The organism is Sulfitobacter sp. SH24 (assembly GCF_965641895.1).
Taxonomy (GTDB): Bacteria; Pseudomonadota; Alphaproteobacteria; order Rhodobacterales; family Rhodobacteraceae; genus Sulfitobacter; species Sulfitobacter dubius.
Genome location: NZ_CBFFKK010000001.1, coordinates 56121 through 171463 on the forward strand (window position 1 = coordinate 56121; position 115343 = coordinate 171463).

Annotated in this window: 79 protein-coding genes and 3 pseudogenes (2 of these 82 cut by a window edge); 38 read left to right on the forward strand and 44 right to left on the reverse strand. The window is 54.1% G+C overall.

Translation table 11 applies throughout. From position 1 onward, the window contains the following. On the reverse strand, nt 1-1412 hold the 5' portion of the coding sequence (locus ACSQ16_RS00275) for a hybrid sensor histidine kinase/response regulator (RefSeq protein ID WP_435988308.1). It extends 739 nt beyond the left edge of the window; 1412 of the gene's 2151 nt are visible here — the first part of the coding sequence; its start codon is at nt 1410-1412; the stop codon falls past the left edge of the window. Nucleotides 1413-1532: 120 nt separating this feature from the next. On the opposite strand from ACSQ16_RS00275, the gene ACSQ16_RS00280 reads away from it, so the two are divergent. Together ACSQ16_RS00280 and ACSQ16_RS00285 are read left to right on the forward strand one after the other, a co-directional pair. After that, nucleotides 1533-3077, forward strand: a complete 1545-nt coding sequence (locus ACSQ16_RS00280) for a BapA prefix-like domain-containing protein (RefSeq protein WP_435988309.1) — start codon at nt 1533-1535, stop codon at nt 3075-3077. Between the two features lie 232 nt (nt 3078-3309). Beyond that, complete coding sequence (locus tag ACSQ16_RS00285) at nt 3310-4839, forward strand: BapA/Bap/LapF family prefix-like domain-containing protein (protein WP_435988310.1); 1530 nt, start codon at nt 3310-3312, stop codon at nt 4837-4839. A gap of 571 nt (nt 4840-5410) precedes the next feature. Here ACSQ16_RS00285 and ACSQ16_RS00290 read toward each other — a convergent pair. Further along, entirely contained in the window at nt 5411-6388 is a 978-nt protein-coding gene (locus ACSQ16_RS00290; protein WP_435988311.1) for a response regulator, read from the reverse strand. Between the two features lie 728 nt (nt 6389-7116). On the opposite strand from ACSQ16_RS00290, the gene ACSQ16_RS00295 reads away from it, so the two are divergent. Next, a complete protein-coding gene (locus ACSQ16_RS00295; protein ID WP_435988312.1) occupies nt 7117-8565 on the forward strand; it encodes an ATP-binding protein in 1449 nt (482 codons plus the stop codon). Nucleotides 8566-8768: 203 nt separating this feature from the next. Here the strand turns inward: ACSQ16_RS00295 and ACSQ16_RS00300 are convergent, their stop codons facing one another. Beyond that, nucleotides 8769-9278 carry a hypothetical protein gene (locus tag ACSQ16_RS00300; protein ID WP_435988313.1) on the reverse strand — a complete coding sequence of 170 codons (510 nt, stop codon included), beginning with the start codon at nt 9276-9278 and terminating at the stop codon, nt 8769-8771. A gap of 89 nt (nt 9279-9367) precedes the next feature. Then, nucleotides 9368-9829, reverse strand: a complete 462-nt coding sequence (locus ACSQ16_RS00305) for a transposase (RefSeq protein ID WP_435988314.1) — start codon at nt 9827-9829, stop codon at nt 9368-9370. 376 nt (nt 9830-10205) lie between these two features. On the opposite strand from ACSQ16_RS00305, the pseudogene ACSQ16_RS00310 reads away from it, so the two are divergent. Further along, nucleotides 10206-10566, forward strand: a pseudogene (locus ACSQ16_RS00310) (RES family NAD+ phosphorylase); the annotation flags it as partial. 241 nt (nt 10567-10807) lie between these two features. On the opposite strand, the gene ACSQ16_RS00315 reads toward ACSQ16_RS00310, so the two are convergent. From ACSQ16_RS00315 to ACSQ16_RS00345, 7 genes are all read right to left on the reverse strand, one after another. Continuing rightward, nucleotides 10808-11473, reverse strand: a complete 666-nt coding sequence (locus ACSQ16_RS00315) for a 5-formyltetrahydrofolate cyclo-ligase (protein WP_435988315.1) — start codon at nt 11471-11473, stop codon at nt 10808-10810. Between the two features lie 103 nt (nt 11474-11576). Continuing rightward, nucleotides 11577-12569 (reverse strand): LysR family transcriptional regulator, encoded by a 993-nt coding sequence (locus ACSQ16_RS00320; protein ID WP_435988316.1) that lies wholly within the window; start codon nt 12567-12569, stop codon nt 11577-11579. 150 nt (nt 12570-12719) lie between these two features. Continuing rightward, nucleotides 12720-13142, reverse strand: coding sequence for a hypothetical protein (locus ACSQ16_RS00325; RefSeq protein WP_435988317.1), 423 nt, complete (start codon nt 13140-13142; stop codon nt 12720-12722). Beyond that, complete coding sequence (locus ACSQ16_RS00330) at nt 13139-13516, reverse strand: cupin domain-containing protein (protein WP_435988318.1); 378 nt, start codon at nt 13514-13516, stop codon at nt 13139-13141. The genes ACSQ16_RS00325 and ACSQ16_RS00330 overlap by 4 nt, the downstream gene beginning before the upstream one ends. 498 nt (nt 13517-14014) lie before the next feature. Continuing rightward, nucleotides 14015-15397 (reverse strand): indoleacetamide hydrolase, encoded by a 1383-nt coding sequence (gene iaaH / locus ACSQ16_RS00335; RefSeq protein ID WP_435988319.1) that lies wholly within the window; start codon nt 15395-15397, stop codon nt 14015-14017. A gap of 60 nt (nt 15398-15457) precedes the next feature. After that, nucleotides 15458-16216 (reverse strand): helix-turn-helix transcriptional regulator, encoded by a 759-nt coding sequence (locus tag ACSQ16_RS00340; RefSeq protein ID WP_435988320.1) that lies wholly within the window; start codon nt 16214-16216, stop codon nt 15458-15460. A gap of 71 nt (nt 16217-16287) precedes the next feature. Next, nucleotides 16288-17427, reverse strand: coding sequence for a helix-turn-helix domain-containing protein (locus ACSQ16_RS00345; RefSeq protein WP_435988321.1), 1140 nt, complete (start codon nt 17425-17427; stop codon nt 16288-16290). 10 nt (nt 17428-17437) lie between these two features. Between ACSQ16_RS00345 and ACSQ16_RS00350 the strand changes: the two genes are divergently transcribed. Beyond that, on the forward strand, nt 17438-18451 hold the full coding sequence (locus ACSQ16_RS00350) for an alpha/beta hydrolase family protein (protein ID WP_435988322.1): 1014 nt from the start codon (nt 17438-17440) through the stop codon (nt 18449-18451). Nucleotides 18452-18788: 337 nt separating this feature from the next. Here ACSQ16_RS00350 and ACSQ16_RS00355 read toward each other — a convergent pair whose 3' ends face one another. From ACSQ16_RS00355 to ACSQ16_RS00405, 11 genes are all read right to left on the reverse strand, one after another. Continuing rightward, nucleotides 18789-19595: a tetratricopeptide repeat protein gene (locus tag ACSQ16_RS00355; RefSeq protein WP_435988323.1), complete on the reverse strand. Its 807-nt coding sequence runs from the start codon at nt 19593-19595 to the stop codon at nt 18789-18791. Between the two features lie 66 nt (nt 19596-19661). Further along, entirely contained in the window at nt 19662-21434 is a 1773-nt protein-coding gene (locus tag ACSQ16_RS00360; protein WP_435988324.1) for a pilus assembly protein TadG-related protein, read from the reverse strand. Then, a complete protein-coding gene (locus tag ACSQ16_RS00365) occupies nt 21424-21846 on the reverse strand; it encodes a TadE/TadG family type IV pilus assembly protein (protein ID WP_435988325.1) in 423 nt (140 codons plus the stop codon). Before ACSQ16_RS00365 ends, ACSQ16_RS00360 begins: the two co-directional genes overlap by 11 nt. Further along, entirely contained in the window at nt 21843-22802 is a 960-nt protein-coding gene (locus ACSQ16_RS00370; protein WP_435988326.1) for a type II secretion system F family protein, read from the reverse strand. Before ACSQ16_RS00370 ends, ACSQ16_RS00365 begins: the two co-directional genes overlap by 4 nt. Continuing rightward, nucleotides 22795-23763 (reverse strand): type II secretion system F family protein, encoded by a 969-nt coding sequence (locus ACSQ16_RS00375; protein ID WP_435988327.1) that lies wholly within the window; start codon nt 23761-23763, stop codon nt 22795-22797. The genes ACSQ16_RS00370 and ACSQ16_RS00375 overlap by 8 nt, the downstream gene beginning before the upstream one ends. Continuing rightward, a complete protein-coding gene (locus ACSQ16_RS00380; protein ID WP_435988328.1) occupies nt 23760-25280 on the reverse strand; it encodes a CpaF family protein in 1521 nt (506 codons plus the stop codon). Before ACSQ16_RS00380 ends, ACSQ16_RS00375 begins: the two co-directional genes overlap by 4 nt. Nucleotides 25281-25296: 16 nt before the next feature. Next, entirely contained in the window at nt 25297-26538 is a 1242-nt protein-coding gene (locus tag ACSQ16_RS00385; RefSeq protein WP_435988329.1) for an AAA family ATPase, read from the reverse strand. 552 nt (nt 26539-27090) lie between these two features. Continuing rightward, nucleotides 27091-28380 carry a type II and III secretion system protein family protein gene (locus ACSQ16_RS00390; protein WP_435988330.1) on the reverse strand — a complete coding sequence of 430 codons (1290 nt, stop codon included), beginning with the start codon at nt 28378-28380 and terminating at the stop codon, nt 27091-27093. A 144-nt stretch (nt 28381-28524) separates the two neighbouring features. Continuing rightward, nucleotides 28525-29412 (reverse strand): Flp pilus assembly protein CpaB, encoded by an 888-nt coding sequence (cpaB, locus tag ACSQ16_RS00395; protein ID WP_435988331.1) that lies wholly within the window; start codon nt 29410-29412, stop codon nt 28525-28527. A gap of 35 nt (nt 29413-29447) precedes the next feature. Then, nucleotides 29448-29633, reverse strand: coding sequence for a Flp family type IVb pilin (locus ACSQ16_RS00400; RefSeq protein WP_435988332.1), 186 nt, complete (start codon nt 29631-29633; stop codon nt 29448-29450). 541 nt (nt 29634-30174) lie between these two features. Further along, nucleotides 30175-31980, reverse strand: coding sequence for a DUF4214 domain-containing protein (locus tag ACSQ16_RS00405; RefSeq protein WP_435988333.1), 1806 nt, complete (start codon nt 31978-31980; stop codon nt 30175-30177). Between the two features lie 346 nt (nt 31981-32326). Here ACSQ16_RS00405 and ACSQ16_RS00410 point away from each other — a divergent pair, with 346 nt between their 5' ends. The 12 genes from ACSQ16_RS00410 to ACSQ16_RS00465 all read left to right on the forward strand — a co-directional run bounded on the left by ACSQ16_RS00410 (nt 32327) and on the right by ACSQ16_RS00465 (nt 52369). Further along, the gene (locus ACSQ16_RS00410; protein WP_435988440.1) at nt 32327-33751 is read left to right on the forward strand and encodes a TolC family outer membrane protein; all 1425 of its coding nucleotides are present in this window, start codon (nt 32327-32329) and stop codon (nt 33749-33751) included. A 608-nt stretch (nt 33752-34359) separates the two neighbouring features. Continuing rightward, a complete protein-coding gene (locus tag ACSQ16_RS00415; RefSeq protein ID WP_435988334.1) occupies nt 34360-38187 on the forward strand; it encodes a DUF4214 domain-containing protein in 3828 nt (1275 codons plus the stop codon). A 250-nt stretch (nt 38188-38437) separates the two neighbouring features. Next, complete coding sequence (locus tag ACSQ16_RS00420) at nt 38438-39703, forward strand: glycosyltransferase (RefSeq protein WP_435988335.1); 1266 nt, start codon at nt 38438-38440, stop codon at nt 39701-39703. Nucleotides 39704-39938: 235 nt separating this feature from the next. Beyond that, nucleotides 39939-40130 carry a DUF6447 family protein gene (locus ACSQ16_RS00425; RefSeq protein WP_209219724.1) on the forward strand — a complete coding sequence of 64 codons (192 nt, stop codon included), beginning with the start codon at nt 39939-39941 and terminating at the stop codon, nt 40128-40130. A gap of 221 nt (nt 40131-40351) precedes the next feature. After that, the gene (locus ACSQ16_RS00430; RefSeq protein WP_435988336.1) at nt 40352-42070 is read left to right on the forward strand and encodes a type I secretion system permease/ATPase; all 1719 of its coding nucleotides are present in this window, start codon (nt 40352-40354) and stop codon (nt 42068-42070) included. 67 nt (nt 42071-42137) lie between these two features. Continuing rightward, nucleotides 42138-43424: an HlyD family type I secretion periplasmic adaptor subunit gene (locus ACSQ16_RS00435; protein WP_435988337.1), complete on the forward strand. Its 1287-nt coding sequence runs from the start codon at nt 42138-42140 to the stop codon at nt 43422-43424. Between the two features lie 115 nt (nt 43425-43539). Next, the gene (locus tag ACSQ16_RS00440) at nt 43540-43866 is read left to right on the forward strand and encodes a helix-turn-helix domain-containing protein (protein ID WP_435988338.1); all 327 of its coding nucleotides are present in this window, start codon (nt 43540-43542) and stop codon (nt 43864-43866) included. 44 nt (nt 43867-43910) lie between these two features. Beyond that, nucleotides 43911-45656, forward strand: coding sequence for a hypothetical protein (locus tag ACSQ16_RS00445; protein ID WP_435988339.1), 1746 nt, complete (start codon nt 43911-43913; stop codon nt 45654-45656). 210 nt (nt 45657-45866) lie between these two features. Further along, the gene (locus tag ACSQ16_RS00450; protein WP_394444296.1) at nt 45867-46196 is read left to right on the forward strand and encodes a DUF2147 domain-containing protein; all 330 of its coding nucleotides are present in this window, start codon (nt 45867-45869) and stop codon (nt 46194-46196) included. Between the two features lie 31 nt (nt 46197-46227). Then, nucleotides 46228-47553 (forward strand): condensation domain-containing protein, encoded by a 1326-nt coding sequence (locus ACSQ16_RS00455; protein ID WP_435988340.1) that lies wholly within the window; start codon nt 46228-46230, stop codon nt 47551-47553. 159 nt (nt 47554-47712) lie between these two features. Further along, the gene (locus tag ACSQ16_RS00460) at nt 47713-49038 is read left to right on the forward strand and encodes a condensation domain-containing protein (protein WP_435988341.1); all 1326 of its coding nucleotides are present in this window, start codon (nt 47713-47715) and stop codon (nt 49036-49038) included. 268 nt (nt 49039-49306) lie between these two features. Further along, entirely contained in the window at nt 49307-52369 is a 3063-nt protein-coding gene (locus ACSQ16_RS00465) for a Mur ligase family protein (RefSeq protein WP_435988342.1), read from the forward strand. A 203-nt stretch (nt 52370-52572) separates the two neighbouring features. Here ACSQ16_RS00465 and ACSQ16_RS00470 read toward each other — a convergent pair whose 3' ends face one another. Further along, nucleotides 52573-54744, reverse strand: a complete 2172-nt coding sequence (locus ACSQ16_RS00470) for a BapA/Bap/LapF family prefix-like domain-containing protein (RefSeq protein WP_435988343.1) — start codon at nt 54742-54744, stop codon at nt 52573-52575. Between the two features lie 717 nt (nt 54745-55461). Between ACSQ16_RS00470 and ACSQ16_RS00475 the strand changes: the two genes are divergently transcribed. From ACSQ16_RS00475 to ACSQ16_RS00495, 5 genes are all read left to right on the forward strand, one after another. Continuing rightward, nucleotides 55462-63159 carry a type I polyketide synthase gene (locus ACSQ16_RS00475; protein WP_435988344.1) on the forward strand — a complete coding sequence of 2566 codons (7698 nt, stop codon included), beginning with the start codon at nt 55462-55464 and terminating at the stop codon, nt 63157-63159. Between the two features lie 57 nt (nt 63160-63216). Then, the gene (locus ACSQ16_RS00480) at nt 63217-65517 is read left to right on the forward strand and encodes an efflux RND transporter permease subunit (protein ID WP_435988345.1); all 2301 of its coding nucleotides are present in this window, start codon (nt 63217-63219) and stop codon (nt 65515-65517) included. Next, entirely contained in the window at nt 65514-66305 is a 792-nt protein-coding gene (locus tag ACSQ16_RS00485) for an outer membrane lipoprotein-sorting protein (RefSeq protein ID WP_435988346.1), read from the forward strand. Before ACSQ16_RS00480 ends, ACSQ16_RS00485 begins: the two co-directional genes overlap by 4 nt. Nucleotides 66306-66436: 131 nt before the next feature. Further along, a complete protein-coding gene (gene galE, locus ACSQ16_RS00490) occupies nt 66437-67420 on the forward strand; it encodes a UDP-glucose 4-epimerase GalE (RefSeq protein WP_435988347.1) in 984 nt (327 codons plus the stop codon). Between the two features lie 342 nt (nt 67421-67762). Continuing rightward, a complete protein-coding gene (locus ACSQ16_RS00495; RefSeq protein ID WP_435988348.1) occupies nt 67763-69127 on the forward strand; it encodes a hypothetical protein in 1365 nt (454 codons plus the stop codon). A 340-nt stretch (nt 69128-69467) separates the two neighbouring features. Here the strand turns inward: ACSQ16_RS00495 and ACSQ16_RS00500 are convergent, their stop codons facing one another. From ACSQ16_RS00500 to ACSQ16_RS00515, 4 genes are read right to left on the reverse strand one after another with little or no spacing between them, the layout of a single operon-like run. Continuing rightward, nucleotides 69468-70472 (reverse strand): glycosyltransferase, encoded by a 1005-nt coding sequence (locus ACSQ16_RS00500; protein ID WP_435988349.1) that lies wholly within the window; start codon nt 70470-70472, stop codon nt 69468-69470. Continuing rightward, nucleotides 70469-71467 carry a glycosyltransferase family 2 protein gene (locus ACSQ16_RS00505; protein WP_435988350.1) on the reverse strand — a complete coding sequence of 333 codons (999 nt, stop codon included), beginning with the start codon at nt 71465-71467 and terminating at the stop codon, nt 70469-70471. Before ACSQ16_RS00505 ends, ACSQ16_RS00500 begins: the two co-directional genes overlap by 4 nt. Nucleotides 71468-71487: 20 nt before the next feature. Further along, a complete protein-coding gene (locus tag ACSQ16_RS00510; RefSeq protein WP_435988351.1) occupies nt 71488-72408 on the reverse strand; it encodes a glycosyltransferase family 2 protein in 921 nt (306 codons plus the stop codon). A gap of 3 nt (nt 72409-72411) precedes the next feature. Next, complete coding sequence (locus ACSQ16_RS00515; protein WP_435988352.1) at nt 72412-73647, reverse strand: oligosaccharide flippase family protein; 1236 nt, start codon at nt 73645-73647, stop codon at nt 72412-72414. Nucleotides 73648-73849: 202 nt separating this feature from the next. Here ACSQ16_RS00515 and ACSQ16_RS00520 point away from each other — a divergent pair, with 202 nt between their 5' ends. After that, nucleotides 73850-75046, forward strand: a complete 1197-nt coding sequence (locus ACSQ16_RS00520) for a polysaccharide biosynthesis/export family protein (RefSeq protein WP_435988441.1) — start codon at nt 73850-73852, stop codon at nt 75044-75046. A 46-nt stretch (nt 75047-75092) separates the two neighbouring features. Here the strand turns inward: ACSQ16_RS00520 and ACSQ16_RS00525 are convergent, their stop codons facing one another. Genes ACSQ16_RS00525 through ACSQ16_RS00535 form a run of 3 tightly spaced genes read right to left on the reverse strand, consistent with a single transcriptional unit; the run spans nt 75093 to nt 79863 of the window. Beyond that, nucleotides 75093-77618, reverse strand: a complete 2526-nt coding sequence (locus ACSQ16_RS00525) for a response regulator (protein ID WP_435988353.1) — start codon at nt 77616-77618, stop codon at nt 75093-75095. A gap of 58 nt (nt 77619-77676) precedes the next feature. Next, nucleotides 77677-78402, reverse strand: coding sequence for a sugar phosphate nucleotidyltransferase (locus tag ACSQ16_RS00530; protein ID WP_435988354.1), 726 nt, complete (start codon nt 78400-78402; stop codon nt 77677-77679). A gap of 48 nt (nt 78403-78450) precedes the next feature. Beyond that, a complete protein-coding gene (locus tag ACSQ16_RS00535; protein ID WP_435988355.1) occupies nt 78451-79863 on the reverse strand; it encodes a WecB/TagA/CpsF family glycosyltransferase in 1413 nt (470 codons plus the stop codon). 222 nt (nt 79864-80085) lie between these two features. On the opposite strand from ACSQ16_RS00535, the gene ACSQ16_RS00540 reads away from it, so the two are divergent. The 3 genes from ACSQ16_RS00540 to ACSQ16_RS00550 all read left to right on the forward strand — a co-directional run bounded on the left by ACSQ16_RS00540 (nt 80086) and on the right by ACSQ16_RS00550 (nt 83519). Further along, entirely contained in the window at nt 80086-80700 is a 615-nt protein-coding gene (locus ACSQ16_RS00540) for a response regulator transcription factor (RefSeq protein ID WP_168612176.1), read from the forward strand. Between the two features lie 108 nt (nt 80701-80808). Then, a complete protein-coding gene (locus ACSQ16_RS00545) occupies nt 80809-82251 on the forward strand; it encodes a GumC family protein (protein ID WP_435988356.1) in 1443 nt (480 codons plus the stop codon). Next, nucleotides 82248-83519, forward strand: coding sequence for an O-antigen ligase domain-containing protein (locus ACSQ16_RS00550; RefSeq protein ID WP_168612178.1), 1272 nt, complete (start codon nt 82248-82250; stop codon nt 83517-83519). The genes ACSQ16_RS00545 and ACSQ16_RS00550 overlap by 4 nt, the downstream gene beginning before the upstream one ends. Before the next feature lie 23 nt (nt 83520-83542). On the opposite strand, the gene ACSQ16_RS00555 is transcribed toward ACSQ16_RS00550, so the two are convergent. Together ACSQ16_RS00555 and ACSQ16_RS00560 are read right to left on the reverse strand one after the other, a co-directional pair. Beyond that, complete coding sequence (locus ACSQ16_RS00555; RefSeq protein ID WP_435988357.1) at nt 83543-84934, reverse strand: sensor histidine kinase; 1392 nt, start codon at nt 84932-84934, stop codon at nt 83543-83545. Next, nucleotides 84931-85407, reverse strand: coding sequence for a molybdopterin-dependent oxidoreductase (locus tag ACSQ16_RS00560; RefSeq protein WP_435988358.1), 477 nt, complete (start codon nt 85405-85407; stop codon nt 84931-84933). The genes ACSQ16_RS00555 and ACSQ16_RS00560 overlap by 4 nt, the downstream gene beginning before the upstream one ends. Nucleotides 85408-85695: 288 nt before the next feature. Between ACSQ16_RS00560 and ACSQ16_RS00565 the strand changes: the two genes are divergently transcribed. Both ACSQ16_RS00565 and ACSQ16_RS00570 read left to right on the forward strand, forming a co-directional pair. Continuing rightward, the gene (locus tag ACSQ16_RS00565) at nt 85696-86535 is read left to right on the forward strand and encodes a universal stress protein (protein ID WP_435988359.1); all 840 of its coding nucleotides are present in this window, start codon (nt 85696-85698) and stop codon (nt 86533-86535) included. 80 nt (nt 86536-86615) lie between these two features. After that, nucleotides 86616-87029, forward strand: a complete 414-nt coding sequence (locus ACSQ16_RS00570) for a universal stress protein (RefSeq protein WP_435988360.1) — start codon at nt 86616-86618, stop codon at nt 87027-87029. Nucleotides 87030-87103: 74 nt separating this feature from the next. On the opposite strand, the gene ACSQ16_RS00575 is transcribed toward ACSQ16_RS00570, so the two are convergent. Together ACSQ16_RS00575 and ACSQ16_RS00580 are read right to left on the reverse strand one after the other, a co-directional pair. Next, complete coding sequence (locus ACSQ16_RS00575) at nt 87104-87439, reverse strand: hypothetical protein (RefSeq protein ID WP_435988361.1); 336 nt, start codon at nt 87437-87439, stop codon at nt 87104-87106. A 212-nt stretch (nt 87440-87651) separates the two neighbouring features. Then, a protein-coding gene (locus tag ACSQ16_RS00580; protein WP_435988362.1) for an IS3 family transposase occupies nt 87652-88739 on the reverse strand; the annotation gives its coding sequence in 2 pieces (ribosomal slippage) (nt 87652-88478 and nt 88478-88739; 1089 coding nt in all). 203 nt (nt 88740-88942) lie between these two features. Between ACSQ16_RS00580 and ACSQ16_RS00585 the strand changes: the two genes are divergently transcribed. After that, the gene (locus tag ACSQ16_RS00585; protein ID WP_435988363.1) at nt 88943-89845 is read left to right on the forward strand and encodes a hypothetical protein; all 903 of its coding nucleotides are present in this window, start codon (nt 88943-88945) and stop codon (nt 89843-89845) included. A gap of 81 nt (nt 89846-89926) precedes the next feature. Here the strand turns inward: ACSQ16_RS00585 and ACSQ16_RS00590 are convergent, their stop codons facing one another. After that, on the reverse strand, nt 89927-91309 hold the full coding sequence (locus ACSQ16_RS00590) for a glycosyltransferase family 4 protein (RefSeq protein WP_435988364.1): 1383 nt from the start codon (nt 91307-91309) through the stop codon (nt 89927-89929). An 88-nt stretch (nt 91310-91397) separates the two neighbouring features. Continuing rightward, nucleotides 91398-93170 (reverse strand): ABC transporter ATP-binding protein, encoded by a 1773-nt coding sequence (locus ACSQ16_RS00595; protein ID WP_435988365.1) that lies wholly within the window; start codon nt 93168-93170, stop codon nt 91398-91400. A 202-nt stretch (nt 93171-93372) separates the two neighbouring features. On the opposite strand from ACSQ16_RS00595, the pseudogene ACSQ16_RS00600 reads away from it, so the two are divergent. Further along, nucleotides 93373-94178: pseudogene (locus ACSQ16_RS00600) on the forward strand (IS3 family transposase); the annotation flags it as partial. 234 nt (nt 94179-94412) lie between these two features. On the opposite strand, the gene ACSQ16_RS00605 reads toward ACSQ16_RS00600, so the two are convergent. Beyond that, nucleotides 94413-95669: an IS110 family transposase gene (locus ACSQ16_RS00605; protein WP_435988366.1), complete on the reverse strand. Its 1257-nt coding sequence runs from the start codon at nt 95667-95669 to the stop codon at nt 94413-94415. Between the two features lie 136 nt (nt 95670-95805). Here ACSQ16_RS00605 and ACSQ16_RS00610 point away from each other — a divergent pair. Further along, nucleotides 95806-96159, forward strand: a pseudogene (locus ACSQ16_RS00610) (integrase core domain-containing protein); the annotation flags it as partial. Between the two features lie 97 nt (nt 96160-96256). Here ACSQ16_RS00610 and ACSQ16_RS00615 read toward each other — a convergent pair. Continuing rightward, complete coding sequence (locus ACSQ16_RS00615) at nt 96257-97675, reverse strand: glycosyltransferase family 4 protein (protein ID WP_435988367.1); 1419 nt, start codon at nt 97673-97675, stop codon at nt 96257-96259. A gap of 125 nt (nt 97676-97800) precedes the next feature. On the opposite strand from ACSQ16_RS00615, the gene ACSQ16_RS00620 reads away from it, so the two are divergent. Beyond that, nucleotides 97801-101052: a glycosyltransferase gene (locus ACSQ16_RS00620; RefSeq protein ID WP_435988368.1), complete on the forward strand. Its 3252-nt coding sequence runs from the start codon at nt 97801-97803 to the stop codon at nt 101050-101052. A gap of 395 nt (nt 101053-101447) precedes the next feature. On the opposite strand, the gene ACSQ16_RS00625 is transcribed toward ACSQ16_RS00620, so the two are convergent. Beyond that, nucleotides 101448-102263 carry a condensation domain-containing protein gene (locus ACSQ16_RS00625; RefSeq protein ID WP_435988369.1) on the reverse strand — a complete coding sequence of 272 codons (816 nt, stop codon included), beginning with the start codon at nt 102261-102263 and terminating at the stop codon, nt 101448-101450. Between the two features lie 306 nt (nt 102264-102569). Between ACSQ16_RS00625 and ACSQ16_RS00630 the strand changes: the two genes are divergently transcribed. After that, the gene (locus tag ACSQ16_RS00630) at nt 102570-104018 is read left to right on the forward strand and encodes a mannose-1-phosphate guanylyltransferase/mannose-6-phosphate isomerase (protein WP_243263490.1); all 1449 of its coding nucleotides are present in this window, start codon (nt 102570-102572) and stop codon (nt 104016-104018) included. Between the two features lie 972 nt (nt 104019-104990). After that, nucleotides 104991-105398: a VanZ family protein gene (locus ACSQ16_RS00635; protein ID WP_243267776.1), complete on the forward strand. Its 408-nt coding sequence runs from the start codon at nt 104991-104993 to the stop codon at nt 105396-105398. Nucleotides 105399-105752: 354 nt separating this feature from the next. Here the strand turns inward: ACSQ16_RS00635 and ACSQ16_RS00640 are convergent, their stop codons facing one another. Beyond that, nucleotides 105753-107108, reverse strand: coding sequence for a PLP-dependent aminotransferase family protein (locus ACSQ16_RS00640; protein ID WP_435988370.1), 1356 nt, complete (start codon nt 107106-107108; stop codon nt 105753-105755). Between the two features lie 122 nt (nt 107109-107230). Between ACSQ16_RS00640 and ACSQ16_RS00645 the strand changes: the two genes are divergently transcribed. The 4 genes from ACSQ16_RS00645 (at nt 107231) to ACSQ16_RS00660 (ending at nt 111504) form a co-directional block, all read left to right on the forward strand. Beyond that, the gene (locus ACSQ16_RS00645; protein ID WP_435988371.1) at nt 107231-108526 is read left to right on the forward strand and encodes a hydroxymethylglutaryl-CoA reductase, degradative; all 1296 of its coding nucleotides are present in this window, start codon (nt 107231-107233) and stop codon (nt 108524-108526) included. Nucleotides 108527-108565: 39 nt separating this feature from the next. Then, the gene (dctP, locus tag ACSQ16_RS00650) at nt 108566-109621 is read left to right on the forward strand and encodes a TRAP transporter substrate-binding protein DctP (RefSeq protein WP_394414039.1); all 1056 of its coding nucleotides are present in this window, start codon (nt 108566-108568) and stop codon (nt 109619-109621) included. Between the two features lie 72 nt (nt 109622-109693). Continuing rightward, nucleotides 109694-110182: a TRAP transporter small permease subunit gene (locus ACSQ16_RS00655; protein WP_168613360.1), complete on the forward strand. Its 489-nt coding sequence runs from the start codon at nt 109694-109696 to the stop codon at nt 110180-110182. Further along, a complete protein-coding gene (locus ACSQ16_RS00660) occupies nt 110182-111504 on the forward strand; it encodes a TRAP transporter large permease (RefSeq protein WP_435988372.1) in 1323 nt (440 codons plus the stop codon). The genes ACSQ16_RS00655 and ACSQ16_RS00660 overlap by 1 nt, the downstream gene beginning before the upstream one ends. Nucleotides 111505-111577: 73 nt before the next feature. Here the strand turns inward: ACSQ16_RS00660 and ACSQ16_RS00665 are convergent, their stop codons facing one another. The 4 genes from ACSQ16_RS00665 to ACSQ16_RS00680 form a co-directional block, all read right to left on the reverse strand. Beyond that, on the reverse strand, nt 111578-111892 hold the full coding sequence (locus ACSQ16_RS00665; protein ID WP_435988373.1) for a hypothetical protein: 315 nt from the start codon (nt 111890-111892) through the stop codon (nt 111578-111580). Nucleotides 111893-112818: 926 nt separating this feature from the next. After that, nucleotides 112819-113847: an ornithine cyclodeaminase family protein gene (locus tag ACSQ16_RS00670; protein ID WP_435988374.1), complete on the reverse strand. Its 1029-nt coding sequence runs from the start codon at nt 113845-113847 to the stop codon at nt 112819-112821. 66 nt (nt 113848-113913) lie between these two features. Beyond that, nucleotides 113914-115185 (reverse strand): ABC transporter substrate-binding protein, encoded by a 1272-nt coding sequence (locus ACSQ16_RS00675; RefSeq protein ID WP_435988375.1) that lies wholly within the window; start codon nt 115183-115185, stop codon nt 113914-113916. 47 nt (nt 115186-115232) lie between these two features. Then, nucleotides 115233-115343, reverse strand: the end of a protein-coding gene (locus tag ACSQ16_RS00680; protein WP_435988376.1) for a branched-chain amino acid ABC transporter permease. It continues 849 nt past the right edge of the window; 111 of the gene's 960 nt are visible here — the last part of the coding sequence; its start codon lies off the right edge, out of view — the gene reads right to left on this strand; it ends in the stop codon at nt 115233-115235.

The following is a 115343-nucleotide window of genomic DNA, read 5'->3' on the forward strand; positions in this document are numbered from 1 at the left end:
AGGCTGTGAACCAGCCAATCTCGGCTTGAGGGGCTGTCCTCTACGACCAGTATCCCGAGGCCTTTTAGCAGCCCATCGCTGCTTGGCGTGGCGTCTAGATCCTCTGCTGCGGTATCTGCAGCTGCGCCGGGCAATGAGAAAGTCGCGCGTAAGATTGTCCCGGCGACAGGTTGTGTGGTGTCTATCAGCGGTTCGCCGTCATGGGCTCGGTCAAGAAGTTCGAGATGGCCGCCAAGGTGGCTGATGGCATGGGCTAGGACGCTCATCCCGGCGCTGGTCCGCTCTGTCTTGGCGTCTGTGCTCCGGTCTATGCGTGTTCCGTCAATATTGCTTCCCAACAGCCGCGCCTTTTGGGCGTCGGGTATACCGCCTCCCTGATCTGCGACCTGAACGGTGATGATGTTTTCGCTCTGCCTTTTGATGTCTTGCTGTTTTGGGCCTGGGGCGCATGTAACATGTATGTCGATGGCTTCTCCGCCGTGTTTGCCTGAATTGTCGAACATGTTCTGCAGCAGGGCGCGAACCAGATGGACGGGCCCGTGAAGCCGGAGTTGGTCTTGTGGCTCTACGGTCAGGGTCACGCTCGCGCCTCGCCCGTGCACGATGGGTTTGATCATATCGACGATTGTTCGTGCTTCTTCGCCCAGGTCGAAGTCCTCGTCGGCTTGTAGGTCGGCGCTGGTTAGTTCCCCCCGGATCACGCGGATCACTTTTTCTATGTGAGTGAGGGCGATTTGCGCAGACTTCTGCACGTCTGCGGTACGCGGATTGGGCGCTGCAGCTGCGCCTTTCTCTTGCTCAAAGAGTGTTTCTGCGGAGGCTAAGACAGATTGGATTGGTGTTCTTAGGTCGTGGGCAACCCGAAGCAGGGTCGCTGCGCGCGCGCGGTTTTGTAGTTGCACAGCCTCTTGATCAGTTTCGACCAAACGCAGCAGGAAAGTTTCGGCATTGCCAAGTGAGAGGTGTACCAGCTCTCCCTCGAGCTGTGTTGCTTTATAAGTTGTGGATACCGCAACGCTGCCGCTGCGCTGTGCGCGGGCGCAGAGTGTGGGCCAGCTAAAGGTCGCCTTGAGAGCCGCCACGTCCAGCCCCAGTTGGTTGGCAGGGGGGTTTGAAAGTAGGATTTCTGCCTTCCCTGTTGCGAGTATCGCAATGCGTCGATCGGTGGATATTAAACGTGCGATCGCCTGCAGAACGGGTCTGACTTTTGCTGCGTTCAAAGCCGATTCTTTTTCCTCGGGCATTCGGTTCTCCAGCATGCTTTGTTCTTCTGGTGGGCAGGAGGGGTAACATACCGATCCAAGTGGGCCGTTGGGATGCTGCGATCCTGAGGGGCTATCGTCAACCGCGTGGGTTCCCTTGATGAGCATTTGGCTGAATATCGGGGTGTATGAGCAACGCAAGACGCGCATGTCTTAAAGTATGTACTCTCTCCATTGACCACAACTTTAGTATGTGATCTCATTATTGAGAAACTGGGTGAACCAATGGTCACGCTCCCAAGGGGCGTTGGATAGATAGAGGAAGAAGAGATGGCGATTACTGAGCTCCAGGCTGGCGGCCTAGCCAACGTAAAGATAGATGCCGCCAAAGGTGACATTTCCAGATACGTAAAGTCAGGGAACAACCTTGTTGTAGAGTTGCGTGATGGCGGTAAGATCGTCGTGTCTGACTTCTACGAAGCTGCGGCTGGCGGTGTGCCGCACAAGCTGATGCTGGCTGATGGTACGTTCAGCGGCGTTGAAGGGACCTTTGATGACACGGAAGAGGTTGCCGGTCTTGGTGGCAACATGGAGCAAATCGGTGCTGGGCTGGGCGCTCTGACCACAGCTTCTCTCGCGTTTGCTGATGACAGCGATGATGAGGCCGATCCAGCAGATCCTACCGATACGACTGATCCGACGGACACAACTGATCCTACAGATACAACAGATCCGACTGATCCGACGGACACAACTGATCCGACCGATCCGACAGACACAACTGACCCAACCGATCCGACGGACCCCACTGAGCCTACGGGTGAGGCGGACACTGGATTGCTTGATCCCGTGCTTGGGGATGAAGGCGTGCTGGGTGGTCTCACCGGGAACGATGGGCTGTTGGGAGATCTGACCGGGTCCGATGGCTTGCTCGGAGATTTGGTTGGCAACGACGGGCTTTTGAGCCCCGTTACCGGCGAGGATGGCCTGGTTGGCACCCTAACGGGCAGCGGCCTTTTGGGCAGCAGTGACGGGTCTGGTAGTTTGACTGGAGGACTCGTGTCTGATGACGGTCTTTTGGGCGGCGTCCTTGGCGGGACCGGGCTGACCGATGGTTTGCTGGGCGAAGGTGGCGCAGTGGACGGTATTGTTGAAACCGTAGAAGGCGTTCTTGATGGCGTTATCGGTGATGACGGTATTCTTGGCGGCCTGCTGGGCGGTGAAGGTGGCGTGCTAGATGGTGTCCTTGGTGACGAGGGTGTTGTTGGCGGCTTGCTTGGCGGCGAGGGGGATCTTCTTGGAGGTCTGCTCGGCGGCGAGGGTGGCGTGCTAGACGGTGTTCTTGGTGACGAGGGTGTTGTTGGCGGCTTGCTCGGCGGCGAAGGGGGCCTTCTTGGAGGTCTGCTTGGCGGTGAGGGTGGCGTGCTAGACGGTGTCCTTGGTGACGAGGGTCTCGTTGGTGGCTTGCTCGGCGGTGAAGGTGGCGTTCTTGGCGGCCTTCTCGGCGGGGACGGCGGACCAGCTGATGTCGTCTCTGGTACGGTTGAGGACCTGTTGGCCACCGTGGGGGCTGAGGATGGTTTGCTTGATCCGGTGATCGCGGACGGCGGTCTGCTTGGCGACCTGACGGGGAACGAAGGCCTACTGGGTGACGTGACCGGGTCCGAGGGCTTGGCCGGTGATCTTGTTGGAGATATGGGCCTGCTGGCTGATGTAACCGGCGAGGACGGATTGCTGGGTGATCTCACCGGTGTCGGCCTATTGGGCGCGGGTAGTGATGGTGGCCTGCTTGGTCATCTAGGAGGCGATCTGCTGGGTGGTCTCGGTGGTGACGTGGCGCTCTTAAGCGCCTCAGTCTCAGTGGATGGCGCATAAACAGACTATTTCCGCTGTCTCTCTCCCTAAAAGCTCCACCGAAAGGTGGAGCTTTTTCTTTAGCCGCAGGACCTTACCCAATTTTATATAGGGACCATTTCTGAGGTCGGGTGGTAAAGGCGGCCCCATACAGGATTGACAAGCAGGCGAGCGCCTGCTTCTCCTATACTTAAGTTATATACATACTTTAGAGGTAATCCTCTCCCGAGGGTAGTCCTATGAGGAGTTTGCAATGGTAAATCGAACCATCCAAGCCGGTTCTGAAATTGGCATCAATATTGACGTTAACCGTTCCGACATTGAGCGCTACGCCAGACAGGGGGATGACTTGTTCATTACCCTTGCGAACGGGGATGTGATCACAGTTAATGATTTTTACATTCCAGCAGCGGACGGTTCTTTGCATAGTTTGGTTCTCGCCGACGGGACCGAGAGCGGGGTCGAAGGTGATCCTCTTGTCGGTGGTAGCGGTGAGATGTCTAATGAGGGTTTGATCGCTGCGGCGGCTGGGGGCTTAGGGCTCATTGGTGCTGCGGCCAGCAGTAGCGGTGGGGGAAGTGACGAACCCACGGACCCGACCGATCCGACTGATCCCACGGACCCGACCAATCCAACTGATCCCACGGACCCGACTGACCCCACGGACCCGACCGATCCGACTGATCCCACGGACCCAACCGATCCAACTGATCCTACGGACCCAACCGATCCAACTGATCCTACGGACCCGAATGAGCAAGGCTTCCTTGACCCGGTGATCTCAGACGATGGGCTTCTCGGTGATCTGACGGGCAGTTCTGGGGCTCTTGGAGACATCACCGGTTCTGAAGGGCTCCTCGGTGACCTGATCGGGGAAGACTCCCCACTCGGTACCGTGGGGGATGGGCTTCTCGGCCAGCCTCTGCTGGGAGATGGCGTCTCTGATGACAGTGTCGGCATTCTCGACGGGGTCGTCGCGGATGGTGGCTTGCTGGGAGAACTGACTGGCAATTCGGGACTTCTGGGTGATGTTACAGGTTCTGACGGTTTGGTTGGTGATCTTGTCGGCAACGATGGCGCTTTGTCCGACCTTACTGGTTCAGACGGGCTTGTCGGTGAGCTCACCAGCACCGGCACCCTTGGCGATGGCGGTATCCCGGCGGAACCAGCCGATCCTACAGAACCGAGTGAGCAAGGCTTCCTTGATCCGGTGATCTCAGACGATGGGCTTCTCGGTGATCTGACAGGAAACGCTGGGTTTCTGGGAGACCTCACCGGATCTGAGGGGGTGCTCGGCGATTTGATCGGCGAGGGTACCCCGACGAGCATGGTGGGTGATGACCTTTTGGGACAACCTTTCTTAGGGGATGGTGTTCCTAGTGACAGCATTGGCCTGGTTGATGGGATCATCTCTGATGGTGGCCTGCTTGGTGATCTGACCGGAAATTCTGGAGCTTTGGGTGAGGTGACAGGAACTGAGGGTCTGCTCGGCGACCTTATCGGCAATGAGGGCGTTTTGTCGGATGTCACGGGCTCCGGTGGGATCGTCGGCAATCTGACCAGTACCGGTACTCTCGGTGAAGGTACCGAAATTGACGGGGGTGCCAACGATCCTTTGAGTGGCCTTTTGGGTGACGTACTCGGTGGTCTGACAGGAGAAGGTAGCGGTTCTGTTGATCTCGTGGGCGTATTGCTCGGCGGCGATAACTCACTCGGGGAGGCGCTTGGCGAAGTGACTGATCTCCTGGGAGGGCTCACCGACGACGGCCTAGGCAGTATCTAACCCTACGGGTGACCTAAAAAGCATATAGGCCCCTCCGGAAGCCCGTCGCTACCGGAGGGGCCTATATGAACTGACAAACCGGAGCTGTGTGGCCAAGCAGCTTGCCTGATTTTCTCTTCCTTTCGCTGAACCGAGGTGGACGGTTGCGTGACATTTTTAGCCTGCACATTCAGCGGTAGAGACCTTGTTTGCGCTTATGGCGGCAACGGTCTCTGAGAATGAGGTTTGCGGGAAAAAAGAGGCCAGCCGAAGGATTGGGTCGCAAATTTTCCGCTTTCGGCGCGGGGTTTGTTCCGAGCAAGAGTGTTGTGCTGATTGGCTTGCTCTATGCGTGCATCACGGCTTGCGTGGTGCACTTATTGGGAGGGGGCTACGGGTCCGTACTTTTGGGGTTCATGCTTGGAGGGGCCTGTGCTGCAAAGATTGCGGCTTTGGTACGTGCCGATATCCTGCAAAGCCTCCACACCCCTGATGTATCATCAGAGTTTCACTCTGGAAGAAGCGGCCCGGCCCTACCGTATGAGCCAGAGCGGGCCGAACTGCCTGAGATGCTTGCTTCGCGGCCCGGGGGTCAGCGGGCCGATGATACTGCTGATGTATGAGGGGTCCAAGAGTTGTTCTTGGAGTTCTGCCGCCCGGTCGCTCGATCAATCGCCCGGTTGAACGTGTTACGAACCCGTTGGGTGCGATTGGCATTCGGGCGTACTGGTCGTCCAATCGAAAGAGTGATCGGTTCGTAGGTTGCTTCCTCTCCCCAAGGGCCCGTGATCTGTAGATTGGCCAAGACCAACTCTTCGATCTGCGGCCAGCTAGGTAGGCTGTCGCCTGTGACAATACATAAAATCGTGCCGCCACCAAAATGTGCCATGAGAAGTTGCGGGCAGTCTACGACCCTGCTGATGGCGCCTGCTACATTGGCGATGGCCATAGCGTATTCGCGGCTATTGGTGCGAGAATATAGGGATGCGACGTCTTCGATTTGCGCGCAAAAGACCTGGCAGATGTTCAAATGCTTGCTGGACAGCTGCGACAGGTAATTGCCAAGTGAAAAGGGCGGCACCAACTGAGGGGCGCCAAGGACGTGGACGGGATCTTCTAAAGCAAAGTCGTGTGACCCTTGAGGGCCACCCGGAAGCATTAATTTTGGGTCAAGCCGCAAGGCCACTTCCGAGCTATCGAGCAGACGTTGGATGACGCGCAGGCGGCGCTCGACCTCTCGAACTTCGAAAGGTTTGACGATATAGTCATTGGCCCCGGCGGCGAAGGCCTGCTCGATCGATATCGCGTCAGATTTGAGGGTCAGCATGATGATCGGTGTCGTGCGATAGCTCGAGATCGCCCGAATTTTGCGGCAGAGCGTTATGCCGTCCATGAAGGGCATGACGATGTCCAGCAGCAGGCAGTCGAAGGGCTGCGCGGTGTTTGCGATAATCTCGAGCGCTTCCTTCCCTGAGGCAGCAACGGTCACATTTGCAAAATCCGTTCCTTTAAGGATGGCGGGAAGGAACTCACGGACGAAGGAGTTGTCATCAACGGCGAGGATTTTCATGTGCTTTGTCCTTTGAGCTTGGTACGGCCTGCTTAAAACTGGCTTCGTGAAGTTGACCGCATTCGACAGGTCCTTGAGTCTTCAAGAGCGGAAGGCTGATCAAGGCTGTTCCGTGGGTATCTGAAGGCAAATCCTTCTTGCGACATGTTCTTTGGTATGTGTCCATACTAAAGATTGTATTTGAGATTGTGGCGATTTGATGGCGTTTCTCGGCACTGCGGGAGAAAGTCCGCTTTAAATAGACCTGAGCTGCCAGAGTGGCTGGGTTTGTCAGGCCCGCCGGACGTGAACGATGCGGCATCATGAAGGGAAAGATGAACCTCTAGGGCTATCTTCGGCGGCACCCCCGTTGGAGGAAACTGAGAACTGGTAAGAGTAGACCAGATTCCAGTTGCTCGGCTTGCCGTTCATTGCACAAATTTTGCTCAACTGGCCTAAGGGGCGTTTGAAATAAGTAAGCGGTCTATTGCTGCCGTATTTCAGGGTCACTTTTCCATTATAGGTGCCATCAAGGGAATGCCATTTTATCGACGCATTTATTCCTTTGTGTTGACATGTGCAAATACACAACGCCATACTCTATATTTTATTGCTCTAATTCAATGTGTTATATCTGATCCAAAGGGCCTATTCTGCGCTTTCCAGGCGTTATCTGGGCTTTTGGTATTGATTGTCCCTACGGCTTTCCTTTTTCCTGATCCGGTAAGTTAGCGTATAGGGTGATAACCTTGAATTATCGTGTTTCCGAAAATTTCAGCGCATCTGAACCTATAGAATCGGGGGCACCTTTGTCAGAGCGTGATGCGCGCTTTGATAAGCTCACAAACATCGCATCCCTTATGATGAAGGCGCCTATATCCCTTCTCACGATTATTGATGATGCAGGCGATCAACAGCTTTTTAAATCAGCCACTGGCTTGACCGGAGAGCTTTTCCAAACGCGTGCGACGCCGTTGAGCTACTCTTTTTGCAAGCACGTCCGTGACAGCGGTAAGCCGCTTTTGGTTCGCGATTCTCGAATACACCCTGAACTAAAGTATAGTCCATCGGGCGCGGACTTCGGCATCATTGGGTACCTTGGGGTCCCGTTCCGCAGTGAGCAAGGGAACATCATTGGTGCACTATGTTGTATCGACCACTGCTCGCGGGACTGGGATCAGAACGACATTGAAATCCTTACACGACTGGCCTCCATCGCAACCGATCAGATGCATCTGAACTCTGCCGAGGCCGGGAGAGTAAAAGCAAAGCGGTTGGCGGAACAAGCCGCGGCAACACGCGCAAGCTTTCTGTCACATGCCAACCACGAGGTGCGCACCCCCCTTAGTTTTATTGGTGGGGCAACCCGTCTCTTGAGCATGATCGTTACCAATGAGAAAGCACGCAACCTCGTCGGGGTGATTGAGCGGAATGTCTCCCGATTGAGTGCAGTGGCAGATGACCTGGTGCGCATTGCGGATTTGGACGATGCGACGGCTTCGATCACGGCGGAATCCTTCAATCTGGCTGAGGTGGTTGGCGACGTCGTGGATAAACACCATGACGCTGCAAATGCCAAAGGGATAGAGCTTAGCTTTACCTCCAGCCTCGAAGGCAACCCGCTTTTCTTGTTTGATGCAGAAAACCTCTCCCAAGCGGTCGAACGCCTTCTGTCCAACGCTGTTAAGTTTACTTCCGTTGGCGAAGTGCGGGTTGCGATCGCGCCCGACCAGTGCCGGGATGGTGTGGTCATCCGCATAAGCGACACGGGCTGCGGCATGGGGCCCGAGCAACTCAATAGGCTTTTTGAAGAGTTCGAAGCACACAATCCAAGAACGGCACGCCAAGGAGGGGGCACGGGACTTGGTATGAGTATCGTGCGGCGTGAAATTGAGCGGATGGGTGGTGAGATTTCGGTGTCCAGCCGTCCGGGGGAGAGGACAGACTTCACCATATCCCTATCCAGCAGTCGCAATACGTGTGGCGATGAGGCTGTCGAGGATGAACAAGAGGAAGACTCTCACCTTCTTACCTGTTTGGAGTGTGGTGAGAAGATGAGCCTCCTACGGCGTCATCTGAGCCAGGTGCATGGCCTGACACCTGAGGCTTATCGTGCCAAGTGGAAGCTTGCTGGCGATTGCGCGCTATCGAGCAAAGCCTACAGAAAGATGCGGCAGACGGTCAAAAAGCTGATGTGAAGCTGCTTTGGCGTTTCTCGCCTCCGACCGCCACTGCTGGCTTCACTGCGACGATTGAGTGACCGCTAATCCAAAGGTTGAATATGGTCACGGAAACTCCAATCTGAACCGCTTGATCTGGTCATAGGGCGAGCAGAGCGCCTCTCTGAAAAGCGGATTAACACCCCCTCCTCAAGATTTAGATCTATATCGTCGCCGTTTGCTCAATGTTTTGCCAGCAGGTTTTCAACGCTTTCAATCAGTTCTTCGTTGTGCGCATTGTGGCGAAACTCAGCATAAAAAAGTTGCGCGACATCCAAGCCATATTTCGCGTTTATTCCAAGGAAAATGTGCTCGGCTAAGAACAGCCCTGCATCATCCCAGCCGGAAATGGCAGCGTTTAACAGGTAAGCGGTACCCGTATAGGGGTTATTAGCGGTTCCTTCACCTCGAAGCAGCTTGATGCCGTAACTGGTCATTGCAACGGGGTACCCTTGCTCTGCAGCACGCTTGTACAGCTTCGTAACAAGTGGAGGGTTGTTCTGAAAATAGTGGCAATGCTGCGCTCCAAAGAGCCATGCGAGAGCAGTATTCGCCGCTGCATTTCCCAAGGATGCAGACGCTTCAAGGGCATTGTCCAGAAGGCTGGAGCAGGGGAGCTGCATCTCGAGCGCAGTTTCAATGGCCGGTTGAGCGGACAGGCCGCTTATTGGGAAGGGAAACAATTGGTCCACTTTCAAAGTTTCAGGCCGGGCATGCGGAGAATGCCTTCTTTATTCTCCGCATTGGCGACCTGTAATCCCCAGGCCTTGAGCCAGCACGGTTACGCTCGGTGCATCAGTACGGTTGCCGCGTTGAACAACGCTGTTCGCAATGATGCATCACCCACTTTTGTGATCCGACCAGAAACGTCCCGTTCGCCAGACTGCTCTCTCCGCGGAGTCAGATCGGCCCATGGACCGATATCGCGCGACGAGTGGAACCGCCTAGGATCATCAATTGCCCACCGGACCGTCAGCGCGACTACGGCTCCAACGCCAGGCATGGTCATCATTAGTCTACAGGCATAGTCATGACGTGTGAGTGCGAGGACCTGACGTTCGAGGTCAGAAAGTTCACTGCGCAGTACTGCCCGGACCCTCAGGATCGCTGCAGATGCAGCCTCCAACGCAAAGTTTCCTGCTACCAGTTCGCGGATCCGCGCTTCGTAGCGAAGATTGCTGACAGGACCGAGCTTCAGCCCGAAGTTGCGCAACACTCCCCGAAGCGATTGCTCGATATCCAAGAATGCTTTCTGGACCGCCTTGCGAGCGCTGAGAAGAGCGCGCATCTATTGCATCGAAACCGATTTGCAATGGACCGGCCTGAACCAGCCCATGCGCAGCAGCCGCGCGATACCCTCGGCATGCGTCGGTCGGTCTTGACGGGCACCGCCTTTAAGACCGCCTTCACCTGACGCGTCTCCATCAGAATGAGCTCGAAGCCCGCCTCTTGCAAGCCACGGTGGCGCCATTGTGCCAGTGGTCCGGCCTCGAGGCCGATCGCTTCTATGGGCCATGGCAGGTCACTTAAGAACGAGATGTAAGCTTCAGGTTCACTGAGATGTGAAAGCGCCAGAGTATCAGAGCCTGGCCGCCCCATGACGACATCTGGAAACCTTCGATCCGCGGGAGCTGGCTTGGCGACGGCGCAGCAATGACCTGCGGATCTATGGCGATACGCATGTTAACGCATCCTTTACCTACACAAGGACCGGCGGGAACCGGTTCAATGATGAGGGCCGCGGCGCTTGGTACTGCTCTTGGGATGTAATGGTCTCTTTAAGTGAGGTGGCATTTCACCGAACAAGAGAGCTGGGCTATATTGGCCATTACCACGATAGCGCTCGGTATGTTGAGATGCTCAGCGATTTCATCGGCGTTTTCGACGGACATTACGGATGAGCCTGCGCATCCGGCGCTCAACGCCAATCCTGATGTTGGACATAGCCGGTCCCCTGAGGCGCCGGGTCGTGTCAATCATGCGGTGACTATTGCTTTCGCTGCGACCGTCTGGCGCTAGGGCTTTTCTCAGGCGATTACACTGACGAATAGCCTCGCGTTTGACCGGGGCTTTTTCGATCTCGTCCAGCCGTTCATCGCGTTTGGCCTGCTCACCCCTCAGCGCGTGAACGTACCTGCGCGACACAGATAGGGTCCAGTGGAAGTTCCGGCACGATGATGGCGTCATACCATGCGCCAATCGGCAATGGCAGGTTGCTCCATCACCCGACCGTTGCTCTGCGCGCTAGAACCGATCCATCAGAAAGGACGGCGGTGTCCATCGGAATATCCCATGGCATGGGGAAAATTGTGGGCATGCGACAATGAGAAAATCCGACGCCGATTACCTTTGAGGGAGGATCAAGCTGCGCTAAAGTCCGGTCGTAATAGCCACCGCCATTGCCAAGCCGGTAACAAGTTTCGTCTACGCCGAGCAATGGTGAGATCACGATGTCTGGTACCGCTTCTACGCCGTTCGTGGGTACTGGGATATTCCAGAGGCCGCGCTCCATCGCGCAACCTGGCTGCCAGGTGCGAAAACTCAACGGCGCGTCTTTTCTCGTGACGACTGGCAGAAGCACAAGGGCACCGGCCGCATGCGCTTTGGTGATCCAGGCGCGCAGGTCCGGCTCTCCGCGAATTGGCCAATAGACAGCAATCTTCATGTCCGGCTGCGGAGTGATGAGTGTTTCAAGTGTCGTTATCAAATTGGCGGTCATCGCAGCACGCTCTTGAACTGACAATCGCTGCCGAGCTTGTAACAAGCGAGCACGCTCTGCCGTCCGGAACCGGGCCACATCGCGCTTCCGGATCGGATCGATAGGGGTGCCGTCGATCAAAAGATGGGCCATGCACGGGCCCGAGCCGCCGGTGTCGTCATCCTCCATTCCAAGTCCTTCTTTGCTTCCATATTATCGACGTCCAATAGAAGCTCTGTTTTCTAGCGACTTTGCGCAAGACGCAGCATTGCAGTGGCTGGATCGGCGCTTCCTATTCAGCCGCTTTTACTCTTGCTGCACGGTTTCCTGTCGCGAGAGGGAGTGGCCGTTCCACGTCGTTCAAATGATGCAAAAGGTTGGCAATTTCACCGCGTAACCATCGGTGGGCGGGATCATCAGTCTGCCATCGGTTCCATGCCACCCATAATAGCGCAGGCTCCATAGGGAAGGGCATAGGGTGGATCGTCAAACCAAACCTTTGGCCCACCGCGCGGGCAAGAGTCCCAGGCAATACCGCGAGAAGATCGCTGCCTGCCACCGTCTCATAGAGGTCGCGGAAACTGCTCACCGAAAGAGCCACACGGCGCGAGCGCCCAACAGTAGACAGTACATGATCTTCATAACTTGCATGTCGTCCTTCGGAGGAGAAGACGACATGATCCATATCGCAGTAGAGATCGATTGGTATATTATCGCCTTCGCCGATTCCGGAGCGCGACAATCTGGAGTGTCCAGCTCGTGCCACGACTTGCCACGCCGACCAAAACATAGGCTCTGCGACGATCTTAGAAGGAATACTGTGGGTGCAGGGAAGTGCGATGTCCACGTCCATACGTCCCATCTCGTGTAGATTCCCGGGATGAACCAAATCTACGAAGCTCAATCTCAGATTAGGTGCTCGTTTGCCCAAACGCTGCATGAGTGTGGGCAGCAGCATAACTGAGAAATAATCTGACCCGGAAATCCGGAAAGATGCATCGCAATCAGTAGGATCAAACGGTCCCGCTCCGGCTAGAGTTTGCTCCAAGCTACTCAAATGCGCCCGGATCGGTTCGCGTAGCGCTTTTGCGAACTCTGTAGGGCGCATTCCGGCCCCTTCACGCACGAAGAGTGGATCATTCAATGCGGTTCTAAGTCGAGCAAGGGCAGCTGATACAGCAGGCTGTGAGAGCCTAACCCGGGAGGCTGCCCGGGTTGTTGATCCTTCTATTAGTAATGCGTCCAGCACCTTCAGCAGATTGAGGTCAAAGGTTGCAAGGTTCATCTTCGTCCCCCCCCCAAGCCATCTTGGCGTTTATGTCTGGCTTTGTCACCTTGAGCGGCAACCTTGGACCGCGCCTGCAGCAGCGTTTGCCTGCAGGCGTTCTCCGGGTCTGCTTTTAAGGCGCTGAAGGGGAGCTTCAAAAGCTGAGTGCTATTCGGCGGGTTGGCGGCGCTTGATGTTATCCGAAGCATTGCTTTCAGGCGGATGCCCGACGCCATGGCGAAGCACGATAAAACCGAACAACGCCATAGACAATACTGCCAAGGCGGAACCGATCTGGGCAAGGATCTCACCTTGTCCCGTAATCGCCATAACAATGCCCGGCGTCAGGACGATCACTGTCGCCACCGTCAAACCAAAGTGGAAATTGGCAATCTGACTTCCAGCGGCCCGCGGCGTCAACGCATAGTAAGCTCCAAAGATCGACATAGCGACAAAGCCAATTAGGTTCAGGTGTCCATGTGCCGGTGAAAGCGTATGGTCATGGCTGGCCGACATTTGGATTCCCCAAATCATACCAATCAACGCGAAGACCGCAGCAGCGGCAAAGAACCGTGTTGCTATCTGTTTCATTGCCTTATCTCCCTGGTATCGGCGCTCAGGGGCGGGCCCGTGAACGACAGTTTGTATCGCGCAGCGCTTTCTTCGATTGCAGGCATGTCTTCTGGAATGCGGAATTGCCCAGCTGCCATCTCAGCAAAGAAGCCCTCAAACCCGCCGGGCGTTAGAACTACGAGATGGCGAGAAGGTGCGTCGCCGACTACGAGAAAGCTATGCTCCGTTCCTCGTGGGATGAATACGGTTTCTCCTGGGCCTCGAACAAAGCGTTCATTCACTAGGCAGAACTCTACATCCCCCGTGAGCATCACAAAGACCTCGTCTGCATCGTGATGGATGTGACGGGGCGGGCCGGAAGCAGGCGGAGAAACAGCGTCGGTGATCGACATTGCGCTACCTGTCTCCGCTGACTTTAATATTGTGCGGTAGTGGGTGCCGAGCCATTCAACGGCCCCAGGGCCTAAACTTATGTCGTTCATCGTTCCCTCCTGACGAGTGCTGGAAACGAAGGCGCCTTCCGTAGCTAGAGGATAGCGCATCAACGCCAATATATATAATTGATCTTCTGTATGGCCTAAATCAGCTGCACGAATAGCCTGGTCCGCGGTCTGATTAGGGTGTCCGCAAACCGGGTTGGTACGCGTTATCTCCCAGAGAACTGCTTCGAACCCAAATGTATGTACCGGAGAAACCGTTCTGGATTGGGACGCGGAGCGGCTTCAGGAATAGCTTTGGCATCATTGTAGTCGTTCTTGAACGGCTGAACTTAAGTCGCCGGGATGATTCGAGGTTCGAATCTCACCTAACGCAAAGTTCGGCTGACAAAGCGCGCAGTACAGGCCAAGCCTAACCTGCTGGGTGAAGCAGCCGGTACATCCCGTTGCTGACTACGTGGGTCGTGTACTTTCTGCAGCCTTTGCCAGAGCCAGTAGCAACCGATCCCTTCCCGGTAGGGCATCAAACTCGATGCCCACGGGAAGATCAGAACAGACGGGGCATGGAAGCGAAATGCCGGGTGCCCCAATATTCGAACCCAGATCTGTGTTGCGTATATAGGTTGGGAATGTCGGGACTTGTTCCCCATTCAGGATGACGGTCTCATCCTGTCCGATGGGCCGGCCAGGCAGGGGCGTCGTCGGGAAGACAATCGCGTCAAGCTCGTTTGCCTCAAAGATCTTACTGTAAATCCTACGCATCGCCGGGCCATGCACATCCAGGGCTGCCCGGTAGGCGGCTTCGGGCATCGCTCCCTCCCCAAGTTGGCTGCAGATGGCCTCGGCCACATCTGGTGATCCAATGCCAGCAACGAGTGTTTCAAAAGAAACGTCCGGGGCATGCTTAGCCAAATAGGCGGGAAGGTCACGCATAACCTCGTAGAATACGACCGGGAAACTGAAGGCTTCGTTATGGGCCCAGATCGGCGCGAAGTCGACTTCTACCAGCCGAGCCCCGGCGGTTGACAACGCCGAAAGCTGCACCTCGACCGCTTTGGAGACCGCCGGATCGAGGTTGTCAAAGAACATCTGCCGAGGAACGCCCAGTGTAACATTGGACAACTCCACCCCTGTAATTTCGGCGTTGTCGCCCGACAGAACGCCATCGAACAGCGCAATATCGCGAACGCTTCGAGCCAGAGGGCCAACGGTATCGCGGGTGTGCGAGATCGGAACAATACCGTCGCCGCTATAACGACCGGTCGTCGGGCGGAAGCCGATCACGCCACAGAGGGCCGCAGGTATTCGACAGGATCCACCGGTATCCGTGCCCAGACCTGCGGGAAAAATTCCGGCGGCAATGGCAGCAGCGGTGCCGCCTGATGACCCGCCGGGGATCATGGCCGGGTTGTTCGGATTGCGCACGGCCCCGGTTACGGCATTGTTCGACGTGATGCCTAAGGCCAGTTCATGCATTCCGGCCTTGGCCCCGATGAAACCGCCCGCTTGAATGATTCTCCGGACAACACCGGCATCCGATACCGGGGTATGTTTCAGCATCGCCTTCGTGCCGCCTGAGGTTGGGTAGTAGGTCGTATTGATATTGTCTTTGGCCACGACCGGCAGACCGGCCAGTGCCGCCTCTGGGTCGGCCTGAAAAGCTTCGGTTGCTGTCCGGACGACATGCTCTGCATCGAAACTCTGAAGCGTGTTCAGTTCCGCGCATTTCGCGGCCCGATCAGCCAAAGCTTCGGCATATTCAGCCGCAGAAACCGATCCGTTTTTGATCGCAGCAACCGTGGCAACTGCATCCCAGCTTTTCATATCCACCGTCATCCTGACCTCCTTGAGAACTTTGGAAACAGGATAGGAACTTGCAGGTTCATTTGCCTATCATCACAAATGATGATTTTGCTCGGACAGGAATTGGGCAATCTGACTGCGCCGGTTCAGGCCCGATTTCCGGAAAATCGAAGCGATATGCGACCGAAGTGTCGGTTTGGAAAAACCGAGTTTGCCGCAGATATCGTCATCGGTGAGCCCTAAGACTAGGAGATCTGCCACCTCGGCCTCCCGAACCGTGAACCCCAAATCATCGGCGATCTGGGCAAATCTCAGGGGCGGAAACTGCACAATCGCGCTTCCCGCCCTGATCAACGCATTAACAAGGCTCGGCCCAACGGCATCCACGATCTTGGCATCCCTTGGTGTAAAGTCCTCTCGGTTCGCACCGCGCCATATCCGGAGATCCCCAATATTGTCGCCTCTGTCATAGGCGAAGTAGTTCATACCGTAACAAAGGCCGTCCCGCATCAGAAAATCATTGAAGAACTCAGTATTGACCAGGCGGTCATGCCGCATCACTTCGCTGACCGGCGTCGCCTTCTTGCGTCTTTGCAGTGTCGGCGTGATTGGGTCGTGAAACTGGAAGTGGCTCTCGTAGTTGCGCAGGTTGTTGTCCGTCATATTGATCTGGACACAGGACACGAATTCCTGTGCATCATCATCCCAGACATAGGACGCGAAATAATCAGCCTTTAGAAGATTAAGCATCTTCTGCCCAATACGCCGCCGAACCCCGGCATGGTCAAGCTCGCCACTCAGGTCTCGCATGATCGAAAAGATCAGGTCAGCTTCTTCATCCGTTAGATTCAAGGTTTGGGTTCCGATCGAAAACCGTTCTATCTCACCAACAGCATACCTAGTCGGCAGGGGGTTTGACTAGTTCAACCGCCTTTGCTCGCGTCGGAAATCCGTGTCACATTCGACGATGTTTGCATTCCGGATTTCCATTGGCTCGGCGGGACACCGGTCTCTCGTAGAAACTCACGATTGAAGTTCGACTTTGTATTGAAGCCGCTATCGAGCATCGCATTAGTGACAGTCACGCCGTCCTCGATCAGCTTGCAGGCATGGCGAATACGCCAAGTATTTATGTAGCGAGAGACATTGACCCCCGTCGCGCGATTGACGGCTATGGAGAGACGCTTTTCGGGCAGGTGGAAGCGACGTGCCAACCGCGACAGGGTGAGGTTTGGATCAAGATGCATGGGTTCGCGCTTCAGGAAGGCCTCAAGCGCTTCCAAAATTTCGATATCTTCTTTGCTCGTCTGTTTGGGCGGTGAAGTTGGCTCAGCTGAATCTTCGCCAACCATACCAGATGCGGATGGGCTACCACTCAGCAAACCGACAAGCACAAGGACCAGAGACGAGGAGAAGGTGATCAACCAGCCGGCCCAGTGTTCGTTACCCGTCATGAACGCACCGGCAATGAGCACATCACTGAAAGCCGAAGCAATCAGCGCCCATCCCAAGAGCTGCCAAAGAACCTTCGGAACCTGTCCGGCGTCCAACCGAGCAAGGGGCATGTCTCCGGAGCTGCGCAACAGACAAAGTATCGCAATGCCATAGCCCGCAAAGACAAGTGGCACGACGATATCGGTCGTCTCGGGCGCGAAGATACGACAGAACAGTGTAAAGGCTGGAGCGGCACCGTGAAAGCCGACTTGGAGGAACGACACACGGCTGATCAGGACATCTTGCAATGTGATCCACGCAAGCGGTGGGATGACCGTGGCACTGACGGGCAGAACGGGTCGGAGCCAAGCGACGTCATATCCGAAGGCCATCGCGACCAGAAACGATTGCATTGCGCAGGCGGTAAGAAAGGCGACCAGTAGTGGCCTGCCCTCTGACAGAAGAGTGCGGACCGCAAGATAGGCGAGAATGACAGCGGCGAAGGCAGGGATCGGAAGCATGGGCATGGCGCGACTATTGTCCAGAATCCGGATTGTGGCGACCTGAATCCCGAATTGAGGACGCAACAACCCACATATATCCGCACTCCAAGGCATGCGTTCAATCACGGAGGTTCCCATGAAACGCCTTGCTCTTCTTGCCATGCTCTTGCTGCCCTACGCAGACCCTGTCGCGGCGGATATGCTACCCGGCTACGACCGGTTTGATCTGACGGCTGATCACCGCGCTCGGCCCATTGCCGCTTCAATCTGGTATCCGGCGGCAAACCCGACCTATCGCGCGTCCGTCGGAGACGGTCCGATATTTGATCCGACCTTTGCGTTTATCGGCCCTGCCATCGCAGAAGGTCAGCACCCGCTCGTCCTTTTGTCCCATGGATCAGGCGGCAATGCCGATAGCCTGGGGTGGCTGACAAGCGGCCTTGTCGCGAACGGCGCGATCGTTCTGGCGGTGAACCATCCAGGTTCAACAAGCGGCGATAGTTCTCCGCGTCGCTCGGTTGATCTCGAAGCTCGCGCAAATGACTTAACCGCTGCGCTTGATATGATCCTTGCCGACCCCGCCTTTGCGCCCTTCCTCGATCCGGAGCGGATCGGCGTTGTTGGGTTCTCGCTCGGTGGGGCAACCGCTCTCGGGTTGGCCGGTGTCCGCTTCGATGGTGCAACTCAAGACATAAACTGTAGCACTTATCCGGAGGCCGCTGATTGTACCTTCTTCGGTTTGGGCGATGTGCGTTTCGCGCACTATCCCGGTTTTGAAGCGGATGCGCGCGATCCGCGTATATCACGAGCCGTCATTGTCGATCCCGGCTTCGGCGGCGCCACTGATCCCACGACGCTTCAGGGCGCTTTGGTGGGGATGACACTCATTAATCTAGGTGACGCAGACAGGCTTGGTGCTGCTGACGTAGGACCGGATGGCAATGACCTTGCGAACAGGTTGCCCGATGCATCCTATGTTGAGATTGCACCAGCGAACCACTTTACCTTCCTCGGCACCTGCAAGCCCCGTGCCGCCGAGTTACTCGAAGAGGAACAAGACGACCCGATTTGCACGGACCCGGACGGCACGGATCGAGCCACTGTGCATGTGCAACTCATTGATGCGATTTCATTTGGTCTCGACCTTTAAGGAGGTGCTCTACCAATCCATTCAAAGGAACCCCGCTTCCGATTGCAACTACTGGGGGTGGTCCTTCCTTGTCAAAGCGCACCCCTTTGTGTCACCGGCGGGAAGGACCACAGTAGTGTCAGCAAGGATGTGGTGACATCGTGTCGTCTTTGACAATGCTCCTCTATCTGTAGATTAATTGTGGTCCGCCGCCCGAACGCGATAGCATATCCGCCTAGTCCGTCGCGCGGGATTGCCTGAGTCCGAGGGGCATTTTGCACAGCACGCCATCAGGTGATCAGCATAGCTTTCCCGCGATTATCGGGAATTCTCAACCAGCGGCCCACCAAGGGCTCTGTCAGGCGAAGACGAGAGAACCGATTGGTTGGCTTTCTTGCATCATGCGGCGCAGAGCTCTGTATACGGTTATATTCTCTTCTATTTCTTCTGCGCTCATATCTAGTGACAACGTTGCTCTCGCTTCGGTTTCTTGACCGGCCAAGCCATAGACCAAAGCTAGATTGTCTCGAACATGGGGTGCGGCATTAGGATCTCGTACGAGCTCCTGTAAGATACTAATGGCCTTGTTGAAGTTCCCCGACAACGCGACCGACAAGGCATAGTTGCTGCGTAGAACGAAGTTTGTGGGGTAGGTGGATAGGCCTTCCTGATAGACCTTCTGTGCCTTCAGATGCTGTGACATCGTATCGAGAGCAACGCCTTTACCTGTGATTGCGGAAATATTGCTTCGGTTGGCGCGCAGTGCTTTGTCATAATATTTGACGGCCTCTTTCGAGCGGTCCTGGGCGAGGAAAACGCGGCCAAGAAGGGCCAGTACCTCATCATTGTTCGGGTCCAACTCATGGGCGCGTACAAGTACGGTTTCGGCACGACTTTGTTGGCCCATACGAGAGTATGCATCACCTGCTCCCTTAAGGGCTGCAACTGAATCAGCGTCTGTGCTTAGAACTTTTTCAAATAATCTGGCAGCATTCGCGTGATCACCAGATTTTGCGGTCGCTTGGGCAAGCCGCAAAGTGTCTGATTCCGCTTGAGGTGCACGCTCAGGGCTATTTTCTTGTTCGGTTGGTACAGCGCAAGCAGTTAGGCCGAGCATGGCCGTGATCAGGAAGATGCGGCGGATGTGTTTGAATGAATTAGACAATGTCGTCTCCGGTTGTGTTCTGTGGCGCGCTTGCCGCTGGTGTGTTTTGCGCGGGGTGCAGTCGGTTCACCTAACCAACATGACCTGACTGCAATGGGCTCGGTGCAGCGTCAGGTCCGCTTCTCCAATCCCGATCCCTAACAGTTCTAACACGCGATCGAGGACTGTATCTAAGGGAACAAGCAGCAAAGAGAAAATGCTGCCAAGCGCGTTGGTGATGAGTGAAAGTACGTGAGCCAATGCCGAAACAACATTCCCCAAAAGTAGGTTTACCACCCCCGGCTGTGGCGCGAGGCGGATATCTGCATTGGCGACAAGGGTGCTGACTGTTGAGTTTAATAGTCCCTTCGAGCCGAATGTCTTGGTGGTCCCTTCCTCGGCCTGTGTGAAAGTTGTTTGTGAGGCTTCAGAGGCCCCAATCGAGGCATGCGATTTGATCATAAGGTCAGCCCCCAAGGTGAGCGGAAGGCCTAACAAATTGGTCACGCCTATGTTGAGGCCTAGAAGCTTGGCTTCGCTTAGGTTGTTCTGGTTCAGTGGCGTTGTATTGTCTGCGAACTCAGGAGCCGGGAAGTGGCCTAGAAACAGTTCAGCCACATGGGTACCGGCTACCCCTGTGAGGGGCTGGGTTCCTGTATCAAAGGTAGTCAGAGGTTCGGCCCCCACAGCTGCGCAAGCTATCTCTGTAAGGGTTGCTGTGGCGCTTGCTATTTCAAGATAGATTGGCAATTCGACTGACGCGATGTTCAGAGCCAGGCCAGAAAGGGTATCGGTATCAAGGTCCAAGTCCAGTTTCATTCGCACCTGGGCGGTATGGGCTGTGGCTCCTTCTTCTGCGAGGCTGATCCACGCGGGGCGCTCACCTACGACCAACTGTAGATCGGTCGACGTCAGGTTGGGCACGCTGAGGTTCAATTGGGTTTCGATAAATCGGTTTGCGGTGATCACATCAACCGAAGACATAAGCACATCTAGCGCCGATACGGTGATTGTGGGTAGAACATCCTCTAGCTGCACGGCTACGTCATCGCCTTCAATGGCGATAAGCTTTTTGCCATCCAAGAGAGCATTGCTCCCAGTGCCGAGTATCGCATCCAGTACGGCTGTTGATCCGGTAACCACGCCGGTGTCTAAAATGGCTCCAGCAATATCCAGAAGTTCGATGTCGCTGGTCAGAAGTTCTTTGTAGGTGAGTGCTGTGAGATCTGCCCGCGTCGCTAAAGCATCTGAGAATGTTAATAGGTCGATATCGGCATTGGCCAGAGCTTGGTAGTCGCCTAACGACAGCGATACTGTGCTGCCAGTCGCTTCTGATAGCAGCGCGTTCAATAGCCCGCCGTCCAGTGACAGCAGACGCGACCCAAGGCTAAAGGTTGCTAGGTCGAACCGGGCCGCAGTTGCGCGTGCTTTAAGCGCGACGGTATCTTGTTGCAAAAAGGTGTTGGCGAAATACAGTGGCGCAACAGCTTGCAGGTGCACGGTCGCGGCGTTCAAATCTTGATCGCTCAAGGCGCGGTTCGTCAGTCTTGCATCGGGCTCCAGTGCGATATTCCGTTCGTAGTGCCCGTAGCTTATGAGCGTCATGGCCTGGGGGGCTAAGTCATTGCCTATTATGGTACGCGTCGCGTGATCCTCAGGGCTGTCGCTGAGGTTGTTTACGGCACTCACGGCGGCCAGATCGGCGCGCGTTTGCAAGGTTTTTTGCTGAAAGTACAATGCGCCGATATCGACCCCGAGGGCGACAAACCCTAAAAGCACTGTCAGCATCAGTGCAAAAATGATGATCGCTGCACCTCCTTCGTCTGCCTGGAAGCGCTCTATGTAGCGCTTAATAGGCAAGATAGCTGCTCCGCGTCAGTGTGGGTAAGTTCAGCCCGATGAAACCATCAGCCACATCAACCGCTGTGCCTTCCAAATCATATGCAAGTGACACTTCAATACCGTCGGGGACGGTTCCTGAGTGCATCGTGATTGTGGGCGCAATCTTGTCTTGCCTCAGAAAACTAAAGCGCACGCCTGCGTTTGTAATGAAGGATGAAGCAAGTGTTTCTCGTTCGGTTGCGCTTATGCCGTTGGCTGAATAGCGCGCAGCTTCGGCTGCGAGTTGCTGTAAGCTATTGGCGATGGCGAAGTATTGGCCAAAGCAAATGATACCGAAGATCATCGTCAGTAGTACGGGAAGGATCAGCGCGAACTCGACCGCAGAGGCGCCATCTTCCTGCGCTATGAATAGGCGTAACGTTTGTTTCATCCGCCGCCCCCGTTCATGATGTTGTCAAGAATGCTCAGAGCAGCGGGCCCGACCAGCACGATGAACAAGGGCGGCATGATGAATAGGATAAGAGGAATTGTCATAAGAGCCGGTGCGCGTCCGGCCTGTTCTTCAATCTTCAGCAGCCTGCTGGCGCGTTCGTCGTGCATGAGTGTTCTCATGGCGCCAGCAAATGGGGTGCCGAAGCGTTCAGCTTGGATCAACGTGTTCGAAAAGATTGCCATTTCAGCCATGGGTAGGCGTGTACTGAAATTGCGCCACGCGGTTTCTCTGTTTGGCAAAATACTGAGTTCGATCACCAGTTGTTGCAGTTCGAACGCTAGAGGAGGGCAGAATGCTTGGATCTCCGCGGACACGCGATTGAGAGAAGGGTTGGCGCTCAGCCCAGACTCACTGGCGATAACCAATAGCTCTAGCATATCGGGAAAACTGCGCCGGATCTGTTTGAACCTTTTGTCGCGCAGATGCTTCAAGACCATGTCGGGCAATATGGACAGGCCCAGTGCGACGCCGCATGCCCAGATTATAGTTATCGGCCAGTTCGTAGGCCCGGCGCGGGCAACGGTGAACCATAATATGGTGAGCAGGAAACTGGTGGGCGGTAGAACCAACTTAAAAAAAGCGTGGATCAGCACCGCATCCCGACTGCGAAACCCAGCCGAGCGCAGCAGCATCGCAGATGTTTCCGCATCCCCCCCGCGCATAACAGAAAGGCGTTCTAGCGTAAGGGTTGCATGATATCGGAAGTACTGCGCAATCCGTCCAAATATAGATGTCGGCTTGCTGCCATTAGGTGTCGGCATACGCCCTAAACTACGACTGATCCGTGCTTTGCGGGCGTTCAGATCAATGAGGTGTAGCCCAAAAAGCTGAATGGCAATCAAAGCCGGCACGCCAACCGCCATCGACTGCAATATGGGGGGGATTTCAAACATCCAAGCGCGACAATCTATACATGCTGAAAACCCCCATACAGAGGCTTGCGAGGGCAACGGCAACCATGACGTGGCCGCGTGGGTCCGCAATTAGCGGGGTGAGATAAGTGCGGTTCATAACAAAAAGTGCGAGGGCGACGACAAAAGGCAGGCTCGTGAGAATGACCGCACTGACGCGGATCTCGGCCGTTAAAGCTGCTGCTTTCTTGCGTAGCTTCCTTTTTTCGCGCAGCAATTCGGCTAGGTTCTCAAGTGTCTCCACAAGGTTTCCGCCTGTTTCCGATTGCAAGCTTGTGGCGACGGTTACAAAGCGCGCTTCAGGAGAGCCGATCCGTTCGGCCATACCGGTAAGTGCAGGAACCAGTGGAACCCCTAGCTTTAGTTCTTCGCAACAGCGCTTGAACTCATCTTGAGCGATGCCCTTTGAATTTTGCGCGACCACGGTCAGTGCGGCTGGAATGGGCTGACCTGCCCGAAGACCGCGCGCCAAAATATCCAGACAGTCAGGCAGAGCTTCGTTGAACGCGCGTACGCGTCGCGCATGCAACCCGTCCAGAAGTATCCCAAAGCCAATCCAACCTGAGCCTGCGCCGACTGCAAGGGCCAGTGGTAAAAGCAACAAGCCTGTGCTCCAAAGCGCTAAACATACTGAGATTGAGATGAGTGCTATCAGACCGACCGCGCCGGTTGGGGCCATTTCCAGGCCAGCCTCTCTCAGCCGCTGTTCAAGTACGCCCAAAATTCCATTTCTGTCTCTGCGCAGACCATTTGTTTCTTTGGCTTGGGCTGCTTCTAGGCGCCGCATGACCCGTACGGAGGATTTGGCAGGATGGTCGGTACTGAAGCGGACCAGTCGCGCACGGCGCATGCGGCGTGAGCGGTCAATCAACATAAGCCCCGTGACCCCCAAGCTGGTACAGATCAGAAAGGTCAGCACGAAGTACGTGATGGTAGGGGTCATGCGTTACCTACGATGATTTCGCGAAGGGCATCGTCTAGGCCGTGTTCTTTCGCGCGTGTGGTGAAATGCGGCATGGTGCTTGCGCTTTTGAACGTGCCAACGATTTGCTCACCAACACGTCCATCGTTGCGCCTAAAGCTGAACAGCTCTTGCATGCTGATTGTATTGCCCTCCATTCCAACGACTTCGGCGATTGAGGTCACGCGCCGCACGCCGTCGTGCATACGCGAGACTTGAACAACGAGATGGAGAGCCTCTTTGAGCTGATCTCGAACAAATGCAGTCGACAGTGGCACGCCTGACATCGCAATCAGGTTCTCCATTCGCGTGAGAGCTTCGCGAGGGGTATTGGCATGCAGTGTGCTCATCGATCCGTCATGACCGGTGTTCATCGCCTGCAGCATATCGAGGGCTTCGTCGCTGCGAACCTCGCCAATGATAATCCTGTCCGGACGCATGCGCAGTGCATTGCGAAATAGATGCCGCATGGTGATCTCGCCGGTCCCTTCAAGCGTGGGGGGGCGGGTTTCCAAGCGTACGACATGAGGCTGTTGCAAACGCAGCTCGGCGGCGTCCTCAATAGTGACAATGCGTTCGTTCGCCGGAATTTCTCTTGAAACGGCATTCAGCATTGTTGTCTTGCCCGCCCCGGTACCTCCTGAGAAGAGGATGTTCAGGCGCAAATATGCTGCTATGCGAAGCAATTCTGCCATCTGAGGGGATAGAGTGTTGCGGCTGGCGAGGTCCGCAAGCGTCAGGTCGTCTTTCGGGAATTTTCGGATTGTGATCGTAGGGCCATCCACCGCTAAAGGTGGGATGGTAACGTTGATCCGGCTGCCGTCTGCCAAGCGGGTATCGACCAGCGGGGTGCTTTCATCAATGCGACGACCAGCGGCAGATACGATACGGCTGGCAATATTCATAACATGTTGATCGTCCCGGAATGAGACGTCCGTTAGCTCCAATTGACCGCTGCGCTCGACATAGACCTTTTGCGAACCGTTCACCAAAATATCTGATATTGCATCGTCAGCGAGTAATCGCTCCAGCGGGCCAAATCCCATCATGTCATCGACGACATAGCCTACCAACTCTGCGCTTTCGGCCCCGTTCAACTCTAACTTTTGTGACGCACAGATTTTCAAAACTGCATTTCGGATGCTTTCGCGCTGTGCGTCTTCGGGCAACGCGGACAGCGCTTGAAGATCTAGTAAGGTGAGGGCTTCAGGCAGGATTTGGCGGCTCAGTGTGTTTAGCCGTTTGGCGAACCCCGGCATGTAGCTGGTTTGGGCCTTGCGTTCATGCAGATGTGGCGCGGGTTGGGGGTCGGCTTGTGGGGGCGGTGCGAGCTGCTGAATAAGGGCGCGCTGCATGTCGCGAGGCACGGCGTGCCCGGTTTGAGCTTCATACCAGTCAATTGCGCTGCTGATTTCGTGCAGCCCGATTGTGCTTCCTTCCTGCGTTAGTTTGGCCAACCGCGCTTCTATGCTTGTGCGCAAACGTGTGAGGCTGATCATGGGCAGAACATTCCCTTCAGACATGGCTCATCGCCTGCTTCTTGGGCCAAAAGCGCCGTTTGGATGCGGTTGAGGTTTGTGAAGGTCGTTCTAAATGCACTGCGAGCTTTGATATTGTGCGGCCGTATTTGCTGCGCGCAGATAGCTTTTGCAGGGGTTTCCCTTTGATTGAAGCACGTGCCAGATCTGTGGCGCAGTACGGCAGGGTCAGGGCGATCTCTCTGTTTAAGGCTGTAGAAATTTCTGACTTACGCAGCCCTGCGTCGCGACGGGTTTGGGACAGCACGCAGGTCATACGTGGAGCTTGCGCCTGATCTGCGAGCCGGTGGAGCAGCCTGCTGCAACTGCGTATCGATCCGAACCCCTGTCCGACCAAAAGAACTAATTCGTCGAGGCTTTCAGCCGTTTCCGGGTTTTGCAGTAAGAGTCTACGCGGCAGATCAACGATTACGGTAGGCTGGGCTGCTTTGATCTGCTCTAGCAAAGCTGGAAAGCCTGCTTCGTAGTTTTGCAGCCTTCCTGGTTCCGTCGTTTCTGCGGAGTAGACTGACAGGCCCTTAAGGGGTGAAGACATCGTAGCGTTCAGAAAGGTGCTATCTACCCGTTCCGGAGCCAGCAGAGCCTCAAGCAGGCCAGGGGTTGTCTCAATATCGAGGTCTACTGCGAGCGATCCAAAATGCAGATCGGCATCGAGCAAGGCGACGCGCCCTAGATTGTCGCGCGCGAGTTTCCCAGAGCGCGTAAGGTCTAGATAGCTGACAGCAAGGTTGGTCGCGAGGGCACTGGCCCCGACGCCGCCAGTCACACCGCAAATGCCGATCGTCCGCGCGCTGGCAAAGGTTGAAATCTGGGCCGTAGGTTGCTCTCGTCGTTCGAACTTTACTTGGGCGTCGGGTTCAACTGGAAGCGCAAGGTATTCATATACCCCTGCATTGATATAACTTCTGTAGGTGTCGATATCGTTCTGACGGCCAAGCAGAACCAATTGGAGCCCTTCAGCGACCAGATCATTGATAAGTCCCAGATTGACCGCTTTATCGTCAGTTCCTAGTTCGGCGACTAGAATGTCGCCTAGTGACGTCATGCCTGCCAGGCGTGCGGCGGTTGCCAAGGTGCCTGAATGGTACTGAACTTGCCCGCCGGAACCGATCTGGCGTTGGACCAATTCAATCGCAGCTTTTGCATCTTGAGTATCAATGAACGCTTCAATCTTTATCGTGCCGTGGCGGATGGTATTTGCGGATACGGGGCGGTTCACATTACTCTCCTTGCGGCTGTGCAGTCCTAGCGGTCGGTGCAGGTGCCAAAACGTCACCCGGTTCGTGGATCATGACAGCAAGGTTAATCGCGTTTGCGCACCCCAAGTCCGCAACACCCGCTTGGCAATCAACGCGAATGCCCTGCGCGCGTGCTACTCGAATGAGACCTGTTTGCCGTGGCACTGTGGGTGCGGTGGAGAAGCTCTCCTCCATACCGATGCGAATGCGGGCAGGTACGCGTGCAAGGGCTGCGTGTATTGTCTGGACGCGTGCAGCGTCGGTTTTGGGCGACCCACTGGTCGGAATGCTCACAATCACGACGTCGCCTGCGCGCAGAGAATGCCGATGTAGAAAGTGGTTGATTGCTGTGCGCTCTGATGTCGACAGGGCTGACGATTTGGGTGCAAATCGATACTGATGTTGTGCTTCTACATAAGGGGCGGACAGCCTTTCTGTAACGCCGACAGCGGGCTGCGGTGTGGTGCAGGCCGATACTGAAAAGCATATGGCAATCATGGTGCTTGCAACGGAGGGTTTGACGAACTGGGAGATCATTGAAGAATAAGCCCTGCCTTGCCATTGATGCTTTTTACCGAAACCGAGCTTGGACCATCCGCTGCCACACCGAAGGTGAGCTCGCCTTGTAGGTTGCGCCCTTGTCGGCTTGCGGGTGCAAATTTGTTGAGCGGCGTTTTGAATTTGTTAGGGGTGCCTGGCTCGACCAAGTAGGGCGTGACAATAATGACAAGCTCGGTCTCACCTTTTTGGAAGCTGGTAGACTGGAAGAGGGCTCCAATAAGAGGGATCTCACCCAGGCCGGGGATCTGCTTGATATTTTGCTGCGATGTTGCCTTGAACATGCCAGCGATCGCAAAGCTCTGGCCGCTGCTCACCTCAATGGTCGTGGCGGCGCTGCGCTCGAGAATAAGAGGAAGGTTTTGCAGATCAGTGGTGCTGCCTTTCGAGAAGTCGATCTCACGGATCTTGGTGTTGACGATTAGCTTGATTTTGTCGGATCTTTGCACCTCAGGTTCAAAATCCAGTTCAACGCCATAGGGTTCGAACACAACACGCACCTCTCCGTCGCCTGATTGAGTTTGATAGGGAAACCGCCCCCCGGCTAAGAACGAGGCTTTGTCGCCCGAGCGCGCCGTCAAGTTTGGTTCTGACAAGATGGTCACGAGGCCTTCGTTTTTGAGTGCTTCAAGCGTAACGCCTTGAAAGCTGCTTCCCACGCTGAATTGAGAAGCTAAGGAATATCCCCCCGTAACCGCAGTCCCTCCCGTCAGGCCATTGCCCGACAAAGACATCCAGTTGGTGCCTAAGTCTTCCGTTACGGTGCGTGAGACCTCAGCGATTTTGACCTGAAGGTTGACTTGGGGCGGTGTGTCGAGCGCCAGACCGTTCACCACAGGGACTGTCTCGCCTGCGAGGCGCTGAACAACTCTCTCTACCTGTTCGGCCTCTTGCAAAGTGCCCACGCGACCGCTCAAGACCAGGGCGCCGTCAACTTCGACCACTGAAAACGCGTTGCCCGGAACAGATGCTTGGGCCGCATTATTCAACGCGTCGACATTCGTTGTCACCTTGACGGAACTGGCAACGGAGACCTCATCATCGGTGTCGATGACAAACAGTGTCGTTTCCCCCATGGCTTTGCCGTAAATATAAACCAAGTTTGGTGACTTGATCTCCACGTCCGCAATTTCGGGGTCGGCCAGAAACACAGTTTGCGATGGCGTATCAAGCTTCACCAGTTTGCCTTCTCCAGCAAACAAGTCGATGGGACGGCCGGTGGTTTCGATTAAGGTTTGGGCTGACGTGGCTTTTGGCAGTGCCATGGCGCCGGTTCCTAAGAGAAGAAGAGTTAAAAGTTTGGCGGGTGTGGGCAGCACTTTTGAAATCATAAAACTTTTAATTAATATGGGGTTATCGAAGCGATCCCGCAGCGCCTGAAGCAGATTTCGGCAGCCGTGGGGCAACGTTTACTGTGTCGACTGGGCTTGATCCTTCTTGCTGGTGCTGCCCCGGATAATTTGGACGGCGGGTGGGCTGGGGGGCGCTATACTGGGTGCGGGAAGACCAGAGATTTGCGTAGACAGGACCGGCGTATCATCGGCGATTATTGGCATCTCATCGCCGGTCTCGTCGCTAAGCGTTAGGATCAGGTCGCCAGTATGTTTGGCCAAAGTCAGCACTTTAGCCCCCTCGGGATGGAGTTCTAGGGTAATCACTTTAGGGGGGGTGCGGTTTGCTTTACCGTTAGATGTCTCGGGTTGATCCGTCGCGATCACTTGCACATTGCGCAGCACCGTGCGGACGGCGCGAACCCCATCGGGTCGCAAGTAAGAAACCATAATATCAATTCTGTCTCGGAGGGAGATTAAGCCGGCAGTGGCCGTTTCTCCTGTCAGAGGCAGGGCGATGGCCCTCATATTGGGCTTAAGGGAAGCCGACACGCCGGTCGGCGACCCTGCTTCCATTGGAGTAGGCGGGACTTCGACAGTAGCGGCGGGTTTTGCGGGTGGTAAGAGGTCTGTCGAAACAAAAGGTGTATTCATTGGTATCGCTCGGCTGGCGAGCAATGCCGTCAATGCAGCCCTGTTTTCTGGTGTGTCTAGAATTAGATTGTCGCTGGTTTGGCTGACTTCTATTTCCTGTGATCTGATTATGTCAGGAGAAATAGAATGCCCTGTTTCAATTTCTCTTACTGCGAATAGATATTGTTTTGTTGGCGCAATAAGTGGCGTGTTGGTCGCTATTTCTGGGATGGGAGGCGGTTCAGGCGAATTATTCGCCTGAACGCTCACCCAGGCCACGCCGCAGGCCAGAGCTAGAGAGGAGATTATGACGTAAAAAATCCGCAATTTCAATACTTTAAATTATGATTAGTCTACAGATGTTATGATTAGTCTACAGATGTATTGCCTGATAGCTCAGTACTAATAGTTTCAAAGCCGCTGTGTACTTGTGTGCCAAGCGTTGTGACTGTGCCGACAATAACGGCCGCGATCAGAGCAGCAAACAGCCCATATTCAATTGCAGTTGCACCGTCTTCGTCGCGCGCGAATATTTTGAGGAACTTAATAATCATGGGGAGCAATAACCTCTTCGTTTGACCTAAATACATAGCGCTTCTGCACTAGCGATGAGCGATAGTCCGCTTCTCTAAATCAAGGCACAACTTTAGGGTGCGCGCAATATGGAATAGCTCTAAAGATGTAATGATTGTGGTTTTTTTGATGTATGGGGCATAAATAAGTCATTAAAATATACTTAGGTATTTAATGTGACATACTTAGGTATATTGGATATACTAAAGATATTATGCGCTCATTGAATCAGTTTTGCGTTTTTTGTCTTTCGACGGCCAAGTCTATGATCCTTGGGCGCGCTCTTTGGCATCGATTCATACGGGTTTGAGGGAAGGCCGCAGGCGGCTTTCCTCGAAGTCCTAGGGGGATCGGTTCGCACGGGTGGTGTCGGCGGGGCGTATATGCGGGCTCGAGACCTGAGATGCCACAAGACAGGCTCCATCTCTCACATTTAAGCGTAGCTGCCCTTTGCGGGGCGGTTTGTGATGGGTTCGCTTAAGAACGGTGCGGCTACTGAGAGGCTGGGCCTTTTGGCGGATGTCACGCTATTGCAAAAGGGTCGTCCAGCACGCCGATCATAGGCATTAAGAACTCGCCCTGGGTTGCATTGAGAGCGTCGCCGTAGAAGCTGTCTGTTGCATTGATGGCGGCCTCAATGCCCGCTTCGGTCCCATCATACTGCCCCATGACCTCAACGGCATGATCAACATCCGACATGCCTTTAATGACGGCAAAATAGGCGCCTAGGTCTGTCTTTGTCTCAAGGTATTGCTGATCGAGAGCAGATTGGGGAGTGGGGTTGCTGGGGTACTTGGCGCCATTGAGGATGGCGAGGATGAAGATGCCCGCCGTGATGTCGGGGTTATTTTGCAGTTCATTCACCCAGTAGTCGAAGCCGCTTTGATCCGCCGTACGGCCAAGCACATTATTGTAACCGGCGGCAACAAAAGCATCCGCATCCGTTAAAGTCCCGTCAGCGTCTAGAGCGGCTTCATAAGTGCCGCGCGTTTCAGGTTGCACGAAGAAGCTCTCGGCCATTTCGGGCAAGGAGTATCCTTTGGAAAACTCGGTGCCCCAATAATTCAAGCCCATCGCATCAGGGGCGCGGTTGAAGTAGGCAATATAGAGCTCCACCATATTTAGCATATCTGCCTCGGCGAGCTGTGCGGAGCCTCCGAAGAGCGACAAGTCGAACTTATCGCCCTTAATGCCGGTATCGAAGCTTAGAAATTCGATGTCGACCAGGGTGTCTGTACCATTTTGCTCAGGACGACGGTCAATGAGGGCGGTGCGGTCGGCGCTAAGCGCCAGCGTATAGCTGTTTTGGTGGCCGGTATAGCTAACCGTATCAACGCCACTGCCACCGTTAATGATCTGATCTCCATAGCCTGCGATCACCAGATCAACGCCGTGGGTGCCGATGTAATGTTCAATGACAGTGCCGGGCTGGATTTGTAGGCGGGCTAGGGTGGTGTCGGGGGTTATGGGGTCCGCCCAGGTCTGTTGGTTCCAGTTGTAGACTTCGATTATTTGCTCTGTGTCGAGAAATAGACCTTTGCTGAAATCGAATATTGTCGTGCTGGTCTGGGTCAAGCTGCTTGCATCCACGGTATCCGTACCGCCGGTATCGACCAAGGTGATGGGCGTAAGAATGGACATGTTCCAATGCGCACCCGACTTGCCCATGTGCCCGTGCTCATTGAGCGCGAAGACATTGTCGACGTTCGATATCCGCGGGCCGTAGATGTTTTGAAGAGCGGCAATATCGAGCGCTTGGAACCCTGTAACAAAACCTTTTTGGGTGGAGCCACTGTCGAACAGAACGCTGTTGTAGGACATGGTGGTCACGAGCCGCATATCGTGGGGGCTTTCGGCGAAAGCGGGCATTTGGCCTTCCCAGGGATGGCTCAGGCCGACGGCGTGACCGATCTCATGGGCTAAAATATAGTGGAAGTCTTCGCGCTGTGTTTGCAGGCGCGCGTCGGTGTTGAGAAATACGGCTTGATCGCCGGGGTAGGGGTAATGCGCGTAACCTCCGACCTCCATGTTGTGAAAGCCAAATCCCAACTGCCCGTCATTGCTCTCTACTTCTTTAAACGTCAGCTTCGAGAAGCTCTCGATGTAGTCTAAGTAGAAGCTGACAGCTTGCCGCTCCGCCAAGGAGAAGGCTTCAAAGACGAAAGGTGCGTCATCCAGGTAGTCTTCTGAGACCCGGCCATCTTCATGGGTGAGGAAGCTATAAGTGACGGTTGTTTCGTTGTGCTTGTGTCCACTGTTCAAGGCAGACCAATTCTCATTGAGAAAATTAGCTTTGTCTGTGTCAGACAACTGAAAATATGGTGTCATTTGGCTTCCAGAGTGAGGCAAAGGGTGGCGGATGCACTTGGTGCTTTGTCAGATCGCGGGGGGCGGGCGAACTCGAAAGCTCTCTCTAGAGAAAGCATGTGGCATGAGTGTGGCCTTAGAGGCGCAGGGTTCTGGGATGCGAGCATGGCGTCTTGAGGCGGCTGCCAAGGTCCTCACCCTCTAAGGGGTTGGAGTGGTGGCTTTGCTTGACACAAAGGGGAGGGAAACCTAGCAGTAGAGTAAAGATGATACACTATAAATAAATTAAAGCGTAGAGCCCCTTACTCCCTAGTTGTTTGATCTGGCGGGATTGCAAGGTGGGTACGTGCAGGCAGTGGGCAGTCAAATGGGTATGGTCGGGTTTAAAGGCGCTGTGCGAAGGGGCGTCACGGCGCTGTCATTCGCATTGGTGGTGATACTGCCTCGCCCCGCGTTTGCAGAGACTTTGGCTGATGCTCTGATTGGCGCGTATCAGCATTCAGGTCTGCTAGAGCAAAACCGGGCCCTGCTACGGGCCGCAGATGAGGAGGTGGCCAGCGCCCAGGCTACGCTAGAACCTGTGCTGCGTTGGGCGGGGGGATTGACGCAGAACTTTGGCTCTCTGCGGAGTTCTGGCATCCCCACCGCGCAATCGACTGAAAGCCTCACCGCCTCAATCAATTTGATTGCCGAGTTGCTGATTTATGACTTCGGTGCCAGTCAGTACCGGGTTGAGGCGGCTAAGGAGACTGTGCTGGCGACCAGGCAGACATTGATCGATATTGAGCAGCGGGTGCTTCTGCGGGCTGTGGCGGCTTATATGGGGGTCATTGAGGCGTCTGACGTTGTTGAGCTGCGCAACAAGAACTTACAGTTCCTTGTCGAAGAGCTGCGCGCGACGCGCTATCGCCTTGAGGTTGGGGAAGTTACAAATACGGATGTCGCACTTGCCCAAGCGCAGCTCGCACAGGCACGCAGCAATCTGGCTGCTGCAGAAGGGGAGTTGTTGCGCGCAGTAGAAGAGTACCGCACGGCCATAGGTCGCAAGCCTGTCAATCTTAGTCCCCCACCAAGCCTGCCAAACATTGAGGCAAGTTTGGAGACGGCCAAAGCGCTTGCCGTGCGCCGGCATCCTTCGGTCTTGGCGGCGCAACATCAAGTGGCAGCTGCTCGTTTGGCGGTAAGCGCCAACGAGGCGGCCATGGCGCCTCGCGTGACCCTCAAGGGGAATTATGGCCTGACGGAAACGTTCAATAGTAACAGCTATACCCGCAGTGGTAATGTGGGGGTGGAAGCCAATCAGACGATTTATCAAGGAGGCGCGCTGTCTTCTGCGGTGAGGCGTGCGATGGCACAGCATGATAGCCAACGCGCCAATTTGCATGTCGTTAGTAAGAATGTCGTCCAGGATGTTGGCAATGCCTATGCTGGGCTGAGGTCTGCGCGCGCCCAGCTGGAGGCGTCGGAGCGCCAAATACAAGCGGCCCGCACGGCCTTTGAAGGGGTGCGTGAGGAAGCGAGGCTGGGTGCGCGTACCACGCTTGATGTTCTTAATGCTGAGCAAGCGCTTTTGGATGCGGAATCGACGCGCGTTGCGGCGCGCGCCAATCTCTACGTTGCGGCCTATTTTGTCTTGTCGGCCACGGGTCGCCTGACCGCAAAGGATTTGGGCTTGCCGATGCAAACCTATGATGCGGCGGCTTATTATAATCTGGTTAAAGATAGTCCCGCGAAGCTTTCCAAGCAGGGCCAGGCACTAGATCGCGTATTGCGCAGTCTTCAGAGAAACTGAAGGTTTGGTGTTGCGAGCGCCTCGTGAGGGGAACGCGCTGCTGTCGCTATAATAGGTTACGTCTTTGGAGGAGGATCAGCCTGGCAAGCGCCTCAGGCTGTTTTGACTGGCGCCTTAGGGTTGGCGCGGCCTGCAAAGAGGGGATGGGGCGCTTGAGCTCTAGGCCGATAGGTCATGGTGTTCCGGCTTGGCGCCTGTGCTTTAAGCGGAGCGCGGGCTGGCGCTCATAGGGGTTTGTTGCACATATTCTGCGGCGCTCTCTCAAGTTAATCTATAATCTTAGATTCGCCGCTCAAATAACTGATATCTATTAAGTAATATGGCTTGTTGGCCTCTGGACGCGGCGCGCACTCTTTGTGGCCTGTTGCACGATTACCCTCTCCGACAGGCCGCCCTGCGGGTGTTCTCGGTCGCCAGGACAAAGGCACCACCTATGGGGGTATGAGTTTTGCTATACAGTTTATTATTGCGCGAAGTGTACAGTTAAAGTTATACCATGATTTATGAGCCAAAGGCTCTGTTCGGTCGTGCCTGTAGGGCAACGTTGTTGACCGAGGCATTTATCGAGCAGTGAACGCGGTTCACAAATTTCTGGAGGTATTTCACCCATGGCTACGCAAGCCCAAATCGATCAGATCGTACAGCTGTACATCGGCTACTTTGATCGCGCCCCCAACCCAACGGGGCTCAACTATTGGATCAATGAGCTAGATAACAACCCCAACATGTCCTACCTGGACATTGCGCAGTCGTTCTCGGTTCAGCCCGAAGCGACAGGCCTTTATCCTTTCCTGGCGAACCCGCAAGTGGCGTCGCCAGAGGCCTTTATTACAGCTGTTTACCTCAACCTGTTTAACCGTGCTCCCGATGCCGATGGCCTGGCGTACTGGGTGGGTGAACTAGCTGGCGGCAAATCCGCAGGTCGCATGATCATCGACATCCAGTCGGGTGCCCAGGATTCCGCTGCTGGTCAAGACCTGACCATCCTGAACAACAAAACAGCCGTTGCGCTCGATTGGGTTCAGTCGACTGCCGACATTCCTGGCTTCTCCTACTTCAATGAAGACGGCAGCATCAACGCCGCCGCTGAAGCTTCTGCCAAAGGCGTTCTCGATGGTGTGGATGCGACACCTGAATCCGTTGCAGAAGGTCAAGCCGAGACTGATGCCTATGTGGACGCTTACGGCGAAACACCGGCTGGCTCCACTGTCCTGACCGTTGGCGTTGACGATCTGACCGGCACCTCCGGTGATGATGTGTTCACGGCACCGCTCGCACAAAACATGCTGGGCGCTGTGACCAACACCTTTGAATCCGGCGACATGCTGGACGGTGGCGAAGGCATGGACACGTTGAACGTGGACCTGACGCTGACCACCTCTGGCACCGTTCCTGTTGGCCCGGCGATTTCTGCCACAACAAACGGCATCGAGGTTGTGAACCTGCGTGAGCAGACCAACAACATTGATACCGGCGGCGCGCCGTTCCTTAACTTCTCCAAAATCGATGCGGAGAAGATGATGGGTGTCGAGCAGTGGTGGTCTGACAACAGCCGCAGCAACATCCAGATCGAAGACATTCGCTCCAAGCCGATGGACACGGCCTTTGGTCTGAACGAGACCGATCCTTACGCCGGTCTGACAGCCTACATCAACGCCAACTATCTGGAAGGCGACGTGGATTCTGAATCCATCCTGACGCTGACCATCCAGGAAATTAACGCAGACGTGTTGGTTCCCGGTGCTGAGCTGTCCAACATTGCTGTTGGCAAAGTGACCTTCGAATTGGACGGCACAGAATACGAGTTGGAATCTGCTGATATTTCGGCAGCCGACACTTGGGCCGATCTGGAAACCGCTCTGACAGCTCAGATCGATGCCACCGCTGGCCTGGAGAACCTGACGGTCTCCCATGTTGGCGACGGTGTGTTCACCATCTCTGACAGCGAAGGCGGTGCACTGAATGCAGACCCGGCCACAGCTGTTCTGCTGGGCTTCACAGGCATCGACGTGCGTAACCGCGTTGAAGTCGGTGAGAACCTTGAGATGCTGCCGACACGCACCTCTGTCTTCCTGGACGATGCTGGTAACGGCTCTGAAGGGGGTGGCGTGAACATCGCGGGCATGTCCGGCGAGCGCGGCATCGAGGTAATGGACGTTGTTGTCGATGACGACAGCCACATTTCCACTCTGCGGTCGCTGAACCGTGGTGACATCTTCTCGGAAGAGCAACTGGAAGTGGTGAATGTGACCCGCGGCAATGCTGACGGCACGCAGGACACCGGTGATCTGAAGATCGGTAACCGTACCATCAGCTCCAACGGCGAAGAGACCACCACTGACGGTCGTTTGACCACCAATGGCGGCAACCTTGGTCTGCAGAACGTCCGCGTCTTCAACGCTGAAGGCTTTGACGGCCAGACCATGATCGCTGCAGATTTGCTTAGCAACGACGTGTTCGACAAATACCTCGACCCCGACAATGGCGTTGTGCAGTTCACCTACCACATGGGTGATGCAGGTTCTAACCTGAGCTTGAATGTGTCTGACGACGTTGCAGCAGATGACGACTTCACGCTCGACCTGATTGGCGGGGACGGCGACGACCGTTTCAACCTCACCAACATGGACATGAAGGACAGCATCTCCATTGACGGCGAAGGTGGCGTGAACACTGTCGAAGTTCGCTCCTCTGTCGATGGAACCATGGACAGCGCTGGCAACATGCGTGCTTGGGAATCCTTCACCAATGTGGATAACCTGGTCGTTGCAGGTGGTGGCACCACCACGCAGGACTTCATCAACGGTAATATGATGGGTCTGGACACAGTGGCAATTGCGACCAATTTCGGTGCAAGCACCACACTGCGCAACTTGGATGAGGGTACGGATGCCATCATTTCCGGCCGCAACCAAACTCTGAACTCCTTCGCGAACAACAATGCCAACCAGAACTTCGGAACAATCACTCTGGATCAAATCCAGGATGAGGTTGGTGTTGGTACGGCGACAGTCGTTCTGGAGAACACAGCGCGCACCAATGGGCAGCTTACCGTCAATAACCTGTCGGTGACCAACCCTGAAGCAGGTGTCAGTGCACTGGAAATCCAGTCCAACGGCCGGGCTCAAACCACCAACCAGGTGACATCGTTCAACGCCGCGGCGCTGAATACATTGACCCTGGAAGGGACGCAGGATCTGACCATTGCTGTGGACACATTCGCAGACGCGGATGGCCCTGGCGGTACGGCTGGTGCGGCTGCAACCATTGACGGTTCTGGCCTGACTGGTGATTTGGTTCTGGCCACTAACGGTGGTGTGTTGAACAACGCTGGTGCTGACAAAGTGACTGGTACTGCAGGTTCGAATGATACGCTGCAGCTTTCCGGTGTACTTACAGCGGGTGCTGTCATCTCGGGCTTTGAGACCATTCAGTTCGGTGCGCCGTTCAATGCCACTCTTGCGAATGCTCAAGGTGTGTTCAATGCGGCAACGGCAAGCGGTGTTGAAGAGTATGTGATCAACCGCCTCAATGGCGACTTGGCCATGATCAACACCGGCGGTGACGAAGAGATCACAGTCAACACCGATGGTTCGACAGTTGAAGGCAATAACCTGCGCTTTGTCGCTGGTGCCGCCAACAACAGCAATGAGCTGAACCTGAACTTTGAAGACCTCAACCCCGGAACTTTTGAAGGCCTGAACGACTTCAGTGCTGGGGGTGCGGAGATCGAAGTTGGGAACTACCGGACGATCAACCTGAACCTGGATGATGATCAGAGTACATTTACGAACAACTATGTGTTCGATCTGAACCTGCTCGACGGCCAAGGCGATGATGATACCGGTGCACCAGGCACTTATGATGAAGCAACCGTCTTTGCGCGGACGCTGAACATCACAGGTGGCGGTGACAACGGTGCTTCTCCGGAAGACACAGTGACAGTCAATGGTTTGACCAACGTCCTGTCGCTGATCGACTTCTCTGACTATGAAGGCGAAGTGTCTGCTCTGACCCTGACCATGCTGGACCCCACAACCGACCGGGATTCCAATGCAGGTGGTATCCAGACTGTGGACCGCAACGTGACAATCCGGTTCAACGACCAGCAGGCTGCAGTCACTGAGCTGGATGAAGTTGCTGCAAACGACGACGGCATTGTGACCTACGAGTTCACAACTGACGTTGCCACTGCGGGTGACATCTGGAGCATCACAGGCTTCGATACCTTCGCATCTGAAGGTCTTTCCGGTCTGTCCATCCTGGATGTGTCGGGCTTGGGTATCACTGGTCTTGCCGACCTGAGCATCGTGGATGATGGCACCGACATCGTTGTCACTGCAAACGATCCAGCGGCTTCGGGTCTGGACTTTGAGATCCGCCTTGAGAACCTGACTGGTCAGATGCTCAACAACGAGAACTTCCAGTTCGCGTAAGCTAAATCATAAGGCAGGGTTTCCTGTCGACGGAAAGCCCCCAGACCTTCTGGGGGCTTTTTGCTTGGGGTCGGCCTCATGCGATTTGCCGCTACTGACTGTGGGTGGAAAAGCGCGCAGTGTTTGCCAATTTCTTTAGTTTTGTGCCAGCTTGGTGGTCGGAGTTTGCAAGGCCGTATACTGTCTTTACCTAGCATCCCTGCAAATATACGGGATATTTATACACTCCGAGGGATGATAGAGAGCAGCTATGGCGACAGTGTATTACGATCTTTCCGAGTTGTTTTTGTCCGCTGGCTCTAAATTCAAGTACTACGGTATCGCCCGTACGGTGCTAGAGGTTGGATATGAGTTGGCGCAGTCGAAGGCGGACGTCCGCTTCGTCATCTTCTCACCTGCGCATGACCGTTTTTTTGAGGTCACGCCGCGTATCGGAGCCGCCTCGGCGAATGGCGTCTTTGATGTCGGCCTTCCGATAGAAGCAAAGCCTCTACGATTTCGCTATAGCTATCCGGGGCGACATGCGTTGCGCGATGCGCTCCATCCATTGATGCGCAAAGTTGTTCAAATGTTCAGCTTGAAAAGATGGCGTGTCTCCGTGCCGGCGGGCGCTGTGCGCGAAGTTGATCTCAACGGGCAAATACTGGTTTCATTGGGGCGGCCCAAAATGATATCTGACTATCTTGTGGCGATGGATGAGGCGGGAGTTCGGCCGCGGTTTTTCCCTTTGCTGCATGATATGATCCCACTGCATGAATACGCGCACCCGCGGCAAAGCATGTTCGCGCGCAATTTTGCGCATGACAATCACATCGTTGTTGAGCATGCCGAAAAGCTGCTGACAAACTCTGTATTCACCAAAGATGAAATTGAAAGGTTCTCTACGGCAGGTCGCATGTGCGCCTTGCCGCCAGTCGTACCGGTGCCGCTTGCCCAAGAACTGCGCAAGGCGGATGAGCCTATCAGTCTCGATCTGCCAGGCGTGCCTTATCTGCTTGGGGTGGGGGTAATGACGGGGCGGAAGAATTTAGAATGCCTTGTGAATGCAATGCTACTTTTAGAGCAGGCCGGGCGCCCGGTGCCTCACCTGATCCTAGCTGGCGCAAAGCGTAAACGGACATGCGCCTATGTGGATCGACCTGAATACGCTTCCATCCGAGATAAAATAGAGTTTGTGCTTGATCCCAACCAAGCCGAGTTGGCGTTTCTTTATGAGAACGCGCTGGCTCTCGCGATCCCGAGTTTTATGGAGGGGTGGGGGCTTCCGCTTGGAGAAGCGCTTTGGATGGGAACGCCAGGAATAGCGGCGGATGTCCCGGCGCTACGAGAAGTCGGTGGTGATCTCGCTGAGTATTTTGACCCTGATGATCCTCAATCACTTGCGGCGCTCGTTGAGCGCCTAAGCTCGGACAAAAAGTTTTATTCCGAGCTAAAGGCTAAAATATCGCAAGGCCATGTCGGTCTACGATCATGGAGGCATGTGGCGCAAGATATTGTTGCGGCGACCTCCTCTTAGATCAGATTGGGCATGATGCTGGGGCGCGTGTAGGTTGCATTTAGTTCACAGTATGGACCTTGATCTGTCGAATTGAGATTGGCTTGCTTCGCGCATAGCGCGAACCCATGCGAGCGTACCTGTAAAAATTACCAAAAATACAAATTTTCCCTTTATATATTGGCCTTGGGGGTTCCTCTTGAGTGGAGCTTCGCCTACAAAATCATTATATAATTTTGTATTGAGGGAGGCCGTTTTGGCAAAAGTTACCATTGATGGGCGTGAATACGATTCAGATAATCTGAGCGATGACGCCAAGCAGCAGCTTGCGAATGTTCAAATTTGCGAGCAGCAGGTGCAGAAGCTGCAGCGTGAGATTGCGATCACGCAAACCGCGCGCCAAGCTTACATTGGCGCTCTAAAAGAAGCTCTGCCCGCTGATAGCTAATAAGATCAACTAGATCGGGCTATATTCAGGCGAAAATTTAGTTCGCCTGAATATTGTATGTTGCGGTGTTCAACTGGGTCATCTTTGTTGACCTATAAGTGGGCCATATTGCGGCCCATTTTTTCTATGACACGAAGGTTTTTTGACGTAGGGTAAGACATCCACTGTACTGAGGATGAGAGCCCAAATTTAACTACGCGTATTTGAGGGAAAGCTGCTTCATGTCGGCACCAAATGCATTGAAACAGGCCTATGGAAGGTTCCGTGCCATCCTATTGGCGACGGTTATCTTTAGTTTTTTTGTGAACCTGCTGATGTTCGTGGGTCCGCTCTACATGCTGCAGATTTACGATCGAGTGCTCGCCAGCCGGAGTGAGTATACGCTTCTTATGATCACAAGCGTGGCGGTGGGGCTTCTCGTCACCTACGGCCTATTGGAGTTCATCCGCTCAAGAATGCTGGTGCGTGCCGGTTTGGAATTTGACGAGGTGCTTTCTGGGCCAATGTTCTCAAGAGTGGTTCGCCTGCAGTTGGCCAACCCAAATGGGGGTGCGCGGACAGCATTGGGCGATGCCGACCGAGTGCGTGATTTCATCACAGGGCAGGGCATTTTGGCCTTCTTTGACGCCCCTTGGACGCCGCTGTTCCTCGCATTGTGCTTTGCCTTCCACCCCTGGCTTGGCATTGTCGCAACGACAGGCGCGGTCATTATCTTTACCCTCGCGTTGCTGAACGAGCTGCTGACGCGATCTGCCTTGAAGGAGGCGAACAACGCAGGCCAAGGGTCCGCGCATTTCGCCAACGCTGCTTTGCAGAATGCTGATGTGATTCAAGCTATGGGCATGGGCAAAGAGCTTTCTGGCCGCTGGCTCAAGCAGCGTGAAGTGATGCTTAACAGCCAAGCCTCCGCGAGCGATTGGGCTGGATTTATCATGTCCTGTTCCAAGTTCGTACGCATGAGTCTGCAGGTCGCCATCCTGGGGACGGGCGCTTACCTTGCCATGAACCAGCAGATCTCCCCCGGCATCATGATTGCGGCGTCGATTGTGATGGGGCGGGCACTGGCACCGGTCGAACAAGCCGTGGGACAGTGGAAGCAATTCATCTCCGCCCGCCAGGCGAATGAACGCTTAGGTCGGCTTTTCGACAGCGTCTTGGATGAGACTGATCGGCTGGAGCAGTCACCGGCAAAGGGTGCGTTGTCACTTGAAGGCGTATCAACTGTGGTGCCCGGGACGCGTGAGCCGCTTCTTAAAGGTATTAGCTTTAACATTGACGCCGGCACTGTACTTGCGGTGATTGGACCAAGCGGGTCGGGCAAATCGACGCTTGCGCGGGTGCTTGTTGGCGTAACAGGCGCCGCGGCGGGCGCGGTACGGCTTGACGGGACAGAGCTTAGCCACTGGGATCCGGATCAGCTGGGGGGCTCGATCGGCTATCTTGCTCAAGAGGTTAAGCTTTTCTCTGGGACGGTGGCGGAGAACATTGCGCGCTTTGCCACAGATGCGACGGATGAAGAGATCATTGCGGCGGCCCAGCTTGCCGGGGCGCATGAGATGATTCAGGGTCTTAGAGAAGGGTACGCAACGGAGATTGGCGACGGCGGCGCGCAACTCTCAGGCGGGCAGCGCCAGCGCATCGGGCTTGCACGGGCGGTTTTCCGCACCCCAAGTTTGATTGTTCTGGATGAGCCAAACTCCAACCTCGACAGTGAAGGCGAGAACGCCCTGGCAGAATGTCTGCTCGCGCTCAAAGCGCTTGGTAAGACCGTCGTGGTGATTACGCATAAAGCGAACTTGCTCTCGACGTCCGACAAAACCCTCATGTTGAGCAATGGCGCTGTTCAAAAGATGCTGGCCACAAAAGACCTTTTGAAGCCCAAACAACCTGAAGCGGCACCTCAACAGGCCGCTGCCAAAGTCACGAACATTGGTGCTTAATGCGTAAGAGCTTTGTGCCAAGGATGAGTATCGCGTTGTTTCATACGCAAACAAGAAGTGTGGGATCATGAAAACTTCTCCGCGATTTTACGCCCGTCTAGGGTATCTGGTTATTTTTCTGATCTTTGGCGGGTTGGGGAGTTGGGCCGCGACAGCTGTGATTGACAGTGCTGTGGTTGCGCCAGGTACAGTTGCTTTGGAGGGGGACCGAAAGGTCGTCCAGCACTTGAATGGCGGGATCATCCGAGAAATTCGGGTGAAAGAGGCGGGTCAGGTCAAAGAGGGGGATGTCCTCATTCTCCTCGAGAGCGTCGAAGCTCGGTCGAATTTGAACCTACATATGCAAAGGCTGAATGTAGCGCGGGCGACCGAGGCGCGCCTGCTCGCGGAGCAAACCTCTCAGGAGAGCGTTGAGTTCCCACAGGACCTTTTGGAGTCGGAAGACCCGAGAGTTCAGAAGGCATTGCGTACGCAGCGCCAGATATTTGAGGATCGCCGGTCCATTCTGCTCTCCCAAACGGAGATCCTAGAGTACCGTTTGGAGCAATTGAACGAACAGATTACGGGGCTCGAGCTGCAAAAAAGTGCGATGGAGCGCAGGGTTGCGCTGCGCACGGCCCATTTAGACAGGTTGAAGTCTGGCGAGCAAAAAGGCGTCATTGAAAGCAACCGTTTGGTTGAGCGGGAAGATACCCTTATCGAGACGGAAGCCAGTTTGGGGGAGGTCATCTCGGAGGCTTCTCAGGTGAGAGGAGCGACAGGTGAGGCGCGCTTGAACCTGCTTAAGTTGGTTCAAGAGTATAGAGAGCGTGCCAATCTTGAGCTGAAAGACGTGCAAGCTGAGATCTCAGAGCTAACAGAGCGTGTTTTGGTGGCCAAAGATACGCTAGACCGCACTGTTATCCGGGCACCAACATCCGGTTCTGTTCAAGATCTACAGGCAACCACTGTCGGGTCGGTCGTCAGGCCAGGTGAAGTGTTGATGGAGATCGTGCCGGTGGACGAGAATCTCGTTATCGATGCCCGCGTGGCACCGGTGGATATTGATAGCGTTGTGCCGGGTATGGAGACGGAAGTGCGCCTCAGTGCGTTCAAAACAAAGCTCATGCCAATCGTATTTGGCACCGTACAGTCCGTTTCAAGCGATGTGATCAGCCCCAAGGACCCAAATGACCTGCCTTATTATTTAGCGCGCATTCATGTTCCTGAAGCAAATCTCCCTGAAGGTATTAAGGGCAACCTGACCCCAGGGATGCCAGGGGATGCCGTTATTATAACCGGGGAGCGAACAGTGCTGAACTATCTCGTCTCTCCTTTGTCAGAAGCTGTCTCAAAAAGCTTCCGGGAGGAGTGAGGGGGAGCGTTACGCTACGTTATAAGAGGAGGAATGCGGTCATAGAGGAACTTTGAACATCATTGATATAGCAAGGGAAGTGGTGCTATATTAGAGGATGTTAATTGAATCCTAGATGTGGAAGCCAAAGCTCATGCTCGCTGATTGCGAAAGTGTAAGAAAAAATGCGCAAGACCAGCGTCGCGAAATGGGGGTGTGGCTGAAGTGCCTCCGCGAGACGCAGGGGCTCTCACAGCGCGACTTGGCGAATATTTTGTCGCTCGAGTATTACACGTTCATTTCTCAGCTCGAGAATGGCCGCGGCAAGATACCTAGCAGCCGGTATGTGGAATGGGCGAATGCTCTGGGCCAAGAGCCAAGGTCATTCGTAAAGACCCTGCTGTCTTATTATGACCCGATTACCCATGATATTTTATTTGGAACGAAGGCGCAGGCCCACTGAGTTTCTAGCTCCGGTCGGTTTGCTTTGTACTTTGAGGCACACCTATGTCGGACATTATTAAATTCCCGCGCCTAAATACGGATGAGGCGCATACTCAGGCAGAAGGCAGCTCTTGCTCCCTGTTCGCGCTTGTTGATGGCGCAATGTCGTTTGACAGATTCAAGGGCGACCCCTTGATGCAGCTTGGGGGGCGCCAGAAGCGCGTTGCAAGACAAGCCCCTCGTCGGAAAAACCATGCTCCAACTGCGGGCAGCTATGATTGGACCAATCAAGAGCTCGCGACTTTGTTCCGTATCAATAGGCTTTTGAACCTTGCAGATCTTACGATCGGTACGGACCGCGGCGTTACAGATGAGGGCGATCCTTGGTTTGTCTTTCTTGACCCCAAAGGTGATGTTTTTGTTCACCTTTGCCGGATTAGAACGATTTATATGCTCGACAGCGCTTGTCAGAGCTCTGTTGTCAAAGGGCATAGCCTGAATGATCTTGTTGAGGCCTATGTCCAGCAACTGGGCGTGACCAAGGAGGACAGGTCTAGAGCGCGCCAGAACATCATCCAGCTTGCAGAAGCAAAGGATCGCAAAGTTACGGTGCATCCTGCCGCAGCCTTGGCCGCGTTGATTTGGACAATTTATCTGCAGACAGATGAAATGAATGCCGCACCCCTAACAGAAGAAAGCTCTTTTGAGGGGGCTGTGCCAGGTCTTTTGATGGAGCCTGCTTTGCTCGAAGAAGCAGAGCTAGCGTCCTTCTCTCTGGCGGAAGAAGGCACATTACTTGCTGCCGAGGCAAACATTGGACATGATCCGGATCATGCGGAGAAATCGGTAAACTTCACGGTGCCTGCCAATTATGTCGGTATGGGTCTTAGCGCCTTAGCCTTGACCTATGGCCTCGACCCGTTTGTCGGGAATATGATGCAGAGCGCAGACACTCTCTCCAAGGGGACTTCGGTAGAGAAGACCAAGCTCAACGAAACGGACCAGAAGTCTCTCGAAACAATGTTGCTCAGCATCTCTGGTGCCGATTGGAACATTCTACAGGATTTTGGTGAAGGTGCAGAGGGGATCTGGGGCTCTCTGCTTGATTACGATCTTTTTGCGAGCAGCCTTGTGAACTCCCAAGTGGAGACCATCGTATCTGAACTCATGCAGGCCATGGACATTACGGCTAGCTTGCTGACTTCCGAGCAGCTGCTGAAAGCGCCTTTGTTGGCGCTGGAAGTAGGAAGCGAGGTGTTCAGCAACATGAGGAACAAGTCTTACCATATTGAAAAAGAAGGTAAAAAGGAATTTCAGGAGTTGGCGCTTAGGGAGAGTTCAGATCCCGAGGATACTGTCGCCAGTGAGGAAGCCTTACTGGTCGAGATGCCGGAAATCCAAGTCGAAAGCAGTTATGTGCTGCCAAACTCTCTGCCTACGGATGTTGCGGCTGTATTGAAGGAATACGGTTTCTCTACCACAGGTGACATCATCACGAATGCCACAGCGCAGGACTATTTGTCGGGCTTTGAAGAAACCGCGGCTCAAAGTGAGGCTAAGGCCACCCAGCCTGACGGCCAGTTTGGGAAGTACGATCAATCTGTAAAGGACTTTATCAGCTTTTTGATGGAGAACGCTGAGGATGTTCAGATGATCTCTTATGAAACGGAATTGGTGATTATTGATGAAGCCACATTCCATCAAGATAGCTCCCTGACCTATATGAAAAGCTGGGATTTGGATGACGGCGGACGTATTTCCACGATCGGGCTGAAGGCTGATTTTGAAGCTTTTGATCTGATTGCTTGATTGGCTCTACACGCTTGGTCCAGCCGTGCCTGGCAGGCTTGCGGGTTTGAGGCGTTGCTTTCTGACAGCAAGTTCGCCTCTCATCTTATAGAGGAGTGGGGACAAAATACGTTCTAATCTGAACAGTTATCGGCACTAGAGCAGGGGGAGAGCATGCGGAAACTGGCAATTGGTTTGCTCACCGCATTTTGCGCCCCAGCTTTAGGCGCGATGGCCGAGCCCTTTGGCATTTGGTTGACTGAAAAGGGGCGAACTGGGGCCTATCTGCACGTCAAAGTGGCGCCCTGCAAAGACAATAGCGCACTACTTTGTGGTTATGTTCATAAGACATTCAGAACCCCGCATACAGAGATCGTCGGCCGGCCAATCTTTTGGGATCTCGAGCAAGTAAGCCCAACTGAATGGGCAAATGGTAGGGTTTGGGACGCTGAGAACCGCAAAGTCTATAGGGCTAAGGTTCGCTTGCGTGAGACTGAGCTGCGTGTCGAAGGCTGTCTTGGCATGCTCTGTGACGGGCAAAGCTGGAAACGTGTAAGGTAGCATTCACCTAGGAGCGAGGCAAAGGACGGCTATGACATCCCCCGCTCTTCGGAAGAGAAGATACGCGCCGCTCTCTGACTATCAACATCGCATGCTGTCTGCTGCACTTGATCCCAACACTCCTGATGCCTTCCATCAAGACCAGACAATTTCTTGGGCCTTGAAGGTTACCCCTGGTGTAAGTTCTCGCACCCTTCGGCGCGCCTTGGATAAGCTGGTCGAACGGCATGATTCATTGCGGTTGCGCATCACCCAGATCAGCACTGGCTGGCATGCTGAGATCCTACCCGAACATGCCAGCGGGCTTCTTGTGGAAGACCTAGGTGACATGTCTGATGAGAGGCAACAGGCTGCGGTCATGTCTTTTTGCGAAGCGCCCCTTACCGCTTTGTCCGAGCGGATGTTCGACATGCGATTGTTGAAGTTTGGTAGCGCGGGGGATGTGATCTTGGCGCGCATACATCACGCCATCATTGATGGTTACAGCGTGGCTTTGTTGCTGGAGGAGCTACTCAAGCATGCATTGAGCATGCCTGTTACTGATGTGCCTTTGTCCCATGTGGATTTTATAGCCTATCGCCGCAATCAGCTGGATGAAAATGCTTCTGCAAAGGATGAGTTTTGGCGAAAGGCGCTGCTTCCTCTTCCAAAGAGGCTGCCTGTTGGGCGTCAAGCCAAGGGGCTTCCCCCTTTGTCGACCCGCAACACCGGCCCTACCAACACGCTGAGGAATTTTCTCAAACCGCAAACGGTTGCGCTTATCAAGGCTTTGGCGAAGACCACGGAAGTATCTCCTTTTTGCCACTTGTACGCCGCGTTCTGCGAGGCTCTTTGTGCGCAAGCGGAACAAGATAGGGTTCTAGTGCATAGCATACTTGGGCGTCGGAATGCGGCGGTTGCGTCTTTCATTGGTGCTGAGATGCTTTTGCTACCGATCAGGTACTGCAAAGGCGCAGGACCGGCTTGGGTGTCTCAGCAGTTGGCAGCATCCTCTGAGATGGTGCCAACGAGAGCTTTCTGCGCAGAAACGCCTACAGGCCGAAAACTGCAGGCCGAAGATGGGGATTGGTACCGGTTTCTCGTGCATATTCCTACACCTACAGGCCGGATGTCATCTTCGCCTTTCCGTAGGCTCTTCGAGGGGGCTCTTGAAGGGAAAGTGTCTTTTGGGTTCGTGACGTTGGAGCGGTTGGCCTTGCCCAAAACCACAGAGACCGATTTTGAGGCTCAACTTAACATCTACCCCGCGCCAAGCGGGCCGCAAGCTTCTCTTATCGGGGATGCCGCAGGCTGGAGTACCGCTGATCTTCAGGGGCTTGCCGAAGAGATAGAGGGGCATGTGCGGGGATATCATTGAATGTGGTGATTTCTAGATGAGGGCGCCAGGTGTCGCCGTTTGATCTCCGCCCGTTTGCGTTCTTTTGTTGCCTGAGGTGTTTCGCTCATGTCATTATTTTTGCTCATATAAGGTCCCGCCATAGAATGGCTGCGCCTGTAAGGGAGGCCCTAGACGTATATGACAGCGCCAATACCCGTTTTGCAGCAAGGAAGGTTCTTCCCGCTTTCTCACTACCAACAGCGTATGTTGGCCGCGGCGCTTGATTCCGAAACCTCCAGAGGGTTTCATCTCAACCAAACGATCTCATGGGCCGTTCGTATCACGCCGGGAGTAAGCGCACGAACGTTGCGCCGAGCCTTCAATCGGCTTGTGGAGAGGCATGATTCCTTGCGTCTACGCTTGGTGGAGCGCGGCGAGGATTGGCGGGCTGAGATTTTGCCCAACCATCCGATTGGATTGATTGTAGAAGACCTAGGCGAAATGCCTGAGGAAGCGCAGAAGAGTGCCCTCTCGGAGCGCTGTGCAGACCCGTTGACCGCGCTCTCCGATCCCATGTTTGAAATGCGCCTGCTAAAGTTCGGCGGCGCGGGGGATGTGATCTTGGTGCGCATTCATCATGCCGTCATCGATGGCTATAGCATTGCTTTGCTACTTGAAGAGCTGCTCAAACATGCGCTGAGTATGCCTGTCTGTGCAAAACCATTGTCGCACGGTGGATTTATTTCGCACCGAAACAAGCAGCTCTTGGCGCGTTCCGTGGAGAAAGAAGCGTTCTGGCGAAAGGCGTTGTATCCTTTGCCAGATAGGTTGAACATTGGCCGTGAAGCGCTTGATTTGCCGTCATTATCCCCCCGAAGCATCGGCAAAACGAATACAGTTAACAACATTCTGTCATCCCAGGCTTCCGCTGACTTGGGGCGTTTGTCTAAAAGCACAGGGGCTTCGGCGTTCTGCCATCTACACGCAGCATTTTCAGAAACGCTTTGCGCTCATGCCGGGCAGCAGGCCATGTTGGTGCACAGCGTGGTCGGGCGCCGGGAGGCAGCAATGGCGTCTTTCATCGGCGCTGAAATGATCGAGTTTCCCCTTCGTTATACCCGCGGGGCAGGCCCTGTCTGGGTCTCAGATCGAATATCAGCCTCTGCCGAGATGCTGCCAACCATGGCCTTAGATGAAGGCACCTCAATGGGGCAGGAAGTGCGGACCAATGCGGACTGGATGCGTTTTCTTGTTCATATGCGGGCCCCTACGGGACGTTTCTCAAGTTCTCCTTTTCGCAAGATTTTTGAGGAGGCTATGGTTGGGAAAGTTTCTTTCGGCTTCATATCATTGGAGCGGATAGACTTGCCGAAAGAAGTCGATAGCGGATTTGAGCTCCACCTTAATGTTATTCTCACCCCGGAAGGGCCACAGGCCTCCATAATTGGAAATGCTGCATCCTGGCATAGGGATGATTTACAGCAGCTCGCTCAGGAGGTGGCGGTCAGGGTTCTGCGAAACTGATAGAATGAGCGGCGCACTTGCTACGGCAGGTCAGCCAGAACCGCTCCATATTTCTTGTCATTTAAGGTGCAAGACCCGTGGAATAGACCTGCGGTTTCAAAGAATATGCGCGCCCTGTGCCGTTTGTATGGCAGGATCACCAGCCTTGCCTCTTCTTGATTTTTACTTGAGAATGATTTGAAAAATTAAGGGGTTAGGAGGAGATGTCGCGCTGCAGGGCTCTCTTGGCATTTTGCCGCTATGATCAACGCGCGCGATGAATTTTATCATGACCACTTCAGTATCGCATTTCATCGATAAGCTCACCGCTCGTGTGTCTCCTTTGCCGGCCCCTTATCCCCGTTTTGTCGTTTTTGTGTCCGCCACAGATGGCGAAAGTCGCGCGCGGGTCAGAACGATCACAGCTTCGAGCATAGACGAGTTGCGCTTAAGGTTAGAGGAAAAGGGCTCTATGCAACTGCTTGGGGGCCGCCATGTGCGTTTGGATTGGCCCACGTCAGTACAAGAGGTTTCCTTTTCCACCTACAAAGCTGCCCTCCAAAAAGTGAAGCGCAACTACAGTCGCAAAGGGATGTCTCTTGATGCAGGGTTCAAGCATGCGGTCACCGAAGGTGAATTGAACGGAAGTGCCCTGTTTTATAAGGGTGCCAAAACTCCGCATTGTGAAATGAACCTCAACAACGTCCAAGTTTACTGGAAGAGGCGCTTTGGGGAAGCGTTTGAAGTTCCAGACGATTCAGACACCGTCTATCTATTTTCAGCTGAGGGGATGTTTCGTGACGACGATCGAGGAGAAGTGGTTGACCTCGAACCTTCCGGGCTGAATGGGGGGAGACGTGTCTTCAACCTCATGCAGCCCGATAACCTTGATGGGGTGATACGTGAGAGTGCTGAGTATCTTGCGGCTCAGGTGAAAGATGACGGCTTGTTCCATTATGGAAAGCATCCGTGCTTTGATCGCCCTATCAACCATTACAACACTTTGCGGCATGCCAGCAGCACCTATGCTCTGTGCGAGGCCTATGAGCTGTTGCAAAGCCCTGTGCTGCGTGAGGCCATTGATCGGTCTTTAAGGCAGATTGCGAAAAACCTTGTAAAATACCGCAGCCAGCCAAGCGGTGCGTCGGCCTTTCTGATGGACCGGGGCAATGAGGTAAAGCTAGGTGGTAATGCCGTTGCCATCTTGGCGTGTTGCAAGTTCTTCGAAGTCACCGGTGACAAAACTGTACTCGAACTGGCTCTTCGTTTGGGCAATGGCATTCTGTCAATGCAACAAGAGAACGGTAGTTTTTGTCACATTTTAGATGCGGAGACACTGACCCCGAGGGAAGATTTCCGCACAGTTTACTATGATGGCGAAGCGGCGTTTGCGCTGATGCGATTGTATGGAGCCACTGGCGATCAACGCTGGCTGGATGCGACCCGCCGTGCCGTCGACGATTTTATCGTCAAAGAGTATTGGCAGTACAACGATCACTGGCTGGCATATTGTGTGAATGAGCTGTCTCGCCATGATACGGACCCAAAGTATATTGCGTTTGGTGTCCGCAACGTCCGAGACTATTTGCCCTTTATCCGCGAAAGGATCACCACCTTTCCCACCCTTCTGGAGCTATGTTGCGCCACCCGCCTACTGCTGCAAAGGGCGCTAGGGGATGCTTCACTGGTACAGGTGGTTGATGAGCTGGATCTCGATGCGTTTCGCGAGGCGATGGAACATAGGGCGCAGTATCTGGCCAATGGGTTCTTCTTTCCGGAAGTCGCAATGCACTTCAGAAATCCGGCCTCGGTCACTGGAAGCTTCTTTATTCGACATCATGGGTTCCGGGTGCGCATTGATGATGTTGAACACTACCTTTCTGGGTTGATCGCATATCGCTCCTATCTGAAGGACCGCGATCGTTTTATCGAGCTTTGCGATCAACAAAAGCGCCGCCGGGTCACTGCCGCGGGTCAGGCGCGCTGGTCGACAGAGAATATAACCGACCTTTTGCCGGGGTCGGAATGGCTGATGCCTCCCAGTGAAAAGCTAGAGTTGAATGGCGTTTCCATCTTCGCCTCAAGCTTTCGCGAAGATGATATCGTTTTTGTGCGCCATGCGGATGACAGATTTGGCATTCCGTATAAAGAATTGGAAAAGAACGCGATTTTCCCGCGCCTCGCGATTGTGAGCGACAATAGCGGAGCTTTTGACCAAGCGGGCTCTGTCTTGCGGGTCCCAGATATGCGCGCCGCGTTGATGACCTTGGCAAAAGATGCGCGTCGATCACTCCTCTGCCCAGTGGTGGGTGTTACGGGAAGCGCGGGGAAAACCACTGTGACATCAATGATTGCCCATTGCCTTGGTGCGGCCGGCAAGGTTCACGCCACCCGCTTTAGCGCTAATATGACGCGCGGACTCGCTTGGAACCTGTGTTGCGCTCCCACGGACACGCAATATTGCGTTCTGGAGATGGCCATCGGGCAAATGCAAGATAACAGCCGACTGGCGCGACCAGACATTGCGGTGTTCACCAATATTCATCCCGCACATTTGGCCTACCATACGAACACGGCCACCATCGCTCAGAAAAAGGCGCGGATTTTCTCTGAGATGCCCGACCAGGGCGTAGCAATCCTAAATCGGGATATGAGTGAATATGAGATTGTAGAGGCTGCCGCCGAACGCAGGGGTCTGAGGATTGTGACCTACGGCTGGTCTGAGACGGCTGACATCTTTCCGACATCCTCAGAACCATCAGCAATGCAAGTCACGCTGAACGTCTTTGGAGATTATCATATTGTCCCCACTCTGAGCGGGGGGCGCTACGCGGTTGATAATGTAATGGCGGTCGCTGCTGTCGCCAATGTACTGGATCAACCGATTGGGCCAATGCTTGAGCGTCTGACCACCTTTGCAAAGGACGTAGGGCGCGGCCAGATTATCGATTTGGCCACTTCGGAAGGTCCTGCAAAGATACTGGACCATTCCTACAATGCTAATCCGGCCTCAATGCGGGCGGCGCTAGATGAAATGCTTGCGATGCCCTGCTGCGGAAAACGGATGGTTGTTCTTGGAGATATGGCAGAGCTTGGTGAGCAGAGCCGAGCAGAACATGATGCGCTTCTCAACTTTCTCAAAGAGAAACCTTTGGATGCCGTCTATCTTGTCGGTGATGAACTCAAGGCAAGCCTGCCATTGGTTGGCAATGACCCCAGGTTCGCCATTTTAGACGTGAAAAACCTTGAAGGCATCCTGACCCAGCAGGTCACTGCAGGTGATATTATATTGGTTAAAGGCTCAAACAGCACCGGCCTGTTCCAACACCTTTCGGGCTTTCGAAAGGCCTAATCTGCGCTTGTAGTTGAGGCTTGTTGCGGACGTAGGCAGCCTTCCAAATCAAAATGCTTGTTTGGAGCTATGGTCATGGCCGGCACCACCCGAGGTTGGAGCCGCCTTTTGCATTAGGTCGGCGCTTTCTTTCAACAGTCGCCCAAAAGGAAACAGGCCCCACATGTCATGTGGGGCCTGTAATTGTTCCGCAGGTCTACCGGTTAGACGATGTCATCTTGTCCACCACCTAAGCCGCCGAGCAAGCCTCCAGCGAGACCGTCTTCGCCTGTGACGCCATCGAGCAGACCGCTGTCACCGCCGAGGAGGCCACCGACGAGACCGTCTTCGCCTGTGACGCCATCGAGCAGACCGCTGTCACCGCCGAGGAGGCCACCGACGAGACCGTCTTCGCCTGTGACGCCATCGAGTAGACCGCTGTCACCGCCGAGGAGGCCACCGACGAGACCGTCTTCGCCTGTGACGCCATCGAGTAGACCGCTGTCACCGCCAAGGAGGCCACCGACGAGACCGTCTTCGCCTGTGACGCCATCGAGTAGACCGCTGTCACCGCCAAGGAGGCCACCGACGAGACCGTCTTCGCCAGTGACGCCGTCGAGCAGACCGCTGTCACCGCCAAGGAGGCCACCGACGAGACCGTCTTCGCCTGTGACGCCGTCGAGCAGACCGCTGTCACCGCCGAGGAGGCCACCGACGAGACCGTCTTCGCCTGTGACGCCATCGAGTAGACCGCTGTCACCGCCAAGGAGGCCACCGACGAGACCGTCTTCGCCTGTGACGCCGTCGAGCAGACCGCTGTCACCGCCGAGGAGGCCACCGACGAGACCGTCTTCGCCTGTGACGCCATCAAGTAGGCCACTGCCGTCGCCGAGAAGGCCATCCAGAAGGCCGCCGTCACCGCCGTCTCCATCGGTTTCTCCAAGTGTACCGGTTCCCACCAAGCCACCGACCAGGCCGTCTGCCCCGGTGACATCCGACAAGACACCATCGTTGCCAATCAGATCGCCAAGAAGACCTTCGGAGCCCGTGACATCACCAAGAATGCCATCATTCCCAGTGACAGGACCAAGCAGGCCATCGTCGGCAATGATACCGTCAACCAGACCGATATCCTCAGATATACCTCCGTCGCCGATTACAGGCTGACCTAACAGTTCCTCTCCGACTTCTCCCAAGGGGGTTCCGTCACCGAGAAGGTCGCCCAGCAATCCTTCTGAGCCCGTAACGGGGCCTAAAGGCCCATTGTTCCCGGTCACATCCCCGAGCAGTCCTTCATCGGAAAGGATGGGGTCGACGAAGCCGTGGTCCGCATCGGCGTCCGCATCGGCATCCGCATCGGCGTCTGCATCTGCGTCGGCATCAGCATCGGCATCAGCGTCCGCATCTGCGTCGGCATCCGCATCCGCATCGGCATCAGCGTCAGCATCGGCGTCCGCATCTGCGTCAGCATCGGCATCAGCGTCAGCATCGGCGTCAGCATCGGCATCAGCGTCCGCATCTGCGTCGGCATCCGCATCGGCATCCGCATCGGCGTCTGCATCTGCGTCAGCATCCGCATCGGCATCCGCATCGGCGTCTGCATCTGCGTCAGCATCGGCATCTGCGTCGGCATCCGCATCGGCATCCGCATCGGCGTCTGCATCTGCGTCAGCATCCGCATCGGCATCCGCATCGGCGTCTGCATCTGCGTCAGCATCCGCATCGGCATCAGCATCTGCGTCGGCATCCGCATCGGCGTCCGCATCTGCGTCAGCGTCAGCATCTGCGTCGGCATCCGCATCAGCGTCCGCATCTGCGTCAGCATCGGCATCAGCGTCAGCATCGGCGTCAGCATCGGCATCAGCGTCCGCATCTGCGTCGGCATCCGCATCGGCGTCTGCATCTGCGTCAGCATCCGCATCGGCATCCGCATCGGCGTCTGCATCGGCGTCCGCATCGGCGTCTGCATCTGCGTCAGCATCCGCATCGGCATCAGCATCTGCGTCGGCATCCGCATCAGCGTCGGCATCGGCGTCCGCGTCAGCATCTGCGTCGGCATCTGCGTCGCCATCGTCGTCATCTGCACTGCTGCCGCCGCCAGACATGGCGAGCCCTAAGCCGGCCAAGCCTGCTGAAAGAAGCCCGGCTTGCTCCTCTGGGGTGAGTTCTTCCTCGGGCTTATCTTGGATGTCGACGTTGGTGTTGTCGCGCAGGGTGAGGCTATGCAAGGAGCCGTCCGCTGCAGGCTTGTAGAAATCATTGACGGTGATCGTATCACCATTTTTCAGTTGGATAGTCAGGGTATCACCCCGACGACTATAGCGCGCAATGTCTGACTGCAGCGCGTTGATAGGAATGCTGATCTGTGGTCCGGCTTGTAAAACAGTGTTAGCCATGGGGTACTACCTCTCTTCACCCCATAATAAGGGCGCCGCAGTTAATATCTAAAGTATATAGATCATAACTTTGGTATGTTATCAATCAGCTATATGTGCTTTTGGGGGTCTGGGCGTGGAGTTAGGGCCACAGCATGATCAGTGCTGTGCACGGCGCCAGGCCAATCCCGCCAATGGCAGCTGATTGGGGCGGATTGGGAAACAACGCAGCCTCGAACCAGTGGGATTTCTTACAGACAGTCCTTATGGATTCGGGCCAGTGCAGGAATGGCAGACGCGGAAACTTAGGATAAAGCGGATCGTGCAGTCAGAAGGCTATGGGCCGTATTGACCTCGAGGGACCCGCAAAAACAACTCTTGCCTCAGAGGCAAACCCGTGAAGCCGCTTCAAGCTCTGCTGTCAATGGAAGTACCTGGCATCCTAATAGATTTTTCCAATCCATACTTTGGTATGGGTCTGTCATGGGCCTCAGCGACATTCTGAGGGTCGTCTCGATGTTTAAAGGCCTCACTTGATCTCTTTGCATCTTTCGTCGCCCGGGTACCGGATCAGGGCAAGATGTCGAATTATACAAAAAAGTCTGGGTAAATCTCCGGTTCTGGTGGAGTATTTACAGAAAAAGCATCGCGATCACTGTCGGTCTAGCGGCCGTAGAACAAGTTCGAGGGGCGTAATATTCTCTAAGCGCCTCAGATCCGAACAGGGACAGAAGGTAGATGAGATCAATGCCCTTTGCAGCAAACGATAGTACCAAACCTCATAACGCCACCAAAATCGCAATCATCGGACTGGCTTTTCGGTTTCCCGGCGCAGAAGATAATCCAGACAGTCTATGGCAAATGCTTTGTGAGCAAGGCACCGGGATTGTTGAAATCCCCAATGAGCGTTTTTCCACCGAAAAATTCTACGATTCGAACCCTGAAGCTCTCGGAAAGTCTTACACAAAATGGGCAGGGATCCTGCCTGGGATTGATCAATTTGACCCTAAGTTCTTTGGCCTTGCGCCGAGAGAAGCAGCCAGCATGGACCCCCAGCAAAGGCTCGTTTTGCAGGCGGTATATGGGGCCCTTGAAGACGCGCAGATAAAGATGGATGATGTGGTAAGCTGGCGTACCGGCGTCTTTGTTGGGGTTTCTCAATCTGACTACAAAACCATCCGCGAGATGAACACGGCAGATGAGGAAAAATATGCAGGCACTGGCTATGCGATGTCCATTGTGGCCAATAGGGTATCACATCGTCTTAATCTGTCAGGTCCCAGTGTATCGGTAGATACCGCTTGCTCGTCTTCTTTGGTCGCCTTGGATGAGGGCGTGCGTCATCTCCAGGCGGGCAGTTGCGACATGGCATTCGTCAGCGGCGTTAACGTAATTGCTCACCCTGGCGCGTTCGTCGCTTTTTCAAAAGCTGGCATGCTGTCCCCGACAGGACAGTTATCGACTTTTGACAAGACAGCAAATGGATATGTGAGAGGAGAAGGAGTAGGGGCATTGCTCCTGAAACCTTTGGATGCGGCTATGCGCGATGGCAACCGTATCCATGCGGTGATCGAAGCCACAGCGGTCAATCAAGATGGCCAGACGGGTACGATGACGGCTCCCAGCCCGGAGGCCCAGATAGATGTTATCGAACAGCTGTTCGCAAAGTCAGGACGTGTCCCATCTGAGGTTGGCTATGCTGAAGCACATGGGACCGGTACGCCGATCGGTGATCCCATTGAAGCAGGGTCCATTGGTCAAGCTATTGGACGACGCATTCCAGACCGCAAATTGTATATTGGCTCAATCAAGCCCAATGTGGGTCACCTTGAATCGGCGGCGGGTATGGCCGGTGTCATCAAGGCAGTTCTCTCCCTACAAAAAGGAGAGATCCCGCCCAATCGCCGGTTTCACGATCCCAATCCGGCGATCCCGCTGGATGCACTTAATCTAGAAGTTCCCCAGAAGATCACGCCTTTCCCTGCGGTCGCCGGGGAGCGACGCGCAATCGTAAACTCCTTTGGTTTTGGCGGCACCAATGCTTCCACACTAATTGCTTCGGCGCCCTGCCAAGAGGGGGCGCTTCAGAAGGAGACATCTGCGGTTTCAGCGCCCGATAGCACTCAAACAAGTAGCCCTATTTTGGTTCCTCTGAGTGCCGCCTCTCCTAAGGCCCTTTCGGGGGCTGCGCGCAATCTTCTGCAGGCTCGTCAAAATGGCTCTTTGGCAGAGGTTTCGCTCAGCCGCTTGGCGGCAAGCTTAGCAGATGGCCCGGCAATGTATTCTTACCGGGCAGTTATCTTATGCAAGTCAGAACAGGATCTGCTTTCAGGCCTTGAGGCTCTCAGCGCAGAAGAACTGCCCGATGAGTTGCCAGAACATGTTCGCATGGGGCAGGTCAAACATGTGCCGAAGCTGGTGTTTACCTATTCAGGGCAGGGCAACCAGTCATGGAATATGGCGCGTGATCTGATGGCTCATGCGCCTGTTTTCAAAGCTGCTATTGAGGAGTTTGACGCGGCTTATGCTGCTGTCAGTGGATGGTCGGTGCTGGCTGAAATGGCCAAAAACAAAGAGGCCAGTAATGTTGATAAGACGTGGGTGACCCAGCCCGCTCTGGTCGCTGTGCAATATGCGTTGACGGCCCTATGGCGCCATTGGGGTGTTACGCCGGACATGGTTTTGGGGCACAGCGTTGGCGAAGTTGCTGCCACGATTGAATGTGGCGCCACATCGCTAAAGGACGCCGTGCGCTACTTATCCAAGCGCAGTACAATATTGGACCATATAACGCGTCCAGGGGCGATGGCTGCCGTGGGGCTGCCGCCAGAGGATGTCGAGGCGATGCTGCCTGGCAACGGAACGATCGATATTGCCGGACGAAACGGGCCGGGCGCTACGACCATAAGTGGACAAAAGGCTGCGATTGAAGCCTTTGTTACGGAGTTTGAGGCCACCTACCCAGACACTTTTATCCGATTGTTGAAGATTGATGGCGCCTGGCACTCCCATCTTTTGGAAGAAGCAGAAGATTGGTTGCGGCGTGAAGTCGGAGAAATCCGCTGGTCCCAGCCTAAAGTGGATTTCTTGTCTACCGTAACAGGCAAGTTAGAGACCCGTCTCGATTTAGATTACTGCTGGCAAAACCTGCGTCAATCTGTGCGCTATATGGATGCGATTGAGGCGGCGATTGAGATGGGCGCTACGACCTTTCTCGAGATTGGGCCACACACAACACTCAAACCTTTGACCGCAAGCACTGCGCTAGCCTCTGGGGCGGCGATAGATGTGGTGTCATCCATGAGCCACAAGTATCCAGACTTGGATTATTTCGCTGAAGCGGCGGCTGAGCTCTTTGTGCAGGGGGTCAATCTAGACTGGCAAGCTCTCTATGGTTCTAGAGATAGCAGCATTTCCCTTCCAAGCTATGCTTGGGATACTGACCGCTACTGGGCGGACTCAGAAGATTCAAATTTCCAACTTTTCACCTGTCCTGACCATCCCCTCTTAGGGCTCCGCACCCCAGGGCCGGCGGACGTTTGGGTTCAAGATATCAACCTATCCTCCCCGCCTTTTCTGAAAGATCACCGTTATGTCGGAGAAGCGCTATTTCCAGCCGCCGGGTATGTGGATGTTATGTTGGCTGCAGGGCAAGCACTGTTTCCAGACAAAGTACTCGAACTAGAGAATGTCGGTTTTCATAAAGCGCTGTTTTTGCCCGCCCAAGGGACGGTGCAGTTGCAAACAGTCTTTGTGCCCGACCGCGGGCGTATTGAAGTAAGCAGCCGGTTGCGCAACAGCGGTGAAGAATGGGTGTTGCGGGCCAGCGCGGTACTGCGCCCAGTAGATGTCGCGCGGCCTGGCAACTTGGCGAAGCGGCACCGGAAAGATGCGAACCTGCACGTTCCGGATATTTCTGCTTTCTACGAAGAGTTGGAGCATGCCGGTGCTGTCACATACGGCCCCGCCTTCGCCACGATCCAAAGCCTTGTGATGGACCGCGACAGCGCCGTAGGCGTGATTGCCGCGCATGAAAGCTGCCGGCCAACTTTGAATAAATATGTGGCCCATCCGGCAATTTTAGACGGATGTATGCAAACTCTATCAGGTCAGCTCTGGGTCGATAGGGATGTGGCGGCTCAGCATCAGCTCGCCCTGCTACCGACCGGAATTGCGCGGGTACGGTGCTATGCTCGTCTGCCTGCGGATGTCACTGCGAACATATCGATTGGAGAGAGCAGCTCTTATGAACAAGGGCGTGGCAAAATAGATATCGCGGATGCCGACGGCGCTATTTTGTTGAGCGTTTCTGGCCTGAGGGCCAAAGAGATGCCCCAGACCCCAGCCGTACCGGAAGACGCGCAAACGCCGCCTGATTTTATTGTCGAAGAGTTAGATTTAGTTGAATTGGATCTGAGCTTGAAAGAGACGCCTGGGCGCTGGCTCGTCTTGGGGGAGGACACTGCGCAAACCGCCAGTCTCATCGAGGCGATGCAAACACAAGGGGCAGATGTTACTCGTCTAGGACATGACACGCTTGGTGAGGATATCACGGATGCTTTGGCCGATATCCTTATGCCTGCCGCCAGTAAGGACGATGCAGCCCCTGCTATTGAAGGTATTGTTTTTGCTTGGCCTTTGTCTGCCCCTGATTTGGCGGAAGATTGCACAACAGCTGAGATCTATGAGGCTGTGCGCGGCCCGGTACAAACGCTCATCGAGATGGGGGTTGCGCTGCATGACATACGAGGACTTCACACCTTACCGCGCATCGTGATTGCCACCAAAAACGTGCGCGCGATTGCAGAGAACTGTTTGACCCCCTCCAGTGTAGCGGGGGCTTCTGTGATGGCGACAATGCGCACCCTGTCAACGGAATTGCCTGAGCTTAACTTCCGTCATATCGATGTGGCCCAAGAGCAAAGCGAGATGAACGCGCGGCTGGCGTCCGCGATCTTGTGCACGATGGAGGAAACCGAGATCGCGCTGTGCCAAGATGCGATTTATGCCGCGCGTCTAAAAGTGCGCGCACGTGATGATCTCCCGCAGCGCCAGCTGACCATCGAAGCAGAGGATACGCGTAACTTTAAAGTCACTATGCCCCAACCAGGGGTCATTGACAGGCTAGACCTTTTTGAGTGCCCGAGCCGTCCTTTGGGGGCGGATGAGGTTCGCATTAAGGTGCGGGCGGTTGGGTTGAACTTCCGAGACATCATGGCAGTGACGGCTTTACTGCCAGAAGATGCGGAAGCTGAGCCTGCTTGGCAAAACCTGGGGTTAGAGTTTTCTGGAGATATTGTCGAAGTAGGCGAGAAGGTCACAGCTTTTGCCCTGGGAGACAGGGTTATGGGTATGGGGCGCAATTGCTTGCAGCGTTTTCTTGCGATCAGCGCGGAGGGGTTGATCCCGATGCATGATGCTTTGGATTATGATGCTGCAGTCACAATTCCTTCAGCTTTCGCGACGGCCCATTATGCTCTCAAAGAAGTGGGGCGGTTGTCTGAAGGCGACAAGGTTCTGATCCATGTGGCTACAGGTGGCGTCGGGTTGGCCGCGCTTCAGATCGCTCAAGCGGCAGGGGCAGAAGTGTTCGCAACCGCAGGCAATGACGACAAACGTGCCTTGCTACGCGAGCGAGGTGTCGCGCATGTGATGAACTCGCGCAGCCTCGATTACGCCGATGAAATCATGGCGCTTACCCAAGGCACAGGGGTGGATCTGATCCTGAACTCTCTACCGGGAAGCAATATTGATAAAGGGCTAGACATCCTTGCCCCTTACGGTCGGTTTCTAGAAATCGGCAAACGTGACGTCTATGCGGACCATGCGGTAGGTATGAAAGCCATGCGCCGCAATCAGTCGTTTAATGTCATTGACCTTGCCGCCATGGGGACGGAGCGTCCTGAGCTTCTCGCAAGCCAGATGCATGCCGTCATGAGCGATATTCGCGAAGGCCGGCTCGCCCCATTGCCCACCACAAACTTCCCCCTTTCAAAGGTCCGCGCAGCCTTTCGTTACATGTCTCAGGCCCAGCATGTAGGCAAAGTGGTCGTGACCTTTGACGAAGAAGCGTTTGTCATTCGCGAAGATCGCGACAAACCAATGATCTTCCGCAAAGATGCTAGCTATTTAATTACCGGCGGGACACGCGGCTTTACTTTGGCGATGGCTGACTGGATGAGCCGCCAAGGAGCCGGTCGCTTGTTGCTTGCGTCTCGGTCGGGCAAGCTTGCGGAGGAAGACCAACCGCTTCTTGAGGCAATGCGTGCGCGGGGTACCGAGGTGCGCGAGCAAGTATTAGATACAACGGATGGCATCGCTGTGCAGGAGGCCGTCCTGGCTGCTGCTGGCGATCAGGATAAGCCCCTGGCGGGCATCTTACATGGTGCTGCGGTCATCAAAGACACCTTGATTACCATGATGACGCCTGAGGTCTTAGAAGCCGTGTTGGCGCCGAAAGTTGTCGGGGCTTGGGCTTTGCATCAAGCAGAGCAGGCACTCGATGCCCCTCTCGATTTTATAATAAACTTTTCTTCCATATCCCAAACGTTCGGGGCCATGGGGCAAAGCAACTATGTCGCGGCCAATGGCTTTCTGTCTGCTTTGGCAGAGTACCGAACAGCGCATGGCCATCAAGGCGGCACGATAGACTGGGGAGCTATTGCGGATACAGGTTTTGTTGCGCGTGACGAGCAGTTGGCAAGCTATCTTGAGACCTCCGGGATGGCTGGGCTTCACGCCAGAGAGGCCGAGGTCGCCCTTGGTACTCTTTTACGGACCGGGCTAGGGCAAATTTGTTATGGCCGTGGAGATTGGGAGCAAACGGGCCGAACGAATATAGCGCTTTCACGGACACCGCGGTTCGCCAGTATGATCAGTGGCAGAGGCCGAGATGACAGTGACTTGGCCAAACGCCTATCTTCGCTTTCTGGCGATGCTCTTGTCGCCGAAATCGCAGGGTTCGTGACATCTACCTTGTCTGATCTGCTCAAGGTTACGCTGAGCCCGGACGATCTAGAGATGCCAATGAGTGAAGCGGGATTGGACTCGCTTTCCTCCTTTGAGCTTAAAATGCGCTTGGAGACAGAGCTCGGCGTATCCATCATGGCGTCGCATTTTCTCAAAGCGCCCACCATTGGCGAGCTTTCGAAAGTTTTGGCGCAGGAATTTGAGGCGCAGCAAGCGCGCGCTTCAGGTGGTGCAGATGATGAAAACGTTGAGGGGCAAGCCACTTCTGCGATGGGGTCCCACAAGCGCGCATTTACGCAAGAGCAAGCAGGTATGATTGCAACGACGGTTGCGCGCTTTACCTCTTCGTCAACGCGCCGCGCATTTGAGCACCGCTTAACATTTGATGCTCCTGCAGGCGTGGGAGCCAGCGATCTCCAGCAAGCGATCTATGCGACATTCATGCGTTTCCCTCTAATGGGGCTGACATGCGACTTATCGCTGGGGTCTCAGCCGCATTTGGCTTTGGGGGAAGCCCCTCAATTGGCGCAAGGGCATTTGGCCCCTGAAGACGTTTTAGATGTAGAGCGCGGTGAATTGCTCCGGTTCGGCCAGATTGCTCACGATTCCGGCCTACAGGTGCAAATCTCTATGCATGCAGCTTTAGGCGACGCGCAGGCACTAAAAGTGCTAAAAGATGCACTTTGGACTGAGCTTTGTGCTGTTCCGGCTCAGGCGGAAACGAACACGTTCGATGCATTGGCTCATTTAAGCTTGCTCGCCCATCATGCAGATACACCCAAAGGCCTTTGTGACCGTTCTTTTTGGAGCCACGTCTTACATGAAGTGCCGGGCCCAGTGATCTTCCCTCATCGCGGGCGTGCCTTAGGGCCTGAAACGATGGGTCGGGATCATGGCGTTGCACAGATAAAAGACGGGCATTTAAAGAGCACCTTCTCAGAAGCCGATATGCTGTTAGCCTATGCTGCTGCATTGCAAGAAGCCACAAACGGGGCTCAAGCTGTTGTCGTTGCGCGAGAGGTGCCAGCCCGTCCATTGGGGCTATCTGAAGGATTTGGCCCCTTCACGGTCACTTTGCCAGCTATTGTCCCAGTCAGCGGCTGCGATGATTGGCAGGCCGCAGACTTTAAGCGCATTCTCGCTGCAGCCAATGATCATATAGCTTTTGATATATTCAACGCGGCAGAGGAATTCGACGAGCGACTTCAGGCATCAGGCGCACGGCTCAACCAGATCGGCTTTGCCCTGCAAAGCCAATTACCGCCTTCACGCGAGGGTGCCACATACAACGATGTGCGACTAGACGTGGCGGCCAACGAAAAGGGACTATCATATCAATTTACCTTTGATGGCGCTGTGGTCACAGAGGTAGAGCAGCAAGCCGTCGTCGCTGCATTTGAAGCAAAACTGGAAGACATACTGGTTTCTCCAAACCCTTCGTCGGTAGACGCCGTGGTTGCAAGTTAACGAGCATGAAAAGCCTTATAGAAAAGCTCTGTGCTGCTATGAAGGCAGCAGGCCCTCATGCGTGTTGAGAAAAAGGCGCATGCGGGCCGCTTAAGCACGCGTCGGCTCGCACACTATATCGTCACATATGATGTGATGTTTTTCGCACTGGGCGCAGTGCTCTTAATGATCGCCAGCCTCGGCCTGCTACGCTTGAGCTTTTCCAGTGATAACCGTGATTTTTTTGGTGCGAGCAACCCAGATATAAACGCTGTTCTCCAACTCGAGGATACCTATTCAAAATCTGACACACTTATTTTCGCCGTCGTGGGCGAGGAAGATATATGTACACCGCAAGGTTTGACGCGGCTGAGAGCCTTCACCGAAGAAGCTTGGTTGCTACCTGATGTGTTGCGGGTGGATTCTGTAGCCAATTTTAACCACAGCTATGCAGAGGGCGATGATATCATCATTGAGCCCTTGCTCTCCGAAGAGGCCGATCTGGGCCCGGAAGACGCGCAACGCGTCAAAGATATTGCGTTGACGTCGACCGAGTTGGTGCATCGCTTGATCGCACCTGATTGCAAAGCCTTCGGCATCTTTATTGACCTTGTTCCTTCTGAGAATGCGTCACTTGATCGATTGGATATGGCAGAACGCGCGCGCGCGTTGAAAGCCGATTGGCAGGCACGCGCACCTGACTTGACTATACATGTCAGTGGCGGGGTCATTGGGGGGGTCTCCATCAATGAGGCTGCGCAACGCGACATGCGCCACCTGGTGCCACTGTCCTTCGCGGTCGTGACGCTTTTGATGTTGCTGGGCTTGGGCACGATTAGCGGATGGTTGGCAACAACTCTCGTAACCTTAAGCGGCACGATCGCGACCTTAGGTTTTGCGGGGTGGATGGGTATTGCGCTTATTCCCGCCACGGCCACGAGCCCTCTCGCCGTCATGGTGCTGATCACAGCGTCTTGTGTCCATGTGGTCTTGGGGTGGGCGCGCCGTATGGCCCAAACACAAAATCGCTTATTAGCGACCTATGAGGCTGTGGAAGAGAACCTCACGGCCGTATCGGTCACGAATATCACAACTGCCATTGGGTTCTTATGTTTGAATTTTTCTGAATCGCCCCCGCTGGCTCAGATGGGAACAATTGTGGCCTTCGGCATTGTGGTTGGCTGGTTGCTCACAGGGATGTTCTTGCCACTGATTTTGCGAAGAGCGCCGGCTTTGTGCTTTAAGCCTGTACACATTCCTGGGCATCAGTTGGAAAAGCTTGCGTCCTTCGCCCTGCATAAGCGTGGCGTGGTGAGCCTCTTTGGTCTCGCGATAGTGGTCGCTTTACTAGGCCTGTCGCAAATCCGGTTCAATGATAGTGCCCTTCGCTACTTTGACGAAAGTTTTAGCTTCCGTACCGATAATGATGCCATTGAGGAGCACTTAACTGGTATGGAGAGCGTGCATTTTTCCTTCCAAGCGCCGGAAGGTCATAGTGTTTTTTCCCCAGAGTTTTTGAACCGCGTTGATAGTTTTACAGACTGGGTGCGAACCCAAGATAAGGTCCTTTTTGTAGGCTCCCTAACGGACGTCTTGAAACGGCTCAATCAGACTTTGGCAGGCGGATCACAGGACAGCTACGAATTAGCGGCGAGCCAGCAAGGCAATGCTCAAGCGATGATGCTATACGAACTGTCACTGCCCCTCGGGCAGGACATGAACCAGGTGATGAATATCGACCGGAATAGAACCCGCCTGACAGTGGTCCTGAGGGGGGCCGATGGTCAAGATATTGCTCAGTTTGCGCAGCGTTCAGAGGCGTGGTTGCGTGAGAACGAACCCCAAATTGCCACCAGAGCTGTTGGGGTTGGGGTCGCGTTTTCCAAGCTCACACAGCGGAACAATCAGTCAATGATCTATGGTATGCTAACGGTATTGGTGTTGGTGTCAGTTTTGATGACTTTGTCATTGAAAGACCTCCGCTTAGGGCTCGTCAGTCTGGTGCCAAATGTCGCACCTGCCATTTTAGCATTTGGTTTGTGGGGCTGGCTGATTGGAGATGTCAATTTGGGGTCAACCGTCGTGACGACAATGACCTTCGGCATCGTTGTGGATGATACAGTGCACATTATGATACATTACAATCGTCATCGACGCCGGGGTTTGGACCGCGAAGCCGCATTGCGCCTGACATTCCGCACTGTAGGCACAGCCCTCATGGTCACGTCTGTCGCAATTAGTAGCGGATTTTTCATCATGACCCAGAGTGGCTTTTTGATAAACCAACACCTAGGCGGCTTAACAACCATAGTTATTGTGTTGGCGCTATTCACAGACCTGATCTTGTTACCAGCCGTTCTTGAAAGGACAAAGCTATGATCTTCAAAAGATTGCTTATACCGCTTGTCATTATTTGCTCAGGCGCCACCTCCGGATTTGCGCAAGATGCGCAAAAAGGGCAGCAGATTTCACAGCGCGCAGAAGCCGCCGGAAACGGCTATGGCGATTTTACGGTGCAGGGAGATATGACGTTGCGCACAGCGGGGGGCGCCACCAGTAAACGCCGCTTTGCCGCCAAAAACCTGGAGCTGAATGGTGGGCGTGCCACGCGCTACATGATGGTATTCGATTGGCCCGGGGATATCCGAGGCACTGCTTTACTTACCCATTCGTTCAACGGAAAACAGGACAGTCAATGGCTGTATCTTCCCGCTGCGGGGCGGGTAAAGAAAATAGCGGGCAACGGTCGTTCGGGCTCATTTGTGGGCAGCGAATTTTCCTATGAAGATATGGTCGAACAGGATGCATCCAGTTATCGGCATGTGTGGTTAAGGGACGAGGCATGCCCCATTGGCGCTGGCACTTGTCACCTTCTACAAAGGACACCGATCTTTAAGTCAGGATATTCTCAACAAGCTGTGTGGATAGATACCAATGCTCTACGGTATCAACTTATCCAGTACTACAACCGCCAAGGGCAGCTCAATAAAACGCTGACCATGAAGAATTATAAGAAGTACAAAGGGCGTTTTTGGCGCCCATCTCAGATGACGATGGTCAACCACCTCACTGGCAAAAGCACAACGTTGAATTGGAAGAACTATCAGTTCAATGTAGGACTTCAGCCCAACCAACTGACCCGCGAGGCCTTGGCGCGCGCTCAGTGAAGTCACCTCATTGCAGGATCATAGCATCTTACTGCCTTCTAGGTGAGTTTCCCCGGACAGCGATCTGATGTTCATTTGCAAAGCATCACGCAAGTAGATACGCCAACCCGACAGCGCAGTGAGAGGGTGATATGGATAAAGTGCTCGTAACCGGTGGTGCCGGGTATATCGGATCGCATGCGTGCAAGGCGTTGAAAGCTGCAGGCTTTACACCTGTCACTTATGACAATCTCGCAACTGGCTGGCGCGACGCGGTAAAGTTCGGCCCTTTTGAGGAAGGCGACCTTCAGGATCGGGTGCGGCTGGATGAGGTATTTGCCAAACATCAGCCCATTGCTGTGATGCATTTTGCAGCGCTGAGCCAAGTGGGTGAGAGTATGAGCGACCCTGGCCGCTATTGGCACAATAACGTCGGCGGATCGTTGTCTCTGGTGGAAGCGGCCGTAGCCGCCGATTGTAAGAAGTTTGTTTTTTCCTCCACTTGTGCGACCTATGGCGATCAAGACAATGTCATCCTAGACGAAACCAGCGCCCAATATCCGATCAATGCCTATGGAGCATCAAAACGGGCAATTGAAGATATCCTACGTGATTTTGAAGCTGCGCATGAGCTGCAGCATGTGATATTTCGCTACTTCAACGTGGCGGGGGCCGATCCAGAAGGCGAGGTGGGTGAGTTCCATAAACCAGAAACACATTTAATCCCACTGATGCTTGATGCCATCTCCGGAAAGCGTGCAGCTTTGACGATCTATGGTGATGACTATGATACGCCCGACGGCACCTGCATTCGCGATTATGTACATGTCTGCGATCTCGTAGACGCCCATGTGTCAGGACTAAAATGGCTGCAATCTGGCAAGGGTAGTAGGGTTTTTAACCTTGGTACCGGCAGTGGGTATTCGGTGCGCGAGGTCCTTGATTACAGCCGTGCAGTAACCAATCAGGCGGTCCCCCATACCATTGGCCCGCGCCGCCCAGGCGATTGCACCAAACTGGTGTCAGGCTCTTCGCGTGCAATGGAGGAACTGGGGTGGACGCCTATACGGTCAACGTTGGAACAGATGATTTCCGATGCTTGGCGATGGCATCAAACCGGCCACTACAATGGTTAATCTTGCGGCTCTCTGGCATGCAAACACGTCCAGTGCCTGCAGCGCGTCAGAAAGCAAATACTTTAAAAGGTTTTGATGCTCTGTCCGATCCAATAGCAACTATGTGCGGATGTGAGGCCATGAGCCTCGTAAAAGGGAGCCGCTATGTTGTTAGGTGGGGGAGAAGTTGGTAGCCCGGACCGTCACAATCGACTTACCCCTACCTTCTTGGATGAAGCGCTTTGCGTGTTCCTAAGCACACAAGCACGATAATTGCGACCTCAGTGCTCCTCATTTTGTTTTCAAATTAGATAGAAGCGTTCATCAAGAGTGAGACCGGGGCATTCTTGGGCGGGCACTTCTATGCGTAGAATACTTAAATCCTGGGGCGTTGGCATATTCGGGCTTAGCGCCGTACTGGCGGGTTCTGCGGTTGCGCAAAACATCACATTTGAGGGAGAAGGGGGCCTGATCGCTCGTAGTTTCCTCCACGACGGTGAATTGCCAGGCCAAGCTTCGCAAGGAACCCACACAATTGCCAACCTTCGGCTATCCGCGTCGTCAGAGCTCTCTTATGGGCGATGGGTAGCCGAACTGAACGGCAGTAGCGATCTGCGTCTTGGCACCCAGTCATTTGATGTAAGTAAAGCCTATTTTGAGGGGCAGGGGGGCAGGCTTCGGTACCTGATCGGCAGCGACGTCGTACACTGGGGAGTGTCTGAAGCAGCAAATCCAGTCAATATCATCAATCAGTACGGTTCGTTCTTTGAGACAGATGAAGAGCAGCGATTAGGACAACCAATGGCCGTCCTCTCGTTTGACACCCAGTACTATGGGTCGTTTAGCTTTTTCGCGCTCGCAGGCTTTCGAGAGCAGAACTATGCGGTCGCCTCTGAGCGGCTGCGCTTTAACGCGGTTCCTGACGAAAGTCGGACCATGTTTGAAGACAAAGATGATCTAGATATCGCCCTGCGCCATACCCGGACGTTCAATTTCGCCGACGGCTCATTGGACTATGGCCTGTCGTTCTTCTCAGGTACTGACAGACAGCCAGTCTATTTGCCGGGCTGCTCGTTTCGATCATCCACCGTTTCTGAAGATACCTGTACGACGATCAATGCAGATATCCGCACTGCATATGAGGGTCTAGGGCAGGGCAGTAACGATCCCTTGGCGCAGCAAGTCTTCGAGGCGGCCAGCCCCATTACGCAAGGATTTTTAGCTTCTGGCGACAGTGTCGGTTCAATCGCATACTATCAAAATATTCACCAAGTCGGGCTCGAACTGGCCTATACCACCGGTGACTGGCAGTTGAAGTTTGAAGGCGCGCAAAAGTTCACCAGTCAAGAGGACTACTTCTCTGGGGTGGTTGGCGCAGAATACAGCTTTGGAGATGCATTTCGAACAGGAGGGGACCTGCGCGCGGTCGCTGAGTATATCTACGATGGCAGATCCAGCACGCAACCTCAGACATTCTTAGATAATGACCTGCTTGCTACGCTACGCTACAATTTTAATGACTTTCGGGATACGGAAATCGCGATAAGTGGGCTTTACGATATCCATACAGATAGCAACGTTCTAAACTTGAACCTTTCCTTCCGTCTGTCCGATAATGCGCGCATGGATATCTCCTCGACCCTTATCGATGCCGAAGACCCCACCGACCCGCTAACGTCTCTAGATGGCGATGATTTTTTAGAGGTCGGCGTAAAATACTACTTCTAGCTTTGCACCTGGGGATCTTTGTCGACAGTTAATGTTTTCGTTCTGGCAGTGCGTCCTTCGCCTCTAAATTCTTAACGTAGTATTCCCGCGCCTCATCTATAAATCCGTATAATTCTACGTATTTTATCAATACATTCTCCAGCACTTTTACCCGATCCGCATCATTCATAAGCTATACCTCTTCGCTCTATGTTATCCTATGAAAACTTATAGCCGATTATGGTTAAATATAGGTAAACTTAAGAACCACCGATAATATGCATCGCACTGCATAGCCTCGCGCTCTACAGTGCTTGCCGGCGGCGCCATATGGTATCTGAGTTTTCAATAAGAGCGAAAATCATTTACCAAGAGCTGTGGAACGGTGCGGGCCCTCTATGAGAGCCGACCATGCAGATATATAAGTGCACTCTAGGTTTTTATCTTTTGTATTCAAATTGTTATGGTCAATGTTTCCTTGCTCTGTAGCCCTATCTATCGCATCCCGCCATCCATTTACATCGTGGGGTTCCACGGCTTTCGCGCCGATGGCTAGGTGGTCTTTCAGGCCATCAACATTACTAACAAGTAGCTGTCTCCCTGCTGCTAGGGCTTCAATTGCAACAAGCCCATACGCTTCCCACTGTGAAGGTATGGCGACAATACTAACCTTTGCCATGGCCGCTACAGGGTCTTGCGCAAAACCCTTAAAGCAGATCCGAGGATCATCTCCTGCAAGACGGCGCAAATCCGCTTCTTCATGGCCTTCACCGTAGAAGTGTAAAGCAATGTTTGGGTTCGTGGTCTGACGAAACGCCTCGATCAACAGATCAAAACCCTTTTGCTTTTCTAGTCGTCCAATTGCACCAATCACGTATGGCGGACCTTTCGGAGGTTCTAGGTTCCGAAATCCAGACAGATCTACACAAGATTGGATAACGGTTAGTTTTTCAGATTTTACAGCGCCACTCCTTATGAGCCATTCCGCCTGCCCATAACTAACGGCAACAATCTGATCGAAGAGGCCGTATGCATGCCGCAGCAATGCGGCGAAACGTTTCTTCCGAATGACGTTCAAAGCGACAAAATGCTCTGTGTAGCTATGCTCAACATGAATGAGCTTGGCCTTAGGATGCATGAGGCGAAGTGCAATCAGCATTGGCATCGCGCGCCAACTGATTGCCAAATTAGAAACGATGACCTCTGCTCTGATCTTTTTAGGTAGCCAGCGATCTCGTGCAACTTTGTGGAAGCCGTGTTTCGCATGCTTAGCAAGCTCTGGTGTAGTGGTAATATAATCGAGCACACGCATAACGCCGCCTGCGGTGGTGTCGTCGACTAGATGTATGATTTTGATTTGGGTCATTGAGCTGCTGTCCTAAGATGCAGTGTTTGAGACACGAGCAGAATGCGGCGCAGCACGCGACTACCTAATGCCGATAGAGTTGCGCTCGCGGCCAAAGTCACAATGGATTTGACGGGCTCTTCTATCAGCGGAGTGCGGGACTGGGCTAACCAGGCCAAGCTAAGGCTTCGAGCGCGGGACACATCTAGCGCACTGACAGCGCGGCGACTGAGGTAGCGCAGCTGGTAGGCGCGCGCGGCCGTAGTATTCACAGCAAAAAATGAAGGGTTCAAAGGTGTAAGCTTTGCAACCATACGGTCCCAAGCGGCCAGCTGGCGATCGGTTGCGGCAGAGAGCCCCGTGGCATTGATCCGGTACTGTGTCAAAAGCCCTGGAAGGCCTTCAAAGCCCCAATGCGTGGTGAGAGCAATACGCAGCCAGCATTCGATGTCTTCCGACTGCCGGAAGGTCTCATCAAAATACCAAGGGCGATGCCTTTCGAAAGCAGGCTGGTAAGCGATTTCGTCGAAAACTGCACGTCGGATCACGGGAGCTGAGCCGTTGCCAATAGGGTTGCGTTTGAAAATGTGACTGGCGCCAATGCCTTTAAGGCGGGGGCGCTGCGCCTGACCGGTCAACACCCCTTCGTTATCAATAAAGGCGGAGCCAGCATAACTGACCCCAATCTTTGAATTGGACTGGAGGTGAGCCACATGACGCGCCAGCTTATGGGGAAGCCAGATATCATCTGCATCGCAAAAGCCGATGAAGGCGCCTTTTGCAGCAGCAATTCCACTGTTCCGTGCGCCGGCCAGACCCCGATTTTTCTGACGTATGACCCGCACGCGGGGGTCAGCTGCAAACTCTGCAGCGATCTGGGATGTGGCATCGGTGGAGCCATCATCGACAATGATGATTTCAAAGTCCCCATAGGTCTGCGCAAGCAGAGCCTCAAGTGTTTGGCGCATAGTGGCTTGAACGTTGAAGGCGGGCACAATGATTGAGGCAAGTGTCATAGTGAGAGCTCCGATTGGCGTTAGCAAAACAACGAACGGCGAATGCCGCGGGGAAGAACGGTAGCGACAAGAGCTGCCCCCAAAGTCAGGGCACCCCTGCGGGCAGGAGACATAAAGCCGGCTGGCGAGTGCAGGAGGCCGGTCAAGCTGTGACGAAGCGCGGTGCTGCGCGCCCTGTCCAGGCGAAGGGCGCGCCGGGCGAGATAACGGTGATGAATTGCATGGCTGGCACGACTAGGTTGGACGCCAAAACGCGCAGCGGTGGCAAGGGCCTGCTCGCGTCCTTTCAGCATGGCATCAAGATTGGCAGAAAGCCCATCTGGAGTGGTGCGATAGTAGGTTTGCAATTTAGCGACCGGTAAAATGTGGGCGCCTTTGCCAACGAGACGCACGAGCATCTCAAGGTCTTCGTTGTGAACGATCTCGGGGTTGAAGCCGCCGCAGTTTAGAAAGGCGCTTTTTCGCAAGGTGAGGTTAGACATCGTACAGACGGGGTTTTCACCGAGCAAAGCATTGATCGACAAAGGCGCAGTTGGGACTGTGGACCAAGTATGCGCATCTTCAGGCGTGTTATGGAAAAATGCAATTTGCCCAAACGCGCCATCTATCTTCGGGTCATCAAAGACACTGATAAGCTGCAAAAGCTTATTGGGGTGCCAGATATCATCTGCATCACAAAAGGCGATCAGGTCGCCATGGGCGTGTTGGGAAACGCCCGTGTTGCGCGCGGCGCTCGGCCCTTTTTCAGCGTGACGCACCAGATGAATACGTGCGTCTGTCTTGGCGATGTCTTTGATAAGCTCAGCTGTGGCATCAGTCGACCCATCGTCAATACAAATGGCTTCCCAGTCTTGAAAGCTTTGCGCAATCAGACCCGAGAGCGTTTGCTCAATTGTATCTTGGGCGTTGAAGCAAGGCAGAATGATAGAAAATCGTGGCATATATCAAACCTTTGCGAAGTTGCGGCCGAAGGCCAATGACAGGGCAGGTAAGGAAGCACCCACCATGAGAAGAGTGGCAGTGAGCGCATAAGCAATGGCCACGGGGAGGAGGCCGAATGATGCAAATGTGGCGGTGCTGATCATGAGTGCAGATGTGATCAGGGTGGTGAGCCAAAACTCAAGATGCGCACGACCGGTGGCCCGGAGCCATCCAGCTGTGGCGGACCATAGGGTCGTTGGTATGGCGACAAGGCAAAGGATCGAAACGATTTCATCGATCTGGGACCAACCCGGGCCGAAGAGCACTGGGACGTAATGGGGTGCTAGCAAGGCCTGCAGGATCACGGCAGGCGTGATCAGACCCATGGCTAGCAAAATGCTCTGGCGCAGGGCTACCGCTTTGTGCGTGCTGGCACACAGATGCGGAAATAGAACTGTGGAAAAGGCAACCGAGAAGGAGTTTGCCAGGCTGAGCCCCGCATTGAAGGCCATGAAATAAAGCCCAAGCGCCTCCGCCCCCATCAAGCTGCCAATAATGACTTTATCAGCCTGCAAGCGTAGTGCCTTGACCAGCTCAACCCCGATTACGGCACTGCCAAAGCTTACGAATGGCCGCAAAGGTGCGCGGCCTTGGGAAAGATCAAGGGTCCAAGGATGCAGACGACGCATGGCAACAAGCCAAAACGGAGCGGTCAGCAGGCGTGGCAGAATAAGCGCCAAGGCGGAGGGCCAAAACAGCGCAAGACCTGCGGACATGAGGTTCGCTCCGACGATCTGTCCTCCAGAGATGGCTGCGGTTTGGCGCAGTTTACCGGCCCGCATGGCGAGAGCCGTTTGTACCAGACCCGCCGGCATGAAGAGATACTCACCTGCAAGCAACAAGATGAGCGCCAAAAGCACAGCGTTCCCGTTCATCGCGTAGAGAGCAAAGCCCACTGCGGATTGGGCGCAGAACAGACCGATACACCACAGCCAGAAAATTCGGTGTGCCGTAGCGCAGGTTTGTGGCAGGTCTTGCTCGGCGCTGGCGATGATCTTTTGGCCTACACCGTTCTCGGTCAAAGATTTGAGGATGTCGGCTGCGGCCAATGCGGCCGCTGCGAGGCCAATTTGTGCAAGATCAAGAGAACGCGCAACGGCAACCACCACCAACAACCGCGATGCTTTGGCCGCCACTTCCGAAGCACCGTAAGCAAGCAAGTTCTGGGCAATACGCGATGTCTTCGTCGGAGCGATCATAATAGGGTCCAGTCACATTTGATGCCCTCAAACTATTGCGAGAGCAGCTTACTGTCCTGTGCGCTAGCGGAGAGGGACATGGGGCAACCGAACTGCATCATATCCTAAAGGATAGGCTTTCAGCATGGACATCCTCTCGACCCATTGGTTGTGAATGCGTATCAAGGTTATGATCAGAGGCAATCGACAGACCTATCCACCGATGAACACAGTCTTCAAACTGAGCTCCCTGGCCTGCGTAGCGCTTGCGATAAGTGGCTGTGCCAAGTTGGATCAGCCAGATAACCTAGAAGAGGTTTCTGTTGGGGCTGCCTATCAGGCGCAATACCGTGAGCCTGATGTAAGTCGGAGAGAAGTAGAGTTTTTGCGCTCGTCGGCCATTAATGCGCGCAAATGCGCGGCCCCTCGTGGAGGGCTCGTAGGTAAAACATCCGGGCTTGCAGCGGCAGCACTGCGTGGAGAGCGCCTGACGCGCAATGATCTTGTGGATGTGCGCATTGGAGATGACGAGACATTTAATGGCAACTACGTCGTGTCACGCGATGGGACGATCAATCTGCCTTTTTTAGCACCGATACGCGCACAGGGGCGTCTAACATCGGAGATCGAGCGCGATATTGCAGCTCAATTGATCGCGGGTGATTTTTTTGCGGAGCGGCCACGTATCTCTGTTCGGGTCGCTGACTTTGCTTCTGTGACAGTAGGGGTGTCGGGCGCAGTGTTTGAGCCGCGAGCGGTGGAGATTGGAGGCGTGCCGGGAGACCAAGTTGATGGCCGCCGGCAAGAGGCGCTTGGCGCGTCGACGGAAGCACGCAACCTTTCTGCCGCTTTGCGTGCGGCAGGTGGGGTACGCCCCGATGCTGATATCTCTGCCGTAGCAGTTCGCCGCGCTAGCAAGCGCTATATCTTAGATATGCGGGGGGTGTTTGAGGGACAAAACGCCGTAGATATCATGCTTTTGACAGGAGATGAAATCTCCGTGCCAAGCCGGGGCTGCTTTCAAGAAGATCTTATGCGCCCCAGCCCAATTAGCCCCCCAGGGGTCTCGCTATTTCTCTCCAACCTCACGGTGCCAGCAGCTGGCAATGCTGTCTCAGCCATCGGCCGTGACGTAAGGGAAGTCCCCTATGGGACGCGCTATCTACAGGCCGTGATCGATACCAACTGTGTGGGCGGGGCACGGGCCACCAGCGCGAACCGGTCCTCGGTTTTGTTTTCCCGCAATCCGGTGACCAAGGTCTCGGTCGTGATTGAGCGCGATATTGAGGACCTTCTGCGCCGCGCAGACCGAGATGACTATGACCCTTTTCTGCTGCCAGGGGACGCGATCGCCTGCTATGACAGCACGGTGACCAATATCAGTGAAATCGGTAGGGTGCTTGGTCAACTGGGCCTTTAAGGGAGGCCGCGGCAGCTACGAGCCGCGTTGCTGACTGCATTTTGATCTATTCGATTCCAAGCTGCTGCTGCGTCGCGCCCCAAATGCTTTGCAGTTTTGCGATGTTTCCCTCGAGTTTTGAGGGGTCATCAGTTTGAGCCGCCTTCTCGATCTCAACCAATGTCGTGCGCATTTCGACCGCACCAAGCGCGGCAGAACTGCCAGCAATGCGATGTGCAAGCTGAGAGATCTCTTCTGCAGAATGCTGCGTGTGGTCCCTCAGATAGGTGATCGCGGTCTCCATTTCAGATACATAGCGCAGCAGAAGTTTCTCAACCGCAGCTTCGCCCAAAGTTTCTCGCAAATCGTCCAAATAAGATCTCGAGACAAGCGTGGCAGTTTCTTGCTGTACTGGGGGGGAGTGTTTTTCTGGCTGGGCAAGCGCCGAAATCATGTCAATCATGGCACTTCGATTGAGGGGCTTGGTTAGAACCTCATTCATGCCATCTTGTAAGAACGCTTCTTGCTCCTCGGGCATTGCATTGGCTGTCAGTGCAATAATTGGTGAGGTGGCACAGGCGCCCCCGGCACGGATCTCGCGAGTGGCGCGTCGCCCATCCATCACAGGCATGCTGATATCCATCAAAATGAGATCAAACCTATGGGTCTTAGCCAGATCGACGGCGATCTGACCATTATGCGCTTCGGTGACCTTGTGGCCCACCGCCTGTAGCATCTCCCGGGCCACAGAGCGGTTTATCTCATTGTCTTCTACCAAAAGGATATCAATCGATTTGGCAGTGTGTTGCGGATTCTTCGAGGAAGTTTCAGTGGTCGGCGGTGCAATAGGAACGATGGGCAAAGAAAGCGCAAAACTGCTGCCAACATTTTCCTCACTTTCGACCGTAATGGTGCCGCCTAATGCTTTGGTAAAGCGCTGTGCGATCCCCAAACCAAGCCCCGTACCGCCCACATTGCGATCATAAGAACTGTCTCCCGTCATGAAGTCATCGAAAATCTGGACTTGTAATGCTGGGTCCATACCAATGCCGGTATCACTGACGATGATCTGTAGTAGCGGCTCTTCCGCTTCCTGCACCTCTGCTTCTATCGAAACCTGGCCATCAATTGTAAATTTCACAGCATTCCCAATGATGTTCATCAAGATATGCTGAAGGCGCTCGCGATCAGATAGGATCCAATCCACGGAAGGTCCCGACCAGCCCCAAGTCAAGGTAGTGTTGTTCGCCAGTGCGGCCCCGCTTTGACTGTCCACAATGTCTCGTAGCAGATCGCTCACATTCATCGGCACAGGGCGCAGGACCAGCTTCCCTGCGTCATACTTCGTGATGTCGAGGACGTCAGAAATATGGCTCATCAGGAGCTTTCCGGACGTTTCCATGTTCTTTACATAGCGGTTCTGGCGAGGAGTGAGCTTGGTGTCTTGCAGCAATGTAAGGTTGCCCAAAAGACCATTCAGGGGCGTCCGGATTTCGTGGCTCATAGTCGCAAGGAAGTCGGTTTTTGCTTTTTCTCCGGCAAGTGCGCGATCTCGAGCCTCTACGAGGTCCCGCTCAGCCTGCATCCGATGCGAGATGTCACGCAAAAAGGCGATGAAAATCTCCCCATCGTCAGTCTGCGCGGATTGAATTGCAAGTTCTACCGGGAACAGTTCTCCGGTCGCACGTTTGGCCTCTAGTTTGATGCGACCTTTACCCACAACATGACGTTCGCCGCCATCACGCAGCCGCTGCATTCCATCGTTATGAGCCTCAAGGTGATGATCAGGAACGATCAAATCCCCCAATTCTTTTCCAATGGCATAATCTGCATCATAGCCGAATATCTGCTCCGCTGCAGAGTTGAAGACAAGAATGCGTCCTTCTGCGTCACTGACAAGCACCGCATCGAGTGCTGTATCAGTGACAATATTCATGCGCTTTCCTGCATCTACGGCCTCGGCCCGGCGTTTAACGTTTTGCGCATTCAGCCGACCAAGATAGGTGGCCAATAGCAGTAGAGTAAGCGTGAGCAAGGTGACGCCGATGGCCAGTTGGGTCAGTGTCACCGCGATAGCGTTGCGTCGCACGTCGGAATCTACCGCGAAATAATTCAGACCGGAGATGGACAACTGCCGAACGGATGGTCGGATATCCACCGTACGGCCCAACAGCATAGGCAAGTCGGCGATGAGGTCACTGTCAGGCTGATCTATGATGGAGGCGCTTTCTTCCAAGAAAGCTTGCACCTCTGCGAGATAGGCAGAAAACTGCGGCTTTAAGCGCAGGTCTTCGTAGATCGAGGACTGTCTCAGGGTCACAATTCGGCTGTAGAAGATGTCGAATTCCCGACGTAAGGCTTTGAGGTCAGGCGTGGGCTCAGAGAGGGCTGTGATGAGCTGTAATTTGTAGTCGAGGAACTCGACCTCCGACTGGGAAAGGGTCCATTGGACGTTGTCCGAACTGGCCGAATTCAGCAGGTTCAGATCGCGCGTCACGTTGCGGGAAAGCACCGCAATGCTGATCAGAATGAGACAGCCGAGACCTGCAAGCGTAAACAAACGAATGCGGGAGTCGAATATTCTACTGGCCATTGTGCACTCTTTCTCGCCTTCCAGCCTGGGCCCCAAAGGGCCCAAGCTGGAGTAAAGACTAGTCTAAGACTTCAATTCGGTCGAGTTGCCAGATGCTGCGCGCATAAGTCACTTCTGTGCTGTAGTTGGGATTGTTATCAAAAGGGTAGACGATCCAAAGCGGCCCTTTGTCTCGCAAAGACATGACTGCTCCGTCCATTTTGTACGCAATGATCGGACCCTCTTCCACAGCATCCTCCAGTGGTATTTCTACGGCATAGTCATTAATCGCTGTGGCACGCAGACTCTCGCCTTCAATTCCCAGGTGCTCCACCATATGACCGCGCTGAAGCGCATGGGCGGAGATCATCTGGCTCAAGGCCCCGCGCGGCGCGCGGATCACGTCATCAGGCAACAAGACCGCAAAGGGTTCGTCTCCCACCAAGCGAGAGGCCAGACGAACAGCATGCCCCAGGCCCAGTGGATTGTTTTGGCGCAGAAAAGCGAGGGCCCCTTCTGGAAGACGTGTGCCTTCGAGCGCAGCCAAAGCTTTGGTTTTGTTGCCAGCGGCAAGCCTGTTTTCCAACGCTGCGGCCGTATCAAAGTAGTCCTCCAAGGCACCTTTTCCGGCCGCTGTGACGAAGATGAACTCCTCGATACCGGCCTCGCGTGCCTCATCAATCGCATACTGGATCAAGGGCCGATCGACGAGAGGGAGCATCTCTTTAGGGATCGACTTTGTCGCGGGCAGAAAACGTGTTCCCATACCGGCGACCGGAAAGACGGCTTTGCGAATATGTGTCATCTGTAGTTTCTCCTAAGGGTGTATGGGGGATAAATAAGGGAGGCGAGATCAGTAGGCCCCACGCCCAGAAGCGACCGCGCCAAAGGTTCTAGCGATAAGCAGCAAATCCAGCAGTAGTGTGCGAGACTCAGCGTAGGCGAGATCCATCTCCACCATTTGGTCGAAGCCAATCGTCGCTCGGCCGGAAACCTGCCAAACGCCTGTGAGGCCCGGTTTGACGGCAAGACGGCCCAAAGCGCGTGTTGGATAGGCTGCGACTTCGCAAGGCAGGGCAGGGCGCGGCCCAACAATTGCCATATCACCGCGCAGAATATTCGCGATTTGCGGCAGCTCATCTATGGAAAAGCGTCGGATGAAGCGTCCTACACGCGTGATCCGCGGGTCTTCCCGGGATTTGAAGCACACGCCTTCACGATCTGACTGGCTCAACAGGTTGGCTCGGCGCGCCTCGGCATCAACGCTCATTGAGCGGAACTTGAAGATGCGAAATTCTTTGCCATCTCGGCCCACTCGGGTCTGGGTAAAGATAACCGGGCCACGGTCTTCAAGCTTAATCGCCAGCGCTGTAAGAGCGAAAATTGGGGAGAGCAGGATCAACGCACTGGCGGATAGGACAACATCCAAAAAGCGGCTTTGGAAATCAGCCACGGATAGTTGGCCAAGCGCTTTTACTCCGGCATGGGCGAGAAAGCTTACATTGCCAGACAAATAACGTTTGGCCAGACGACGTGGCTCTTGAGCCAAACGCCAAACCCATTCCATCCGTGTCTTACGAACCCATTTGGGCGCGCGTGTCACGCTACCAGCTAGAAAGTCAAAGAGTGCACCGACCGCTAAGCTCAATGGCGCGTTAATACGATGGGCATGCTCGTGCAGCCAGAGTTCTTGCCGGGGCACCCCCAAGGCAACCAAGAGAATGTCTGCGCCACTTGCATTGATATCGGCAATGACAGCATCGGCATTGGTCGCGCCAGCATAACCATCGCGTGTTCCAGCGATCTGCAATCCGGGTATCGTGGAAACCAATGTGCTTGCTGCTGCTGCGGCCGTGCCTGGGGCGCCACCAAAGAGATAGACTGATTTGCCTTTTTGAGCAGCTTTCGCCAGCAGCGCGGGGACTAGGTCGGTACCGTTGAGGTTCGCGGTGAGTTTGTGGCCGGTCATCCGGCCAGCCAGCTCAACTCCAATACCATCTGGCAGCAGCATATCGGCCGCTGCTACAGCGTTGGCGTAGTCCTTGTCTTGGCGGCGGATGTTGCAACAATGGGCGTTCATAAAGAAGGCGCGGCGGCGGCCCGGAGACAACAAAGAGGCGATGGCTTCCTCTTCTGTGGCATTGGCCAAATCAAGGTCGAGCGCAGGCAGGTAGACTGTCTTCAACTGGGGTACGAGAGCAGAAATGGCGGAGGTTGCGACAGTATTGAAATCTACATGTTTCATCGGGCAAATCCTTGAGTACATTGGCGTTATCTCAAGGTTGCGCGTGTTGCGGATTCTCTCAACAGAGCGGTCGGACAGGTTTTGGCCGCAAAGGTTTATAGCCGCGGGCCGCTTGCGCCGCGTTCTACCCTAATGGAGAGGTGCTCAATCCGGTTGGGTCATTCTCACGCCACAATCGAACCCGAATTTTAGCGTGCATGATCCGTAGTCCCCGTTTAGAAATCCAATGTATAGGAGAGCCAGATGCGTATTTTGATTGCAGACGACCACGACTTATTGCGGGATACATTGGCTCTGTTCTTTCAGGCTCAAAGCGACATTGAAACCTATGTTGCCTCGGACCTGCCTTCCGCATGCAAAATGATTGAAAATGATCCCCCCTATGACCTGGTGTTGCTTGATTTAAACATGCCGGGCATGAATGGTTTGAGCGGACTTAAACACGCGTTATCGCTGAAGGGCGGGCAGCGTGTGGCGCTACTTTCTGGAGAAGCCACCCGAGAAGTTGTAGAGCAAGCCTTGGAAGTCGGAGCGGCGGGGTTTGTTCCTAAAACCTTACCAGCCAAATCCATGATCAATGCTGTCAAGTTCATGGCAATGGGCGAACAGTACGCGCCGATCGACTTTATAACAGCATTAGATGAAAGCCCCATCCATCCGTTGACCGAAAAGCTTTCACCCCGCGAGCTGCAGGTGCTCAAGGGTCTCACGGAAGGCAAGTCCAACAAAGAAATCGGTCGCGACCTTGATATTACCGAGCCGACCGTCAAGCTGCATATGAAGACGCTCTATCGCAAGGTTGGTGCCTCAAATCGGACGCAAGCCGCTTTGATCGCGCGAGAGGCCGGGCTGTTTTAACTATCCTATAGGATAGGGCTTAGTCTCCGATGCCCTTAGAACCAGCCGAGCGCGCCCGCGTATTTTACAAGGCGGGAAGGTAAGATTTGGGCAAAGGAGATGCCCCCAATGACCTTCCGAGATGCAGCGGCCTATGCCGCCCCTGAAGTACCGAAGCGCCGCCTTTCCATTCGCCGCATTTTGCTGGGCGGGCGCGTCAGCGATTTAGGGCGTTTCCCCCGGTATCTTGCATTTGCCATCCTGGGCGGCGCAGCTATCTGGGCGCCGATCACCGGTTACCTGCGTACGGCACCGCTTACGTTTAAATCTCATGCTTCTTTAATCCTTCCAGGTTCTGGCGCTTCGGCTTCGCTGAACCTGAGCGGGATTGGTCAGGCGTCCTCCTACGCGAACTCCGCTTTTTCCAGCAATTCCGTCAGCCCGACAGAAACCTACAAACGCTTGATCGGTGCGGACCGTATCTTGGCGGCTGCCGCCGATACACTTGGTATGAGTGCAAAAGAGTTTGGCAAACCTCGCATTAACCTTGTTGATCAAACCAGCCTTATTCATCTGGAGGTAACGGGCGGCTCGGAGGAGGATGCACAGGCACGCGGTAATGCACTGCTTGCCGCCTTTTTCAAGGAACTGGATGCATTGCGTGCAGATGAGCAGAATACCCGTGAAGATAGCGGTTTGGCTGCGATTGAAGACTATAGGAATTCTGTTGCTGCCACGCGTTCTGATATCGCTCGACTTCAAGACGAAACCGGCCTGACCTCTAGTGAGCAATATGACGCTATGGTTGAGACCACGCGCCTCTTAGAAAGCCGCGTTCAGGATTTGGCAGCTACCTTGAGCGAGAAAACCCAAAGTGTAGCTGCCCTTGAAGCTACTTTAGGCCTGCCTGCAGACTCTGCAGCTGCCACACTAAAAGTATATGCGGATGCGCAGTTTCTGACGCTAACCGAAGAAGTCGGCCTCCAAGCGGCTAAGCTTTCTGAAGCGCGGTCCCTGTTTGGCGAGGAGCATCCGAAGGTTCAAGCCGCTCGGGCTGGCCATAGCGCCGCACAATCAGCAGCACTTCGACAAGCAATTGCCGTAACAGGACTGGATGAGGCGGAGCTTAAGGGGCTTGATCTTGCCCCTGCCGGTGCGCGAGCTGAACTTTTGGCGCAACTTGTACGGATGGACGCGGAACGAGCCGGTGTGCGGGAGCAGCATGCAACTTTGTCCGCCCGCTTGAAAGAAGATCTGACCAAGCAACAGCGTCTCGCTGCCACAGCCGCAAAACTGCAGGATCTGCAACGGGATTTCTCGGTAGCAGAAGCCGTGTTTGCCACTGCAATTGCCCGTACACAGTCTACCAAATCTGACGTCTATGCCTCCTATCCGCTCGTTCAGGTTCTTGAAAACCCATCTCTTCCTGATCGCCCTTCGTCGCCCAACCGTAAACTGGCCATTGCCGCCGGTGGTGCTGCTACCTTTATGATGCTGTTGGGATTGACCCTTGGCTGGATACGCTCTGCGCTGATTGGCCGGCTGATTGGACTGCGGAAGCCTCGAGCATGATCGCTCAAAACCCCGCCGAAAGAATGGTCTACAAAGCCATGGTGTATACATGGCCATTCTATGCCATTGGGGCGCTCTATGTCGTGGGTCCGGTATTGGCATGGGTTTTGGGCGGTTTGGCAGGGCTTGCGTTATATTTGGGGCCCGCGATGCGCGAGGACCTTAGAGCAACTGGCAAGATGCCAGCACTCATCTGGTGTTGGTTCATCGGTATGTTCGTAATGCTGGTTGTTCTATGGATTGGGCATCTTGATTGGGGGCTGGGTCTCAAAAAGACGATCAAGTCTTCAATTGGCTGGGCGAAGGGATGGGCCCTGTTGGCACTCTTTCCGTTGGTAGGCGCTGTGCTCCCAATACGCCGCGCCGTTTTGATCCGCGGTCAATGCGTCATCGGAGCTTGGACTCTGGCGCTCGCACCTTTGTTGCTCATCGCACCCTATGTTGGCTTGCCTGAGAAAATTTTCACCTCCCCGCTGAAGGCTGTGGGCGGACCAGGGCCTGAGTATTTCTCAGTCTATTTCTTCACCTTTGATCCTGCCAGTTGGACGCCAAGGTGGCAGTTCTATGCCCCCTGGTCCCCCTTCGCCGCCTTGCTGGGTGTGATCATGGTCCTCTTTGCGCTGGAAGAGAAGGATCGCAGGTGGATGTTGGCCGGTGTGGGCGCCGGCGTGTTGATGATCTTGGCCTCAAAATCACGCATGGGACTTGTGGGCCTGGTGGCCTGTACGATTGGGCCACGAATGATGCCTTTGATCCTCAAGGGTTGGGCATGGCATGTTACCGCTGCTTTAACAGCTTCACTTGCCGTTTTCGGCACGGCTCTTCTGACTTTGGGCCAAGATGCAGTTGCCACCTTCAAGGGCGCGCGGGCTGATAGTACACGCGTACGCGAAACCTTACAGCGCATTGCTCACGAGCGGTGGCAAAACGAAGCTGTTTGGTTTGGACATGGAACCATACACCCCGGATCTCATGCCGTAGAATACATGCCTATTGGCAGCCATCATACTTGGTACGGACTACTTTTTGTTAAAGGTCTTATTGGTTTTGGCGCGCTTTTGGTGCCAATGGTTTGGCACACATGTTTTGCAATGCTCGACGCCGCTCGGCATTCGCGGGGCCGGCTGCCCATGGGCATCCTGATGACGATGGTTTTGCTGTCTTTCGGGGAAAATATCGAGATCGAAGCTTATATGCTTTGGCCTGGCCTCATCCTTTTAGGGGTGCATCTGCGCGAGGTCGCGAACAATGTTTCGGACCAATCGTGATCCGTCTCGCCTTTCTGCTATGGTCATTGGCCAAGATCATCTCTTGGCTCAGGCAGAAGAACCAGCTCAATCCAGAAGGTTGATCCTTTCCCTTCAGTAGAGCGAAACCCGACGCTTCCGCCGAGCAGGTCCATAAGTTGTTTGGTGATGCTCAACCCAAGGCCACTGCTCTTGTTTGCACCCGTTGTGCCAGGATTGACTTGGTGAAAGGCTTTGAAGATATCCTTTTGTTTTTCGAGCGGTATTCCAATGCCGTGATCAGTCACTTCAATCCGTGCTTTGTGGCCAATCTTCTCCAGCGTGACGCTCACCACATCCCCCGAAGAGGTGAACTTTGCTGCGTTAGAAAGTAAATTGCTCAAGACCTGTGACACACGTGCGCTATCAGTAAGAGCTACAGTCTTTTCTGATGGCATGGATAGTTCGTAGCCAACTCCAAGGGAGCTGGCATAGGTGTGGCAACCTTCCACAGCAGCCTCGACAACGCTTGCAAGATCAGTGGGCTCTTGTATGACCGTAACCTTTCCCTCGCTCAAAGCCTGAGCATCTAAAATATCATTCACAAGCGTGAGCAGCCGGTCACCATTGCGGCTACATATATCCAGCAACCTCAGGGAAGCTTTGTCTTGCAAAGACGCACTTACTCGGGCTTTCAACAAGTCCAACCCGCCAAGGAGTGATGTAAGGGGCGTGCGCAACTCATGACTGACAACACTCATAAAGTTCATTTTCAGGCGCGACGCTGACGTTGCTTCTTCCGCAAGGACTCGCATTTCCCGTTCTCTTTTTGCGGTAAAGCGAAGCTCAAGCATAAGCAGCGTCATAAATATTCCAAAGAGAACAAGGATCGTTGTCCCAAGATAGGTAATGGCTTGCGAGAGGGAGAGCAGGCCGGTTCTGAACTCGGTCAGCGAACTCGTTTTTGCTTGCGCAAGAGACAGTAGAAAACTTCTGAGAGAAGCATCAAAGCCTTCGAGGGCTTCCAGAAGAAATTCGGCCTTCTGCTGCCGGATCTCGTAGGTCATATCTTGCGTAGCGAACTCTTCAATCAGGGGCTCCAGCGTCTCAAACCGCTCTTCGAGCGCCAAAAGCACGCTTTGATCGATGTTGAAGGTTTCGATGATTTGGGCCAGTTTTGCTTCTTGGAGGATGGTGATCCGGCTCCAAGCAATGTCGAAGCGCAAAGCAACATCGGTCGCAGGTTTGAAGCCCAATGCAGCTTCACTAAGTTCTCTTTCAAGCCGAAGCATTTCGAACTGTAGTTGCGATCCGATCCATAGCGGATCGCTTTGTTCTGCTGTTTGAATGCTCTCGACGCTCTCGCCGAGCTTCAGGACCACAGCAATACCAAAAAGCACAGCTCCGACAAAAAGTACGAGAAGAATAGCTTGGATTTTTCTGCTTTTTCTCTTCACTCGACAGCAATTTCTTTGAGCTGCCAGACGAGCCGGTCGTTATAGATGTCGCTGCGCAGCTCAGGGTTGTCATCCATTGGATAAATAACCCAAATCGGCCCTTTGTTGCGTACCGTCATTGGTTCCCCGTCTCGTAGGACAGCCAAAATAACATCATAGTCAAAAGCATCCGAGGCAGGCACGGTTGAAGTGAAATCATTGAGCGCGATCATCTTTAGTTCGGCATCTTTGTCAATTTCGAGGGCCTCCAACACAGTGCGCAAGAGTGGTCCCTGAAACACAGCGGATGGCTCCACATAGTCATTTGCGGTGACCACGGTCGTTTGGGGCAGTGTTTGTAATTGCTCTAGGGTAAAATCTACTGACTGCTTTGAGGTCGTAAGGCTCAAGATAGTTTGAGCGAAGCCAAAATTTGGCAAGATCAATACAAAGATCGCGATGACTGCGCCCCATATCTTTTTGCTATGCATCATCAACCTCTTCTGTGTTTACCGTAAAAACCTTACCATAATTTTGGGCTAATTTGTGGCATACGGACAAAGCTTGCCTCATCGCCTTGACTCCTAACCAGCTACCACTTGAACTTTTTAAGTTAACGAACCTGTTAGGGAGAGTTCCCCCAACAACACAGGGTCCGCCGCATTGAAGCGCGGTACGTATGTCAGGAGCTCTCTCTTGATTTGATCTACGTCAAACCCCAGCCTGTTGTCCCTTGCTAAGCTGAGCATAGACGCACGGGATGTGCCAACAGGAGGCGTATTATGTCAATCAAGACAATTCTGACCTGCCTTACCGATACGCAAACCGCTGAAGCGGTATTGCGTGCCTCAGCTTTGCTGGCCCGCCAACATAATGCCCATGTCATCGGGTTGCATACAATAGAAGCTTTGGTGGTCTATCCTGGCATTGCCATGCATGTCCCAGACAGCGTGTTTGCAGCATATGGTCAGTCCCAAAAAGAACAATCGGCCGAGCTGAAGACCTTGTTCGAGACCCATCTTCACACTGAAGATTTCGCCTCCGAGTGGCGTCTCGTCAAAAGCCAGTCAGAGACTGCCTCAGAGCGGATCGTTGAAAGTGCGCAATGTGCAGACCTTGTGGTGATGCCGGCTGTAGATTCCGACGCACAGAACAATGGGCATGCCCGTCTTTTAGAAGCGGTAATCCGGGATGCGGGGAGGCCAGTCCTTGTGGTGCCTAAAGACTTCAAGGCTGACACGCTTGGGCAAGACATTTTGATTGGTTGGAACGGTACACGCGAGGCAGTGCGAGCTGCGCATGATGCCCGTGCCTTACTCAGCGCAGGTGATAGCGTCCATATTGTGCGGGTCAATGAACATCATCAGGACGTTAGCCGCGATGTAACATCAAGCGACCTCGCTGCTGCCTTTGCTCGACATGGGATTAAGACCACTTTGGTCAAGCGCTTCTGGGAGCGTCCCGGTGTGGCGGCTGCATTGAACAAAGAAGCGTTTGAAAGAGAGGCAGATATGATTGCGGTCGGCGCCTTCGGGCATTCACGAACATACGATCTCGTCATCGGAGCGGCCACCCGCGAGTTGCTGCGGAGCGCTGACTTTCCAGTGTTGTTTTCTCGCTAAGCACCCACCAAGACGAGGTGCCGCCAAGAACCTAGAGGCTGAAAGCAGCCGCTGCTTTCCTCCCAGAATTGGAGAACCCTATGTACACAAAAATCATGATCCCCATTGATTTGCGTCATGTTGACCAAATGGGGAAGGCGCTTCAGGTCGCTGCTGATGTCGGAAAACTTTATGGTGCGGAAGCCCATATTCTGGGGGGAGGGCAAACGGCGCCCAGCCAAGTTGCACGTACGCCCGAAAGTTTTACCGATAAACTGACGGCTTTCGCATCTAAAAGCTCCGAGATTTACGACATAGCTTTCGAGGCACATAGTGAGATCAGCCACGACCCTTCGGTTGATCTCAATAATGTCTTAACGCGCGCCGCGAAATCTATTGGAGCCGATCTTGTCGTTATGGCAAGCCACACGCCTGGATTTGCCGAACATATATTCTCGTCCAACGCCGGCTACTTTGCTTCGCATGCCGATATATCAGTGCTGGTCGTGCGCTAGTTTCACATATCTTGAGGGGGTCAGCCCAAAGCAGTATATTCACGTCTGCCTGCAAACAAACCAGAGGCAGACCCTCAGCCACTTTCGGCGTTATCTGCCAAATCGTACTCCTTCCAACCAAATAATCCGGAGAGCGTACCCAAGACAAGAGAAGCTGACCCCCAGAAAGCCATATCGGGAAAGTCATTTGAGATAGAAAAGGCCAAGAAGGCAGCAACCACGAAAATAACCCCCCCAAGGCGGGGGAGCTTGAAGGTAAGGGCTCCGGCGCCAAACACTAGGACGGCAAAAGTAATGCCGAAAGAGCTTGTCTGGGTAAGCTCTTCTCCGGTTTGCTCATGGAAAACCATGAACTGAAGCATCACCAGGATACTTAAGCCAATCCCAATCGCGCCTAATGAAAGCTTCATAAAGTGCCTCTTCGACAATTCTGAACAAACCCGGAACTTAGGGGAAAGACATCAGGTTACATGCATAGTCTCTTGTGGCCGATAGAGTGCCTTTTCACGCGGGGATTTACAATCCTAGGCCTTCAGGGCTGGTAGGCAGCGCACGCCACAAAGCGCGCAGCATGAAGCGCTTCGGTAATCTCCCCATTTTTAATGGGGTCCAGCCGTAGAATTCACGCAGCCGTTTTCAGTTTCATGGCGGGTGTCATCCCGCCGATGCCCATGTTGGGTCGCTCGTTGTTGTAAGTCCAGAGCCATTGTGTTGCTTGGTCTTGTGCCTCCTCGATGGTTTCGAAGATGTATTGCCCCAGCCATTCGCCACGAACGGTGCGGTTGTAGCGCTCGATATAGGCATTCTGTTGGGGCTTACCGGGCTGGATATATTCGAGCCGCGCATTGCGTTTCTCAGCCCATTCCATGAGCTTCCCGCTGACGTATTCTGGGCCGTTGTCCACACGAATAGCTTGGGGCTTTCCGCGCCACTCAATGATCTGGTTCAGCGCACGCACGACACGTTCAGCAGGCAGCGAGAAGTCGACCTCCATAGCCAGTCCTTCACGATTGAAGTCATCCAAGACGTTTAACGTCCTGATCGACCGGCCATCCGCCAACTGATCCGCCATGAAGTCCATGGACCAAGTTTTATTTGGTCTTTCAGGCACAGCCAGTGGTTCTGGTTTGTCCCGCTTCAAGCGTTTCTTCGGCTTGATACGCAGGCTCAACGCCAGCTCACAGTAGTTCCGGTAGACTCGTTTATGGTTCCAGCCATAGCCCTGCACGTTGCGCAGATACAAAAAGCACAGGCCGAAGCCCCAGGTCCGCTTGTTAGCCGTCAAGCGTTCAAGCCAATCTGCGATCTCTTCGTTCTCATCGCTCAGCACAGGGCTGTATCTGTAGCAGGTCTCGCTGATCTCGAACGCACGGCAGGCCAGAGCTATGCTGACCCCATATTGCGCAACTGCATTCATGGCCATCTCTCGCCGATGAGACGGCCTTAACGCTTTTTTCCAAGCGCTTCCTTCAGCAAGTCGTTTTGCATGCTCATCTCGGCATACATGCGCTTCAGACGACGGTTCTCTTCCGCCATATCCTTCATCTCGGAAATCAAGGACGCATCCATGCCGCCAAACTTGGCCCGCCATTTGTAAAAACTCGCGCTGCTCATTCCGTGCTCGCGGCACAGCTCAGAGACCGGCACACCGCCCTCCGCCTGCTTCAACACTGCCATGATTTGCGCGTCGCTAAATCGTCCGTTCTTCATCGTAAACCTCCTCAGATATCCTGCCGAGAAAATTCTACTTTTGAACACCTCTAATTTTAGGGGGGATTACCGGTCACCGATCTTCGCCGCGATTGCTTTCCTATACTTTTGATCGTTCGACTATAGATGTCGTCTTTGGCATTATCCTGAACTGAACGGTTTTTTGTGGCTATGTGATGGCCCTTATTGGATTAAAGAGCTTTATGACAGCGCATTACCAAAACAAGTTGGCCTCTCCTCATGAGACTGCAGATGCGAAAGCAATGCGGGACAAGGCCCGAGTCACCTTTGTCCGCTTGATTGCTCTGATGGAAGCGGAATTCTTAGCGCCTCGTAAATTAAAGCATCTACCTGACAGCGCACGCAGTCATCTCACCCTTCCAGAACTTCCAGCCGCATGGTTCTCTAAGCCAGTAGATGGTTGGAACTGGGTTACGCTCAACGCAGAAGCAAAAGCCACATTCGACGACTATTACGACCTCTTGTTCTGCTTACACGCAGTGCGGCAATTCAAGATCAATCTGGCAGCGCTTCAAGGAGCAGCAAACACACGAAATGACGACGCTAGAGCCTTTTCAGACCCGGTGCAGCAGGAAGTACATAAGTTGCAGTCATCTATAGTGACGCTTGCACTTCAGCAAAGCCATCAACCTTTGGCTGGTACAATTGGCATATTGTCGACCGAGAGCAAAGTCACGCCAAAGTACGTCCAGCAACCATATGCTTATCAAGTTAAGGGGCGCGCCACCGATATCTCTCTTGATTGCTGGGATGCGGCTGATGACCTAGAGAAAGTAAAACAATACCCCGCCTCAGGGTATATCCCCCGATTGGTCGTTTTCGATGACACACCTTCTCCTCGCTTAACCGCCTATATAGAAGCTTACCAAAAGTATGGCGGTGAGATTTTTCTTGGCGACCTTGCGTGGGAGCATGTTCACCAGCATGCGAACAAAAACCTTTGGATCTGCATAGATCGCTACTGCCGCAACCCGTTGAGGCTTGTATCTTCGGCGACAGACCTCGATCCCAAACCGCATGGCATAAACGCCATAAGCGAGCGTGGCGTACCTTCTTGGGCGAATAGCGTTCTCGGGCGTTGTTAAACCAAAGAAATTCTGAGACGGAAGCTAGCCCTCCACAGCAAGCTTAAATGTTGCCAACGGTCGCGATAGAGCCCGATGTTATCAGAGTGCCTGCATAAATTCTTCAGCGACATCATCCCATGTCCGAAGGCTTGCTTGCGCGATCCGCTCCTCAAGAGCCTTACGGTGGGCTGCATCATCAATTAACATCTTGCAGGCCGCAGTAATACTCTCCACGTCCAGAGGGTCACAATACTCTACTAGGTTTCCGCCCACTTCAGGCATCGAAGTAGACCTCGCCACAACTGCAGTTTTTCCCATAGAAAGGCTCTCCCCAATAGGGAGCCCCCACCCCTCGTAAAGACTAACCATGACGGTGAAGAGGCAGTTACTATAGAGCGCTGCAAGCTCTACATCAGATGGCCGGTTGACAATCTCGATCATGCCATTGAGGCTTTTCGTTTGCCTCATGAAATCAGTGAAATCCGGACTTTGCCAGTTTTGCTTTCCTGCAAAGACCAACTTTGGTGTGGCAATGTCTTCATCAGCGCACAGATGCTCCCAAGATAGGGCCAATCTCAGCAGGTTCTTGCGGTCTTCCAAGGTACCGACAACTAATACATAGGGATGATCAAGTATTTGATTAACCTGTTCGCTGCAGGCACCTCTGTCGCCCGCATCGGGCCGATGGAACTGCTGGGCTAGAGGCACCACTTTAACCGGCCGCGGGGTGCCTTCCTCTTCTAAATAGCTCAAAAGGTCTTTGGAGGTATGGCATGAATTGGCTAGGTAGCTGCTGCAGTAGTTTGTGGAGTTTCTCAGCCAATTGTCGAACTTATGGGAGAAGCCCCCGTTCAAATGCTCTTTAGCGAGAATAGGAATGAGATCGTGCACAAAGATGGTAATATCAATCTGCTTGTCGTTTTTTAGGCGTTCTAGTTCTTTCGCCAGCTTACTTAGACCGAAGACGGCCCCCAAAATAACCACCCGGTCACCAGGCTTTGCCAGATCACGCACCAACTGCCCTTTTGGCTTTGGTGGGAAGGGAGCAACCTCACGCTTGTGCTTGCTCGCATGATAGCTTTTCCATTCGGCAATTGAGCTCCCTTTGTTAACGAAATGAGCCTCATCGCCGATCGCCGCCCTAAAGTGTCGAACAATTGAGTAAATACAATACTTTAGGGGCCGCAAACGATACCGTCCAAGGGTCGGGGCTGTCTGCTCCATGCGGCGCGCCTTAGAGCCAAAGAACATATGGCTAAGCCGATCAGTATCGAACTCAGGCATATCTGTAATGTAGGAAGCTGGCAGAGCGATGTACCGGTCATCAAGCGTCCAGAACGAGATCATGACATTCGCGGGCCCTGACTGCGCCGAGAACCGCTTAATCAATTCGAGAGACACCCGCTGGATCCCCGAAATAGAAGACTCCGTGCGCACATAACTTAAGATGTCAGAAACGTCGAAGAAGTAAGTCGGGGCCACCACTGTTCGCCTTTGTGATCTAAATACTATTTTCATGTATAGTTGAAGTCGGGCTCTACTGAGGTATGTGAAGCCTCTAGGGGCGACCTCAGCCATAACTGTTGCGTTGAGCGGTGAACATGGCTGCGTAAAGTCCATCAAGCGCCATCAGCTCACTATGCGACCCTTTTTCTACAACCGCCCCCTCATCTAGCACATAGATCATGTCCGCATGCGTGACGGTAGAGAGCCGGTGCGCAACAATGATGGTTGTCTTATCTACAGCCAAAGTATCGATAGCGCCGCGCACCTTTTCTTCGGTGCGCTGATCGAGAGCTGAAGTGGCTTCATCTAGCAGCAAGATGGGTGCGGAGCGCAGAAAAGCGCGCGCGAGGGCAATACGTTGCTTCTGGCCACCAGAAAGCTGTGAACCTTTCGGTCCTAGAGGAGCGTCTCCGCGGCTTCGCATCAATGTATCGATCCCTACCAGCTCAGCAGCCCGCCAGATTTCAGCCTCGCTTGCTTCGGGACGCACATAACGAATATTTTCATAGATCGAGTTGTTGAAGATTACGATATCCTGTGCAACGACAGAAAACGATTGCCGCAACTTGTCGATACGTAGTTGGTCGACGCGATCTTCGCCAATTTTAACCGCCCCTTTGCTGACGTCATAGAGCCGTGCAATCAAGCTTAGTACGGTGGTTTTGCCCGACCCTGTGGCGCCGACGATCGCTGTAATCTTCCCCCCCTCAAACGTCATGTTCACCCCTTCGAAAAGAGGCTGATCTTCTTTGTAGGAGAAGAACACATCTTCCAGAACGATATCCGCATGAGGGTCAAAATCTTCTTTGGCGTTAGGCGCATTCGTGATGGTCGGACGCTCACGATAAAGCGATTGCAGGCTATCTAAGATGATTAAGCTTGCCTGCAGGCTAACAAAGAAGGTGGTCATGCGGCGCGCAGGGTCGAATATCAGCGCCATACCGACCATGAAGGCAATAATTGAGGCCCCATCCATATCAAAGCCAGGGTTGAGCGCCATGTAGCCCCCAACCCCGATGATCAGAACATAAATTATGGCAGCCAAGATATCGACCGAAGGGCTCATCAATGCTTGCACTGCCTGTAGACGAATTGTCAGGCGCCTGATTTCTGTCGTGGCCCGGTTAAGACGCATCTGCTCCACGGGCTCTTGATTAGAAATTTTGACCGTGCGCATGCCATTGCTCATCTCTTCGATGCCAGACATGTAATCGCCCATGGCATTCTCTGCGCTGGCCTGCACCTCTTTAACGCCATGAGAGATGTGTCGGACAAGAATGGTCACCGTTGGCATGACAAGAATGACCAAAAGAAACAGCAAAGGGTTCTTCCAAGTCAGATAGCCTGAGACGATAACCACCGTAACGGCATCGCGTGCAGCATTCACTGTGGTTTGCCCGATAAAGCCACTGAGATCCTGGGCCTGATTGACCAAGCGCAGAATGATCTCACCAGATTTGGTGCGCTCAAAGTATGCCAAATCAAGGGTCATCATGTGATCAATCAGATCACGACGCACCTTGTAGACTGCGTCGCTCGCCAGCCAAGTCGACAAACGGGGTACCGTATATGACATGAGCGCTCGTATGGAGAAAATCCCCATAACCATGGCGCAAACACCAACCAGACCTCCAACCGAACCATTGTCGAAGATGACCCGCAAGCCATCCTCGGTTAGTCGGATAAACTGCTGATAAGCCACCCCTTGTATCAGGATCATCCCCATTACGAGGCCAAGCCAAGGTGCCTTCTGCTTGAAGTATTCATGCCAGAACCATGCGATATTCTTCTTATCCTGATCTGTGAATAAAGGACGTCGGCCATTCTTCCGGAACATTTTGGATAACCTGATCATGGGCATAAAAATCGCGTTCTCTGACAAGTACGCGCTCTCTATAAGAGAGTAGGGGTAAAGTGTATCCCTCAACTGCTACTCGCCAGTCGGAGCGCTGGCCAATGTCACATAGTCATTATGACCTGCCCCCCGCGAGATCCCTCACTTTATTGTAGAGTTTGCTCAACCACGAAGGAGCAAACATATGCGAAAGAGCCGTTTTACCGAGGCGCAGATTATTGGGATGATTAAGGAGCAAGAGGCAGGCATGCCGACAGTCGAAGTGTGTCGTCGCCATGGCCTTAGCCCCTCCACATTTTATAAGCTGAAAGCCAAATACGGGGGCATGGATGTTTCCGAAGCTGCCCGGCTGAAGTCCCTTGAAAATGAGAATGCCAAGCTCAAGCGGCTGCTGGCCGATACGATGCTCGACAATGTCGTGCTGAAAGATCTGCTGGGAAAGAACTGACGACATCAAGCAAGCGGCGGGAGGCAGCGCTTAAAGCGATGCGGGACCATGAAATCTCGCAGCGTCGTGCCTGCAGGCTTGTTGGTGTCGACCCAAAGACAGTCCGGCGTGAACGCCCGCCGGACTGCGCTGAGATACGCAAGGAGATGCAGGAGATTGCCGGCAAGCGGCGTCGGTTCGGCTACCGCCGGATCGGCGTTCTGCTCGAACGCAAAGGTATGGTCATGAACCACAAGAAACTTTATCGGCTCTACCGGGAGGAAGGGCTTTCAGTGAAACGACGCCGCGGTCGCAAGCGGGCCCAAGGCACACGCACTCCTATGCCGCAGGCGGTGCGCCCCAATGCACGGTGGTCGCTGGACTTTCTCTCCGACAGCTTCGGGGCTTCACGGAAGTTCCGTATCCTGGCGGTGATCGACGACTGCAGCCGCGAGAACTTGGGCCTAATTGCAGACACCAGCATCTCCGGCGCGCGTGTCGCTCGGGAACTGGACGCGCTGGTGCGGATCTACGGAAAGCCCGCTTGTATTGTCAGCGACAACGTCCTATGTTGGGAAAATCTGGCTGCTTAGGTCAGCAGGTCATGGGACATCCGGAGCACCGGATGCCCTGTTACGTTTGCCCAGACGGGCTCTGCCGTCAAGAAATGATCTCTTCCATAGCAAACACAGGGTACGCGCGCTGGCGGCCCTCACCGTCCTTAATACGAGATCCCAAATCCCAAGCAGAAGGCCCGAACATTATCTACGAGGTCAGCAATCTGCCTCCACGGCTCATCAGAGAGAGGTCCTTCCGCCTGGGCTCACCCCCTCGAAGAAGGGGCGATAGGGTGCGCCATGTTTGACCACGGCGTGTACGGTGCGCGCCATCTTGGCCGCGATCGCGGTGTAGGCCTTGCGGCGCAGATGGGCGTTGTGTCGGTCCTTCGAGATGTAGCGTTCGAACTTGTCCCGGAAGCTGTTGGTTCGCTTGAGAACGGCGGTTTGGCCGGCCATCCAGAGCGTGCGCCGCAATCGGGCATTGCCATACTTCGAGATGCGGCTTTGGCCACGGAACATGCCGGACTGCATTGTGGCGAGGTCCATTCCGCAGAACTTCAGGAACTGCCGGTGATGGCGAAACCGACGCAGGTCACCGGCCTCGGCCAGGATGGTCATGGCGTTGATCGGGCCGATCCCGGGAATGGTCGTCAGCAGCTGATAGTCGGGCAGATTCGACAGCAACTCGACGGCCCGTGCCTCAATCACATCCCGCTGTCGGATCAGGCTGCGACCTTCGGCCAGTACCATGCGGAACATGCGGATGGCATCGGAGTCGGAATGCACTGGCAGTCCGACTGAACTGATCGCAGTGGCGTAAATATCTGAAAGCAGGCGCTCTTTGGAAACCTTGCGGCCAACGACCTCCCAAGCATCAGCTATGAAAGCCTCCTGGCTCATGACCGTGATCATATGTGGCGATGGATACTTCTCGAGGAACGCCAGGAACCAATCGGTCCGCGAGCTTCGGTGAAATCGCTCGGCCTCGGGAAAGTACAGCGGTAGGTAATGCGTCAGGATGCGGTGCCACAGCTCGGTCTTCGAGCGCGAAACGATCTCGTGGGTTTTGGAGAGCTCCTGGATGTCCGCGGTCCCGGTCACGAGCGGATCATGGAAGAACTGTACGGCCCCGATCTCCATCATGTGCAGAATGACCTGGGCGTCCTTGGGATCATTCTTGTCCCATCTGTTGTGCAGAGCCTCGCGCGTTCGGGCCAAGCCAACGGAAGAGACAAGCTTCAGGTCGAAACCGGCCTGGCCGAGATGATGAGCCAAAGCACGGTGATAATTGCCGGTCGCCTCAAACCCGATCCGTACCGGCAGTTCATAGCTGGCGAGAGAGATGGCCAAGCGCTGAAAATCTTCCAGCGTGTTCGTAATCGTTATGCGGCGACGGCGTTTCTTGCCGGGAATGCCAATAAGCACTTCGTGCCGGTGTTTTGAAATGTCGATGGCGACCAGCACGGTCGAAGCAGTAGAATGGGTGGCGGTCATAGCCGGTCTCCTCAGCAGTGTGGTTATGCAAAACCACTGTTGAGACCTGAGACCCGGTTATGGCCACCCGCTGCGCAATTTGGAGGCTGCGCGCGTGGCCATAACCTGTCCGCAGCCCTTCTTCCCGACGTGCTACGGGACCGAGTTCACCAGTCGGGCAGTCCTGCGATGGGCCGACCAGAACGCCATTCCATGGCATTACATCGATCCCGGCAGGCCACAGCAGAACGCCTTCATCGAGTCATTCAACGGCAGCCTGCGCGACGAACTGCTGAATGAGGAGATCTTCGACAGTTTGGATGATGCGCGGCGGAAGCTGGCCCTCTGGCGCTACGACTACAACACCGTCAGGCCACACTCATCGCTCGGAAACCAGACGCCAAAGCAAGCGCGGCAGGCGCTTGAGCAATTTGAGGGCTCAGCGCCCACCGCGCTTGCCCAATCCGGAACCCCCAACTATCAAAAACAAACCTGCAAACTCTCGTTATGAGCGAGGGACCAATGGGGTGCAGGTCAATTAGGCTCTTGGAATAGCGACAAAGACGCCTTGAACTCCCTCTGCAGCCGGTAACTGTCCTCGTGTTGCGTTAAGCAACCAGCTTCAGAAGGTCGCGGCCCACATCGTCCCAGCTTCTCATGGTCGCCTTGGCAATCTTTGCCTCCAAAAGACCACGGTGCTCTGAATCCGAAATGAGTTTGAGGCAAGCCGCTTTGATGGACGAGAGGTCATGTGGATCAAAATATTCCACCAGATTACCGCCCACTTCTGGCATTGAGGACGTTTGCGAGACGACCCCGGTTTTGCCGTAGCTGAGCCCTTCACCGATCGGCAGCCCCCACCCCTCGTAGAAACTAGGTGTGGCCGTGAACAAGCAGTGACGATAAAGGAAATCCAGCTCTTGATCGGTAGGGCTCTCGCAAATTTCGATCCACCCCCCCAAACGACCCGTAGCTTGCATGAATGCCTCAAAATCGGCGTTGAGCCAGCCTTTACGGCCCGCGAAAACCAATTTGGGGAGCTGAACACCTGGCTCAGCGCGCAGTTGGTCCCATACCTGTGCTAGCGCCCAAAGATTTTTACGTGCCTCCATCGTGCCCACGCAAAGAACGAAGGGCCATTTGAGCAAAGCGCGAATGTTTTCATTCAGGTCCCAACTGGTAGCCAAGGCAGCATAGGGCGCAGGTATATCCGTCTTCGTATGCACTCGGGGAGCAGATACTCGGGGCAGGGCCTCTTGCGCCAACGGCAGAACAGCGACGTCCCGCTCGGCTTCGTGGCTGGCCAAGAATACATGCAGATCTTTTGCAGTCGCCTGTGAGTTGGCCAGGTACAGATCTGTACTTTGTAAAGTACTCAAAAGCCACTTATAAAACCGCATCGGATCGGTGCCTGAGATGTACTCAGGATTTTGCATCTGGATCAGATCATGTACCATTAAGGCAATTTTGACGCCCTTCTCACGCAAGTCGTCGCGCCAATTTTTCGCAACATTCCAGCTTGGATCAAGCCAGCCTGCATCCAAAAGGACCACCCAGTCACCCGGCTCACATACCTTTGAAGCCGCTTGGGTTTCAAAAATTGGCTTGTGACGCGCATGGCTCGGATTTGAAGCCCGCCATTCTTCTATTGTCAGGTTCCGTTTACGGAAGTGATCTTCATTCCCTATTTTGGCATTAAGATCGCGCAAAACCGTATGAATAATGCGTTTGGCAGGCTTTTTCGCGTAGCCTTCCAATGACGGCCGAGGCGCACTCCTCGGAGCGGCATCAAGCACGTGAGCGAGTTTTTCTAAGTCTGCGGCCCCCTGCGGGGCCAAGAAGGAATAGGGTAACATGCGATAGTCGCTCGCATCATCCCCGCAATATCCCAGCCAAAGCTTATCCTTAGGATAGTGAGCTGCGAGCGCCTCTATGAGCATCACCATAACCCGTTGGATGCCGCTCAGTTGCGCGTGTTTAGAAATATAGTTACGCAGTTCAGTTACATCGACAATTATCTTTGTCATATGTGAAAATGCCATGTCTAGGATAGAATGGTGGTTCTATTGGCAGACTGCCTGCTTCTTAGCAAGCAGCGCCTAAGCCCCCTTGTCCGGATGGGGGCACAGTAAAGCCAGAGTTGAGGGCAAGCATGAACAGGGACCTTTTCTACCGTGATTTTGAAGCGGCCTTTCGAGGATCACGGGAAGAGATCATCACGCGCTTAGGCTTTTATGCCCCCTTTGTGCAGCCGTTACGGGGCATTTCCGAGATGCCACTGGCAACCTTCGATATGGGTTGTGGGCGCGGCGAATGGCTGGAAACTTTGGGACGCTGGGGATTTGCAGCACGAGGCGTTGATCTTGATGAGGGGATGTTACTAGAGGCGCGCGACCTCGGTCTCGACGTCACCTGTGCCGACGCGCTCGAAAGCCTATCCGCACTACCCGATAATAGCCAATCCGTTATATCGGCATTTCATCTCGCGGAACACATTCCTCAAGATATGCTACTTACTCTTTTAGAGGGAGCCGTGCGAGCGCTCGCTCCAGGCGGTATTTTGATCATTGAAACCCCCAACCCAGAAGCCATTGGCGTAGCAACTCTGACGTTTTACAATGACGCAACGCATCAAAGCCCCATCCCGCCTGAGGTTCTGAAGTTCCTCTTCGGCTACCATGGGTTTAATCCTGTCGGGCGTTTCAGACTCAATGGGCCGAAAGACCGTGGCACACCAGGTTTGAAGGGTGTGCTTTATGGCGCTTCTCCTGATTACGCTGTGATCGGTCAAAAGCCGGGGAACGAGGCCGCAGAACAAGCTCTTGGGCGAGCGTTTTCTTTGGATATTGGAACTTCCAGTGAAGACCTTGCAGGAGCGTTCGATGCCGCACAGCAACAGCAGATCAGGATATTGAATGATCAGTTGCTCCAACTGCGGAACCAAACAAACGCAATGCAAGCCGACATTGCCCTTCTGCACCGCCTCAAAAAGACCAAGTTCATGCAAAGGTCCCGCAAGCTGCGCAGCCTTGCTGATTGGATCAAAAAGCCCAAACGCCTGCGTCCAGTGCGATTGAAACCCCGTCCGGTTTCTGCACCCCTGATGGCACCTGTTGTCCTTCCTCAAGGCCCACTCAGTTGGCAATTAGAAGGCCCTTTCGATAGCTCCTACTCCTTAGCTTTGGTCAATCGGGAGCTTGCGCGGGCATTGGATAGAGCCGGGCAAAAGGTGGCTTTGATCTCGGCCGAAGGGCCGGGCACCTTTGAGCCAGATCCAAAGTTTCTTGAAGCCGAACCCGATCTCGCAAAGATGTTTGGACGCTCCGAGGATGCGAGGATCGTCACTCGCAATATGTACCCTCCTCGCGTTAAAGATCTGCCTAAAGGCTCCGAGAAAACCCCGATTATCGGCGGCCTGCATTGTTACGCGTGGGAAGAAACAGGGCTCCCCGTAGAGTACGTCGAGCACTTCAACAAACATTTGCGGTTCATGACTGTAACCTCGCCACATGTGCAGAGGGTGATGATTGATAACGGTGTACGGGTACCAGCATATATCGTTGGGAATGGTGTAGATCACTTGGCGCTTGATCTAGATCCTAAGCCTACGCCTATTTTACCTCAGCGAATTAAACGCGCCGAACGGGTCTTCCTTCATGTCTCCTCTTGCTTCCCACGCAAAGGCGCTGATGCTCTCCTTAAAGCTTGGTCAAAAGCCTTCGGGCATCGGGATGATGTGGCCCTGATCATCAAGACCTTTGAGAACCTACATAACGATATTGCATCACAGATTGCGAAGGAGCCGGGCCTATCACAAGTTCATCTGATCTCAGACGACATGTCAGCCTCCGAGCTCTTTGCGCTTATGGCCTTGGCCCATGTTGCTGTGTTGCCGAGCCGCGCAGAGGGCTTTGGTCTGCCCGTTGCAGAGGCCTTGATGTCCGGATGCAGAGTAATCACCACCGGCTGGAGCGGCCAAACAGTCTTTGAAGGATGCCCACTCCTGCGCTTTGTCGATTATGATCTAGTGCAAGCAGATAGTCACTTAGGGGCCGGGAACAGCCTGTGGGCAGAGCCAGATCTCAACGATCTCGTTAATGCTCTCAACGAAGCAACCGAGATGGCCTTGCCGACCGCCGCGGAACAAAAGGCAGCGCGCGATTGGTTGCTAAGCCAGTTTACTTGGGATGCTGTTGCACAACGTAGCATTGCAGCTGTTAGACATGCTGCCGCCACCCCCACAACACCTCCCCGCATTGGCTGGATCAGCACGTTCAACACCCGCTGTGGAATTGCGACGTATTCCGAGCATCTGATTGATCACATGCCCAATGACGATATTGTCGTCTTAGCTTCTGATAGTGACGACACCCCCCAGCAAGATGAGAGCTTACCGCGTCCAATAGTGCGATGTTGGCGTGAAGGGCAGGGGGATTTGAGCCGCCTTACGGCACAAATTGACGCAACAAACCTCGATGTTCTGGTCGTACAATTTAACTACGCGTTTTTTGATATGTCTCAGTTAGGCACCTTTCTGACTGAGCAGCACGCGGCCGGTCGCCGAGTGGTGATGATGCTACATGGCACCAATGATGCGCGCGCACCTGCAGATCGCCAATTACGTCAAATCGCTCCATCGCTTCAAAGCTGTGATCGCCTCGTGGTACATACATTGGCGGATATGTCTCGACTTCGAGACATGGGAATTACAGATAACGTAACCCTGGTTCCCCATGGGATCCTAGCCCCCACAGAAAGTAAAGCTTTGCCACCCCGTAAGGGTCCAATTGTTCTGGGAAGCTATGGGTTCTTTTTGCCTGGAAAGGGTTTGGTTGACCTGATCGATGCCGTCGCTCTGCTGCGCAGACAGGGCCATGATGTCGTATTGCGTATGATCAATGCTGAATACCCTCAGCCAGTCTCACGCGCGGAAATTGAACTCGCACAAGATCGCGTAGCCTATCACCAGATAGAGGACGTCGTTCAGATCAATACAGAATTCACAAGCGATGCAGTGGCCATGGCAGCCTTGCAAGACTGTGACCTTATTGTATTCCCCTATCAATCAAGCGCAGAGTCAGCCTCAGGTGCAGTGCGCTATGGATTGGCAAGCGGTCGTCCAGTGGCGGTCACACCTCTAGAGATCTTCTCAGATGTCGCAGACATCACTCTGACCTTGCCCGGTTGTTCCGTCACCGACATGGCAAAAGGAATAGAAGGTTGGCTCGAGGGCTTACGTTCAGGCTCTCATGGCGCGTCGAACAGCGTGATCGAGGACGTACTAAGACGAAGCGCTGAATGGTGTGCCGCACGATCCTACACCCGCACGGGTGCCCGCCTTTCAGGAATGTTAACCGCATTACACAACGCACCACCTGCCACTCTCTTTGACATGGACGATTGAGAACACCTAGGGGCTGCATGACAGCAACGCTTAGGATCCATCATTGATGCCATCGCGCTTTGGCTCGCACAAAGCCACGCCAGCGTCTCAAAAATGCGCTCTTCGCCGGTCACGATGCTGGCGCAAACTGGGCAACAGAACGCGCTTCATCGCATGCAGGGGCTACTTCTGGGCCAGATTCTTTTAGCCGGGCCATCTCTTCTGCATGGAGCCTTTCGCCGCGCCGTTCTTGCTTAAGCTTGTCGAGATAGGGTTTGCCCTGTTTGAGAAGATTTTTGAAATGTACCCATCTATGTCCGAGGCGGCCTTTACGGATGCGCCCATCAGGTCCGCTAGCATCGAGGAATATTAGAGCCTGAACATCGCGGCCTGCCGCAAGAAGTTTCTGAGCTACTTCAAATGTAATGAAGCTGCTGACCGACACCGCAACGAGTGAGACTGCCCCAAGCTGCTGAAACCACTGTGCTAAGAGTCACATCCGTAGCATTTGCCAAAGAAACCAGGGCTTTCGTTTCGCGCATGCTTAGCTGCTGCGTCAGTGTCTCTTTACGACTTGGTTCTTGGCGAGGAGCAATGAGTCCGGTGTCACCCTCCCAGCTCTCAAGGGTTTGGGCAAAATAGGTTTCTCCCGATGTGTAGTTTAGAGCCTCTACTGCAGTGCAGTGCTGTAGGAAGATGCTGTCTGCAACCTCGGGCGTAACAGGCGAAGGGCGCCCAGCCTCTATGGCCTCATAGTTGATAAAGGCTTGAGCCAGTAAAGGAGCGAAGCTGCGTCCGTCGAGCAAAGCGTGTGGAAAAGACCAAACCAAGATACTTGAAGTCGGCCCAGTCCGTATTAGAGTGAGCCGAAAGGAAGGGGCTGCGTCGAGCGGGCAACCTTTAGCGCGGTCAGCTTTTAGAAATGCTCGAAACTGTTGGCGTATCTCATTGGGGGAAACATGAGCCCAATCAAGCGTTTCCACGGCCACATCATGAGACACCGCGATACGCTGCGTTGAACGTGCTGCTCCATTTGATTGTATCTCCAAACGGGGAATAGGAGACTGTTCGACAAGCTTCTGGAAAGCAGCTGCAAGGATACCGGGGCTTAAGCACTCATGATCCAGATGGCAGACAATCTGCTCAAGATATAACCATGGCCGCTTTGAAGATGCAGCCACCATAGCCTCTTGAACCGGCGTCAAAGGCACAGCTTGGGTTTGAAAACTCACTCGTAAAATCTCAACGCTTAATATTGGCAAGCATAAGCCGATTTCGCCTAAGAAAAAACAAAATTTCTATGCGATGAATGGATCTCGTCGTGCGGACGAAAGCCGAAACGGCCGTCGGAGGTGTTGATCGACGGCGAGACGGTCAAGGCTGTGACGAAGCAATACGAACTGCTGCCTTGGCAGTTACGCCAAACCCGTGTGACCAGCGTACCACTTACGTGAAATCGATGGCACTCTTAGCTTGGCTTATGGCTTCTAAAGAGTCAGGCTGCTACTGCTCTTAGCAGTGTTTGACGAGGTAACTAGATGACCCACATTGTGCACCCCATTCTGCTGTGCGGCGGTTCTGGCACACGGCTTTGGCCGCTGTCCCGCAAAAGCTATCCAAAACAGTTTGCGAAGCTGATGGGGGCATACAGCTTATTTCAAAGCTCGGCAGAACGCATGATAGGGCAGGGATTTGCCCCGCCAGTACTATTAACGGGATCAGACTTCCGCTTTGTGGTAACTGAGCAGCTTGCGGCAGTGGAGATTTCCCCTGCGGAGATTTTAATCGAGCCAGAAGGCAAAAATACTGCGCCGGCAATTCTGGCCGCAGCTTTGAGTCTGGCAGAGCGCGCTCCAGAAGCACTGATGCTTGTCGCTCCCTCAGACCATGTTATCCCAGATGCGGAGGCATTCCGCAGCGCGGTGCAAGCCGCTACACCTGCGGCACAAGCAGGTCAGCTGGTCACCTTCGGTATACACCCTGACCGCGCAGAGACTGGCTATGGCTGGCTGGAGATCGATGGTGCATTGGCAGAAGAGCTGGATGCTACACCTCAGCCATTAAAGCGCTTCGTCGAAAAGCCAGACAAACCTACTGCAGAGGCTATGCTCGCCGATGGTCAGCATTTGTGGAATGCGGGTATCTTCCTCTTTTCCGTAAAGGCGATCATTGCGGCTTTCGAAACCCATGCGCCCGAGATGTTGATGCAAGTGCGTACCGCCCTGGAAGAGGCGGAGAAAGATCTAGGCTTTACGCGGCTGGCGCCAGATGCCTGGGCCCAAGTCGACAACATTTCCATCGATTATGCCGTGATGGAAAAAGCAGATAACCTCAGTGTTATGCCCTACTCGGGGGCGTGGTCAGATTTAGGAGGCTGGGATGCTGTCTGGCGCGAATCCGGGCCAGATGAAGCCGGAGTGGTAACTTCCAACTCTGCGACGGCCATCGATTGTCATGATACACTGCTGCGTGCAGAAGACCCACGCCAGCACCTTGTCGGCATTGGCTTGCAAGATATCATCGCAGTTGCCATGCCTGATGCAGTGCTGGTCGCCCACAAAGATCGTGCGCAGGATGTTAAAGAGGCCGTGGCGGCCCTCAAGAAGAAAGGCGCCGCACAAGCCGAAACTCTGCCTCGCGACTATCGGCCATGGGGGTGGTTCGAAAGCTTGGTCTCGGGATCGCGCTTTCAAGTCAAACGTATTGTAGTGCACCCAGGCGCGGCGCTCTCACTGCAAAGCCATCATCATCGCTCTGAGCATTGGATCGTTGTCGAAGGTACCGCAAAAGTTACGATCGGAGAGGATGTGCAGCTCGTAAGCGAAAACCAGTCAGTCTACATTCCCCTCGGCACGGTCCACCGTATGGAAAACCCCGGAAAGATTCCCATGGTACTCATTGAAGTGCAGACAGGAAGTTATGTGGGTGAAGACGATATCATCCGCTACGAAGACGTTTACGCCCGCGGCCAAGGCGCTAAGGGCTAGATCCATAAACTTAAGTGACGGCTGTATGGCCGCACAATCAATCTGAGATTGCCCCCATGAAACGACTTATCTTGATACCTTTCCTGCTTCTCTCTGCTTGCGGCTCAACGCCCGGCAAAGAACCACCAATGCACTATGACCGCACCACTGGTGAGATGCGGCCCTGTGCTCACATTGGCATGTTAGGAGACTGCAAGCATTTCATGTGAGGACGACTTAGGCAGCGCCGAAAGGGGGCGTCCTTCAAACTCTTTATTTCCGACGGAAACCACAATGTTTCCGCAGGACAAAGCCCGAACAAATTGGCCTTGGATGTGAATATACTTGCTGATGAGAACAGTGCGGATCATGGCAGACCTCGAGCTTTAAGTGGGTAAGTCTTACCTATAAGTACCGCTTGGCCATGCGTAAAGACGCAAAGGCTAGATACCTGCGCAAGAGCGCCAGCGTTAAGCTGGGCACCCTTGAAGCAAAGCCATCCTTTGGCACCATATCCGCTCAAATGAGCAATCGTACTGTTAGATACCAGCTCGTTTAGAACCTGAACTTATTGAGTGGCCCAAAACAGAGCACGAGAGGACTGCAAGGGCCGCTTAAGGAGTGGGCGGAAGATTTTCTACAGCCGTCCCATCTAAGCGATAACGAGTCCTCAACGTTCAGATGGCGCGTCAAACTTGGGGGAGGGCACCTCTCAATCTGCTTCAACCGAAGCTCGCAACTATATAATATCATTGTTATTTTATTATTCATTAAATTCACTCTTATGTAAGCGAGGCCTGAGGCACGGCTGCTGTTCGGAGGGGAGGAACGGGTACCTTGCGGTATTATGCCGTCTCAAATGATCGGGGATCGTTCGTGTTATTGAGCTATGGTAGGCACGCCCGCAGCGCACATTCACCATGTCGGTCGCCTTTAGGCCAGTGGGGTATCTATGCGCCTTGCTTTCCAAAATTTTGAGCTGAAAACACCAAGATGAGAGACAGACCCAAACCTCAATCAACGCCGCTGAGTGTTAAGCAGCGCCGATTGATTGCAATTTGGCTAACTGCCGGTCTGGCCGCTGGCATCGCGGCGTTGACGTTGATGCCCTTAAACACACCTCAAGCCATCCCGGGCACCGACAAAATCCATCACATTATCGCATTCATGGCGCTAACGTTGCCTTGCGCTGCCTTCTATCCAAAGGCTCTCTTCCAAGTTATGGTTGCGGCTGTCACCTACGGTGCTCTGATTGAGGTAATCCAACCCTATATCGGACGATCCGGCGAACTCACAGATTTCTTCGCAGACTTGGCAGGGATAGGGCTTGGCGTCAGCATTGGGCTTCTCTTGAACATAATTCTAAAGAGTTCAGCCCTGCTGCGTCCGCTGCGAGGATAACACAGACTTCAGTTGCCGGCTCAATGAGCTACAAAGAAATCGGCCAAGCCCACACTTAAGTCTTATAGGTGGCCACTTATTGCCCCATTGCTGGTCAACAATGCATAAGCATAGAGCAGGATTGGAGCAAAAAATGACACAACACTCAAGAACCGATCTTTTCCATATGATTGGATACAGCCTGATCGCCGCAGTCGTCGTTTGCGTCACACTATATACTTGATAGCGCGTTCTTGGTGGATGAGCAGGAAACCTATAGTCTGAGTTGGGTGGGTAGTGTCTTAGGACATGAAGAAAAGCCGTTTCAGCGAAGAGAAGAAGGGCATTGGGATATTACCTCGAGCACTCTGGGGGCTACTGACCAATCTGCTTTGCTAAGAAGCGCAAAAACCGAGGATCGCTAGTGCGAGTGATGTTGAGCCTAATGCCGGCATTCCCACTGTTTTCCTGCGCTGAGAAGAAAGTAGAGGGGGCTAGGAAAATATCCTCTGTTGCGGCCTTGCGGGCGAGTTCAGTATCGCTCACCCCCTCGGGCAATTCCAGCCAAGCGTAATAGCCCTGTCCTGGGTCAAACTTGCACCGCAAGTTCAGGTCAGCCAAATCACTTTGCAACTTGTCCAAAGCGTCCTGCAATCTTCCTGCTAGTCGGTTGAGGTGACGGGCATAGCGCCGGCTCCGGATCGCTTCCGCAATGATCATCTCGGACATCCGCGAAGAGTTAACGGTCGTGATCATTTTCAGCTCAGCGAGTTCTTCGGCAATGCTGCGCGGGGCCGCGATATAGCCGGTTCGGAATGAAGCAGAAAGGGTCTTCGAAAATGTACCAACAAAGATTACCCGGTCAAAGCCATCAAGCGCCGCAAGCCTTACTCCTTTTGGGTTTGGTAGATCGATGAAAGGATCATCATCAACAACCATGAACCCCAAAGCTTCAGCCAGCTTCAAAACACCATGTGCTGTCATTAGGCTCATTGAAGTGCCCGTCGGGTTCTGAGCTAAGGATTGCGTGAAAAAGAGTTTGGGCCGATGCTGCTCAGCCAAGTTGCGCAGCTGTTCAAGATCCGGCCCCTCAGCACCACGCGGAACCCCAATATAGTTTACTTGAGCGAGACGCAGCTTTGCGAACAAAGGGTAGTACCCAGGGTCATCAACCAAGACCGTATCGCCAGCTTTCAGGTAGCGTCGCACAATCAGGTCCAAACCGTGGTTCGCGCCAAATGTCGTGACGATTTGGTTGGCATCAAGCGTAATACCATCGGCATAGTGATGCGCTGCAATTAAAGATCGGAGCGGCTGATACCCCATGTGAGAGCCGTATCCCGATGTGTCGCTGTCTTGATCCGGTAATTGGCGCATAGGAATGCCAGCCATCCACGAAGCGGGGGGGCGACCATCGCCAACCCGAACTGCATAGTTCTGGTCAAGCTGCGCGCGCAGCAGCGAGATGCTGTCAACCGCTTCGATCAAATGACGCGGCGCCTCGTCCTCTCGCAAGGTTTGATGTTGGCTTGCGACGGTAAATCCGGCCCCTTGTCGAGCTGTTATAAGACCGCGCGCGACCAGCCTATCATACGCCTCGACTATAGTGTTCTTAGACACAGCGTGGACTTGCGCCGCCACTCGGATAGAGGGAAGCCGTTCGCCCACCTTCAAGTCATCATTAACAATGCGGTCGGTAAGGCTCTTTACGATGGTATCGATTTTGTTCATCGCAATCCCCACTGTACCACTAAAAGTACCAGTACAGTCTGCCGCTGTTTTCCACAATTGTCCCTATAAAGCTTCTCCCAGTTCTGCATATGCTCCGCTCTGAATAAGGGGGGATATTCTAAATGGCTGACGGCACCACAGTGCAGATCAATTCACGGCTCGAAAACCTGCGCAATCTTGAGCCAGAGGAGCGGCTCGACCTACTAGCAAAGGCAGTCGGCCTCGCCGATACCGATCAGGCCGCACTGGCAGGGCGTGATGTCTTGCCGATGTCGCTTGCAAACGGGATGATTGAAAATGTGATAGGGAAGTTTGAGCTTCCGCTTGGCGTCGCTTCCAACTTTACGATTAACAACAAGGACTACCTGATCCCGATGGTAGTTGAAGAGCCCTCTGTGGTGGCTGCAGCCTCCTATATGGCCAAAATTGCCCGTGGCTGCGGCGGTTTTCACACATCCTCCGACCTGCCCGTGATGCGCGCGCAGATACAAGTAGCTGGCCTGACGGACCCAAGCGGAGCCCGTCATCGGCTGCTTGCTGCGGAAACCGAACTGCGCGAGATGTGTAATGCGCGCGATGAGGTTCTGGTATCGCTGGGCGGCGGCTGCATTGGGATCGAAGTTCATGTGTTCGAAAACACAGCTGTCGGGCCGATGGCAGTGCTCCATATTCTAGTCGATGTGCGCGATGCGATGGGGGCAAACGCCGTTAATTCGATGGCAGAAACGATCGCACCACGGGTCGCGGAAATTGCTGGTGGACATACCCGCCTGCGTATCTTGTCCAATCTGGCTGATCGTCGCTTGGCACGGGCACATGTCACCTTAACCCCCGAAGCCATGACTACAAAGGCAATGGACGGGCATGAGGTGATTACCGGTATGATCGAGGCTTATGCACTGGCCCAGATCGATCCGTACCGCGCAGCGACCCACAATAAGGGGATCATGAACGGAATCGACCCTGTGGTCGTTGCCACTGGCAACGACTGGCGTGCGATTGAAGCAGGAGCCCACGCCTGGGCTGCGCACAAAGGGAGCTATACCTCGTTGACTACGTGGGAGCGTGGTAGAAATGGCTCTCTCACAGGTACAATTGAGATGCCTATGGCGCTTGGTCTGGTTGGGGGAGCAACCAAAACGCATCCGGCAGCACAAGCGGCGCTTCGCATTCTAAACGTGGAAACAGCCCAAGAGCTTGCAGAAGTCACAGTCGCCGTAGGGTTGGCCCAAAACATGGCCGCACTGCGTGCTCTGGCGACAGAGGGTATCCAGAAGGGACATATGGCGCTGCACGCGCGTAATATCGCCATTCTGGCAGGCGCCACAGGGCCACAGATTGAAGCGGTGGCCAAAGTCATTGCGGGAGAGGGGCACGTGAGTGTCCAAGCAGCGAAGAAAGTATTGTCTGAGCTTTAGGACGACATACAGCATTCAGGTTTTTAGGGAGGATAACCAATGAAAGATAATCTCAATAATAGTGCGACGCGTCGGCATTTTTTGCGTGGAGCCGCAGCTACAAGTTTGGCTGCTCCGGCAGTTGTCGCGGCAAGCTCAGTCCGCGCTCAAGGTACGATTGAGTGGCGGATGCAGGCCCTTTGGGGCGGTGGCACCACACCAATGCTTTATGAAGAAAAGTTCTGCGATCGGGTGCGCGAACTGACTGGCGGAAGCCTTAGCATTACGCCTTTTGCAGGAGGGCAAATTGTACCGGCAGCACAGGCTTTCGACGCTGTGCGCGGCGGTGCATTCCAGTTGATGAAGACCTTTGATGGCTACACTGCCGGCAAGATCCCGGCACATGGATTTTCTTCTACTGTCCCCTTCGGCTTCCCCGAAGCTGACCAATACGAGGCATGGTTTTATGAACGTGGAGGCATGGAGCTTGCGGCCCAATCCTATGCACCCGCCGGCCTTACTTATGTAGCCCCAACAGTCTACGGTGAAGAGCCACTGCATTCGAAAGTCGAAATCCGCAAGATGGCGGATATGGAGGGGCTGAAAGGTCGCTTTGTGGGCTTGGCTGCGGCTGTCATGGCCGATTTTGGTGTTGCGGTGTCTCCGCTGCCCACGTCCGAAGTCTATTCCGCCCTTGATAAGGGTCTCATTGATTTTGCCGACCGCGGCGACATCAAAGCAAACTACGAAGAGGGCCTTCACGAGGTCGCAAAGTACCTCATCCTACCGGGCATCCATCAGCCATCCACCGCAACTTGCTATGTGGCCAATACAGCGGCCTACGGGCAGTTGGACGATCAGCAACGAGCCGCCCTGGCTGTGGCCGCGCGCGAAGTATCTGGCGCACTGCGCCAAAACATTATCGTGGACAACGCTGAATACCTTGCGAAGTTTGAGGATGCCGGCGTCGAAATCATCACCCTTGACCCCGAAGATGTCGCTCAAGCGCGCAGCAAGGCTGTAGCCTCTTGGGAGAAAGCGACTAAGGGAGATGCACTCGCCACAGAGATGATGGAAAGCCAAAAACAGCTTCTCTCGGATCTGCGCCTCCTCTAATCCTAAGGATAGCCACAGAACGGCCCGAGCCCGCAAGCATCGGGCCTTTTTTTGTAACGAAGAGAGGTGCCAATGCTTCGCGCGGCTCAAGCTATTACCACATTCAATCGCTGGACATTTGAGACCACAAAATGGCTGGTCTACGTCATTGCAGCACTCATGCTGTTCGAAGTCATCTCCCGCTACTCCTTTCACAACCCAACCAGTTGGGGGCCTGAGTTGGCCACTTTGCTCTTTGGCCCGTTCTTCCTTCTTGGCGGGCCTTACTTACTCCACATTGGAGGTCATGTGGCCGTTGATATTCTCTCGGCTACGGCGCGAGGCAGGTTGCGCACCATTCTCGCAGTTGCAGCCGCTTTACTTGCGCTCATTTTCGGCGTGATCTTGGTGCGGTTCAGTCTGCCACTAGCATGGCAAGCGTTTGAATACGGGGAGACCAGTTACTCCGCATGGAACCCTGTGGTCTGGCCCGCCAAGATGGTTCTCCCGCTGGCAGGGTTACTTCTCATCTTGCAGTCACTTGCCGAAGTGGTCTTCGCTATCAAAGTGAGGACCGCCTGATGGAAAGTAGTTTTGTTCTAGTCGGGATGTTTGCCTCGCTTATCGTGCTGATGCTCAGCGGCGCGGGCCTTGCCTTTGTCTTAGGTGGCATTGCTTTCTTAGCGACCGCTACCTTGTGGGGACCCAGTGCGCTGATTGTTACGGTCCTCAACACCTTCGAGACAATGACATCGGAAGCGCTCATGGCAATCCCGCTGTACGTTTTGATGGCGGCGATATTGCAAAAATCGCGGATCATCGACGACCTCTATACTGCTATGGAAACATGGTTTGGTGGGGTGTCAGGTGGTTTGGCGATTGGTACCGTGGTCATCTGCACAATTATGGCCGCAATGACGGGCGTGGTTGGTGCAGCAGTTGCCGCAATGGGCATTCTTGCGCTGCCCTCTATGCTGTCGCGCGGGTACCATCCCCCATTGGCGTTGGGGGCGATCTGCGCAGGCGGCACATTGGGCATCTTGATCCCACCATCAGTTGTTACAATCGTCTACGCGATCACCGCACAGATCTCGATCGGTCAGATGTTCATTGCAGGGATTATACCCGGTCTTATTCTTGCGGTGGGGTATTGTAGCTACATTTGGCTGCGCGTGACATTAAACCCGAAGCTCGCCCCTAAACCGATGGAGGAAACCACTATACCGCTCTCGCAAAAGATCGCTTCTCTAAAGCATCTGGCTTTGCCTGCGTTCGTGATCCTGTCTGTTTTGGGCTCAATCTATGCAGGGATTGCAACGCCGACCGAAGCGGCCGCGGTCGGCGTTCTCGGCGCGCTGCTTTCTGCGATCTTCTCTGGCCGCCTTCAGTTGTCGAGCCTAAATGCGGCGGCGACAGACACGCTGCGCGTCACAGCAATGATTTTATGGATCACTTTGGGGGCGAAGGCATTCATCTCAGTGTTTGTAGCGACTGGCGGTGCCGACAGCGTTTTGAGCTTTGTCGAAAGTTTGAATTCTTCTCGCTATGTGGTTTTGCTAGCGATGCTGTTGGTCTTGATATTCTTAGGGCTCTTTCTGGATGAGATCGGCATCATTCTGCTGTGCGTTCCAGTATTCGTGCCAATCATCAAAACGCTGGGATTTGACCCCCTTTGGTTTGGCGTCCTGTTTATGGTGACAGCCCAAATGGCTTACATCACCCCGCCCTTCGGCTACACGCTATTCTATCTCAAGGGGGTGTTGCCCGATGGGATTGGCATTGGTCAGGTTTACCGCGGCGTGATCCCGTTTTTTCTTATTCAAGTAGTCGTCCTGATCCTCTTTGTCGCGTTTCCTGAGATTGTTACTTGGTTACCGGAACAAGCGGCTGCTCGCCTCAAGTGAACGGATAAGCAGGAGACGGTCCTAGGGGCCAAGGTGGGGCACATTTTTACCGCTTTGAAAGCGCCACTGAAAGTCAGGCTGTCCCATCTTTGAGAGGGAGTGTTCCGGTGGGGTGGGCAACGAAATCAAAATACGTGGCCGTAGGGTATTCAGAACGCAAGCCTTCGAGGAACTCGCGTGCCGCAGAAATACTGCTAAAGGACTGCTCTAGAAGCGGAACATAAACGCCTTCGTGAACATCTCCCTGTGAGATAGAAACCATAAAACTACCCCGCGCGGCCGCAGAGCAATACGCTTCATTCTGCGGACACAGATCAGCCAGCATGCTGGCTGGGCCAAGATCGACTCGAATATCATGAGAGTAAAAATCTTTAATCTTCTCAAACATTAGGCGACACGTCATTTTTGGAAGTACATTGCGTACGTTAGGCAGATAATGCCCTAGGAGCAAGGGGTGCGAGCGCCCAGAAACGTCGCCCCAAACTGATCTGATCCAACGTCTAACTTGACTCTCAAGCCGAAACAAATCACTTCTTACCAAGGCAATCTGAACCGGCTCACCGCCTATAGGTTTGGATTGTACAGAGAAGGCGCCAACAAGATCTCGTCAAAAAATGTTGTTCGCGCCTTCTCGCTTTTTGTTCTAGCGCGCCAAAGCGCGCTGCATTTGGGCGTGAACTAAATAATCTTGAGCTTGCTCTGATCGGCGACCCGTCGCAATATAGCTGTATAGCTTATTGCGTGAGGAAAGAGAGCCGTTGCCAGCGTTCCTCGTTTCATATGACAACGAAGTTTTCCCAACAGCGTCGATACCATCGAATTTTAAGCTCTCAGAAGCCTCGTTGCCCAATCAGTTCGAACGATTTACGGAACCTACGAAGGGTAGTATAGATTATTCATACCTTGTGGAGGGTCCGTTAATGACAGTGAAAACTACACTCAGCTTTACTGATCGCCACCGTGACTTCCTTAGGTCTAAGGTTGGACAAGAATATTCTGCTGCGCAAAGCGCAGCTGCCGCTACTGTAACCGAACAGCTTAATTAAGACGAAGTTTATAGGGAGAGTGCTCTAGAAGCTATCTCGTCCATGATTGCCAAAAGGATGGACACGCCAAAGTCTGAGTTTACTTCCGGCGAAGGGATCTTCAGTAACGCGCTGTAACAGTTAGACTCCGATCAAACGTAGTGACCCCGTTAGATAAACTACTGTTTTCTAACAAGAGTCGCACTTGAGGGTAGCGCGCGCCTTAATCTGATAATAAAACTTATAAGGTTAATTATGGTGAAACTCGTCAAAATCTCTCAACCACCGTTTAGAGGTTTGAGTGATTTCTGTTTGATCCAAATACGCTTTGCTGGAATGGACTGGAGCCTTTTTTACTCCCCTGCATATCCACATTAATACCGATCCCGCGCACCTTAGCTTGCTTTAGAACTTCCTTTCCTAAAGCAAGGTCTTCTGTAGCGATACCAAGCGACTTGAAGAGCGTAATTTCCTGACCGCTCACGCGTCCCGGATGGGCACCAGATAGAACACTGTCCAATGAAATAATCTGTTGGTCGACGGCAATGACGCCTTCCGAACGAGCTAGAAGCAGTTCGCCACATTCGGATTCCGCTTGCTCAAAGGAATCTACTACAAATTTTGAGGCTGCAACGAGATCCCCTGCTATTTCGCGAGCGGCCGGATTACTCGCCCCAACTGCGTTGATATGGCAGCCTTCTGATACGTTGGCCAACTTGAGGATTGGCTCTTTAGCGCCAGTAACTGTACATATGACATGCGCTCGATCAACAGCTTCATCTATGCTCTGCGCATGAGTAACCTTCAGTTCTTTAGCGAGTTCGGCTCCATTAGAACGAGCCCAAAGGACCAATTCAGCGGTCGGATAGAGATGCCGCATTGCCACTGCGTGACTCCGAGCTTGAGTACCCCCACCTAGGACTGCGATCCGGGTAGGATTAACCGGAGCCAATGCTTTGGTCGCTACCGCGCTGGCGGCAGCTGTACGCATCGCGGTAATACTTGATGCATCAATAAGGGCAACAGGAACGCCTGTGCCACCGTCAGCTAGCAATAGAAATCCTTGATGACTGTCTAGCCCAATTGATCGGTTACTCTTCCCGACCAACACGACCTTAATGGCCCATGGCCCGCCATCCTCGGTATCCGCAACTGGCATAAGCCCCATCAAGGCGTGACGACCGCCAGCGCTGAGTTGGTGTCGCGCGAAAGACTGAATTGCGCCAGATGCGAGATGCATAAACCCCGCCCGCACAGCATCGTAGGCCTCCTGTGGACCAATTAAGCTACGAACATCTGAAGCATTCAAAATAAGCATACAGAATCTTTCCAGATAGAGGCAAATCTCATGCGCCCCATGACGACCGCATGAGATCTGTTTCTCTTATTTGTCTGCCATCAAGGCGTTAACGCGTTCAACACTCCAAGTCTCGATGTTGGTGAGCTCTCCGTCCTCGGCGATACCCCAAAGTAGATACGGGCCTGAAACGTCACCAAACTGGTCGAACTCGATAGGCCCTGTAGCCCCTACATAAGTGATGCTCTTGCCTTGCTTCAGGGCCTCAATGGCGCGCGCAAATCCTTCAGGACCTGGATTGATTACTTCGCCGCCGGGACCCGTAATTTTGCGGATGGTATCGCGAATTGCGGTTCCCTCGTAGGTGCCCGATGCTTGTGCCGCAAGGAGCGCCACAGCCGCGGCATCATACATAGTATGCAAACCAGGCCCTTCAGGCGCCTCGCCATAGCGATCTTTCCAACTACTGTTGAACGCGTCAACAGACGGTCCGTCAAATTGGGCGTTGTCGATACCGACAGCGTTAGTCAAATACTTCTCCCCGACAGCCTCAATAAATTCCTTTGAGCGCAAAGCATTGCTCAATAGGATGTTTTGAGTGCCACCAAAAGAAATCCATTCACGCATCGCAGTGGCGCCATCAGCGGGAAACGCCACCAAAAAGAGAGCATCTGGTTCCCCTTGAAGAGCTTGAGAAACTTCAGCGCGATAGGATGCCTGCTCTTGATTGTAAGCGACCATTTTCACTTCGCCACCGCCTGCTAAATGCGCTTCTTCAAAGGCTTCAGCCATAGCTAGACCATAGTCTGAGTTTACGTAGATGACCGCTACCTTACTATATCCCCGCTCAGCAGCGAGTTCTGACATTACGAACCCCTGAGGACGCACAGTTGGCAAAGTGCGGAACCAATACCCATCTGTACCACCCTTGCGAGCCAATTCAGTGAAGCTAGGCGCGCTAGAACAACAACTGATTTGGGTCACATTCTCAGGCACAGCAACAGATGTCAGGATTGGCATTGTGACGCCCGATTGAATTGCACCTAAGATAACCTCAGCCCCTTCAACGGCGACCAGCGACTTCGCGGCATCAATGCCGACATTCGGCAATCCCTGATCATCACGCAAACGATATTCGGCCTTGCAGCCGAGCAGACCTCCGGCTTCGTTCATATGCTCCACAGCAAGCTGCCCGGCATTCGCAATGGCACCGCCGATTGCGGCCATAGAACCAGATAAAGATACGACTGCTCCGATGGGATAGGAGCAATCACTGGATTGAGCAGCGGCCGGGTTTGGGAGCAGGCTGAGGGCAGAGAACGCCCCTACAACTGCAACTATACTAAGTTTGTAGTTCATGATTTTCCCTCTGTTGGTAACTCTTATCATTTCGCAAAATTTTCCACTTAAGATGTGGATTTATCTTCTACATGCGTTGAGATGACATCTTCTTCGCCGATCAATCCGCGTGGTCTGAACAGCAGTGTGAAGACGATTAACAACCCGATCAACATGGC

Coding starts and splice junctions, on each gene's coding strand:
- ACSQ16_RS00280 (WP_435988309.1), top strand. CDS start 1,533: ATGGCGATTACTGAGCTCCAGGCTGGCGGCCTAGCCAACGTAAAGATA.
- ACSQ16_RS00575 (WP_435988361.1), bottom strand. CDS start 87,439: ATGAAGCTTTCATTAGGCGCGATTGGGATTGGCTTAAGTATCCTGGTG.
- ACSQ16_RS00550 (WP_168612178.1), top strand. CDS start 82,248: ATGATCGCTCAAAACCCCGCCGAAAGAATGGTCTACAAAGCCATGGTG.
- iaaH (WP_435988319.1), bottom strand. CDS start 15,397: ATGACGGTGGATATGAAAAGCTGGGATGCAGTTGCCACGGTTGCTGCG.
- ACSQ16_RS00615 (WP_435988367.1), bottom strand. CDS start 97,675: ATGACAAAGATAATTGTCGATGTAACTGAACTGCGTAACTATATTTCT.
- ACSQ16_RS00285 (WP_435988310.1), top strand. CDS start 3,310: ATGGTAAATCGAACCATCCAAGCCGGTTCTGAAATTGGCATCAATATT.
- ACSQ16_RS00585 (WP_435988363.1), top strand. CDS start 88,943: ATGACAGCGCATTACCAAAACAAGTTGGCCTCTCCTCATGAGACTGCA.
- ACSQ16_RS00350 (WP_435988322.1), top strand. CDS start 17,438: ATGAAACGCCTTGCTCTTCTTGCCATGCTCTTGCTGCCCTACGCAGAC.
- ACSQ16_RS00560 (WP_435988358.1), bottom strand. CDS start 85,407: ATGATGCATAGCAAAAAGATATGGGGCGCAGTCATCGCGATCTTTGTA.
- ACSQ16_RS00365 (WP_435988325.1), bottom strand. CDS start 21,846: ATGAAACAAACGTTACGCCTATTCATAGCGCAGGAAGATGGCGCCTCT.
- ACSQ16_RS00405 (WP_435988333.1), bottom strand. CDS start 31,980: ATGACACCATATTTTCAGTTGTCTGACACAGACAAAGCTAATTTTCTC.
- ACSQ16_RS00290 (WP_435988311.1), bottom strand. CDS start 6,388: ATGAAAATCCTCGCCGTTGATGACAACTCCTTCGTCCGTGAGTTCCTT.
- ACSQ16_RS00330 (WP_435988318.1), bottom strand. CDS start 13,516: ATGTCGATCACCGACGCTGTTTCTCCGCCTGCTTCCGGCCCGCCCCGT.
- ACSQ16_RS00450 (WP_394444296.1), top strand. CDS start 45,867: ATGGCCGAGCCCTTTGGCATTTGGTTGACTGAAAAGGGGCGAACTGGG.
- ACSQ16_RS00510 (WP_435988351.1), bottom strand. CDS start 72,408: ATGCCACGATTTTCTATCATTCTGCCTTGCTTCAACGCCCAAGATACA.
- ACSQ16_RS00635 (WP_243267776.1), top strand. CDS start 104,991: ATGAGAGACAGACCCAAACCTCAATCAACGCCGCTGAGTGTTAAGCAG.
- ACSQ16_RS00440 (WP_435988338.1), top strand. CDS start 43,540: ATGTGGAAGCCAAAGCTCATGCTCGCTGATTGCGAAAGTGTAAGAAAA.
- ACSQ16_RS00410 (WP_435988440.1), top strand. CDS start 32,327: ATGGGTATGGTCGGGTTTAAAGGCGCTGTGCGAAGGGGCGTCACGGCG.
- ACSQ16_RS00665 (WP_435988373.1), bottom strand. CDS start 111,892: ATGTTTGAGAAGATTAAAGATTTTTACTCTCATGATATTCGAGTCGAT.
- ACSQ16_RS00540 (WP_168612176.1), top strand. CDS start 80,086: ATGCGTATTTTGATTGCAGACGACCACGACTTATTGCGGGATACATTG.
- ACSQ16_RS00525 (WP_435988353.1), bottom strand. CDS start 77,618: ATGGCCAGTAGAATATTCGACTCCCGCATTCGTTTGTTTACGCTTGCA.
- ACSQ16_RS00485 (WP_435988346.1), top strand. CDS start 65,514: ATGATCTTCAAAAGATTGCTTATACCGCTTGTCATTATTTGCTCAGGC.
- ACSQ16_RS00530 (WP_435988354.1), bottom strand. CDS start 78,402: ATGACACATATTCGCAAAGCCGTCTTTCCGGTCGCCGGTATGGGAACA.
- ACSQ16_RS00605 (WP_435988366.1), bottom strand. CDS start 95,669: ATGACCGCCACCCATTCTACTGCTTCGACCGTGCTGGTCGCCATCGAC.
- ACSQ16_RS00430 (WP_435988336.1), top strand. CDS start 40,352: ATGTCGGCACCAAATGCATTGAAACAGGCCTATGGAAGGTTCCGTGCC.
- ACSQ16_RS00415 (WP_435988334.1), top strand. CDS start 34,360: ATGGCTACGCAAGCCCAAATCGATCAGATCGTACAGCTGTACATCGGC.
- ACSQ16_RS00645 (WP_435988371.1), top strand. CDS start 107,231: ATGGCTGACGGCACCACAGTGCAGATCAATTCACGGCTCGAAAACCTG.
- galE (WP_435988347.1), top strand. CDS start 66,437: ATGGATAAAGTGCTCGTAACCGGTGGTGCCGGGTATATCGGATCGCAT.
- ACSQ16_RS00515 (WP_435988352.1), bottom strand. CDS start 73,647: ATGATCGCTCCGACGAAGACATCGCGTATTGCCCAGAACTTGCTTGCT.
- ACSQ16_RS00570 (WP_435988360.1), top strand. CDS start 86,616: ATGTACACAAAAATCATGATCCCCATTGATTTGCGTCATGTTGACCAA.
- ACSQ16_RS00370 (WP_435988326.1), bottom strand. CDS start 22,802: ATGTTTGAAATCCCCCCCATATTGCAGTCGATGGCGGTTGGCGTGCCG.
- ACSQ16_RS00435 (WP_435988337.1), top strand. CDS start 42,138: ATGAAAACTTCTCCGCGATTTTACGCCCGTCTAGGGTATCTGGTTATT.
- dctP (WP_394414039.1), top strand. CDS start 108,566: ATGAAAGATAATCTCAATAATAGTGCGACGCGTCGGCATTTTTTGCGT.
- ACSQ16_RS00460 (WP_435988341.1), top strand. CDS start 47,713: ATGACAGCGCCAATACCCGTTTTGCAGCAAGGAAGGTTCTTCCCGCTT.
- ACSQ16_RS00480 (WP_435988345.1), top strand. CDS start 63,217: ATGCGTGTTGAGAAAAAGGCGCATGCGGGCCGCTTAAGCACGCGTCGG.
- ACSQ16_RS00595 (WP_435988365.1), bottom strand. CDS start 93,170: ATGTTCCGGAAGAATGGCCGACGTCCTTTATTCACAGATCAGGATAAG.
- ACSQ16_RS00400 (WP_435988332.1), bottom strand. CDS start 29,633: ATGATTATTAAGTTCCTCAAAATATTCGCGCGCGACGAAGACGGTGCA.
- ACSQ16_RS00505 (WP_435988350.1), bottom strand. CDS start 71,467: ATGACACTTGCCTCAATCATTGTGCCCGCCTTCAACGTTCAAGCCACT.
- ACSQ16_RS00445 (WP_435988339.1), top strand. CDS start 43,911: ATGTCGGACATTATTAAATTCCCGCGCCTAAATACGGATGAGGCGCAT.
- ACSQ16_RS00315 (WP_435988315.1), bottom strand. CDS start 11,473: ATGGAGGATGACGACACCGGCGGCTCGGGCCCGTGCATGGCCCATCTT.
- ACSQ16_RS00325 (WP_435988317.1), bottom strand. CDS start 13,142: ATGAAACAGATAGCAACACGGTTCTTTGCCGCTGCTGCGGTCTTCGCG.
- ACSQ16_RS00620 (WP_435988368.1), top strand. CDS start 97,801: ATGAACAGGGACCTTTTCTACCGTGATTTTGAAGCGGCCTTTCGAGGA.
- ACSQ16_RS00675 (WP_435988375.1), bottom strand. CDS start 115,185: ATGAACTACAAACTTAGTATAGTTGCAGTTGTAGGGGCGTTCTCTGCC.
- ACSQ16_RS00565 (WP_435988359.1), top strand. CDS start 85,696: ATGTCAATCAAGACAATTCTGACCTGCCTTACCGATACGCAAACCGCT.
- ACSQ16_RS00630 (WP_243263490.1), top strand. CDS start 102,570: ATGACCCACATTGTGCACCCCATTCTGCTGTGCGGCGGTTCTGGCACA.
- ACSQ16_RS00500 (WP_435988349.1), bottom strand. CDS start 70,472: ATGACCCAAATCAAAATCATACATCTAGTCGACGACACCACCGCAGGC.
- ACSQ16_RS00640 (WP_435988370.1), bottom strand. CDS start 107,108: ATGAACAAAATCGATACCATCGTAAAGAGCCTTACCGACCGCATTGTT.
- ACSQ16_RS00545 (WP_435988356.1), top strand. CDS start 80,809: ATGACCTTCCGAGATGCAGCGGCCTATGCCGCCCCTGAAGTACCGAAG.
- ACSQ16_RS00320 (WP_435988316.1), bottom strand. CDS start 12,569: ATGAACCTTGCAACCTTTGACCTCAATCTGCTGAAGGTGCTGGACGCA.
- ACSQ16_RS00535 (WP_435988355.1), bottom strand. CDS start 79,863: ATGTACTCAAGGATTTGCCCGATGAAACATGTAGATTTCAATACTGTC.
- ACSQ16_RS00465 (WP_435988342.1), top strand. CDS start 49,307: ATGACCACTTCAGTATCGCATTTCATCGATAAGCTCACCGCTCGTGTG.
- ACSQ16_RS00655 (WP_168613360.1), top strand. CDS start 109,694: ATGCTTCGCGCGGCTCAAGCTATTACCACATTCAATCGCTGGACATTT.
- ACSQ16_RS00670 (WP_435988374.1), bottom strand. CDS start 113,847: ATGCTTATTTTGAATGCTTCAGATGTTCGTAGCTTAATTGGTCCACAG.
- ACSQ16_RS00390 (WP_435988330.1), bottom strand. CDS start 28,380: ATGGCACTGCCAAAAGCCACGTCAGCCCAAACCTTAATCGAAACCACC.
- ACSQ16_RS00660 (WP_435988372.1), top strand. CDS start 110,182: ATGGAAAGTAGTTTTGTTCTAGTCGGGATGTTTGCCTCGCTTATCGTG.
- ACSQ16_RS00420 (WP_435988335.1), top strand. CDS start 38,438: ATGGCGACAGTGTATTACGATCTTTCCGAGTTGTTTTTGTCCGCTGGC.
- ACSQ16_RS00375 (WP_435988327.1), bottom strand. CDS start 23,763: ATGACCCCTACCATCACGTACTTCGTGCTGACCTTTCTGATCTGTACC.
- ACSQ16_RS00470 (WP_435988343.1), bottom strand. CDS start 54,744: ATGGCTAACACTGTTTTACAAGCCGGACCACAGATCAGCATTCCTATC.
- ACSQ16_RS00495 (WP_435988348.1), top strand. CDS start 67,763: ATGCGTAGAATACTTAAATCCTGGGGCGTTGGCATATTCGGGCTTAGC.
- ACSQ16_RS00455 (WP_435988340.1), top strand. CDS start 46,228: ATGACATCCCCCGCTCTTCGGAAGAGAAGATACGCGCCGCTCTCTGAC.
- ACSQ16_RS00520 (WP_435988441.1), top strand. CDS start 73,850: ATGAACACAGTCTTCAAACTGAGCTCCCTGGCCTGCGTAGCGCTTGCG.
- ACSQ16_RS00475 (WP_435988344.1), top strand. CDS start 55,462: ATGAGATCAATGCCCTTTGCAGCAAACGATAGTACCAAACCTCATAAC.
- ACSQ16_RS00380 (WP_435988328.1), bottom strand. CDS start 25,280: ATGATCAGCCTCACACGTTTGCGCACAAGCATAGAAGCGCGGTTGGCC.